The following is a 111,308-nucleotide window of genomic DNA, read 5'->3' as shown; positions in this document are numbered from 1 at the left end:
CTCGACGCGGTGCGCGGCGTCCCCGCGGTCGGCGTCGAGGTCGCGCTGTACGCGCGGGCCGATCGACTGGACGCGGCGACCACCGATGCCGACGGCCGGATCGCCGGATTGGGGAAGGCGCTGACCCCCGGCGCCTATCGACTGGTCTTCGGCACCGGCCCCTATTTCGCCGAGCGCGGGGAGCCGACCTTCTACCCGGAGGTGTCGATCGCGTTCGTCGTCACCGAGGAGCGGCACTACCACGTCCCGTTGTTGCTGTCGCCCTTCGCCTTTTCCACCTATCGAGGGAGCTGATCCACTCATGGAACTGACCGGGCCGATCATGCTGTCCGATCACCGATACGGTAAGGCGGAGAACCGGATCGTCCGGATCTACCGGGACGGGGTGCGGCACGAGATCCGCGATGTGAACGTCTCCACCGTGCTGCGCGGTGAATTCGCCGACGCCTACGTCGCCGGTGACCAATCGAAGGTGCTGCCCACCGATACCCAGAAGCAGACCGCCTACGCCTTCGCGAAGAAGCCCGGCCTACAGCCGGTGGAGGATTACGCGCTCGCGCTGGCCGCCCATTTCGTGAACGAGATCGATCCGGTGCGCAGGGCCCGCATCGAGCTCGAAGAGTATGCCTGGCAGCGGGTTTCGGTCGGCGAGCGGGAGCACGACCACACCTGGGTGCGGCAGGGGCCCGAGGTGCGGACGGCGACGGTCACGGTGGCGGGTAAGGAGACCGATCAGCGCGCCTGGGTGATCGGCGGGGTCGATGGCCTGGTGATCCTGAAGTCGACCGGATCGGAGTTCGCGGACTTCCTCGTCGACGACTTCACCGTGTTGGAGCCGACGCACGATCGCATGCTGGCGACCTCGTTGACCGCCCAGTGGCGATTCGCCGAGACCACTGGCGTGGACTGGGACGAGGTCTACGCGGGAATCCGAGCCCGCATGATCGAGGTCTTCGCCACCCATCATTCGAAGGCGTTGCAGCAGACGCTGTTCGAGATGGGTAAGGCGGTCCTGCGGGCGTATCCGATACTCGCCGAGGTGCGCCTGGCCGCGCCGAACAAGCACCACTTCGCCTACGACCTCGGGCGATTCGGGATCGAGAATCACGGCGAGGTATTCCATGCCGACGACCGGCCGTACGGGCTGATCCACGCCACGGTCGCGCGGGAGGACGCGCCGGACGCGGGACCGGCGTGGGAGCCGTGATCGCGCAGGTGTGAGGGGCATCGTCGGGGTACATCTCGATCGGAGAGCGAGGCTCGCATGGAAGCACTGACGAACGGTCCGACACTGGTGATCGACGGCTGCGCGGTGGCGACCGTCGACGCGGCGGGCACCGAGTATCGATCGGGGCATGCGGTGGTACACGGCACCCGGATCGGCGCCGTCGGCCCGGGTCCGGCGCCCGTGCGCGATGTGCCGCGGATCGACGGCCGTGGCTGCCTGCTCACCCCGGGCCTGGTCAACACCCACCACCACCTCTACCAGTGGATCACCCGCGGTCTGGCCGCGGACAATACGCTCTTCGAGTGGCTCACCACGCTCTACCCGATCTGGGTCGGAATCGATGAGGAGGCGCTGCGGGTAGCGGCGACCGGTGCGCTGTCCGCGCTGGCCCGCACCGGATGCACCACGACCTCCGACCATCACTACGTCTTTCCGCGTGCGGGCGGCGACCTACTCGGCGCCGAGATCAGCGCGGCCGCGGAGGTCGGACTGCGCTTCCATCCGTGCCGCGGCTCCATGGATCTCGGCGCGAGCTCCGGCGGACTGCCGCCCGACGATGTGGTCGAACCACTCGACGCCATCCTCGCCGCCAGTGTGGATGCCATAACCCGCTGGCACGACCCGTCTTTCGATTCGATGCTGCGCATCGCGCTGGCACCGTGCTCCCCCTTCTCAGTCACCGGGGACCTGATGCGGCAATCGGCCGTCCTCGCCAGGGAGTACGGCGTCGGCCTGCACACCCACCTCGCCGAAACCGTCGACGAACTGGACTTCTGCGCGGCCACCTTCGGCTGCACCCCGGCCGAATATATGGAACAACTGGGCTGGCTCGGCCCCGATGTCTGGTTCGCGCACGCCGTCCACCTCGACGACGCGGCGATCACATCCATCGCCCGCTCCCGCACCGGAGTCGCGCACTGCCCCACCTCCAACGGACGCCTCGGCGCCGGGATCGCTCGCACCGCCGCCCTGCTCGTGGCGGGTGCCCCCGTCGGCCTCGGCGTGGACGGTGCGGCGAGCAACGAATCCAGTTCGATGATCGAGGAACCCCGCAATGCCCTTCTCTACGCCCGCGCCGTCGGTGGTCCCCGGTCGATGAGTGTTCGCACCGCCCTCGAACTCGCCACCATCGGCGGAGCCCGGGTACTCGGCCGCGAGGCCGAAATCGGTTCGATAGCACCCGGCAAGCTGGCCGATCTGGCCCTCTGGCGGCTGGACGGCCCGGCGCACGCGGGTATCGACGATCCGGTCGCGGCCCTCATCCTCGGCTCGCCGCCCCCGCTCGCCGCCGTGATCGTCAACGGCAGGGAGGTGGTACGCGACAACGAAGTGCGCACCGTCGACGAGCGCGCCGTCGGTCTTCGGGTCGCCCGTGCGCAACGCGACCTGGTTGCGAAGGCGCGGTAGCGCGGGATCCGGGTCGATACTGGAAGGTAGCCCCCCGGTGGGGGCGGTGGTGGTCGGCCGCGAGGTTACGGCGGCGCAATGTGGGCCGGGTGTGGCGCAACATTTCGGCAACTCGCGGCTTCTAGGGTGGGTCGCAGGTGCTTGTGGAGCGAGGTGCGATGTGGATCTGGATACGATCCGGGAGGTGGTGGTGGCGCGGGAGCGGGCCGATCTGATCGGCCTCGGCGGGAGCTGCGCGGTACTGGCCGGGGGGACGTTCCTGTTCTCGGAACCGCAGGATCGGTTGGACCGGCTCGTCGATATCACCGGGTTGGGGTGGCCCGCGCTCTCCGAAACGTCCGAGGGGCTGGAAATCGCCGCGACCTGCGCGTTGGCCGAGTTCGCCGGTGCCGCGCGCGGGCATGAATTGGGGTGCGCGGTGCTGCGGGCCGAGTGGCCGGGGACGGCGTTGTTCGCACAGGGCTGCCGGACACTGCTGGCTTCGCACAAGATCTGGCGCACCGCGACGGTCGGCGGCAATGTCTGTCTATCGCTGCCCGCCGGTGCTGTCCTCGCCGCATTGACCGCGCTGGACGCGAATGCGCTGGTCTGGTCGCCGAACGGCGCTGATCGACGGATACCGTTGCGCGATTTCGTGATCGGGCCCGGCCGTAATGTCCTGACACCGGGAGAAGTGCTGCGCTCGATTACCGTGCCGAATCGAACCCTGTTCGCCCGCACCGCATTCCGCAAGATTGCGCTCGCGCCGCTCGGCCGCTCCGGTGCGGTGGTCATGGGTCGTCGCGAGCCGGACGATCGGACCGCGCTGACCATCACCGCGGCTACCGGCCGTCCGGTGGTGCTGGACTTCCCGGCACCGCCCGGCACCGCCGAACTCGATTCCGCACTGACCGGGATCGATCCGGCGCTGTGGTTCGACGACCCGCACGGAACCCCGGATTGGCGTCGCCACGTCACCGCGGTGCTCGCCCGGGAGGTTGCCGCGGAACTGCGAGCCGAGGTCCGTGATCGGCAATGAGATTCGACGTTGACGGTCAGATCGTCGAGGCCGATCCGCGACCGGGTCAGTGCCTGCGCACACTCCTGCGCGAACTGGGCGTCTTCGCGGTGAAGAAGGGCTGCGACGCGGGCGACTGCGGCGCCTGTTCCGTGCAACTGGACGGTATGACCGTGCACTCCTGCATCATCCCGGCCTACCGCGCCGCCGATCGCACCATCACCACCGCGGCCGGACTCGGCACGTCCGGCGATCCGCACCCGGTGCAGCGGCGGTTCGTGGAAGAAGCCGCCTTCCAATGCGGGTTCTGCACCGCCGGAATGGTGGTCACCGCCGCCGGATTGGGTTGCGGCACTGAGGAATCGGGGCCGGACCCGCAACAGCTGCCGGAGTTGATGAAGGGCAATCTCTGCCGCTGTACGGGTTATCGCGCGATCGGCGAGGCATTGACCGGCGAGTCTCCCACCGAGGTGGGCGCCCGCGCCGGGGTGGGCGCGCCCGCCGGGCCGCGGGTGGTGACGGGCACCGAACCCTTCACCTTCGATATCCGGCCTCTCGACGCCGCCGAAGAGCACGGCCGCGAGGCCGATCGCGCCGCCTTCGCGCCGCCCACCGCGCCGCTCCATATCGCGGTACTGGCCAGCCCGCATCCGCACGCGCGGATCGTCTCCCTCGACACCGCCGAGGCCGCGGCGCTGCCCGGTGTGCACGCGGTGCTCACCTATGCGGACGCCCCGGGGGTCGCGTTCTCGACCGCGCGCCACGAACTGCGGGCCGACGATCCCGACGACACCTACATCCTCGACCGGACGATGCGCTTCGTCGGCCAGCGCGTCGCCGCGGTCGTCGCGGAGACAGTGGATATCGCGCGGGCTGCCTGCCGAGCCCTGCGCGTCGAATACGAGCTGCTGCCCGCCGTCTTCGATCCCGCCGAAGCGCTACGCCCGGAGTCGCCGAAACTCCATGGCGGCAAACCGGATTCGGCGCGCATCGCGGATCCCGAGCGCAATCTGGTCGCCGAAGTGCACGGCGAGGTGGGGGATATCGGGGCCGGTGTGGAAGCCGCGGCGAAAGTGATACGCGGGGTGTGGCATTCACCACGCGCACAGCACGTACATCTCGAAACCCACGGCGGAATCGGCTGGTTGGACGCGGACGGTCGTCTCGTCATCCGGTGCAGCACACAGGTGCCGTTCCTGGTGCGCGACGAACTCTGCCAGGTATTCGGTCTGGCGCGGGACCGGGTGCGGGTGTTCGCGACCCGGGTCGGCGGCGGATTCGGCGCCAAGCAGGAGATGTTGGCGGAGGACCTGATCGCGCTGGCGGTGCTGAAGACCGGGCGGCCGGTGCAGTACGAGTTCACCCGCTCGGACGAATTCACCTCCGCCACGACGCGGCACCCGATGCGGGTGGCGGTGACCGCGGGCGCCGATGCGGACGGCGTGCTGACCGCGCTCGCGATCGATGTGCTCGCCGACGCGGGCGCCTACGGCAATCACAGTGTGGGCGTGATGTTCCATGGTGTCGCGGAGTCGGTGGAGGTGTATCGCTGCGCCAATAAGCGGGTCGACGCACAGTCGGTGTACACCAACAATGTTCCCTCCGGAGCCTTCCGCGGCTACGGCCTGGGGCAGATCATTTTCGCCGTGGAGTCGGCGCTCGACGAACTGGCCGAAGAACTCGGCATCGATCCATTCGAGTTCCGCAGGCGCAATGTCGTGGTGCCGGGGGATCGGTTCGTCGGCGCGCAGGTCGACGACGGCGATCTCGTATTCGGCAGCTACGGCCTGGATCAATGCCTGGATCTGGCGGAACGCGCGCTGCGCAGTGGTGACGGTGAACCGACGCCGGGGCCGGGTTGGCGGGTCGGCACCGGTATGGCGCTGGCCATGATCGCGACCATTCCGCCGCGCGGCCACCGCTCGGAGGCGATCGCCGCCCTGCGGGCCGACGGACAGTACGAAATACGGGTCGGTACCGCGGAATTCGGCAACGGCACCACGACGGTGCACGCCCAGCTCGCGGCCACCGCGCTGCGGACCGACGTGCGTCGCATCGTGATCCGGCAGTCCGATACCGATCTCGTCGGTCACGACACCGGCGCCTTCGGATCGACCGGAATCGTGGTGGCGGGCAAGGCTTCCTACGCCGCCGCCCTGGCGTTGCGCGAACGGATACTCGAGCGCGCGGCGAAGCTGACCGGCGCCGCGCCGGGCGAATGCGAACTGGAGGCCGACGGCGTCCGATGCGGGGATCGGCTCGTCACCCCGGCGGAATTGCTGGCGGACGGTGAGCTGGTCGCGCACGGTGACCACGCGGGCAGCCCGCGCTCGGTGAGCTTCAATGTGCACGCGTTCCGGGTCGCGGTACACCCCGAGACGGGATCGGTGCGCATCCTGCGATCCATCCAGGCCGCCGACGCGGGCACGGTACTCAATCCGGTGCAGTGCCGCGGTCAAGTGGAGGGCGGCGTGGCCCAGGCCATCGGTACCGCGCTCTACGAGGATATGCGCAGCGACCACGGCGTGGTGACGACCACGACGCTGCGGCACTATCACATTCCGCAGTTCGCCGACGTGCCGCGCACCGAGGTGTACTTCGCCGATACGAGCGATGACCTGGGTCCGCTCGGCGCCAAGTCGATGAGCGAATCGCCGTACAACCCCGTTGCCCCGGCGCTGGCGAATGCCATCAAGGATGCTGTCGGGGTACGACTGGAACGGTTGCCGATGACGGCGGACCGGATCTGGCGCGCCATGCGGGAAGGAGACCGAAGGTGACCTCCACGCGGTTGCCCGAGCACATCCGAGCCGGGATCGACGCGATCCTCGACACCGTCGATGCCGAATTGCGCGTGCGCTACCCCGGCCAGGACGGCCGTGCTCAGCCCATCCACACGGTGTACGTGCCCGCCGACCGAATAACCCCGGCGACGCCGCGGGAATGGGGCGCGGCCGCCACCCGCCTGCTCGACGAGCAGTACGAGCTGCTGACCGCACTGGACGGCACCGATTCGCTGTCCGCGGTGCGGACGCGGCTGACCCGCGATCCGGTCCAGGATCTGCGCATCGACTTCGAGGACGGTTACGGATTCCGCTCCGACTCCGAGGAGGATCGGGCCGCTACCTCGGCGGGCAGAGTGCTGGCCGGGTGGGCCATGGAACCGGGCGGCCCGTCCGGATTCGGGATCCGGACGAAGGGCCTGGCGGGCAGTGAGCGCGGCCGGGCACTGCGCACCCTCGAACTCGTGCTCGACGCCGCGGGCGGGGTGCCCGATGGTTTCGTCTTCACGGTGCCCAAGATCCGTGCGGTGGAGCAGGTTTCGGCCCTTGTGGCGCTGTGCCGGGAATTGGAGCGGAGTTTCGGCTCGGCCGAGGGCGCGCTGCGTTTCGAGTTACAGATCGAGAGCCCGCAGGCGATTGTCGCCGCCGACGGTACCGCGCCGATCGCCCGGATGATCGAAGCGGCCGAGCGGCGTTGCAGCGCACTGCACTTCGGCACCTATGACTACACCGCGGCCTGCGGAATAGCCGCGACCGACCAGGCCCTCGATCACCCGGCCGCCGATCACGCCAAGGCGGTGATGCAGGTCGCGGCGGCGCAGACCGGCGTCTGGATCTGTGACGGCTCCACCCAGATCGTGCCGGAGACGGATCCGGAAGGCGCGCTGCGCAACCACTATCGGCTCGTCTCCCGCTCGCTGCGCCATGGCTACTACCAGGGCTGGGATATGCATTCCGGCCACCTCGTCACCCGCTGGCTGGCCACCTACGAATTCTTCCGCCGGGCGATCGACGTGGCGGTCCCGCGCCTGCTGGCCTACCTGGATCGACGCTCCGGCGGCGTGATGGACGAGCCGGCAACCGCGGAAGCGCTGGCAGGCACCGTTGTGCGCGGTATGCACTGCGGCGCCCGCACCGACGCGGAATTGCGCGCCATGGCCCCGGAACTGACCCCCGCCGTCCTGCGCGCCTTGGTCGCGCGCGAGCCGATATCGCAGGATCCCCGATGACCGCGGAGGACTTCACGCTGCTGCCGGATCTCGCGGTCCGGCCGCTGGGCGGTTCGGTGATCTGGGCCGATGACGAATTCTTCGCGGAGAAGGAGAATTTGATCAACCCGGGTCCGTCCGAGCACCGGCCGTCGACCTTCGGGCACAAGGGGCAGGTCTACGACGGCTGGGAAACCCGCAGGCACCGCGGTGAGCCGGGCGACGACACCGCGATCGTGCGGCTCGGCGTGCCCGGGGTGATCCGCGGCATCGTCGTGGACACCGCCTGGTTCAGGGGTAATTACCCACCGGCCGTATCGGTTTCGGCACTGGAGATCGAGGGCTACCCGCCCGCCGAGGTGATCGCCGCGCGCGACGACTGGGTGAGCCTGGTCGACCACGCCGCGGTTATCGGGGACAGTCGCAACCCGTTCCCCATCGAGAACGACAATCGCTGGACCCATGTGAAACTCACCATGCATCCGGACGGCGGTGTGGCGCGGCTACGGGTGCACGGGGAGGGCCGACCGGATCCGCGGCTGCTCGGTCTCGGCCCGCTCGACCTGGCCGCGCTGGAGAACGGCGCCCTGGTGCTCGACTGCTCCAACCGCTTCTACAGTTCCCCGAACCAGCTGCTCTATCCCGGTTCGGCCCGCCAGATGGGCGACGGCTGGGAAACCGCCCGTCGCCGCGACGACGGCAACGACTGGGTGCGGATTCGCTTGGCGGGTCCCGGCCTGATTCGCCTCGCCGAAATCGACACCTCCTACTTCCTCGGCAACAGCCCGGCGGCGGCTCGGCTGACCGGCCGCACCACCGACGGCACCGAGTTGGAACTGTTGTCGCGCACCGACCTGCTGCCCGACACCAGGCATCGCTTCGCGATCGCGCCCATGGCGGCATCGGTGGAGGAGGTCAGGCTGGATATCTATCCCGACGGCGGACTGGCCCGGCTGCGCCTGTTCGGAGAGCTGGGCGGATGACGAGCGAACGCGACTTCGTCGGCTACGGACCGACCCCGCCCGATCCGCAATGGCCGGGCGGGGCCCGCATCGCGGTCCAGTTCGTGCTGAATTACGAGGAGGGCGCGGAGAACAATGTCCTCGACGGCGACCCGCATTCGGAGACCTTCCTCTCGGAAATGACTCCGGCGGAAGCCTTCCCGAACCGGCACATGAGCATGGAATCGCTCTACGAGTACGGCTCCCGGGCCGGACTGTGGCGGGTACTGCGGGCTTTCGAGCGCCGTGGCCTACCGCTCACCATTTTCGCCGTTGCCCGGGCCATGCAACGAAATCCGGAGGCGGTGGCCGCTTTTCGAGAACTCGGCCACGAAATCGCCTGCCACGGCCTGCGTTGGAAGTCCTATCAGCTGGCCGATCGTGAGACCGAGCGCGAGCATATGGCCGCGGCGGTCCGCATCCTCACCGAGCTGACCGGCGCCGCACCGCTCGGCTGGTATACCGGCCGCGATTCCCCGTACACCAGGGAACTGGTGGTGGAGCACGGCGGCTTCGTCTACGACTCCGACTCCTACGCCGACGACCTGCCGTATTGGGTCACCGTGCACGGCACCGACCACCTGGTGGTGCCCTACACCCTCGACACCAATGACATGCGCTTCGCCTCGCCTGCCGGTTTCCCCAGTGGCGAACAGTTCTTCGCCCACCTCCGCGACGCCTTCGATGTGTTGTATCGCGAAGGGGCGGAAGGCAGTCCGAAGATGCTGTCGGTCGGCCTGCACTGCCGCCTGGTCGGCCGCCCCGCACGCATCGCCGCCCTGGAACGCTTCCTCGACCACGTGCAGTTGCACGAGAAGGTGTGGATAACTCGGCGTATCGATATCGCCGAGCATTGGCGCGCCGTGCATCCCGCCGGGGCCTGACCGTCAGTCGAACAGGTTGCGCACGAACGGCACCGAATCCGGCAGCGAGGCGTTCACCGCGCCGTTATGGTCCTCGGGATAGGTGTGCAGCGTGACCGGCTGTCCATTGGCCCGCAATCTGGCGGCGAACAGCAGCGTCGCGGGGGTGATCACATCGGTGTCGCGCAGGCCCTGGCCGAGGAACAGCGGCTTGTCGTAGCCGGTCTCGGGCAGGCCCATGGTCCGGGTCAGCAGCCCGCGCAGGTCGGGGATCTCCAGCAGCGGCCGTGCGAACAGGTTGCCGATCACCACGTCCGCGGCGGCCAGCTCGTCCCCGAATTCGTCGATGCAGACGCCGCGGGCGCGTTCCAGCCAGAACCGGCCCGGGTCGGTGAGGTAGGACTCGATGTCCAGGCCGGGGTAGGTGGTGCGCAGGCTGTTGAGGATGTACAGCACGTAGGCGGTGGTGTGCGGGCCCAGCTCGATCGGCGGCACGTTCGGGCCGAGCGGCAGCAGAATGTCCTCGATATAGGCCGGTACGCCGGTGCCGACGGCCCCGCGGTAGTCGAGCTCCGGTCCGCCGAATTCGGTGGCGTAGCGCGCTGTGTAGACGGCCGCGCCGCCGCCCTGGGATTGGCCGACCACCACCCACTTCCTCGACAGCGACGGGTACTGCCTGGTCGCGGCCTTCACCGCGTCGACGACATTGTGCGCCTCGACCTTGCCGTTGAGGTACGGATGCTCGCCCGGTACGCCGAGCCCGGCGTAGTCGGCCGCCACGATCGCGTAGCCCTGCCGTAGCCAGGTCCCCAGGTAGGCCCAGTCGCGCTCGACGGCGGCGGGCCCGGCGATGCTGTAGGCGCAGTTGTCGCCGAGTCCGACGGTGCCGTGCGCCCAGGCGATCACCGGCCAGCCGCCCGCGGGCGGCTCACCCGGCGGGAAGTACACCGCGGCACTGGCCATGGCCGGCAGGTCACCCACGGTGGTCGATTCGTACCGGATGCGGGTGGAGTTCACCGAGCCGGGGAGGGTGGCGGCGGGCGAGAGCGGCGCCACCGATTCGACGGTTCCCGGTGCGGCCGACTCGGCGACCGCGGCGGGCAGATTCAGCAGGCTGGTCGCGCAGGTGGCGGCCACCGCCGCGGCGACCCACAGTTTCCGCATGGGGCTCCTGTTCGATTGACGTAGCGCCCGCGGGTCGCGCGAATTCGACCGACGAGAACTGGACGGTTGCCCAAGAAATGACTGTCGGCCTCAGTCTGCCGCACACTCGGGCGCGCCGCGCGTTCGGGAGTGGCCGAGCCCACACCGAGGGCGGGTGCCCGAACCTGTGAAGGTCCTCACAGACCGGAATGCTCCGGCGTGTTGCCGCCGGAGCCGCGGGTGATCGCAAACAGTACGAGCGTTACGCTAAAACCCCACGTCAGAGCTACCGACGGGTAGGAATCATGCTTGCAATTAGCCCGCAAATTTCGCAGGGTTAGCAAACGCGGGGCGAAACCTAGCTGAGATTCGCATTAGCAACAGGTAGACGGCTATTTCCTGGTGTGCCATCGTGTGGAAGTACACCCCATGGGCCTAGCAAGCCTGCAAATTGCCGCCACAGCAGTCCGAGCGAATTCTCGGCGCGCGGCACCGACCGACCAAAGAAGTGGAGTCAGAGATGTCGACCACCGGCACCCCGAAGACCGCTGCGGAACTCCAGCAGGATTGGGACACCAACCCCCGCTGGAAGGGCGTTACCCGTAACTACACCGCGGAGCAGGTGTCGAAGCTCCAGGGCACCGTCGTCGAAGAGGCCACCCTCGCGCGTCGTGGCTCGGAGATCCTGTGGGACCTCGTCAACAACGAGGACTACATCAACTCCCTTGGCGCCCTCACCGGCAACCAGGCGGTCCAGCAGGTCCGCGCCGGTCTGAAGGCCATCTACCTGTCCGGTTGGCAGGTCGCCGGTGACGCGAACCTGTCCGGCCACACCTACCCGGACCAGTCGCTGTACCCGGCCAACTCGGTTCCGGCCGTGGTCCGCCGCATCAACAACGCGCTGCTGCGCGCCGACGAGATCGCCAAGGTCGAGGGTGACACCTCGGTCAGCAACTGGCTGGCCCCGATCGTCGCCGACGCCGAAGCCGGCTTCGGCGGCGCGCTGAACGCCTACGAGCTGCAGAAGGCCATGATCGCGGCCGGCGCCGCGGGCGTGCACTGGGAAGACCAGCTGGCTTCGGAGAAGAAGTGCGGCCACCTCGGTGGCAAGGTGCTGATCCCCACCCAGCAGCACATCCGCACCCTGACCTCCGCGCGTCTCGCGGCCGACGTCGCCGACGTTCCGTCGGTCATCATCGCCCGCACCGACGCCGAGGCCGCGACCCTCATCACCTCCGACGTCGACGAGCGCGACCGCGAGTTCCTCGACGGCACCCGCACCCCCGAGGGCTTCTTCGGTGTGAAGAACGGCATCGAGCCCTGCATCGCGCGTGCCAAGGCCTACGCCCCGTACGCCGACCTGATCTGGATGGAGACCGGCGTGCCGGACCTCGAGGTCGCGCGCAAGTTCGCCGAGGCCGTCCGTGGCGAGTTCCCGGACCAGCTGCTGGCCTACAACTGCTCGCCGTCCTTCAACTGGAAGGCGCACCTGGACGACGCGACCATCGCGAAGTTCCAGCGTGAGCTCGGCGCGATGGGCTTCAAGTTCCAGTTCATCACCCTGGCCGGCTTCCACTCGCTCAACTACGGCATGTTCGACCTGGCCTACGGCTACGCCCGCGAGGGTATGACCGCCTTCGTCGACCTGCAGGAGCGCGAGTTCAAGGCCGCCGCCGAGCGTGGCTTCACCGCCATCAAGCACCAGCGTGAGGTCGGTGCCGGCTACTTCGACACCATCGCCACCACCGTGGACCCGAACACCTCCACCGCGGCGCTGAAGGGTTCCACCGAAGAGGGCCAGTTCCACTGAGTTCTCTGCGGCGCGGGCGCCGCGGGTTCGCGGCCCTCGATGTCTCGCGTCCGAGCGGACGAGACTCGCGCCTTCGGCGCGTGCGCTCCGTCCACTCGGACGCGAGACGGCCGCGAACGGTCGCTCGTAAGGCTCGCTCCGTGCGGGGCGAGTCGGGACTGAACGTCCTGAACCGAATGCACAATCCTCTACTCCAGTAGGGGTGTACCGCCCTCCTCGCTGAACAGCCCCAGCGAGGAGGGCATCCCTATACCTTGGACTTTCGAAGGTGCCGCTCCAACCGAGTCGCCCTTCATCACAAGCCACCCGACTAGCCAGACCAAACCAGCAGGAGCGGGACGTGAGCAGCGAGAAGATTCAGCGCGTCGGCATTATCGGCGCCGGACAGATGGGTGCCGGAATCGCGGAGGTGTGCGCACGGGCGCATGTCGACGTGCTCGTCTACGAACAGACTCGGGAACTAGCCGCCGCCGGTCGCGCGCGCATCCTGCGTTCGCTGGACCGTGGGGTGTCCAGCGGCAAAATCACCGAGCGGGAACGCGAGCAGGCCGCCTGGCGCCTGCGCTTCACCTCCGACCTGGGCGATTTCGCCGATCGCCAGCTGGTCGTCGAGGCGGTGCTGGAGAACGAAGAGGTCAAGACCGCGATCTTCGGCGAGCTGGACAAGGTCGTCACCGACCCGAACGCCGTGCTGGCCTCGAACACCTCCTCGATTCCGATCATGAAGATCGCCGTCGCGACCGCGAATCCGGAGCGCGTGGTCGGCATGCACTTCTTCAACCCCGTGCCGGTGCTGCCGCTGGTCGAGCTGGTCACCACGCTGAAGACCAGCGAGTCGGTCTCCAAGCGGGCCGAGGCCTTCGCCGGTGAGGTGCTCGGCAAGCAGGTCGTGCGCTCGGCCGACCGCTCCGGCTTCGTGGTGAACGCACTGCTGGTGCCGTACCTGCTCTCGGCCATCCGGATGGTCGAATCCGGTTTCGCCACCAAGGAGGATGTCGACAAGGCCATGGTGCTCGGCTGTGCCCACCCGATGGGCCCGCTGGCGCTGACCGATCTCGTCGGCCTCGACACCGTCAAGTCGATCGCGGACTCGATGTACGCGGAGTTCAAGGAGCCGTTGTACTCTGCCCCGCCGCTGCTGATGCGTATGGTCGAGGCTGGGTTGCTCGGCAAGAAGACCGGCGCCGGTTTCTACCAGCACAACCGGGGCTGATTTTGATCGCAGCGCCTGCGGGCGCTGCGGGTTCGCGGCCCATTATGTCTCGCGTCCGAGCGGTCGAGAGTCGCGCCTTCAGCGCATGCGCTTCGACCACTCGGCCGCGAGACGGCCGCGAACGGTCGCTCGTAAGACTCGCTCCGTGCGGGGTCGGGAGTGCATTCGAGTGGCACCATCGTCTCCAGCGGGCATCGCGTAGGTGATCGAAAAGGAGTTCTCGCGCATGGTCAATGTCACCGACGGCTACGGTTCCAGCATCCTCGGGTACCCGAGGATCGGGCCGCACCGAGAACTCAAGCGGGCACTCGAGGCCTATTGGCGCGGTGCGATCGGCCGCGACAAACTCCTCGAGGTCGGCCGCGATATCCAGGAGCGTCAGTTCAGTGAGCTGGCCGCCACGGGTCTGACCCAGGTGCCCGGAAATACCTTCTCCTTCTACGACCACGTTCTCGACAACGCGCTGCTGTTCGGCGCGGTGCCCAAGCGCTTCCAGGCATACCGGGCCGTGATGGATCCGCTGGACTTCTACTTCCTGATGGCGCGCGGCAGGCCGGATCTGCCGCCGCTGGAGCTGGTCCGGTACTGCAGCACCAACTACCACTACCGCCAGCCCGAACTCGATGCCGACACCGAGTTCTCGCTGCACCCCGAGGCATTGCTGGACGAGTGGGATCGGGCCGCGGCGCAAGGTATCGAGCTGCGCCCGGTGATCCTCGGACCGGCCTCGCTGCTGGTGCTGTCCAAGGCCGGTCACGTGCCGGGCGAGGCCGAATTCGACACCCTCGGCCTGCTGGACAAATTGCTGCCGGTGTACGAGGAACTGTTCGAGATCCTGGCCAAGCGCGGCTCGACCTGCGTGCAGCTGGACGAGCCCGCCTTCACCAGTGAACGCACCCCGGCCGAGCTGGCCGCGTTCGAGCGGGCCTACCAACGGCTTTCGAAGGCGCCGCTGCGCCCGCGCATCCTGGTCACCGGCCAGTACGGAGATTTCGGTGAGGCGCTGACCATTCTGGCCGAAACCAATGTGGAGGCCATCGGCCTCGACCTGGCGAGCCACCGGATCCGGCCCGAGGATCTGGCACAGATCCCCGGCATTCGGCGTAAGCGGCTGTACGCGGGCGTGATCAACGGTCGTAATGTGTGGCGCGCCGACCGCTACGTGACCCTCGAATACCTGAACGAGCTCGCGCAGGTGTGCCCGGATCTGGTGGTCTCGACCGGTACAACGCTGCTGCACGTGCCCTACGACGTGCTCGCCGAATACGAGATCGAGGGTAATGTCGCCGACCGCCTCGCCTTCGCGAAACAAAAGGTGGGCGAAGTGGTTTCGCTCGCCAAGGCACTGACCGAGGGGCCTTCGGACAAGTGGCGCAAGCGGCCGACCGAGGTGCACTTCAAGCAGAAGCACGCGGTTCGGCAGCGGGTGTACGCGATTACGCCGGAGATGCGCACGCGCGAACCCTACGAGGTGCGCCGGGAAGCGCAGCAGGCCAAGCTGAATCTGCCGCCGGTGCCCGCGACCACGCTGGGTTCCTTCCCGCAGACCAGCCGGATCCGCCAGGCCCGTTACGAATTGGGGCAGGGCAAACTCTCCTACGAGGAGTACCGCAAGCGGATCGAGGCCGAGATCGAGGCCACCATCCGGTTGCAGGAGGATATCGGCCTCGATGTGCTGGTGCACGGCGAGCACGAGCGCAATGACATGATCCAGTACTTCGCCGAGCTGCTCGACGGTTTCGCGACCACCCACTTCGGCTGGGTGCAAGTGTACGGATCCCGTTGTGTGCGACCGCCGATCATCTACGGCGATGTCGCGCGCCCGGCCCCGATGTCGGTGGAGTGGATCACCTACGCCCAGTCGCTGACCGAGAGGCCGGTCAAGGGCATGGTCACCGGCCCGGTGACCATGATCGCGCGCTCCTTCGTGCGCCAGGACCAGCCGCTGCACGAGACCGCCGATCAGGTGGCGCTGGCCATTCGCGACGAGGTGGTGGATCTGGAGAAGGCGGGTATCGCCATCATCCAGGTCGACGAGCCCGCGATCCGGGAGTTGCTGCCCGCCCGCCCCGACGGCCGCGCCGAATACCTGCGCTGGGCGGTCGCCGCGTTCCGGCTGGCCACCTCGGGCGTCCGGCCGGAGACCCAGATCCACACGCATATCGGCTATTCCGGCCGCGCCGAGGTGGTCGAGGCGATCGATGAACTCGACGCCGACGTCACCGCGATCGTCGCGACCCGGTCCATCGAGTGGGTGCTCAAGGCGCTGACCGAAGACTGCGCCTCCGGCCACGGACTCAGCCACGGCGTCGGACCCGGTGTCTACGAAAGCCGTTCGGCGCGTATCCCGGATATCGACGAGCTGGACGAATTGCTCACCGCCGCGGCGCAAGCCGTGACCCCGGGACGCCTGTGGGCGAATCCGGATGGTGGTTTGAAGACCCGCCACTACTGGCAGTTGGAGCCGTCGCTGCGCAATATGGTCGCGGCGGCCCGCCGGGTCCGGCGGCGCGCGACCGCGAGCGAGTAGCACGAAATCCGAGGCCGCCTCCGCATCCAGCCGATGCGGAGGCGGCCTTGTTTCGACTCAACCCCGCGGCCGACCCGATCCGATGCGGCGAATGGCCAACTGCCTGGTCCACTTCCGGTCCCTCTTCTTCGGTAGCTCCGGCTCGATGTGGTCCGGGTCGACCTCGTAGCGGCGGATGTAGGCGCCGGAGAAGGCCTGCACCGTCGCGGTGACCGGGATGGCGAGCAGCGCGCCGGTCGCGCCGAGTAGCGCGGCGCCCGCGAGTACCGCGCCGAAGGCGACGGCCGGGTGCATCTCGAGCGCGGTCGCGGTGATGCGTGGTTGCAGGACATAATTTTCGAACTGCTGATACAGCACGATGAATCCGAGAATCCACAGCGCCGTGGTCGGGCTGTGCACCAGTGCGACGATCACCGGCAGCGCGCCCGCCAGATAGGTGCCGACGGTGGGGATGAATTGGGATACCACGCCGACCCACAGCGCGAGTGCGAAGGCGGATGGTACATCCAGCACCCGCAGCGCGACATAGTGCGCGATCGTCGAGCACAGTGCGAGCAGGCCGCGCGAATAGATGTAGCCACCGGTCTTGTCGACGGCGATATCCCACGCGCGCAATACATGTCGCTGTTTGCTGGGCGGCAGCAATGACGAGACTGCGTAGCGGAAACGCGGCCCGTCGGCGGCGAAATAGTAGGTGAACAGGAGGACGCCGAGGGCTTGGAACAGCGCTCCGATCGCGGCGGTGCCGATGCCCCAGGCGTTTCCGGCCAGCCCGACCAGGTAGCCCTCGATCTTGTCGCTCCACTCGGTGGCGTACTTCTGGATATCGGTACCGGAAATATCCTGGTGGAATGTCCGATTGAACCAATCGACGGCCGCGTCGGCGTACTCCGGCGCGTTCTGCACCAGGGTGGTGACCTGGTCGACGAGCAGCGCACCGAGCGTCCACAGGAACGCCACCACGATCAGCAGCAACCCCAGGAAGACCACCCCGGTGGCGAGCCCACGGCGCACCCCGCGCGCGGCCAGCCAGTTCACCGCCGGCTCGATGGCGAAGGCCAGGAACAACGAGACCAACAGCACGGTCAGCAGGCCCTGCAACCGCTGCAATATCCAGAAACCGGCGATGAGTCCCGCGATCGTCGCCGCGGCGAGCAGGAATGCCCGCAACAGCCACGGCGGCGGCCCGGCCGTCACATCGGCGGAAACCCCCGCCGTCCCGGTTGATTCCGATTCATCCGCAGACACACGGCCAACGTACTCACCGCCGATGGGCTCCGCCCGCGACATGCCCGGCCGGTACATTCGGCCGGGCCCGCCGAACAGCGGTGATACTCAGATCGTCGCGGTATCGATGACGAAACGGTAACGGACGTCACTGGCGACGACCCGGTCGTAGGCGCTGTCGATTTCATCGGCGGAGATCAGTTCGATCTCCGCGCCGATACCGTGCTCCGCGCAGAAGTTCAGCATTTCCTGGGTCTGCGCGATGCCGCCGATCATCGATCCGGACAGCGAGCGGCGCAAGCCCGAAAGGTTGAAAGATTTGACGCTGATCGGGTTCTCGGGCACGCCTAGCATCACCAGGGTGCCGTCCAGGTTCAGCAGTCGCATGTAGCGGTCGATCGGCAGGTCGGCCGAGACGGTATTGAGGATGAGGTCGAAGCGGCCGCGCAGGTCGCGGAAGATCTGTTGGTCGCCGGTCGCGTAGTAGTGGTGGGCGCCGAAGCGTTTGCCGTCATCCTGCTTGCTCAGCGAGTGGCTGAGCACGGTGACCTCGGCGCCCATGGCCGCGGCGATCTTGACGCCGACATGCCCGAGCCCGCCCATGCCGATGATCGCCACCCGCTTGCCCGGTCCGGCGCCCCAGTGCCGCAGCGGCGAGAACAGCGTGATGCCCGCGCACAGCAGCGGTGCGGCGACATCGAGTGCGATGCCATCCGGAATCGACACCACGAAGTTCTCGGTCACTACGACCTGGGTCGAGTAGCCGCCCATGGTGTAGCCCTCGGGCTGCACGGCCGGATCGACCGGGGTGTTGTAGGTCATGGTGGCGCCCCGGGTGCAGTACTGCTCTTCGTCGGCCAGACACGGGCCGCAGACGCCGCAGGAATCGACCATGCACCCGACCCCGACCCGGTCGCCCACCCGGAACTTGGTCACCGCGCCGCCGACCGCGGCGACCAGGCCCGCGATCTCGTGTCCTGGGACGCAGGGGTACCTCGTACCACCCCATTCGTCGCGGGCGGTATGGATATCGGAGTGGCATATGCCCGCATATTCGACGTCGATCAGCACATCGTGCGGACCCAGCTCTCGGCGTTCGATGGTGACCTTCTCGAAGGCGCCGTCAGGCGTGGACAGGGCGTACGCGGCGGCATTGCTCATGTGTCCATGCCTACCGTCGCATGACGTGGTTTGCCAATCGGCCCGCTGAGGAAGATCTCCGACGACAATGGGAATTGTCAGGCCTGGCGACGGCGGGAGAGCGATGGACGACGAGACCACCAGGGGTGGCGGGCGGGTTCTCGCGCTGATCGTGGCCGCGGTACTGGCGCTGGCCACCTTCCTGGGCTACCGGGGTGAGCTGCCGAACTGGGCGCCGTTCGCCGGGCCCGGAACGGTGGTCGCCACGCTCACCCAGGAGCCCGTGCCGCCGCTGGATCCGGTCGCGGTGGCCGCGTCCGTCGAACCCGCGCTGGTGAATATCAGCACGTCGACCCGGCAGTTCGGGCTCGGGGCCGCCGGATCGGGCATCGTGCTCACTTCGGACGGGCAGGTGCTGACCAGCCATCACGTGGTGAAGGGCGCGGAGACGGTGACGGTCACCGATGTCGGCAACGGCGAGGAATACAGCGCCACGGTGCTCGGCTACGACTCCACCGCCGATATCGCGCTGCTCGGACTGGATGGGGCCGTCGGCTTGACCGTGGCCCGCATCGGCAGCTCGGCCGACGTACGGGTTCACGACGAGGTGCTGGCCATCGGGAATGCGGGCGGCACCGGCGGTACGCCGACCGCGATCGCGGGCAATGTGACCGATCTGGACAGCACCATCGTGGCGCTCAATGCCGCGGATCTGTCCCGCAAAGCGCTGTCGGGCATGCTCGAGGTGGCGGCGCCGGTCAGTTCCGGTCAATCCGGTGGTGCGCTCGCCGATCGGCGGGGTGCGGTGGTCGGCGTGGTCACCGCGGCGTCCGGGGAACCCGTGCCGGATCCGGACAGGCAGCCCAACGGCTATGCGGTCCCGATCGATACCGCCATGCGGGTGGTCGATCGGATTCGCTCGGGAATTCCGACCGAGACCGTGCATATCGGGCCCACCGCGACACTCGGGGTGCTGATCTCGGATGCGAAACCGCTCGGCGCGCGCATCGATATGGCGATCTACGGAATGCCCGCACATGCCGCGGGGCTGGCCGAGGGTGAGGTGATCACCTCGATGGACGGCCAGATCATCGCCACGGCGCGGGCCCTGCGCGCGGCCATCAACGTCCGCAAACCCGAGGAGATCGTGCGTCTCGGCGTCATCAGTATCGGCGGCGGCCAGCGCACGGTCAGCGTGGCGCTCGCCACGGGCACACCGAATTAGCCGAATGCCGGACTAGACCAGGGACAGCCAGTAGTCCTGGAATCGCAGGAAGATCAGCAGCAGGACCACCGCGTAGAACAGTGCGACGATCGTCCACCGCCACTCCGCCAGAATGCCGAGCGGCCCGCGCGAACCACCCCACAGCTGGTCGGTGCAGACGGCGAACAGCGGCGTGATGATCGCCCACACCACCATGCAGTACGGGCACAGCGCGTTGATCCGGTACAGGCTCTGGAAGATCAGCCAGCAGACGAAAACGATGCCGAGCACCGTGCCGAGCCACAGTCCGCCCCAGATCCAGCGCGGCAACCCGACCCCGGCGATCGCGAGCACCCCGAGGGTGATCACCACGGTGAAACCGACGACGCCCATGAGCGGGTTCGGGAATCCGAATACGGCGGCCTGGTCGGTCACCATCACCGACCCGCAGGACAGGATGGGGTTGATGCTGCACGAGGGCCGATAGCCCGGATCGGTGAGGAGCTTGAACCGTTCGACGGTCAGCGCCACGGAGGCGAGCCAGCCCGCCAGTCCGCCCAGCAGGAGCAGCCAGGCGGACCGGGGCGGGGTGTCGATCACTGTCCGCTTGCGGCGGCGATCGCCTGGGCGAGACCGCTGGGGTTGATCTGCTTGCCGTTGACGAAGACCGACGGGGTCGACTGGATGCCGCTGTCGAAGGCCTCCTGCGTCTTGGCCTTGACGAACTTGTCGTAGGTGCGGTCGTTGATGCAGCTCGCCACGTCATCGGAGTAGCCGACGGACTTCGCGATCTCGATCAACTGCTCGTTGGTCAGGCCGGAGCCGCCCTCCAGCGGCTGCTGCGCGAACATCGCGGCCAGCCAGGCCTGATACTTCGACGGATCGGCCTGCGCCACGCAGTAGGACGCGTTCGCCGCGCGGCTGGAGTATTCGGTTCCGGAGGACGCGCGGTCCAGGAACGAGATGATGTTGTACTCGACCGCGGCGGTGCCGTTGTTCACCGAATCCTCGAGCACCTGCTTATTGGCGGCCTCGAAGGCCTGGCAGGCCGGGCATTGCAGGTCGGCGACGACCCGCACGGTGGTCTTGGCGTCGGGCTTGCCGATGCGGATCGAACCGTTGTCGGTGATGGCGCCGGTGATTCCGCTCGGGTTCTGGCCCGCGGTAGCGGCGATCGACGGGGTGGGGCCGGGATTGTCCTTGTCGGACTTCTTCATCGCCAGGCCGATGCCGATGCCCGCGACGAGGCCGATCAGGACTACGGCCACGGCCACTTGGATGAGGATCTTGCGGTTGCGGTCGGCCCGCTGCACCTTCGCCAGAGGGTTCGGATTCTTCCGTCCACCCGGGTTCTTGCTCACCGTGCGTTCACCACGCCTTTCGCTCGCCTAACCGGTTTCGCCTGCCGCCACGATGGTAGTTCCGGGGATCTTCCCGCGTGGTCGGGCACGGCCCACATCATCGTGGGTGAACCTGAGAGATTCCGAAAAATCGGTCAGCGGGGCGTCACCCCGGTCAGGACCAGGTCGACGGCGGTGTCCGCGAGATCGGCGGGGAGCGGATCGCCCAGGTGGGTGATCCGCAAGTGGACCAGGCCGCCGAGGGTCAGCATGGTCAGCCGTGGATCGGTGGTCGCCGCGATCTCGCCGCGGGCGATACCGCGCCGGATGATCTCCTCCGAAGCGCCGAGGCGGCGCGTCCAGAACTCGCGGCGCACCCCGGCCACCTCCGGATCGGTTTCGGAGACGACGGTGCCGCGGATGAGCGCGGCGCCGGACGGCGTCTCGGCGAACCGGATCAGATCCGACATGAATGCCACCAGGTCCGCACGCACCGATCCGGTGTCGGGGATCGGGATTTCGGTGTCGATCCGCGATAGCAGCGCGTCGAGCAGCAGTCGGGTCAGCGTCTTCCAGCGGCGGTAGATCGAGGTCTCGTGCACGCCCGCGTCGGCGGCGACGTCGGCGACGCGCACGTGGTCGATGCCGATGGTTTCGATGCGCGCCAGCGTCGCGTCCAGCACGGCCCGCTGGAGTCGAGCGCCGCGCAGCTGCGGGGTGTGGGTCGGATCGGCCATGGATCGATTATCGCAAGTCTTCTTGCGTTGTGGGATGGCGGCACTTACCGTGGGCCATATCGCAAGTCGACTTGCGATAGAAGGTGAGAGTGTCATGGACGACGTGGTCGCGCCCTCCGGGCGATGGCAGGGGCGAACGGAAGCGGGGGTGGTCGCGTTTCGCGGCATCCGCTATGCCAGGGCCGCCCGGTTCGGCAAGCCGGAGCGCGAACCCGCGCATCAAGGGGTGCGCGACGCACGTTCCCCCCACGCGACCGCGCCGCAGTTACCCGCGCGGCTCGGCACCGTCATGGGTTGGCCGGAGCCGCTGGCACAGACCGAGGATTGCCTGGTGCTGAGCGTTACCGCACCCGCCGATGCCGAGCCGGGCCGCTGTGCGGTGCTCGTTTGGCTGCACGGTGGGGCTTATCTGACCGGCAGCGGCGAATGGAATCTGTACGACCCGGCGCGACTCGTGCGCGAGACCGGGATCGTGGTGGTATCGGTCAGCTACCGGCTCGGCGTGCTGGGTTATCTACGGGCGCAGGGGATTTCCCCGGGAAACCTCGGGCTGCTCGATCAGATCGCGGCCTTGGAATGGGTGCGCGACAACATTCACGCATTCGGCGGTGACCCCGGACGCATCACCGTGGCAGGGCAGTCGGCCGGTGCCCACTCGGTCGTCGCGATGCTCGGAATCGAGAGTGCCCGTCGACTTTTCACGCGTGCCATCGTGCAGAGCTCCCCATTCGGGGTGTCCTTCCAGAGCCACGCGGCCGCGGAAAAGGCCGGGGCCGTCTTTCTGGACGAGCTCGACGGCGATCCGGCGACCGCCGCGCTGCCGGATCTGCTCGCCGCACAGGGACGGGCGGTGCTGCGCCTGGCCGGGCCGGGTGGGCTCAATGCCGCACCGCCGTATCTGCCGGTATGGGAGACCGACCCGTTGCCCGCGCAAACGGTGTGGGACCGGACGGTGCGTGAGCGGGCCGGAGCCGCGCAGGTGCTGATGGGATGTACTGCCGAGGAGATGCGGGCGTTCTACGACGGTCCGCATCCGGTCTTCGGGAGGGTGCGCCGGGTGCCGGTGCTCGGGGAGCCGCTCATCGCGGCGGTACGGCGAATTGTCGGTCGAAAGGCCTTCGAGGACGGAGTATTCCGGTTCGCGGACCTGCTGACCGATGCCGGGGCGCGGGTCTATTGCTATCGATTCGGGTGGTTGCATCCGGACAACCCCTTCGGCGCGTGCCATTGCATCGAGCTGCCGCTGCTCTTCGGTGCCGCCACGGACTGGCGGGACGCACCCATGGTGCGACCGCTGAGCCCGGCCCAGCTCGACGCCGTCGGCGTTCGAACACGACGGTACTGGGGCGAATTCGTCCGAACCGGCGATGTCGGCGATGCGGCTTGGCCGACGCATCGTCCCGGATCCCGCGCCGTGCACCAGCTCCCGTGACCGAGCTGTCCCGATATAACTACGGTGAAGCCATGTCCGGCGATTCGGCGCGCGGCTTCTACGACCACCTGGCCGCCACCTACCACCTGCTCTACCGCGACTGGGACCGGGCGATCACCGACCAGGGCCGGGCGCTCGACGCGCTCATCCGCGGTGAGCTCGGTCCGGGCGGACGGATCGTCCTCGACGCCGCCGCCGGTATCGGCACCCAGTCCCTCGGCCTCGCCGCGCGTGGCCACACCGTTATCGCCACCGACCTCAGCCCGGCCGCCACGGCGCGCGCCACAGCGGAGGCGCATGCCCGTGACCTGCCCCTGGCCACGGCGGCGGCCGATATGCGCGCCCTGCCGTTCCGCTCCGCCTGGGCCGATGTGGTCGTCTGCGCCGACAATGCCCTCCCGCATCTGCTGACGCCGCCCGATCTGACGGCCGCGCTCACCGAACTGCGCCGAGTTCTGAAGCCGGGTGGGCTGCTACTCGCCACCACCCGCGACTACGACGCCCTCCGAATCCACCGCCCCACCAGCACGCCACCCAATTCGGCGGTCACCCCGACGGCCCGCACCGTCAGCTTCCAGCTCTGGCACTGGGATGACGAGCACTACGACCTGGAGCTGTTCCAACTCACCGAGCGGAACGACTCCTGGACGGTCGACTCCGCTCGATCGCGCTACTGGGCACTTACCCGCGACCAACTCGCGGCCTTCGTCCTCGACGCCGGTTTCGAACACCCGACCTGGCATACGCCGGAGGACGCCGGATTCTTCCAGCCGGTGTTGACGGCTCGGAAGCCCGGCGAATAACCCGTCAGCGCTGCCGTGAACTGATTCCTGGACACCATCCCGAAATCCGCCACGGGCAAGATCCTGCGCAAGAACCTCCGCCTCCGCGAATACCTGACCGGCGACTCGGCACGGAGCTGACCGATACGCCGATCAGCGTCCGAGTGTTGCGCCCGTCCGGGGCGGACCGGTACATGACCTAGCGGTCGACGCGGCCACCGCGGTGCCGCCGCGTTCGGCGACGACTTCGGGGTGCGCCGACATCGGCTGCTCTAGGCGATGCAGCCGTCGGAGGTGTCGGTGGTGTTCGAGGTTCGTGTGGGTGTGGATGCGGGCGAGTGCTTCGGCAAGGAATTCGCCGGGGTGGTGGCGATGGTTGACCGTCGGGGTTTGCGACGGGTCGAGATGAGGTGGTGCGATCCATCCCGTGCGGCCGGGATACTTCGAGTCCGGTCCCAGGACAACGGTTTTCCAGCCGCCGGGGCCGTTGTGGACCAAGGCGTGGCAGCGATCGCACGCCAGGGTCTCATTGCCGATGTCGGTGGGCCCTCCCTTGCCCCATTCGGTGACATGATGGATCGCGCACAAGCTTGCCGGTGCGTCGCAACCTGGGCGGGAACAGCCACGTACGGCGGCGATCAACGCCATCCGCTGGTCGGCGGTCGCCAGGCGCTTGGTCTTCCCCAGATGCAGTGGCACACCGTCGTGGTTGAACACCATCAGGAACGGCTGTGAGCGTTCGGCCAGTTTCAACGCCTCCGGCAACGGCACCGTGCCCCCGGTCGCCGTCGTCGCGACCCCCGCGGCCTTCTCGACATCGGCCACACTCATGGTGAGAATCGTCGACACCGGCAACCCGCGATGCCGACCGAGCGCATCGGGGGACACCCCCGGTCGCAGCAACGCCAGCACCGCATCATGTGTGCGTTGCGCGGTGGTGCGGGTATCGCGCCGCGCGGCCGCCGCCAACCGGTCGTTGTCGACGAATTCGTAATCCCCGCAGGGGCTGTCGGGATCCTCCGGATTGTTCATACCCGGCCGCCCGAGTTTCGCGACAACCGGATCCAGCAATGCGCGCAGAGTCGGGGTGAGCTCACCACGGATCGGGGACATTCCATCCGCGCGCTGGCGCCCGATGCTGATACCCCGCATCCGCTGCCGATCACGCTCGTCGGTGAGATGGCCATCCGGGTCCAACCGCGCCAGGATCGCTTCGCCCACCTTGGGAATGTCATCGGGTGATCCCGTGCGAGCGAAATCGGCCAGGATCTCTTCGGCCGCCCGGAATTCCGCATCCCGCGTCGAACCCGGTACTCGTTTCATCACCGCGGCGATCCCACGCGCATGATCGACGGAAATGTCGCCGTCGGCTTGCGCGGCAGCCGTCGCGGGCAGGTGTGGCTCGACCGGTTCCCCGCCCATGTCATGCCACGTTCCCAGCGAGGTCGCGGCGCCCACACGAGCCGCGGCATCGGCGCTGGACAGCCGCAAGGTTTGCATGAGGAACCGCTTCACCGTGCCGGTGCCGCTATGCGAAGGCAGCGATCGATCGGAGGCCTCCACAATCAGACGATGCCCCACCGCTGCCAGCATCCGGCTAGCTTGTTCGACCTCCCGCAACGCACACACGACCGCATCATTACTCAGCCCTGTCAACGGCGCCTCGAGCAGTTCGGCAACAGCGACCCGCAACAGGTCGGTAACCCGTCGCTCCTCCGCCTCGCTGCTCGAACGCATGTACTAAACCTACCGATCCGATACCGCGACACGCCAGAGGGTTTCACATCTGAACTGCACGTCTTCACATTGGACAGATGTGAAACAGTCACGGCCACAACCATTTCCCCGATCTCGTGGTCATGATCGTGGCCACATGCCACGTATTAACCGTGCACCGGCTGTCGTAGTGGTGCGCCATGGTTGATGACCGCACGCCGCGTTCGCAACCTCGTACGGGTCGTGCCTGCACGCCTTCGCAACCGTGACCGTGGCCATGTTCGTAGCCCCGCGCAGGTCGTGCCTGCGCGCGGCCCTCACGAACGTGACTTGGGCCGTGTTCGTAACTGTGCGGGCCGTGCCTGCGCGCTGTCTTTGTGAATGTGACTGTGGGTCATGTCCATAGCCCTGTGTGGGCCGTGCCTGCATGTCGCCTACGCATCCCGGGATCGGGAGCTGAGATGAATGATCCGCATCGGTACGCGGTGATCGGGGAGGGCTGGCCGATTCGGGGGGCCCTATGGTTTTGGTCAAGCTGGATCGGTCGTGGTCGGTTGCGCCGTCGTGGCGTTTCGGTGTCAGTTCAGTCGTAGTAGGCCGGCGTCTGTGGTTCGAAATCCGCAGGTGTCGTGATAGAAGCTGTTGAGGTGTGGTTCGTAGTCGACGTGGAGCCACTCGATACCGAGATCGCGTAGGTCGCCGACAAGAGCCGCGACCAGGCTGGTTCAGATGCGCTGATGCTGGAAGTCGGGGTCGACCACGGTGTCGAGGAGGAACGCATGCCGACCTCCATCCCAGACCGCATGCACGAACCCGACAAGCCGATCGCCGACGAACGCACCGACCCACGATCTGCTGTGCCGTTTCAGACGCGCTGTCCAAGGGCTCAGCACGTGGTCACCGCCGAATGCGTCGGCGTGGAGCCGCGAGAGCACCTCATCGTCTACAGCGAAACGGATGCGGAGATCCGCGATCATGCGGCGTCCTCTCAGCGCAGGTCGTCATGACGAATGAAGTCACGTCATCGTGGCATCACGTCGATGCTGGGACCAGCGGATTTCGGTAGCGTTGTTTGGTTTTCAGCATGACGTAGATGACGTCGCAGCGGCGTCGGGCCAGGCAGATGAGGGCGGCGTTGTGTTTCTTGCCCTTGGCTCTCTTGCGGTCGTAGTAGGCGCGGGATGCGGGGTCGTGTAGTGCGGCGAAGGCGGACAGGAACAAGGCTCGTTTGAGTTTGTGGTTGCCGGACCGGGCGGGGGTGCTCGCCGCGGATCGAGGAGCCGGAACGGTGAGCGACCGGGGCGATGCCGGCGTAGGCGGCGAGGTGGCCGCAGGAGGCGAAGTCGGAGCCGTCGCCGACTTCGAGCAGGATGCGGGCTCCGGTCCTGACTCCGATGCCGGGCATCGAGGTCAGGACCTTGGAAGGAGGGTGCGCATCGAGCATCCTCTCGATGTCATAGGCGATCGATTGCCTTGGCTGGAGAACGGCTTTGAGCTGGTCGGCCAGTGTCGGCAAGACCGCTTCGGCGGCCTTGCTGCCCGGGACTGTGACCGTCTGGGTGGGCAGTGCGGCCAGGATCTCCTCGACCAGGCGGCACCCATGCGGGGTGCGTGTTTGATCGCGATAGTGGTCAGTTTCCGTCGCCCGGCGGTGCGGATTCCGGCGGGGCCGTCGCAGCGGGACAGGATCTCGAGGACCGCTGGGTGGGTTGCTCGTGGTCCGAGGACTCGTTCGAGGGCGGGATGGATTCCGGTGAGCAGGCCGCGGATGCGGTTGCTGGTGCGGGTCGCTTCACCGGCGAGGTCGTCGTCGTATCCGCACGCCTGTGCCAAGTCGTCGTTCCTTCATCAAGTCGAACCACTGGACGGCCGCCCGATCCGGCATCGACGCCCGGCACCCACGTTACGAAGAGACCTGTGTTCGGCCCTGTCCCTATCGGCGGTCCGTCGATGCCACCAGGACCCGGCGACACCACCCCCCGGATCATGCGAAAGACAGGGGCAAGAAGTCATACCGGGCCTGGCGACCGTGGCCCTGGTTCACGACCACGAAGAAGGTAACGGGAGCACAAGCCATGATCGCGCACCGCTGGTGGCCGAAGACCGTGTTCACAACCCCGCGAGGGTCCTCGTAGGTCCGTACCGCAGGCCGCCTTCGCAATCCGTATGGGTTGTGACCGCGTACTGCGTCCTGTATCGGTGCGGCGATGTGTGTTCGCCGAATGTATTGTGCGGTTTGTCGAATCGACACCAAGCTTCGGTCGCTGGGTCGCGTCTGGCGCGGATCCCTGGTCGAGTGAGGGGTTTTCGCGGCCCTTCGTGCCGATATAGCAGTGCTGGGCGCGCCGCCTGCCGTACCCGACTGTCCCCTGCTGCCAGGATGTGCGGTGCGGGCTTCCGGCCCGGCTGGCGGGCTGTGGTCGCCTTACAAACCCGCCGGACAAGAGAATGCGGTCATCGACGACAGGGAAAGCGGTTGCTGCTCAGCGTCGAACGACCGCCATTCCTCCACCCGCAGAACGACATCACCGCGCTGGTGACCTCACTCCCATTTTCACCGTCGACCACATCGCAGCCGTCGTCGCCCAATCCCTCAACAACACTCCACTTTTCATCATTGAATTCGCGAAACCGGACCACAGCCGGTCGACCGGCCCACAAAGCTGAACACCGCGCACCTACCTGCGGGAGGTAAGCCCGGTAGGCCACCCAACGCGCCCAGCGCTGCTCCAGTGCAAACCCGGGTAGGCTCGCCGCCACTGCAATACGTCCACCTGGGGCGATTCGTCCCTAACGTGCTCAGCCATCCTCGAGCACCGTTCCCCGAACGTGCTCAGCCACCGCTCTCGGACACTGTCCCCAACATGCGAGTTACCTTCAGTGCACCGTTCCCCAACGCGCCCAGCCGCTCCGGGCACTGTTCCTCGAGGAGCGAAGCCGCCTTCCCTCAACCACTCAGCCCCCAAGACGCCTTCGCTCCACCGGACGCCCCGCCTCGACCTGGCTGTCGCCCGACGAACAGCGCCGGTTGGATCCCACCCGCACCTCCTCGCAATGCTCAGCCACCTCCTCCAACCGTTCAGCAGTACAGACATCTTCGAGCCACGCCCCCGCCCTGACCTGGCTAGAGCCCGACAGCGCCGGTGGCATCTCACCCACACCTCCGCGCCGTGTGGAAAACCAGGCGGCGAGGAAGTGTGCGCGAAACTATCTACCGGTCGCCGCTTACCTCAATCCGGCCGATCCGGCGCCGTCGGCGGCGCAGTACCGAGATCGATCATCTTCCGAAAAATCCCGGGAGCCATCGCGAACTCGAATTCGGCTCCGCCGCTCTCGAATACGTATGTCAGATAATCTTCGCGGCGGAGTGGGGCACGTCGGATCGAACACTGCTCGCCGACGATCACCCAACTACCGATGGTCAACTGATCGAACATCGCACCTCCCACCCTGTGGCCTATGCCATTCTCGACAGAGTGGACTATGCCACTGGTGGGGCAGGCTGTCAACGAAGATCGCGGGCTAGGAGCCGAGGGAGTATTCCTGCTGAAATGCCCAGTGCTCAGGGGGATTTACGATTTCGTCGAACTGGAGCACCGTTCCGTCGGTGGCGTGCAGCGTCAGGTGGTATACGAGTACGGCCGCCGGTCGTGTCAGTCCGAGTAGGCGGCGTTCCTCCGCCCCGGCCAGTCGTGCGCCGACCTCATCGCGCGCGTAGGCGACCAGAAGTCCGGTCGCCTGCTCGATATAGCGCGCGGTACCGCCTGGCAACCGCGCGGCGATCAGCAACTTCTCGGCTGTCTCGGCGAATGTGCCGGGAAACCACGAGGTGGACAGTTGGATCGGACCGGAGTCGTTGGCAATCAACCGCTTTCGGGCAATTGCGGAACTCCCGGGCGGCAGACCCAATGCCGCGGTGACCTCTTCGGCTCCCGGCACCACCTCGGCCGACAGCACCGTCACCGATTCGTGCTCGGCATATCGCGCCCCGTACCGCCGTGTCCGTTCATGTCCCTCGCGCACCTGCGCGTCCGCCCGAGCGTCGATCACGTAGGTCCCGGAACCGCGCCGCGATTCCACCAATCCCTGCTGGCGCAACATATTCAAGGCTTTGGACGCAGTCGGTCGTGCCACCTTCCAGCTGGCCGCCAACTCCCGTTCCGACGGTACTTCCGCGCCCGGGGCCAGTTCGCCCCGCAGAATCTGATCGCGGATGTACCCCGAAATCTGCAGATATTTCGGGAGCACCTCTTCGATTTCGGGCACCGAACGCCTTCCGTTCCGCAGCCGTCATAGACCGGTGGTCAGTGTAGCAATCGGCCCGCATCCCGCGGTCGGCCCGGCAAAGGGCTGGAAAGGCCCTCCCGCGAACCGGATCCGGTTCGCGATCTTGCGAAACCAATCGTGCGGCATATCACAGCCGCGTGGGGCGGCCAAGCGGGCAACGATGGACCTTACCTACCGGTAGAGTGCCGTCCAGTATGGCGGTGGGTGTACCGAGCAGAAGGGGGATACCCAGATGGCGGTACCGGAGACCGGGCAGGGGAGGGCTCGGGAGCTGTATGCGGCGGCCACCGGCACGGATGGCGCGCGTTTCGAGCTGGCCGCCGACGTCGCCGATAATCTCGCCGCCGCCTGCGATCGTCTCGTCGAGGATCTGCGAAAGGCAATGGCAACGGGCCATTGCGTGACGCAGGTGGCGGGCTTTCCCGATCTGCCCTCGGGCCACGGCCTGGCATCGGGTTTCGCGGAGAAGGGCCACCAATTCCTCGACACCATGACGGCATTCCAGGAGACGGCGCTGCTGTTCAAGGCCGCGTATCTGGCGGCGGGACACCGCTTGGCCGACGCGGAGGCCGCCAACCGCGCGGCGCTGGCACTGGTTACCGACTATCTGGAGCCGCGATGACGGCCCGGGGCGCCGTCGAGGGGTGACGATGGTGGATTCCGCGGCCCGAGCGGCCGCCGACGATATCCGGGTGCGGCAGCGCGCCCTCACCGCCGCCGCCGGATCGGTGAGTGGCGGAACCGATCCCGCGTACGCCCCCGAGCGCGAACGGTTCGGCGCGTACACCCACCAGGAGATCTGGGATCGGGTGCACCAGCACCTCGACCCGGCCGCGCTGGGTGCGGTGGCGGGCTGCTGGCAGGCCAATGCGACCGCCGTCGCCACGGCCTTTCAGACCTTCGCCGACACCACCGACCGTGAATTCGCGGGCTGGAGCGGCCGTGCGGCGGAGGCGGCCCAGCGGGCCACGAGGGAATTCATCGCGATGGGCCATACCGCATACGAGGTGTGCCGCGCGGTACAGCGGCTGATGGAGTTGAATTCCGAGGCCGCGCAGGCGATTCGGGCCGCCATCGCATCGCCGCAGCAGTACCGTCCGCTGGACGACCCGGCCGCCGAGGCCGTGTTCGGCGGCAAGCGGCGGTTGGATCACGACCTGTCCGTCGCCGCGGCACAAGCCGATGCCCAGGACACCATGACCTACGTCTACACCCCGACCATGCCGGCCTCCGGCGATGCCGTGCCCCGCTTCACCCCGCCGAACGGCCCACCCGGCGGGAGCGACATACGGTGAGATGGGTTTTCACCCCGGACGAATTCACACATGTCTGGGAGAGCGAAACGGGCCTGGACCGGCGGCCGTATCCGATCAATATGATGCCCGCGGCCACCGTGCGCACCGAAACCGAATACGCCGCACTGCGATTGCCGCAGCGGTTCGCCCGTCAGGCCGATCCGGATCTGGCCGCCGCGCTCATGCTGTGCGCCCGCACCGACGCCACCACCATCACGGTCTCGGGCGAGCACAGCAATATCGCTGAGCGCAACGGGAATTCGATCGACGACGACCGAATCCTCGCCTTCGCCGCGGTGGTGCACAACCACGCGGGCATCCTGGTCGCCGTACCGGACAAGGTGACCGTGCTGATGTGTCACGCACGTAATCTCGGTCAACGGCTGGTGCAGATCATCGGTCCCGGCAGGCCGGGCCGTCTCGGCTCGATGCGGGAACCGCAGAATGCCGTGCTGAGCCCCGACCCCGAGGGACCGTCCTCGGCCAACGGCCAGCGCGGCGCCACCCGGTTCCGGAATACCCTGCGTAAGCCGGTCGACTGCCGTGGCTTCATCACCGTCACCGTGGATCCGGACAATCCGATGTCACCGCCGACCCGGCACCGCACCTGGCTGGATTTCACCGGCGACGGCCGATATCTGCTGACGACCTCGCACGATCTGATCCTCACCCCGGTCTCCGACGAAGATTTCGCTACGCAATTGCTTCGCCTGGCTCAGATCCGCTGAGAACCGTGGTAGGCATGGGAAATGGCGAAGTATTGGTCCCGCCCCGCCGCCGAGGCGCTGAAAGCCGATGGTTTGCGGATCGCTGATCTCGACACCTCCGCCACCCCCGGATTCTCCGGTGACAAGGCGATGGGCCTGGGATTGCTGGCCGAGCGGGCCACGCTGCTCTCGGGCCTGCAGGAAAAGCTCTACGCCAATGGCCGGTCCGGCGATAAACGCAGCGTGCTGCTGGTGTTGCAGGGCATGGATACGGCGGGCAAGGGCGGTATCGTCCGGCATGTCATCGGTTCGGTGGATCCGCAGGGCGTCGACCATGCCGCCTTCAGCGTGCCGACACCGGAGGAGAAGCGCCACCACTACCTGTGGCGTATTCGCAAGGCGCTGCCGCGCGGCGGACAACTCGGTGTCTTCGACCGGTCGCACTACGAGGACGTCCTGGTGGTCCGGGTACACAACCTGGTGCCGCCCGCCGAGTGGGAGCCACGCTATGACGAGATCAACGCCTTCGAACGGGAGTTGGTGGACGAGGGCATCACGCTGGTGAAGGTCGCCATGTTCGTCTCTCTCGATGAGCAGAAGCGGCGGCTGCGCCAACGCCTCGAGCGACCGGACAAGTACTGGAAGTTCAACCCGGCCGATATCGATGAACGCGCGTACTGGCCCGCCTATCAGGACGCCTACCAGGCCATGGTGGATCGCACCTCGACCGCGTACGCGCCATGGCATGTGATTCCGGCCGACCGGAAATGGTTCTCCCGGTTGGCCGTGACCGAACTGCTGATCGACGCGTTGGAGACGCTGAAGCTGGACTGGCCGTCCGCGAAGTTCGACGTCGAAGAGGAACTGCGGCGCCTCGACAAGGCATGAGCCCCTACGCGGGACGACGCGCGCGGACGTATTGCAGCAGCCGGTGCACCCGCTGATCGATATCGACCAATCCGAGCTCGGCGAACAGCTCCGGGAATGTGTCGTTGTCGAACACCCGCAGCCCGCTCCACCCGCCGACGATGCGGCTGGCGTGGCCGAAGGCGGTATCCGCGCGGTGGCTGGTGGTGATCGCGATCCGCCCGCCCGGTGCGAGCACACGCACCATCTCCCGGGTGGCCGCGAGCGGATCCGGGATCAGGTACAACGCACCGAAGCAGCAGACCGCGTCGAAGGTGCCGTCCGCGAACGGCAGTGTGCGGGCGTCGCCACGGAGGTAGCCGACCCGTGGGCCGGCATTGTCGACCACCGCGCGGGCCAGCATCGGCTCGGAATAGTCCAGGCCGATGGCATAGCCGTCACCGGACAGCCTGTTGCTCAGATAGCGCGTGAAATTGCCCGGGCCGCAGGCGATATCGAGAACCTTCTGATTGCCGTCGAGGCCGAGCGCGGTGACGGCGTCACGACGATCGGCCGCCGTCGTCCGCCCGCTCGCCAGGTAGAACAGCGTCGGCCGCCAGGCACGTTCGTAGACCGCGGCGAGCGCGGGCGCGTTCATGGTGCGTCGAGCGAGATTCATCGGGTGATTCAGCCCCGATCGACGTCGATCGTCATGCCAGCGGCCCGCAGTCGATCGGTGAGCGCGTCGCCCATCGCGGAGGCGGGGGTGAGAATGCCCGCCAGCTCGGGCTGGCTATCGGTGTCCAGGGCCAGGCACAGTCCGGCCTCGCCGAGCAGCACCGCCGTCGCCTGGTACCCCGGATCGCCCTGGCCCGCGAAGGTGGCCACGTATTTCGCGCCGGAGGTGGTGTTCGCGTAGGTCTTCATCGTGAACCACCCACTCATGCGGGCCTTTTCGCTCGGTCCGGTGCCCGGCTTCGGCAGCACCCGATCCAGCAGTTTGCGGCCCACCGATATCCGGGACAGCAGCGCGCCCGCCGTCATCGTTGCCACGATGCCGCCCGCGAAACCCGCCGCGACCAGCGGCGCGAAGGGTGACTTGCCCGCGTTCATCACCTCGCGGTAGCGGAAGTTCTTGCCGTATACCCAGCCGAGCAGGCCGTTGCTGCGCCGCACGATCTTGGTGTTGTGCGCGGCCATCACAAAGGTGCCGACCCAGCCGTCCAGGCTCGGGTCGATACTGCTGGCCCGCTGCAATGCCTGATCGGACTGGCGCCCGACGTCCGGGTCCATCGACTTGTCCGGGCTCAGCGAATACGGATGCGCCAGCACGGCCGCCTTGGACGAATCCTCGGCGATCGCCTCCATCATGGCGCGCCCCGAGTCGATGGTGCCGCCGCTCACGCCGCCCTTGAGGCTGGCGATCAGCGTGGTGTCGGTCAGCTCGCCGGCATTGTCCGCGACCGAACGCCGATACAGTTGGTACACGCTCAGATCCGACGGAATCGAGTCGTACCCACAGGAATTCACGATCTTCGCGCCGGTGGCGACGGCCTGGTCGTGGTACTTATCGATCGCCTCCCGGATGAACAGCGGCTCACCGGTGAGATCGGCGTAGTGGGTACCCGCCTCGGCGCAGGCCGCCACCAGCGGCAGCCCGTAGCGCAGGTACGGTCCGACCGTGGTGACGACGACCTTGGTGCGTGCGGCGAGCGCGTTCAGTGCGGCCTGATCGGTCGAATCGGCCACCACCAGAGCCCAATCCGCCGCGCCTGGGCCGAGTTCGCTACGCACCCGGGTCAATTTGTCCAGCGACCGCCCGGCCAGCGCGATGCGAGCGGTCGCGGGTGCGGCGCCGATCAGATACTCCGCGGTGAGCTTGCCGACGAAACCCGTTGCGCCGAAAAGGATCAGGTCGAATTCTCGGTTGTCTGCCATGACTGTCTCTTTCGTTCCTGTTCGAAGGCCGAAGTGCGCGTTCAGGCTTCGCCGCTACGCGCCCGGCCGATGGTCTTCTTCGGCGCCGCTTTCCTGTCGGGAGTCTTCGGCGCCCGCTTCGTGGTGACGGGCGGGTTCTCGGTGAGCCACTGCCGGTGGGCCTTGCCGAGTTCGGTGACCGGCGGTTCGTCGTAGAGCCATTCGCGCGAGATCCGGTGCCAGTTCGCGGTGACGTTCAGCTGGCCGAGCATGCCGAAGGTGAGGAAGTCGGCACGCCGCGAAAACAGGTGCTCCGGAGGCAGATTCTGCTGTTTCATCCCGGCGAATTCGCTGGCCCGCGGATCCACCGCGAGCAGGAAGGCGCCGCTGGCGAGCTCCGGGGTGATGGTCAGCTCCTCGTCGATCAGACACCATTCCGAGGCCGCCAGCACGTATTCGAGGCATTCCTCGGCGCCGATCTCCTCCGGTGAGTCGATCACCCCGCGCTGAATCATCAACTCCCGCAAGTCCTCGGCCCGGTCCTCGGCGGCCGCACGCAGGCAGATCAGCTCGAACCGCACATGTTCGGGATCCATCCGGTTGAACAGTCCGAAGTCCAGAAAGCCGACCCGGCCGTCGTCGACCAGCAGCACATTGCCCGGGTGCGGGTCACCGCAGAACTCGTTGAATGTGAACAGCGATCCGACGTAGAAGCGGTAGATGATCTCGCCGACCCGATTGCGCTCGGCCGCGGGCAGCTGCCGGATCTCCTCGAAGCCCTTGCCCGGCAGATATTCGCTGACCAGAACCCGGGTGGTGCTCAACTCGGGCAGTGAACGCGGCACCGCGATGAACGGGTGGCCCGCGTAGAGCTCGGCGATCTGCAGCTGGGTGGCGGCCTCGGCGTGATAGTCGAGCTCGCTCTCCATATTCAGCCGTAGCTCGTCGAGCACCGCGGGCGTCACCCACGGCATCGCCGATTGCAGCACCTTGCGGAACATGTTCAGGTTCTTCAGGTCCGCCCGCACCGCCGCATCGATGCCCGGGTACTGGACCTTCACCGCGACCACGCGGCCGTCGTGCAGGCGCGCCCGGTACACCTGTCCGATCGAGGCCGCCGCGATCGGTTCCGGCTCGAATTCGGCGAAGACCTCGTCCAGCGGCCTGTCGAAGTCCTCCTCGATCACCCGGCGCATGGACTCGAAGGAGACCGTCGGCGCCGCATTGCGCAGCACGGCCAGCCGCTTCTGGAAACGTTCGCGATGGTCCTCGGGCACCAGGTCGAGATCGAGGACCGACATCATCTGGCCGAGCTTCATGGCCACGCCCTTCATGGTGCCGAGCACCATGACCACCTGTTCGGTGGTGCGGATCATCGACTCTTCCGCCATCTTCGCCCGCACGGCCTCTGACCTGCCCCGCATCGACAGCCGGGTGCGCTGGGTCCGCAGCACCGAACTCGCTGCCACTGCCCCCAGCTTGGTGCCACGAGCAAGCCGAGAAGTCGGCACTTGCTTCGCCATCGAGGTACCTCCATTGGTGCCGACGCGCGGGCGGTGACCTACCCCACTGTGGTGCACCGCTCGGTTCAGACTAGCCAACGGCTCGGCAAAGTCGAGTCGGCCGTCACACCGCCGGCCCGCGATCCGGCTGTCAGGAGGCGGTGTCTTCGACCCCGTTCGACAGCACATGCGGCTGCGCGTTGAAGACCGCGCGGGAGCCGCGGGCGCGCATCATGCCCTCGATGGCGCTCCACACCATCATGGTCAGGTAGTCGATGACTTCCTCGCGCGACATCGTCTTGTCGGTGGTCCACCAGTGCGTAGCCAGCTGGATGCCGCCGACCAGTACATAGGACCAGAGCATCGCGCCCTCGGTCTCCGCGCCGTGCTCGCGCCCGCGATCCACGATGACGGTGGAGACGACCTCGGCGAAGAGCTTCTCGAACTCCGCCAGCGAGGACTGATCCGAGCCGTTACCCATGATGAAGCGGTAGACCTCGGGGTCCGCGTCGACGGTGCCGACATAGGCGGCGAGGGCCGAGCGCACCAGGTCGTACTCCGCGGCGTCCAGGCTGATCGCCTCGTAGACGCGGGGCATCAGGGTGGTCTCGATGAACCGCTGCATGGTCGCGTGGACCAGATCGTTCTTATCGGAGAAGTACCGGTAGAGCACGGTCTTCGAAACGCCGATCTCGGCCGCGATCTCGTCCATGCCCGCATTGGAGCCGCGGTTGCGAACGGCGGCGAGGGTGCCGTCGACGAGTTCCTCGCGACGGTCGATCTTGTGTTGCCGCCACCGGCGCTTACGTCCGTCCGTCCGGCCGGTGCGGACCGCCGCCGGTCGCTCGGCGAGCTCGCCGACGTCGACAAGGTCTTCGGTGGACAGCGTGGGCTCCCTCGTTCGTAATTGTCGTGGACTTCCAGCTTAGGTGCAGGCCACCCCGCTGAGTCGCGTTTGGGTCGCCGATGCGGTACGAACCACAGATTCTGTCGTCCCGCGCGACGTCCGGGAGCTCGTCGCACGGCCTCGGCACAGCAGAATGGGACATATGGAGAAAGCTCCCGGCAACACAGCGGCACGAGCGACGGGCCCGGAGGCGGCAGCGGAGCGTGACTACGCGGGGCCCCGCGAGCGCCGCCGATCCGACATCGCCGTGCTCGAAGCGCCCAGTCCGGCGGGTCCGACCGGTTTCTTCGTCGACGAGGCGAGTAAGCGGCGGGATCTGTTCCGGATGAAGGCGCTTGCCACCGGGCTGCTCGCCTTCGCCACCGTGGTCTACCTGTTCTGCCGCTGGCTGGAGTCGCGAGGTGCGGGCGGCGATTGGGTCGGTTATGTACGGGCCGCCGCGGAGGCGGGCATGGTCGGTGCGCTGGCCGACTGGTTCGCGGTGACCGCGCTGTTCCGTCATCCGCTCGGCCTGCCCATTCCGCATACCGCGATCATCCGCAAGAAGAAGGATCAGCTCGGGGCCAGCCTCGGCAGCTTCGTCGGCACCAACTTCTTGGCGCCGGACGTGGTGTCGGCGAAGGTGAGTTCGGCGCAGATCTCGTGGCGGGCCGGCCGCTGGATGGCCGATCCGGGGCATGCCGCCCGGGTGGCCGAGGAGAGTTCGACGATTCTGCGCGCGGTGGTGGGTGTGCTGCGGGACGAGGATGTCGAGCAGATCATCGACAACACGATCGTGAAGCGGATCGCCGAACCGCTGTGGGGTCCGCCGATCGGGCGGGTGCTCGCGGAGCTGCTTGCGGATAACCGCCAGTTGGCGCTGCTGGACATGCTTGCTGAGCGCGCACACCAGTGGGCGCTGGGCAGCCAGGAGACGATCGACCGGATTGTTTTGCGTGACGCGCCGCAATGGGCGCCGAAATTCGTAAACATTCTGCTTTCAGAAAAGATCTACCGGGAGTTGGTCGAGTTCACCTGGAAGGTGCGGTCCACACCGGATCACGAGGTGCGGCTGGCGGCGAATCGCTTTCTGGAGGAATTTGCCAACGATCTGCAATACGACGACGCCATGATCAAGAAGGCGGAGCGGATCAAGGCCCAGGTGATGGGCCGCGAGGAGATCACCGGCATGGCCGAGGCGACCTGGCGCGCGGCCAAGCGGCTGATCCTGGAGTCGGCCGACGATCCGAACAGCACGCTGCGGCGCAAGGTGGCCGAGAATGTGCAGCAGCTCGGTGAGCGACTCCGCGACGATCAGGAGATGCGGGCCAAGGTCGACGGTTGGATCGACCGTGGTACGCGTTATCTGGTGGGAAACTATGCCGGGGAGATCACCACATTGGTCACCGATACGGTTGCCAAGTGGGATGCCGAGGAGGCGAGTAAGAAGATCGAATTGCAGGTCGGGCGCGATCTGCAATTCATTCGGATCAACGGAACGGTCGTCGGTTCGCTGGCCGGGCTGGCGATCTACACGATTTCACAGCTGCTGTTCCACGGCTGAGCGTAAAGCGCTACATGTTTGCCCGAAGGGTGCTAGCACTGTGCTTGCAATAGTTAGCACCCTCCCCTAGAATTGAATCCGTACAACCGCCAGAAGGTGAGTGATGGCAGACCAGCCCGAGGTTTCCGCCGAGTACACCGACAGTTCGTCCGAGGAATCGGCCGGCGTCGGAGAACGAGGAGGGCGTGTCGCCAACGCGGCGCACGACATCGGAGGTTTCATCAGGGCACAGCGAGAAGCCGCGCAAGTCTCGCTGCGCCAACTCGCCGCGCTGGCGGGGGTGAGCAATCCGTATCTCAGTCAGATCGAGCGTGGATTGCGCAATCCCTCCGCCGAAGTACTCGCGCAGATCGCCAAGGCACTGCGGGTGTCCTCGGAGGTGTTGTACGTACGGGCCGGCTATCTGGAGCAGCGGCCGCACAGCCCGATCCGGGATGCCTTGCTTGCCGATACGGCGATCAGCGAACGGCAGAAGCAGGTGTTGCTGGACATCTATGAATCGTTTCGCCGCGAAAACGGAGGGAACGAACCAGGGGGGGAGTGGGACAGCGACGTTCCGCGCACCGTAACCGAAACTCCGCCACGCCAGGAGAACGAAGAATGACCGATAAGAACGCCACTGTCACCAAGCCCCTGTTCGCCGCCGTCGGCGCCGGGGATGCCGTCTATGCCGCCGCGCTGGACGTCGTCACCCAGGTCCGCGAGCGGGCGGCCACCGCCGATGTCAGCGGCCGGGTCGAGGAGGCGCGCGAGCGCTTCTCCAACGTGCCCGCCGATGTGCAGGCCCAGTTCGAGACGCTGCGCGAGCGTCTGTCCGGGCTGCCCTCCGAGCTCCCGGAGGACCTCGCCGAACTGCGCGAGAAGTTCACCCCGGAGGAGCTGCGCACGCTGGCCGAGAAGTACTACCGGCAGGTCCTCGACATCTACGCGGACCTGGCCGTGCGCGGCGAGGAGACCGTCGATCGGTTGCGTGCCAACCATCTGGTCGAGGATCAGATCGACCGCGTCGAGACCCTGTACAAAGACGCCGCCGGTCGCGCCGAGGATGTGCTGGACCGGGTGAACGGCCTGCTCGGTCGCCCGGTCAAGGATGAGGTCGAGGTCGAGGTCGACGATCCGGTCGTCGACGCCGAGGTCGTCGCGGTGTCCACCGAGACCGTGCCTTCCGAGGCCGATGGCGCCCCGAAGAAGGCCCCGGTCAAGCGCGCGCCTGCCGCCAAGAAGGCTCCGGCCAAGAAGGCCGCCCCGAAGAAGGCCTGACCTCCCGGACAACGCCCACGCACAGCCCCCGCACCCACTGATGTGCGGGGGCTGCGCTCGTATGATGGTCAGGTGAACACCGTGAACGGTTTGACCGGAATGATCCTTCTCGTGCTGTGGCTGGCGGCTCTCGGTGCGACGATCTTCGCGCTGATTCACGCCATCCGGCAGCGCCCCGATGCCTTTACGGCGGTCGATAAGCAGACCAAGCCGATCTGGCTGGCGATCCTCGGTGTGGCGTTGCTGCTCCTGCTGCTGTCGCCAGCGGGGCTGGGTCTGTTCGCCTTCATCGCGATCATCGCGACCGGCGTCTACCTGGCGGATGTGCGGCCCAAGGTGGATGAGATCCAGCGCGGTCCGCGCTGGTAGCTACCCGTTTACCGGCCCGCACAGCGCGGTCGGCGGGTCGGAAGACTCGATAACTTTTCGAGTGCTTGCACTAGCAAGCGGCGCGCATCGAAGTTACTGTATCGAGCAGTAACACAAAGGAGTGTCCGATGCGCGCACTGTTTCCGCCCGCGTTGGTGGACTTTCGGGGAAAGACCCGGGGTCTGCTCGACGCACACCGTGCCGACCTGCGGTCCCGCACCTACGCGACCGCGGCCCTGAACCCGCCGACCATCCCGCACGAGGTCGTCCCCGTGCGCACCGAGGACGGCGCCCGGTTGCGGGTGCACGCCTACGGCCCCTCCGATGCGCCGGTCATCGTGCTGGTACACGGCTGGACCTGCGCCATCGAGTACTGGAACGCTCAGATCAATGCCTTCGCCGGTGAGTACCGCGTGGTCGCCTACGACCAGCGCGGCCACGGCCGCAGCGAACTCGGTTCCAGCGAACTGACCATGGATCTGCTCGCCGACGACCTGGCCGCGGTGCTCGATGCCACCGTGCCCGCCGGACAGCGGGCCGTACTGGTCGGCCACAGCCTCGGCGGCATGACCCTGCAGGCATGGGCCGGACGCTACCCCGACCAGGTCACCCGGCGGGCGCACGCGGTGTTGCTCACCAACACCGCGCCGGACCGGCTGGTAGCCGAGACCACCGTGGTGCCGTTGTTCAACCGCGAGCTACCGCGGCTGCACCGGCGAATCCCGTTGCCGTACTTCATCGGTCGCCTCGGCCTCGGTACGCCGATCGTCTTCCCTCCGCTGGCGCCGGTGAAATGGGCTTTCGCCCGCCAGATCATGAGCCTGGCCGCCAGCGACGACCTGATCGACTACAGCATGGCCGTGGTGCGCTCCTGTCCGGCCGCGGTGCGCGCTCGCTTCGGCATCCTGCTCGCCGAAATGGATCTCGGTGAGTCCGCCCGAAACCTCGTGGTGCCCACCACGGTTCTGGCCGGCTCCGCCGATGACCTGACGCCGCCGGTGCATTCCGAGCGGATCGCCGAGATGCTCACCGAGACCGGGTCTCTGGTGCGCTACGAGGTGCTCGAGACCGGCCACCTCAGCAATGTCGAAATGTACGAGCGGTTCAACGACGAACTCGCCCTCGTACTCGACGCGGTGTACCAGCCCGCCGAAGCCGTCGGGTAACCCACCGCTCAAGAAAAGACGACGGTGCGGCGGCCGTGCACCAGGACCCGGCCCTCCAGATGCCAGCGCAAACCGCGCGCCAGCACCACGCGTTCGATATCGCGGCCCTGGCGGACCATATCGCGGACATCGTCGGCGTGATCGATACGGCTGACGTCCTGCTCGATGATCGGGCCCGCATCCAGTTCGGCCGTCACGTAGTGGCAGGTGGCGCCGATCAGCTTCACACCCCGGGCGAAGGCCTGGTGGTACGGGCGGGCGCCGACGAACGAGGGCAGGAAGCTGTGGTGGATATTGATGGCCCGGCCCGCCCAGTGTTCACAGAGCTCGGGCGGCAGCACCTGCATGAAGCGGGCCAGCACCACCGCGTGCGGATCATGCGCGTCGACCAGGGCGCGGACCTGCTCGAAGGCGGGGCCGCGCTCGGCGGGATCCTTCGGGAACGGCACATGGTGGAACTTCACCCCGTGCGCCTCGGTCATCCCCGCCAGATCCGGGTGGTTGCCGATCACGGCCTCGATGGTGGCGGGCAGCTCACCGCTGGCCGCGCGGCCGAGCAGGTCGTGCAGGCAGTGCCCGTCCCGGCTGACCAGCAGTACCGCACGCCGCCGGGCCCCGGTGTCGTGTACGCGCCATTCGGTCTCCGAACCCAGGTCCTCGGCGACACCGGAAAACCGGTCGCGCAACTCGTCCAATTCGAACGGCACCGTCGAGGCCGCGATCGCCTGGCGGGTGAAGAACCAGCCGGTATCGGCGTCGGAATGGTAACCGGCCTCCACGATCGAGCCACCGAATCCGGCGATGAACGAGGTGATCCCGGCGATGATGCCCGGACGGTCCGGGCAGCCGAGGGTCAGCACGTAGCGGCGGTCGTGTGGTGTGGAGCTCATCGGACAATTGTCCCGTACCGGGTTGCCACGGTTTCGCCCGGCGTCTGCCGCTGTCGCCGCCGCGGCGGCGGGGTGGGTGAATCGCGAGGAGCCGCGGGTGCGACCGGCTCGGGGATCGCCCGTTGCTCACAATTCGTAAAATGGCTCCGCGTAATGGAATTCGCCGGTGATCTGGGGCTCGTAGGCGGTCAGCGGGCGCGCTTGGAAGTGTGTGACCCAGGCCGGGTCGTCGGGGACGATGCCGAGGCGGGCGGCGGGGACGAAACCGAACTGCGGGTAGTAGTCGAGGCTGCCCAGCAGACCGACCAGCGGTTCGTCGAGGGCGTCGGCGGCGCCGAGTGCGGCGTGCATCAGTGCCGCGCCGACCCCGACGCCCTGATGATCGGGGAGCACGCCGATCGGGCCGAGGCCGAGTACGGGGAAGGGGCCGACCGAGGCTCGGGTCAGACAGATATGACCGATGACGGCGTCGTATTCGACGGCGACCAATGCGAGGGTCGGGATCCAGCCGGAATCGCTGCGCAGCCGCGCGACCAGGTCGACCTCCGGCGGGTCGCCGGGGTCTCGGTTCTCGACCGCGCCGGCCTCCGCACTCGGGGCGGCGTTCACGTATCGGGGTCCGAATGCGCCGCGATGTACGGCGGCGATCGCGGCGGCATCGTCGGCACATTCGCGACGGATCAGCACGGTGTCGTCTCCTCCCGAACGAATGTGGGCCATCCGTATGCGCTGGCATACGGCCGGGCATCCGGTTGCCCGTCATCCGCCGACAGCTATGAGTGTGCGGTAAGCGGCAGAGGCGCGCAATGGAATTCGCCACCGGTATGCCAGACTCTGACTTCATGGCAGATTCCGCGCCGCTGACCCGGGCCGATGTGGCCGCCCTCATCGATCACACACTGCTCGCCCCCGAGGCCACGCCCGTCGATGTCACCGCCCTGGTGGACGAGGCGCGCGCGCTCGGCGTCTACGCGATCTGCGTGTCACCCTCCATGCTGCCGGTGCGCGCGCCGGGACTGGCGGTTGCCACGGTCGCGGGTTTCCCCTCCGGCAAACATCATTCACTGGTGAAGGGGGCCGAGGCCCGACTCGCCGTGGATCAAGGCGCGGCCGAGGTGGATATGGTGATCGATGTCGGTGCGGCGATGGCAGGCGATTACAACGCGGTGCTCGCCGATATCGTGACGGTGCGCGAGGCCGTCGCCGACCGTGCGGTGCTCAAGGTGATCATCGAGTCGGCGGCGCTGTCCGACAACGCCATTGTCGAGGTTTGCCGGGTCGCCGAACGCGCGGGCGCGGATTTCGTGAAGACCTCCACCGGTTTCCACCCCGCCGGTGGCGCGAGCGTGCACGCGGTGCGGTTGATGGCGCAGACCGTCGGCGGGCGGCTCGGTGTGAAAGCCAGCGGCGGTATCCGGACCGCCGAGGCTGCCGCCGAGCTGATCGCGGCGGGGGCGACGCGGCTCGGGCTGTCCAAGTCGCGGGTGGTACTCGAAGGGTTCCCGGCCTAGGAGTCGAACCCTATTCGCCGACAAGGGTTGTCGAGTTCACCGGCTCCGGCCGGTCAGCACTTGCTGTTGCTGTTGCCTTCGGCGGCGGCCAGCTCGGTGTGTCCACCAGCGAGCTTCACGTCGATCCCGTTGTCGGTCACCTTGATGTCGGTCGGCTTCAGCCCGAGCGGGTAGCTCTGCAGGCTCTGCGAGAAGATATCGACGATGCCCTGGACCAGATCGGTCGGCAGGCCGACACCGAACACCTGTGCCGACTTGGTCTCCACTTCGACCGCACCGTTCTTCACGATCGGCTGCACCTGTAGCTGCGCCAGCCCACCGAGCACATCCAGGGTCAGCATGCCGCTGGAGGATGAGGAGCTCACGCCGGTGACCAGTCCGCCGAGGGTGTCCCGGATGCCCTGATTACTCCAGGTGACATCGGCCGACGAACTGCCGACCGTGCCGCCGCCACGGCCGTTGTCCACAACCTCGAGGTCGTTGAACTCGGCGTGCACCACCATGCCGACCGCGGGCCCGAATTTATCGCCCTCACTGTCGACTGTGACAGTGGACAGCTTGCCGTCGATCCAGGTGACCAGCAGCGGCTTGGCGCCGAAGCCGACATCGATCTTCGAGCCCATCTCCTGCTCGAACTGTTTGCTGATGCAACTGGCCATCTGATGTCTGGCGTAGGCCTCACCGCCGATGACGAGGGTGGCCAGCAGCGCGGTGACCACGGCGAGCGCGATCATCAGCGTGCGCCTGCTGACGCGCGCGGTGGCGGGGGGCTTGGTATTCATGTGGCCGATTCTTCCCGATATTTCTGTGCTCGCTCTGTGGGGTCGATGAGGGCTGCGTTTGTGACATGTAACACAGGATTCGAGCGTAGCCTGATTGCCATGGCTGGCGATGCGGCGGGCCGCGCTCCCGAATCCGTGAACCATGGGTGGCGTGTGCTTCAGCGGCTGGCGGGCCGCCATGCCGGATTTTTCACCACCCGACAGGTGTTGCGCACCGGATGCGAGGCCAGGGTCAGGGCCGGGCTCGGCGATGGTTCGGTGACCCGCGCCGGCGTCGGATTGCTGCGGCTGGCCGAATGGCCGCCGGGACCGCTCGACGAATACGCCATGTGGGCGGCCTGGTTCGACGGCGCCGCGGCCGTCTCGCATCAGAGCGCTGCGGAATTGCACGGAATCGGGCGACTACGCCCGCGCTTCCTGCACCTGTCGGTCGGTAAGGGGCGCCCGCCGGTGACCCCGCGGCTCGTGGTGCTGCGCAGGCCGCTCATCGGCATCGATGTGGAATCGGCGGGCCCATTCCTGGTGACCACGCCGGTGCGGACGGTGCTCGACCTGGCCGAGGCCGACATCGGACAGACCGCGCTGGACGAGGTGGTCGGCGACGCGGTCGCCATCCATCGCTGCGGTCGCGATGAAATCCGCTCCGCCAGTGTGCGACTGCCGCCGCGGGCGGCGGCCCGGGTACAGCGCGCGCTCGCAGGGGTGTGAGGCGCCGGTGCGCTGCGGATGCGGTGATCGGGTTCGGCTATCAATGGGGCACCGGTCCGGTTTTGCCGGGCGGGTAATCGTGGCAGGGTGACGATCATGGGGACGGTAGGTCAGGGTCGGTGGGATCTGGTTTTTCCGTCCGGAGCGCCCGACCGCATCGGCGATATGTTCGCCACCGCGGTGGTCGCCGACGCGGTGCGCCGATTCGACGCGGATCTCGCGCAGACGGTGGAGACCTGCCGGGATTGGCACCGCGAATATCGCACGGTGTTTCGCGGCATGACGGCGCTGGCCATCGGATCGCCCGCCGTCTGCGCCGGGATCGCGACCGAGGGCCTGCGGTCCGCGCGCAACCTGCTGCGCTTCGTCACGGGGTACACGGTGGCCCCGTTGCGGAGCATCGATGTGGAGTCGCAGGCCACGGCGGACACCTTGCGCACCGGCGTGGTCGAGGGCGGCGCGGAGCCCGCCGATCGACTGGAGGTGCCGTTCCGGGACGGGCTGCTGTCCGGTGATGCGTTGCGCGGCAAGCTCACCGACTGGCGACAGCACGGGATAATCGAGCCCGGTTTCGCCGCCGCCGTGGAGCGGGTGATCGACCATCCGGAATGGTTGGCGCTACCCGGTTTCCGGGTGATCGTCGCGGGTGTCACCGAGCTGGCGCCGCTACGGCCGCTGCTGCACTGGGGCGCCGACGTGCTCGCCATCGCGCCGCCGGGCGAGCAACGCTGGCGCGACCTCACCGAATTGGCCCGCGCCGGTGCGGGTGTACTGCGCTATCCGATCGCCGCGGGCCCCGGTGCCGATATCACCCGGCAGTTTCCGGCCCTTGTGCACTGGATCCGCGCTCACCTGGACGATCTGCGCCCGGTCTTCGGCGGCTACGCCCATCGCCCCGGTCCCGCGGGCGTTCGACTCGCCGCGGCGGTGGATGTACTCGCCGAGGATCTGCTGTCGCGGCGTTCCGATGCCGTCTTCGCCCTGCTCGGATCGCCGACCGACTGCTACGCGGTGCCGGAAACCGTTGTCGCGGACGCCCATCGGCGGCGCCGCGATCGCGGTCTGCGTGCCGTCGATCAGGAGGTGCTGCGGGTGCTGACCCGCTCGGCGCTGTACCAGCCCAGTTATCGCACCCACGTCACCGATCAGCAGGGCGCGTCCTGGGGCATCGCCGACGCCCTGCTCCCGTCCCAGGGCCCCGATCACGCACTGTCGCACCGCCTGCTGCGCTGGCGGGCGTCCCTCGCCCACACCGCGGGGCATCCGATCTCCGTCACCGTCGCACCACCGGCCTGGACCCGTGCCATCCGCGCCCAACGCACCCTCGCCGCCGCTTATCGCAGCGCTCACCGCTACGGCATCGAGATTTTCGCCCCCGACACCGCGCGCACCCTGCTCGCGGCCAAACTCGTCGCCGACCTGTGCGCGCCGCCGCCGGTCGACTCCGACACCAATCCGGAGTACCTGTTCGCACTCGGCGCCGCCCACGGCGGCCTGTGGCACCAGCCCTTCGAACCGAGTTCGATCCTGCCAGTCGCCGCCGCGACCGGCTGCGTCCGCGGGCTGTTCGGCACCCACTGACGGCCTCGTCGGCTGCCCGCCGATCGCGAGTTCTACGGCGCCGGTATCGGATTCGGGGCGACGGCGGACCAGGGCACCGACAGCACGCAGTCGCGCATGCGGCGGCGGTAGGCGCGAACCGGAAGACCTTCGTGTCGCAGGTATTCCACTGCGGTGCGCCAGCGGATTCGCGGGCCGAACGGTGCCAGCGGAGCGGCGCGCGCCCAGGCGCGATCGGCCGCGGTGAGCAGCGCGTGGATCGGTTCGCCGGGAATGTTGCGGTGGATCAACGCCTTCGGGAGCCGTTCGGCGATATCCGATGGCCGCTCGACGGTGAACGGATCCCAGGCCAGAGTCAGCGACAGCGGGCCGGACCGGTCGAGCAGGACCCAGGCGCAGCGGCGACCGAGCTCGTCGCAGGTGCCGTCGACCAGCAGGCCGTCCGGGGCCAGCCCCGCCAGAACGGTAGCCCAGGCGTCGGGCACAGCCGCTTCCGGATACTGGCGCAGCACATTGAAGGCGCGTACCAATACCGGTCGCAGACCGGCCAATTCGAAACCGCCGCGGGCGAAGGTGACGCCGTCGCGGCCCGGAACCACGCGCTGCGGATCGATCTCCAGACCCACCACGCGCATATCGGGGCGTACGGTGCGCAGCCGCGTCGCCAGCTCGAAGGTGGTCCACGGGGCTGCGCCGTAGCCGAGGTCGACCACCAGCGGGTCCGAGGCGGCCAGCAGACGCGCGGTCACCAGCTCGTCGTGGATCAGCCAGCGATCACTGCGTCGCAGCCGGTTGACTCCGGTGGTTCCCCTGGTGATGGTGCCGAGCGGTTTGGTCAGCTGGTCGGGTTTCGCGCTTCCAGCCACCGCACCGTCTCTTCGGCCTCGCCACGGAACAGATCGACCAGATTCACCAGCACGAGCTGCTCCAGCCGCGGACCGACCATCGGAATGAACACCTTCGCCTCCGAGGAGAAGCGCGCGGTGCACCCGGTTTCGGTGGGGAAAAGGCGGATGGTGCCGCCGAGGCTGCCCGGTCCGGCCGGGATGGAGGCGGAGAACTTGCCGACAGTCTCGTCCTCGTTGAACGGTCCCCAGCTCTCCTTGCGGGTGATGATCATGTCCTTGCGCATCACCGTCTGCGCGATCTCCGGCAGCATGTCGCGCGGCAGGGTGTGCTGCAGCACGACCTCGATGCCGGAGTCGGTGACCTCGAGACTCACCACCTCATTGCCAGGCGTGTACTTGCGCATCTCGGTGATGCGCGCCTCCCAGTACTCCCGCGTCGACAGTGCCTCGTACAGCTCCTTGGTGGTGTGGAGCGGGTAGCGGGCGGAATAGTCCAGTCGGCGTGCCATAGCGAAACAGGTTACCGGGGCGAATCGGCGCGCCGACGGGCGGCGGTGCCGGGAACGACGACCGCTGTCAGGCCTTCTGCGAGGCGAGCCAGTTGTTGGAGAACTCCTCCTCCGACTGCAGCAGCTCGGTCAGCCGCTCCTGGATCGCGGCCTCGATCTTGCTGCCGAACAGCGGGATCTTGACCTCGATCGAGCCCTCGATGGTGGCGGTCGCGCCGCTGTCGTCCCCGGTCAGCGTGACGGTGCCGCGCACCTCGGCCGGTGCGCCGTCGACGCGGGCCTCGAAGGTGGCGGAGTTGCCGGTCCAGTTCTCCACCCGGGGAATGATCAGGTCGCCGGGGCGCACCGCGGTGATCGCGGCGGGCAGCTGTTCGGCGGCGATGGCCTGCACCATCTCGATGCGTACCTGGTCACCGTTCACGGTGACCGAGTCGAGCCGGGCGCTGGGCCCACCCACCTCGGCGATGCGGTCCTTCCAATACAGCTCGTCGGAGATCGCCGCGCGCACCGCGGCAACCGGATGGGAGTAGCGGGCCGTGTACGCCAAGGGTGTAGCCATGGTTCGACACGCTACCGTCTGGAGCGTGCAAACTTCACGGGTGGTGTCGTCGGACTTCCTGCGCGATCTGCTGGTCGACACCGGTGCGCGCCTGCGTGACGCGGTGTCATTGGCGGAGCTGACCACGCTGCGGGTCGGCGGACGGGCCATGGTCGCCGAGTGCACGTCGACCGCGGCCCTGGTGGCGACCATTCGCGCGCTGGACGGTGCGGGCATTCCGGTACTTGTCCTCGCGGGCGGTTCCAACCTGCTGATCAGCGACGATGGCTTCGACGGCGTGGTGGTGCGGGTGGCCACCGAGGGTGTCGAGATCGGTGCGGACGGTGTCGTCGCGGAGGCGGGCGCGAATTGGGACGCGGTGGTCGCGGCGACGATCGACGCCGGTTTCGGCGGGCTCGAATGTCTTTCCGGTATCCCGGGTTCCGCAGGCGCGACGCCGGTGCAGAACGTCGGCGCCTACGGCGTCGAGGTGTCGAATCTGCTGCGCCGGGTGCGGCTGCTCGACCGCGCCAGCGGCACGATCCGCTGGGCCGAACCCGGCGAGCTCGGCTTCGGATACCGCACCAGCGTGCTCAAGCACCGCGATGACGCGGTGGTGCTCGCGGTGGAGTTCGCACTCGAACCGTCGGGCCGCAGCGCCCCCCTGCGCTACGGCGAACTCGCCAAGGTCCTCGACGCCGCCGACGGCGAAACGCGCCCGGCCCACCACGTGCGGGAGGCGGTGCTGCGGCTGCGGTCGGGTAAGGGCATGGTGCTCGACGGGGATGATCACGACACCTGGAGCGCTGGATCGTTCTTCACCAACCCGGTCGTCGCGCAGGACCGGGTGGCCGCGGTGCGGGCCGTGATCACCGAGCATGTGGGTGATGTCACCATCCCGACCTACCCGGCCGTGGACGGTGTCAAATTCTCGGCGGGGTGGCTCATCGAGCGCGCGGGTTTCGCCAAGGGGTTCCCCGGTGCGGATGCGCCGGCCCGGCTGTCCACGAAACATACGCTGGCACTGACGAATCGGGGTACGGCGACGGCCGCGGATCTGGTGGAGCTCGCCCGCCGGGTGCGCGACGGTGTCGAAGAGCGTTTCGGGATCCGATTGGAGCCGGAGCCGGTGACCGTCGGTATAGCCCTCTGATCGCCCTGACCAACGCCAACGGTAAGCAGGTCACCGGCGAACTCCGCCCGGACCGGCGCACCTACGAGATCACCGAGCCGCTCGGCTACGAAGCCTCCTACACCTGGTCGGGCACCGCCGTCGGCGCCGACCGCAAGCCGGTTCCGATCGACGGCTCCTTCACGACGCTGTCGCCGGTGGTCTCGGCGACGCCCATGCCGCCGCAGGCGCCGGGTGGGCGCTGAGACTACCTACTTGCGCGAATCCAGATCCGCGTCCAGCCGCGCCAGGGTCTCCGCATTGTGCAGCGCCCGTGCGTCGGCGCTCTGCTTGGCCAGCAGGTCACGGATCTCGATCAGCAATTCGATCTCGGTGGGCTCGGCCGCCTTGGTGGTTCCGAACCGATTCTTCAGCGTCTTCATCGGCAGGATCAGCACGAAGTAGAGCACCGCGGCGATCATCACGAAATCGATGACCGCGGTGATGATCGGGCCGACCGCGATGAAGGTGGCCGGTTTGCCGGAAACCAGCTGGATGCCGAGGCCGAGCTCGTTGCTATTGCCGAGGACGGCCAGCAGGGGATTGATGATGCCCTTCGTCACCGAGGCCACGACGGCGGTGAACGCGGTGCCCATCACCACCGCGACCGCGAGGTCGATGACGTTCCCCCGCATCAGAAAGTCTTTGAACCCCTTGAGCATGAGCCGAACAACTCCAATCTGGCGTATCCACGTTCCACAAACGATCCGATGCTAACCGCCGAGGGTTCAGGAGCGCCGGGCGAAGCGGCCGGGATCGGCCTGATCGCGCGGCTTGACGATGATCTGATCCAGGTTGACGTGCGGCGGACGGGACGCGACGAAGCCGACGATCTCCGCGATATCCTGCGCGACCAGCGGATCGATACCGTCGTACACCTTCGCCGCGCGCTCGGCGTCACCGTCGAAGCGGACCAGGGAGAACTCGGTCTCCACCGCACCGGGCGCGATCTCGGTGAGCCGCACCGGCTGCCCGAGCAGTTCCCCGCGCAGCGTCCGGTGCAGGACCGCCTGGGCGTGCTTGGCCGAGGTGTAGCCGGAGCCGTTGTCGTAGGCGTGGAACGCGGCCACCGAGGTGATGGTGACGATCAGGCCGTCGCCGGAGGCGATCAGCTTCGGCAGCAGCGCCTTGGTGACGCGCAGCGTGCCCAGCACATTCGTCTCCCACATCCAGCGCCAGTCGTCCAGATCCGCCTCGGCGACGGTGGCCAGGCCCTTGGCGCCGCCCGCATTGTTGACCAGCACGTCCGCACTCGCGATCGCCTCGGTGAAGGCGCGTACCGACTCGTCCGAGGTGACATCGAGTTCCAGTGCGGTGCCGCCGATTTCGTCGGCCAGCGCCTGCAATCGGTCGAGTCTGCGCGCACCGACATAGACGTGGTAGCCCTGCTTGGCGAGTTCCCTTGCGGTGGCCTCCCCGATGCCCGAACTGGCTCCCGTGACGATAGCGGTGCGAGTGCTCATGACTGGATCCTAAGTGTGGACGGTTTGCGCGGCCCCGGGCTGTTGTCCGGATCACCGTTAATCTCGGGGCATGGCTATTCGGGAAGTGATCAGCGCCGATGGAACCGGCATCGTCTATCGGGTGACCGGACCCGCCGAGGGCAGGCCGCTGGTGCTCGTGCACGGTTGGTCGGCCGATCTGCGCTGCTGGGGCGGTGCCGCCGACGATCTGGCCGAACGCTTCCGGGTGATCGCGGTCGATCTGCGCGGGCACGGCTATTCCGGCGCCCCCGAATCCGGCTACGACAACCCGAAGAACTGGGCGGGCGATATCGCCGCCGTGCTGGCGGCCGAGGGTATCGAATCCGGCGCGGTGCTACTCGGATGGTCCTACGGCGGCATCGTGATCTCCGACTACCTCACCGCCTACGGCACCGGCGCCATCGCCGGGGTCGTCTACACCGGTTCGATGGCCAATATCGGCCGCGGGATCCCGGGTGCGGAGACCGGCCCGGCCATGCAGGCCGCGATCCCGGGCGTCTTCGAGGAGAGCCCGGGCCGGGCCATGCGCGCGTTCGGCGCCTTCGGCAATGCCAATACCGGACCCGGTCCCGACAAGGGGGTGGATGCCCAGCGCTTGTTCGGCGCCAGCCTGGCCACCCGGCCCGCGGTCCGCAAGGCGTTGTTCTACCGTTCCGTCGACAACACCGAAACGCTACGCGCCCTTGATATTCCGGTACTGGTGCTGCATGGCGCGGACGATCCGGTTGTCCCAGTTGCCAATGGCCATTACATCCTCGACGTGGCCCCCGACGCCCGCGCGTCGATCTGGGAAGGGGCCGAGCACGGGCTGTTCATCGAGGATCGGGCCCGCTTCGTCGCCGAGGTGAGCGAGTTCGTCGACGGACTATAAACGCTGGTCGAACATGCTTTCGAAGTGGTCAGGGGGATTGCGTGAATGTTGTCACGAATGCCCTGTGATGGCTGTCACTTGGTCGGTCAGGGTTGTCTGAGTCGGCGATCCACCGTGCACTATGGAAGTGTGAGTCAACGCCCGGACCTACGGCCTAATCGGATTGCCGTGCTATCGGTGCACACCTCACCACTTGCCCAACCGGGCACTGGCGACGCGGGCGGCATGAACGTGTACGTGCTGCAAACCGCCCTTCAGCTGGCCCGGCGCGGTATCGAAGTCGAGATCTTCACCCGCGCAACCTCCTCGAATGTGCCGCCCGTGGAAGAGGCGGCGCCCGGAGTGCTGGTGCGCAATGTGGTGGCGGGTCCGTTCGAGGGCCTGGACAAGCAGGATCTGCCGACCCAGCTGTGCCCGTTCACGGCCGAGGTGCTGCGCCAGGAGGCGCGACATCTGCCCGGCCACTACGACCTGGTGCACTCGCACTACTGGCTCTCCGGCCAGGTCGGCTGGCTGGCCAAGGATCGCTGGCGGGTACCGCTGGTGCATACCGCGCACACCCTCGCCGCGGTCAAGAACGCCGCGTTGGCCGAGGGCGACTGTCCCGAACCGCTGACCCGCGAGATCGGCGAGAAACAGGTTATCGCCGAGGCGGATCGGATGGTCGCCAATACCGCGGAGGAGGCGCGTCAGCTCATCGAGCTGTACGGCGCGCCGCCCGAACGCATCGATGTGGTGCCGCCAGGCGCCGATCTGACCCGCTACCGGCCCGGTGACAAGGCGGCGGCCCGAACCGAACTGGGGCTCGTGGCCGATGAGCGGATCGTCGCGTTCGTCGGGCGCATCCAGCCGCTCAAGGCCCCCGACGTGCTGGTGCGCGCCGCCGCCGAGGTGCTGCGCACCGATCCGGCGCGCAAGCTGCGGGTGCTGATCGTCGGCGGCCCGTCCGGCACCGGTCTGGAGCGCCCGGATGCGCTCATCGAGCTGGCCGCCGAATTGGGCATTACCGACCGGGTCATCTTCCTGCCGCCGCAACCGCCGGACCGCCTGGTCCAGGTGTATCGCGCCGCCGACCTGGTCGCGGTGCCCAGCTACAACGAATCCTTCGGCCTGGTCGCGATCGAGGCGCAGGCCAGCGGCACCCCCGTGCTCGCCGCCGAGGTGGGCGGGCTCGGCACGGCGGTGCGGCACGGCGAAACCGGCCTGCTGGTCCCCGGTCACCGCACCCCGGACTGGGCCGCCGCGCTCGGCGCCCTACTGGACGATCCGGAACGGTTGCGCCGCATGAGCATCCGCGCCGTCGACCACGCGGCGAACTTCTCCTGGGAACACACCGCCGACGGCCTGCTCGCCAGCTACTCCGCGGCGCTGACCGACTTCCACGCGGCGCTGGCCGGTCTCGGCGGTAGCCGGGCCATGGTGCTCGACGGCCCCTACGGGGTGCTGCGTGAGGACGCGCGCGATCGGGTATCCGGTGATCGCACTAGCCTGGGCGGCCAGGCCAGATCGCGGGCGCTGTGGCGGCGCCGGATGGGAGTTCCCCGATGACGCAGGTCCAGGCGACCGCGCAGCTGATCGACGAGACGCTGCGCGACCGGGAGATCGAGTACACACAGCCGAGCGAGGATGTCTTCGTCGTTGTCCTGCCGGGCGAACGCAAGCTGAAGACGGCGGTCATGCTGACCGTCGGCAAGCACGGTGTGCGGATCGAATCCTTCGTCTGCCGCAAGCCCGACGAGAACTTCGAGGGCGTCTACAAATTCCTGCTGCGTCGTAACCGGCGGCTGTACGGTGTGGCCTACACCCTGGACCGGGTCGGCGACATCTACCTGGTCGGCCGTATCGCTACGCATGCCGTCACCGCCGACGAACTCGACCGCGTCTTCGGCCAGGTGCTGGAGGCGGTGGACGCCGATTTCAATACGCTGCTGGAACTCGGTTTCGCGGAATCCATTCGCAAGGAATGGAAGTGGCGCGTCTCGCGCGGAGAATCGCTGAAGAACCTGCGCGCGTTCGAACATCTGGTGGACGCCGCCGACCAGCCCTGAGCCCGGGGCCGAGCGCGGGAATTCCACGAAGTCTGCCCGCCCCTGCCGACATTCGCCGACCAGCCGACACGTAGCGTTCTGTCGGTTATGAAAGGCAGCCATTATCGGAAGCCGCAAACGCTGCGGCCCGGGGTAATTCGACGTTGGGGGTACAGATGACGGCGCTTGCGCTGGATATAGGGGCGACCAAGATCGCGGTCGGGCTGGTGGGACCCGACGGGCTGACCCATGAGGTCGGCCGGATCCAGGTTCCGGGCTCCGGGGTCTGGGAGGCGTGCAGCGGGCTGCTGCTGGCGGCCGCGAACGGATCCGAGGTGCGGGTCGTCGGAATCGGCGCGTGCGGGCCGGTGGACGCACCCGCCGGGTTGATGATGCCGCTCAATATCCCGGAATGGGCCGACGGCTTCCCGATCGTGCCCGCGGTGCGGGAACTGTTCCCCGATGCCTCGGTGCGTTTCGCGGTCGACGGGGTATGTCTGGCACTGGCGGAACGGCATTTCGGGGCGGCCAGACAGACGCCGGACGCGCTCGCGATGACGGTGTCCTCCGGGATCGGCGGCGGCGTCATCGTCGGCGGCATGGTCGCGGTCGGGCATACGGGTAATGCCGGTCACATCGGTCACGTGGTGGTTCCGGGCTCCACCGACCCGTGCGCCTGCGGCGGCGTCGGCTGTGTCGAGGCGGTGGCGAGCGGCCCCTCCGCGGTGCGCTGGGCCCAGGAGCGCGGGTGGATCGGCAGCACCGGAAAGGAACTGGCCGAGGCGGCGAACGAGGGCGACCGGATTGCGAAGGCCGCCCTGCGACGTGCCGGAATCGCACTGGGGCAGGCGATTTCGTCGGCCGCGGCATTGCTCGACGTCGATCTGGTCGTGGTGGGCGGCGGCTTCGCGCAATCCGGCGAACCGCTGTGGCGCCCGATGCAGGAGGCGCTCGGCGCGCATGCGCGCATCGGATTCCTACGCGACCTCCAGGTGGTTCCCTCGGAGCTGGGCGATCAGGCGACGCTGGTCGGCGCGGGACTGCTGACAGCGCTGACTCCGGCGTCCTGAGCGGCCTCGTTAGACTGCCCTGCATGACGTACACCCTCGTGCTGCTGCGCCACGGCGAGAGCGAATGGAATGCCCTGAATCTGTTCACCGGCTGGGTCGATGTGCACCTGACCGACAAGGGCGTCGCCGAGGGCAAGCGGGCCGGCGAACTGCTCGCCGAACACGGCATCCTGCCGGATATCGTGTACACCTCGTTGTTACGCCGCGCGATCAGCACCGCGAATATCGCGCTGGACGCGGCCGACCGGCACTGGATCCCGGTGGTTCGGGACTGGCGGCTCAACGAGCGGCACTACGGTGCGCTGCAGGGCAAGAACAAGGCGCAGATCCGCGACCAGTACGGCGACGAGCAGTTCATGCTGTGGCGCCGGAGCTACGACACCCCACCGCCGCCGATCGAGCCGACCAACGAGTACAGCCAGGACGGCGACCCGCGCTACGACGGTATCGACGTCCCGCAGACCGAATGCCTGCTCGACGTGGTCAACCGGATGGTGCCGTACTGGGAGTCGACCATCTCCAAGGAGCTGCTGACCGGTAAGATGGTCCTGGTGGCCGCGCACGGCAACTCGCTGCGCGCGCTGGTCAAGCATCTGGACCAGATCTCCGACGAGGACATCGCCGGACTCAATATCCCCACCGGTATTCCGCTGCGGTACGAGCTGGACGAGAACCTGCGCCCGGTTCGCCCGCGCGAATACCTGGATCCCGAGGCCGCCGCCGCGGGCGCGGCCGCCGTCGCCAGTCAGGGCGGTAAGTAACCCTTCTGCGGTATCCCGATGCGCCGCGGTCGAGTCGTCGACCGCGGCGCATCGTCGTTTTCGGACGGGTTTGCCGTGTCGCTGCCCCGGCGCTGCGAGGCCCTGTGTCGGATATGGTGTCGTAGATCACACGGGTGTCGTGGCCGGTGCGAATTCCGGTATCCCCGAGCGTGTGCGCGGCCAGATGGATCGCCCGATGAGGTAAGCGTTCATTCTGGTGTGCCGATCGCGCTCGGATGATGATACCCAGGCGCTATGGCCCGCCATCGGCCATATGTGAATGAGTATTCAAGCCATATTTGATGCGACCGGAAGTTCTTACCGATGGGTAGGGTCTGTACACTTCCGGACGTCCTACCAGTCCGAGAGGTGGATCACGTCCGATGAAGTACGCGTTACGGGCCACAGTGGCAGCGGTAGCCACCGCGGTGCTCGTTCCTTTCCTCACCACTGGCGCATCCGCCGTTCCGGCGCCGACCGGCCCCGACGGCGGTGCCGCGGGCGCCGCATGGGCGGCGACGCAGGACGCCGGTCAGCAGTACCCGAACGTGTACATCGAATGGGATGTGCCGATCACGATGAGTGACGGGACGGTGCTGAAGGGCAATGTGTACCGACCGGCCGATGCCTCCGGGCGCCCGATCGATGCCCCGACGCCGACCGTCGTCAATCTGACGCCCTACACCAAGCTGGTATCGAACCTCGCCGATCACGCGCAGTCCATTCCCGTCCTGTCCGATGCGCTGCTCGAGCTGTTCCGCCAGATCGATTTCAGCGGCACCGCGCTCTCCGGCGTGACCGACCTGACCAAGGCGTTCGGCGGTGGTGAACTGCGCAACTTCACCGTCGACCGGCAGCTCATCAAGAGCGGCTACTCACAGGTCGTCGTCGACGTGCGCGGCACCGGATTCTCGCAGGGCGAGTGGGATATGTTGCGCGGCCGCGAGCAGCAGGACACCGTCGAGGTGATCGACTGGGCCTCGCGGCAGCCGTGGTCCAACGGCCGCATCGGTATGAACGGCATCTCCTACTCCGGCATCAATCAGGTGCAGGCCGCGGCGAAACAGCCGCCCGCGCTGAAGGCTATTTTCCCGGTGGTGCCCGGCAGCGACCTGGTCAACGACGTGCTCGCGCCCGGCGGCGGCTTCGGCTTCAACTTCATTCCGCTGTGGCTGACCGCGATCAACACCCTGAAGTGGGTGCCGGACGCGCAGTCCATCGTGAACGGCCGGTTCGACTGGCAGTGGTTGCAGGACCGTGCCGCGTCCCCGCTGACATTCATGGACGTATTCCTCAACGCCTACACCGCGACCCGCTTCCAGGACGCCGATCCGCGGCTGACCGAATTGCTGACCGACAGCAGCCGGTCGCGACAGGAATACATCAGCGATCCCAGCAAGATCACCGTGCCGACCTTCGTCGTCGGCGGCTGGCACGACCTGTTCACCTACTCGGAATCGAAGATCTACAACAAGATTCCGTTGCCCGCGGGCCAGAAGCAGTTGCTGATGGGCAACACCTATCACGTGAACTCCGGCAACGAGTACGGCAAGCCGGGTCTGCCGCCGCGCCTGGACGTCTTACAGCGTGCCTGGTTCGACAAGTGGCTCAAGGGTATTGATAACGGCGTCGACGGCTATGGTCCGGTCACGCTGCGTCAGCAGGGTGGCGGTTGGGTCACCGCCAACGGCTTCGGTGATTCCGCGACCGGCGCCGACGCGGCAACGCATCGCCGGATGTACCTGTCCGCGGCCCACAGCGGCACCGCGAATAGCGTCTACGACGGATCGCTCACCGGGGCGGCCAATGCCGACAATGCGCGGCTGACCGTCGCGCCCGGCCTGACCACCCTCTGCTCCAACGACGCGGCGCAAGGTAGTGCGGGCGGGCTATCGATCATCGACGGCTGCGCGAAGGATTCCCGGGTCGCGGAGCTGAACGGCCTCACCTTCACCAGTGCGCCGGTGACCGCCGCGACCGCCATTTCGGGTCCGATCGCGGTGCGGCTCAACACCGTTCAGGACGCCGAGGACGGCTACTGGACCGTGACCGTGAACGATGTCGCGCCCGATGGCCAGTCGACGGTGCTCACCTCCGGCCAGCTGATGGCGTCGCTGCGCCAGGTCGACGATGCCAACAGCACCCGTTCGGCCAACGGTGACTACACCGATCCGCGGCCTTTCACCTCGCTGGACAGGCGGCAGCCGACGGTGCCGGGCGAGGCGACCACCCTCGACATCACGCTGAGCGCCACCGAGGCGGTCCTGCAGCCGGGTCACCGCCTGCGGGTGGACGTCTTCGCGGGCAACTTCCCGAAGGGCCTGCCGGTGCTGCCGATGCTGGTCGATACCGGTCTGAAGCCGCAACACGTGCAACTGGATCCGAACCGGCCCAGCTTCGTGAACGTTCCGGTGCGAGGCAACCCCGGCTGGTGAGTCGCGCGGAAGACCGCTGACGATCCCGGTGTGCACAATGGCGTGCGCACCGGGATTTTTTTTCCGCGCCGGTGGCTCCCGATCAGTCGGCGACCGCGAACGCGGCCTCGAGCGGTGGGAACGCGGCGCGAGCGTCCTGTCCGCCGAACCAGAGTCCGACGGTGAAGACCGAGGTCGCTTCCAGGTATTTCGCGCGATGCAGTCCGCCCGCGCGGACCGGCCGCAATCGCAGATCCTCGATCAGGGTGGCGACATCATCGAGCGCGTCCGGGTCGTCGCCACAGATCGGGACCGCCAAGCGGCGGCCGTCGAATTCACGCACCGCCGACTCCCAGACCTCCGCGGCGCACAGATTGAAGGCCTTCACCACCCGCGCGTTCGGGACGGTGGCCGCAATACGTGCGGCGACGGCGTTTTCGGACAGTACGAAGTCGCCGGCGCCCTCGGGGGCGGCGGTGTCGGGGGCGAAGGCATTGGTGCAGTCGATGATCGTTCGCCCGGCCAGCGGCCCCGTCGTCCGCAGCACCTCCTCCAGTGCGTCGACCGGCACCGCGAGCAGCACCGCCGCGCCGAATTCGGCGGCCGTGCGCACATCCGCCCCGCGTGCGCCATGGCCGATGGCGGCCGCCAATCCGGCCGCGGCCGCCTGATCGCGGGCGCCGATACAGATCTCGTGTCCGGCGGCGGCCCAGCCGCCGCCGAGTGCACGGGCCATCTGTCCGGCGCCGATAATTCCGATTCGCATAGCAACTCCTAGCTCGGGGTGGTTCCGCGATCGACGTTAGGGAGTTCGATAGGCACCCCCGGGTGCGCAACGACGGTGGCAGTCTGGAGCAATGACAGCCGTGCCCGCCGCACCGATCGAGGCCGCAGAGGTGGAGTTCGCCCCCTACGGCGACTACCAATCCGATTGCCCGGCTCGGATGGGTGTCGACCTCTTCGGAAATTCCTGGCTACCGGTGATCGTCTACATGCTGCGCGACGGTCCCATGCGCCCGGTCGATCTGCGCGTCGCCATCGGCGGCATCAGCCAGAAGATGTTGACCCAGACCCTGCGCCGGATGGAACGGATGACCCTGGTCGAACGGCGCCGGTACGCCGAGGCGCCGCCGCGGGTGGAATATGAACTGACCACCGCCGGACGGGATCTGCTGATCCCGATCTACGCGCTGGGGGAGTGGGTCGATCGGCACGGGGCCGCGGTGCGCGCGGGCTTGGTAGGCGTCGACGACGACGGCTGAGTCACCGGATCGGGTGCGCCGGCGGGTGTTGAGGCGGAGCTCACAACCGCTGCCTATCGCTGCCGCGAAGCCAGGCCAAACAGCGCGTAAACACGCGGCTAACGGCCCGGGAAGGGGTCGTGACCTGCGCGAAACTTCGTGTACCCGGCGTTGGCTAGGGGGTTGGCGACCGTACGATTCAAGGGTGAGTGTTCCGCAGGCCGTGTTGCTGGCAGTCCTCGCGGCTGTCGTCGGCCTGGCAGTCGGCGGGCTACTGATCCCGTATATGAATGCCCGGCAGGCCGCGCGCAGGCAGGCCGATTCCGGTCTCACGATGTCGCAGGTGCTCGACCTGATCGTGCTGGCATCGGAGAGCGGTATCGCGGTCGTGGACGAATACCGCGACGTCGTGTTGGTGAACCCGCGCGCCGAGGAACTCGGCCTGGTCCGCAACCGGCTGCTCGACGAGCGCGCCTGGGCCGCCGTGGAGAAGGTGCTGGCCAGCGGCGAGTCCGCGGAGTTCGACCTGACCGCGAAGAACCCGCTACCCGGCCGCAGCCGGATCGCGGTACGCGGCATCGCCCGGCCGCTCTCGCCGGAGGAGACCAGCTTCACCGTCCTGTTCGCCGATGACGATTCCGAACAGGCCAGGATGGAAGCCACCCGCCGCGATTTCGTGGCGAACGTCAGCCATGAACTCAAAACCCCCGTCGGTGCGATGAGCCTGCTGGCCGAGGCCATGCTGGAATCCGCCGACGACCCCGAGGCGGTACGCCACTTCGGCAATCGCGTACTCGGCGAATCCCGCCGCCTCGGGAAAATGGTGACCGAACTGATCGCGCTGTCGCGGCTACAGGGCGCGGAGAAGCTGCCCGAGCTCGAGGTGGTCGACGTGGACACCGTGGTGATGCAGGCGGTCGACCGCTCGAATACCGCGGCCGAAGCCGCCGGAATCACCGTCAGCACCGACCGGCCCAGCGGCCTCGAGGTGCTCGGTGACGAAACCCTGCTGGTCACCGCCCTGTCCAATCTGGTGGAGAACGCGATCGCCTACTCGCCCGCCGGCTCGCACGTTTCGGTCAGCCGCTCGCTACGCGGCGACCACGTGGCGATGGCCGTCACCGACCGAGGCATCGGCATCGCGAAGGAAGACCAGGAGCGGGTGTTCGAACGCTTCTTCCGCTCGGATAAGGCGCGCTCGCGGGCCACCGGCGGTACCGGGCTCGGGCTGGCTATCGTCAAGCATGTGGCGGCCAACCACAACGGTGAGATCACCCTGTGGAGCAAGCTCGGCACCGGGTCGACGTTCACCCTGCGAATACCCGCCCACCGCGAGAGCCATAGCGACGACGAGGTCGACAGCCCCGTGGTGAGCACGAGAGAAACCGGTCCGCGTCCTTCGGGACCGGCCAGACCCAATGGTGTGGAGGCACGCAGATGACGAGTGTTCTGATCGTCGAGGATGAGGAGTCGCTGGCCGATCCGCTCGCGTTCCTGCTGCGCAAGGAGGGCTTCGAGGTGACCGTGGTCGGCGACGGGCCGTCCGCTCTCGCCGAATTCGATCGGTCCGGCGCCGATATCGTGCTGCTCGACCTCATGCTGCCCGGCATGAGCGGCACCGACGTCTGTAAGCAGCTGCGCACCCGCAGCGGCGTGCCGGTGATCATGGTGACCGCGCGCGATAGCGAGATCGACAAGGTGGTCGGCCTGGAACTGGGCGCCGACGATTACGTCACCAAGCCGTATTCGGCGCGGGAGCTGATCGCCCGCATCCGTGCGGTACTGCGCCGCGGCGTGGGCGACGAGATCGACGGCTCCAACGAGAGTGGCGTGCTCGAGGCGGGTCCGGTGCGGATGGATGTCGATCGCCACACGGTGATGGTCAACGGCAAGTCGGTCACCCTGCCGCTGAAGGAGTTCGACCTACTCGAATACCTGCTGCGCAACTCCGGCCGGGTGCTGACCCGCGGCCAGCTGATCGACCGTGTCTGGGGCGCCGACTACGTGGGCGACACCAAGACGCTGGATGTGCACGTCAAGCGGTTGCGCTCCAAGATCGAGGCCGATCCGGCCAAGCCCGAGCATCTGGTGACGGTCCGCGGGCTGGGTTACAAACTCGAGGCCTGAGAGGCGGGGGCCGCGCCTTCACCCCAAGCGCGGCCCCGATAGCTGTTCTCCCGGTGGTCGGCTCTGCTTACGGCAGGTAGGTCCAGGTGGGGCCGACGCCGGGGACGTCGATGATGCGCAGGGTGATCCAGCCGAGGTCGTCTTCCTGCATGCAGTCGTAGACCGGCACGTCGGCGCCGTTGCCACGGCAGGCGATGGTGCGGTTGACGCCGTACGGGCTCATGATGAGGTTCTTGCCCTGCGCCTTGGCGCTCAGGGCCGACGGGTCGTTGGCGGGTACGAAATCGGCGGTGAAATCGGCGTACTTGGCCGGATCACCGTTCGGCTCGGCGTGTGCGACGCCCGTCAGGGCGAGGGCGGAACCGAGGGCGACGGTGGCAAGGGTGAGCGCTTTCTTCATGTCCGAGGATCCAACCCGAAAAGAATGAAGTTCGCATGGCGGACAGGTGACCAGTCGGCTGCGTACCGCTCATCCGAGCTGGTCACCGGCCGTGCAATCCGAATGAGATCAGCTGCTGCCGAGCATGCCGCCCAGCAATCTGCCCGCACTGCCCGTGCCCGCGCTTCCGGAGCTTCCGCTACCGCCGGAACTCGCCTTGGTCACCGTGACCACGGTCGATTTGGTGCTGCCGCCCTGTTCGACGGTGATGATGTGCTGGCCGGGTGTGCTCGGCTTCCAGCTGATGGACGAATGCCCCGGCGGCCATGGCACCTGCGGCGCGCCGATGAATTCGCCGTTATCGCTGAAGTAGACCAGCAGGCCGCCCGAGGCCCCGCCCACCTCGGCGTTGATCAGGTAGGTCTGACCGACGACGTAGCCGGACCCCTCGACACTGACCGAGTTGACGGTGGCGTACGCCGACGGTGCGACGGGGACGGTGACGGCCGTGGCGGCGGCGAATGCGGTGAGTCCGACGCCTGCCCCGCGCCGGGTGAATCTCGTTGTCTTCAAGGTGTTCTCCTGCTAGCTACTGCCGAACAAACCGCGGAGTGCCTTGCCCGCACTGCCGGTTCCTCCGCCGGGATTGCCCGGATTACCGGGATCGCCGCCACCCGGATCGCCGGGGTCGGACGGGTCGGTGACCGTCACGACGATGGTCTTGGTGCTGCCGCCCTGTGACGCGGTGATGAGGTGCTGCCCCTTGGTGGCCGGGGTCCAGCTGATCGAGGATTCGCCGACCGGCCACGGCACCTTCGGGCCGCTGATGTCCTGGCCGTTATCGCTCCAATAGACGAGCAAGCCGAAGGATGCGCCGCTGAGGTGGGCCTTCAGCGTGTAGGTGCCGTTGACGGTGTGGTTGGAACCAGACACGGTCACCGAGTCGACCGTGGCGTGAGCGGGGGCCGCCAGGACGGCGATTGCCGTCACCGTGGTGAGGCCGGCGAGCCCTGCGGCTATCCGGCGCCCGCGGCGGAGGGGTCTGGTGGTGTTCATGGGTTACTCCTGTGCTGCCCGCTGGGTGTGGGCATCCGCACCGTAAGTGAACACAGGTGTGAAATGTGAGCGTTTCGCAAAACTTGGACAAGCGTCCGTTAGGTATGTCGGGATGTGATCGACGTCGCGGCCGCGCAATCACGACCGCGAGCTGGTGCCGATTCCGCCTTCGGTCAGGCCGATTCCGCCTTCGGTTCGGCCTGCTCGGCGTTGCGCTGGGCGTGCACCGTCGCCGGATGTACCGCGATCAAGCCGAGGCCCTCGCGTCGCTTGCAGTGCCGGGCCAGCTCCTCGTACGCGGGAACGCCGAGCAACTCCTTCAGCTCGGGGCCGTAGGACTGCCAGACCGGCCGGGCGCCGACGTGCGCGTCGGGCGAACCCGAGCAGTACCAGTCCAGATCCAATCCGCCCGGACCCCAGCCGCGCCGGTCGTACTCGGTGATGACGGTGCGCAGGATCTGCACGCCGTCCGGCCGGTCCACCCAATCCTGGGTGCGCCGGATCGGCAGCTGCCAGCAGACATCCGGCTTGACCGTATGCGGCTCCAGGCCGCGGCGCAGCGCCATGGTGTGCAGCGCGCAACCGACCCCGCCCTCGAAGCCCGGCCGATTCAGGAAGATGCACGCGCCCTCGAAGCGCCGGGTACGCAACGCGGGCTCGTCCTCCAACTCGTCGAGCTCCAGATAGCCCTTCTTGGTCACCTTGCCGTTGGCATTGGTGGCCTCGTCCATGAGCTGCCAGTCGGCGGGTGTGAGCATTCTCACAGCACCCTTCAGGCGCTCCTGATCGTCCTCGTCGGAGAGGAAGGCGCCGTGCGAACAACAGCCGTCATCCGGCCGGTCGGACAGGATGCCCTGACAGGCCGGCGTCCCGAAGACGCACGTCCATCGCGACAGCAGCCAGGTGAGGTCCGCGACGACCAGATGCTCGTCATTTGCTGGATCCACGAATTCGATCCACTCGCGCGGGAAATCGAGATCCACCTCCGGGCTGGGGTCGATCTTCCCCGCTGGTCGGGGCCGGTTCTGATTGTTTGCGGATCCGCCTTCCGTCACACCTCGCAACGCTAACAGTTCAGTCGCCTGGCCAGAAGTGCTGGTCGACCCAGTACCGTGTTCATGTGCGGCTTGGGGTACTCGACGTCGGAAGCAATACCGTTCACCTGCTGGTGGTGGACGCGCACCGGGGTGGCCACCCGATGCCGATGAGCTCGACGAAGGCCACGCTACGGCTGGCGGAGAACATCGACGCGGAGGGCCGGATCACGGTCCAGGGCGCAGAACGACTGATCGCGACGGTCGCCGAATTCGCCAGCATCGCCGAGACCTCCAAATGCGTCGAGCTGATGCCGTTCGCGACCTCGGCGCTGCGCGAGGCGGCCAATTCCGAAGAGGTGCTCGGCCGGGTGCGCATCGAGACCGGCGTCGATCTGCAGGTGCTGACCGGGGTCGACGAGGCCCGGCTGACCTTCCTCGCGGTGCGCCGCTGGTACGGCTGGAGCCCGGGTCGCATACTCAATCTGGACATCGGCGGCGGCTCGCTGGAAATGACCAATGGCGGCGACGAGGAACCCGATGTCGCCCTCTCGTTGCAGCTCGGCGCCGGCCGGCTGACCCGGGAGTGGCTGCGCGAGGATCCGCCGGGCAAGCGTCGCGTCGCGGTACTGCGCGATTGGCTCGACGCGGAGCTGGTGGCCCCGGCGAAACAGCTGATCGAAGCGGGTCGACCCGATCTTGCCGTCGGCACCTCGAAGACCTTCCGGTCCCTTGCCCGGTTGACCGGCGCGGCACCCTCTGCCGCGGGACCGCGGGTGCGTCGTACACTCACCAGCTCAGGTCTGCGCCAGCTGATCGCGTTCATCTCGCGGATGACGGCGTCGGACCGTGCAGAATTGGAAGGCGTAAGTTCCGATCGGTCACAGCAATTAGTGGCTGGCGCATTGGTCGCGGAGGCGAGTATGCGGGCACTATCGCTGGATACCCTCGAAATTTGTCCGTGGGCGCTGCGCGAGGGGCTGATCCTGCGCAAACTGGATACCGATATGAACGGCGGACCTATGGCGGCGTACCTACCGGGACCGGCGGCCGTCGGCGGCGAGCCGAGGCCCGGCGGTGGGTCAGCGCTATCGGGCCCGATCGGAACGGTGCGTCATGAGTGATGATTCGAAGCAGCTGTCGGTAGCGGAGCTGCTCGCGCGTAATGGTGCGCAAGGCGCCGCCCCGGCCTCCGGTGGCGGCAGGCGTCGGCGCAGTGGTCGCGGAATCTCGGTCGCCGAGCTCACCGGCGACCTTCCTGTCATTCGTGACGGCGGTGGTCATTCGGCGCACGCGGCGCCCGAATCGGAGGTACCCGAAACACCCGCCTACGAACCCCCGGCTTATGAACCGGCCGCCTACGATCCTGCCGCCTATGAACCGGCTGGCTATGAACCGGCCGCCTATGAACCGGCCCCCTACGAACCGGTTGGCTACGACCCGGCTGGCTACGAGTCACCCCGGTTCGATCCGACGCAGTTCGGTTCACCCGCGCCGGAACCGGTTTCCTATGCACCGCAGACGCCCGAGATCGACCTGCCCGGCTATTCGCCGATGTCGGGGCCGATCGCCAGGTACGACCCGCTCTCGCCGTATGCGCCGCCGGAGCCCGTCCAACGGGCCGTCGACCCGCTGCCGCCGCCCGGCCGCTCCAACCGGGTGATGCCCGGGCGGGAGATGCCCGCCGCCACCTCGCGGCACAGTGCGCCCGACGAACCGGATCCGTACGCGCAGCCCGCCGATCCCTATTCGCACTCCGGCGGACACGATTCGGCGGTCCCGCCGCTCGGGTCCGGCCGCACCGGCCGCAGGCGCAGGCGCGCGGAACCGGATGACGACGCGCCCACCGAAATCGGCCCCCCGCTGCGCGATATCGCCCCCGTCGAACCGGTGCGCTCGGGTCGCGGGGCGCGCAATGGCCGCTCGACGTATCCCGCCCCCGGAACCGACCTGCCCGAACGCAACGGTTCGCGAACCGGCCGGGCCGCCCGCCGCCGCGCCGCGGAGGCCGACGAGGGCCCGTCGACGGCGGCCTGGTCGGCGCCCGCCAATGGTTTCGCACCCGATTCGGCGCCGCTTCCGCTCTCGCCGCTGCCGGATGCCGCGTCGAGGCAGCAGGCGCCGGGACGCGCCCCGAGTCCGGAGCAGCCCGATCAGGGCGCGCGCAGATCCGGCCGCCGCGATGCGCCGGGCCGGGATGGTGGAGTGCCTGCCTGGTCGGCGCGAAGACATCAGCCCGCCCCGAAGAACGACAGCGCACCGGAATCGGGCGGCATCCCGACCGCCGCGTGGTCGCTGGCCAGCCAGGATCAGCAACTCCTCTCCGGATCGACGGTCGCGGGTGATCTGCTTCGCGACGGCGTCGAGCGGGCCGAACGCGGTAAACGCGGTCGGTCCAAGCGTGGTGCGGAGCGCGCGCCGGTCGATCTGATCGATCCGGACGACGGTTTTACCGATGTACACGATCCGTACCTGATGGATGCCGATGCGATCGAGGACGACGACCATCGTCCGGCGAAGCGGGCGGGAAAGCCCGCGGCGCGCCGTTCCCGGGCCTCGCGTCGCGTCGAATACGACGCGAACCGCAGGCAGTGGCTGATCCTGGGCGGACAGAGCGCGGGCGCCGCGATCGCCGGGATGTTGCTGTTCAAGGGTTTCGAACGGATGTGGGAGATGCTGCCGTGGGTCGCGCTGGCCCTGGCGATGATCGTGATTCTCGGGCTGGTGGCGCTGGTGCGAATTCTGCGCCGCACGGATGACATTCTCAGCACGGTGATTGCCGTTGTTGTGGGCATCTTTGTCACCCTGGGACCGCTAGCCTTTCTTCTCAGTACGAACTGAGTAGGGAGCGGCTGTGGGGAACATGGGGCAGGCGAACGACATTCGGGCGGAGAGCGCGACCGAGGAACGCGCCCCCGACGCGAACGAGCGACCCGCGGCCGGTTCCCTCGGCGAACTGTCCGGTCCGGGTCGGCAGATCCTGGTCGGCCTGTCCACGGCCTCGGTGTACCCGCAGAATACCGAGGCGGCATTCCGCTATGCCGCCGAACTCGGTTACGACGGAATGGAATTGATGGTCTGGGCGGAGCCCGCGAGTCAGAGCATCGCCACCGTGCAGACCTATGTCCGCAAATACGGGGTGCCCGTACTCGCCGTGCACGCGCCGTGCCTGCTGATCTCACAGCGGGTCTGGGGTCCGGATCCGGTCGCCAAACTCGAGCGCAGCGTCCGTACCGCGGAGGCGCTCGGCGCGGGCAGCGTCGTGGTGCATCCGCCGTTCCGCTGGCAGCGGCGCTATGCGCAGGGCTTCGCCGATCAGGTCGCCGAACTCGAGGAGCACAGCCCGGTCATCGTCGCGGTGGAGAATATGTTCCCGATGCGCGCGGATACCCTGTTCGGTCGCGGCGCCGGTTCGGCCAAGCGGCTGGAGCGTCGCGGTGGGCCGGGCCCGGGGCTGACCGCCTTCAGTCCGTCCTACGATCCGACCGATACCGGATTCAAGCACTACACCCTCGACCTGTCGCATACCTCGACCGCGGGTGTGGATCCGCTGGCGCTCGCCGCTCGGATGGGCAGCGGTCTGGCCCACCTGCACCTGGCCGACGGCCGCGGCGCCGCGCATGATGAACATCTGGTGCCGGGTGAGGGCACCCAGCCCTGTGCCGAACTCTGCGCGATGCTGGTTCGCACCGGCTTCTCCGGCCATGCCGTCGCCGAGATCAATACCCAGAACGCCCGCACCACCGGCGAACGCGCGTCCATGCTGCACCGCACGCTGGCCTATGCCCGCGAACATCTGAACGGCCGTGCTCCGGCTCCGACGACGGCGTCATCGCGCGCGAATCTGGTGTGAGGCAATCGGCCGGGTGTGACGAAGATCCGGTCCAGCGGGGCTGCTGAACTCCGTTCCATTCGTTCTACGCTGTACGAATGCCGCGTACCAGGTAGTCGTGGTCTCGGTGACCGCCTCGGGCGGCATCGAAGCACCACAACCCTGTCCCACCGACGCGGCCGATGGACGACAGGAGTGACGATGACGATCGAGCTGACCGCCGATCTGGAGCCGCCGACCATGGCGGATGCCCCGTTCAGCCGGGTGTGCGCGCTGACCGAACTGACCGCGACCAGCCCTGACACCGGCCGCTACGCGGGCACGATCGACAAGATCTGGACCGTCGGCCCCAAGGTGCACGGCGGCACCATGGTCGCCGCCAGCGCCGCCGCGGCCACCGGCTGGTTGCGCGCCTCCGATCCGGCATTCGCCGAGATGGCGCCCATCGCGGCCAGCTCGGACTTCCTCGGCGCGCCGACGCCGGGCGAGGTCGAATACGAGGTGCGGATTCGTAAGGTCGGCCGTCAGATCTGCCTGGTCGACGCCACTTTGATCCAGGACGACCGCGCGCTGGTGCGCACCGCCTTCACCTTCGGCCATCTCGACGACGTCGACCCGATCTACGCGCCGCAGCACGGCGATATGCCCGCCGAGCCGCCCGCCGACGCCATCGGCTACGGCGAGGATTCCCCGATGGGCCGCGTGGTGCACGTGGGTCAGGGCGCCGACCTGTTCATCGATCGGGAATGGGCCAGATTCCTGAATGGCGAACAGGGCGAACCGCGGCTGCGGCTGTGGATGCGCCCGCTCCCGGGCGATCAGGTCGACCCGGATGTCGCGATGTATTTCGCGATGATGTCCGCCGATATGAGTCCGCCGGTGCCGGTGAACCTCGGCCACTTCGGCTGGGCCCCGACCGTCCAGATGACCACCTATCTGCGTCGCCGCCCCGCCCCGGGCTGGCTGCGCATCATCGCGACCACCCACGAGATCGGTGGCCGCATGTTCGACGAGGATCAGCTGATCCTGGACTCCACCGGTGCGGTCGTGGCGCAGAGCCGCCAACTGGCGCTGGTTCCGCAGCCGCGCTGAACCACGTCTAGCCTGTAAACCCATGACGAGAATTGCGGTGATCGGTGGCGGTCGCATCGGGGAGGCGTTGATCGCCGGACTGCTCGAGTCCGGGCGCGTGAGCAAGGACTTGGTCGTCGTGGAGACGCACCCGGACCGGGCCGAGCTGATCGCGAGCCGCTTCGGGGTGCGGGTCACCGACTCCGTGGCCGACGCGGCCGTCGGGGCGGATCTGCTGGTGATCGCCGTCAAGCCCGGTGACGTCGATACCGTGCTGACCCAACTGGGTAAGGCCGAGCTGAACACCGGTGATCGGGACCAGGTGCTGGTGTCGCTGGCGGCCGGTGTGCCGACGGCGCGGCTGGAGGCCAAGCTGCCCGCCGGTTTCCCGGTGGTGCGGGTGATGTCGAATACCCCGATGCTGGTCGGCCAGGGCATGAGCGTGCTCGCGCCGGGTCGCTACGCCCGTTCGGAGCAGCTGGCCCTGATCACCGAGGTGCTGGCCGCGGTCGGCAAGGTGGTGACCGTCTCGGAATCGCAGATGGACGCGGTGACCGCGGTGTCGGGTTCCGGGCCCGCGTACTTCTTCCTTGTGGTCGAGGCGATGGTGGAGGCGGGCGTCGGGCTCGGCCTGACCAGGGATGTCGCCACCCAGCTGGTCGTGCAGACGATGGTCGGCTCCGCGGCGCTGCTCGACGAGTCGGGCCAGCCGGCGGAGGAACTGCGCGCCGCGGTCACCTCACCCGCGGGAACTACCGCGGCGGCGGTGCGCGAGCTGGAGCGCGGCGGGGTGCGCTCGGCCTTCCTGGAGGCGCTGCACGCCGCCAAACAACGCTCCGCCGAACAGGGCGGCACCGGCGACGGAGGCAGTAGCGCATCGTGACAACGAGGGGCGAACGGTGCGCGACGCAAATCGAACACCGCGCGTCCACCGAGTGACTCGCCGATGCCCTGCAAGCGACGCGGATTTCTCACACCCGTCGCAGTAATCCCACTGGCAACGCTAAGCTTCAAGGAGCACGTGCGTGTCTGTTCCGCCGGTGGGGAAGCCGGCGGCGCGGACGTGCCGGAGGTCAATGGTGCAATGATGTCTTCGAACAAGATGTCTGCAAGCTCGGGTTCGTCACCTGGTTCGTCGGGTCCTTCGGGTGGCCGCGTGAGTCCGGGGCAACCCGTTCTCGGCGGCGGCACGCAGTTCCTCACGGTCGCCGAGGTCGCGAATCTGATGCGGGTGTCCAAGATGACGGTCTATCGGCTCGTGCACTCGGGTGAACTGCCCGCGGTGCGAGTGGGGCGTTCGTTCCGGGTGCATGCCAAAGCGGTTCACGATTACCTGGAGACGTCCTACTTCGACGCCGGATAGGCGGTTTCATCCAGCTCGTAGTGTCCCGGTAGGATGAGCCCTCGGTTCGTGTTCGCCTGCCGGCGGCACCCCTTTGTGGTGTCCGGTGCCTGCTGGCGGCGCGGGACACCGAAAGGCGTACGTCCAGGGCGTGCGCGCCGAACAGCCGAGTAGAGAGAACGCGAGGACAACCCTATGGGTTCTGTGATCAAGAAGCGTCGCAAGCGCATGTCGAAGAAGAAGCACCGCAAGCTGCTTCGCCGCACGCGTGTCCAACGGCGCAAACTCGGCAAGTAAGCCTAAGCTGAGCCGAAGAGGGCCCGTCACCGTTCTGGTGGCGGGCCCTTCTTTTTGAAACAGCTCGATTTGAAACCATTGATGTATCCGGTGGCTGAAGTCATCGTTAGATCCTGGTTAATACTCTCGGTGTCTCGGACGGTAGCGGTTACTCTAGAACCGCAAATAAAACATAGTGGGGGCCTCGTAGGTGGGATCCGATGCGGTGGGATCTGAGATAAGAGACGGGAACATGCCCAACGTGGTGATGGTGACCGGTGCTAGCCGCTTCTTCGGCGGCAACGTCGTGTCCCGTCTCGCGCAAGATTCGACCATAGAGCGCATCATTGCGGTCGACACCATGACACCGAGCCGGGACCTGCAACGGCGCATGGGCCGCGCCGAATTCGTCCGTGCCGATATTCGAAATCCATTGATCCGCAAAGTGATCAGTGGCAACGAGGTGGATACGGTGGTGCACGCGGCGATGCTGTCGCGGCCGCCGGCCGGTGGCGGCCGGGCGGTGATGAAGGACCTGAACGTGCTGGGTGCGATGCAGCTGTTCGCGGTCTGTCAGAAGTCGCCCTCGGTGCGGCGGGTTGTGGTGCGGTCCACCTCGGCCGTGTACGGGTGCAGCCCCAAGGATCCCGCGAAATTCACCGAAGAAATGAGCGCGCGAACCCCACCGCGCGGTTGGTTTGCGCGCGACATGATCGAAATCGAAGGTTTCGTCCGTGGGCTCGCGCGACGCCGCCCGGATATTGCCGCCTCGATTCTGCGCTTCGCTCCTATCGTCGGTCCGCGATTGGCCAGTCGCGGTGTGCAATACCTGCATTCGCCGGTGACCCCGACTGTTTTCGGCCGGGACGCGCGGATGCAATTGCTGCACGAAGAGGACGCCGTCGCCGCACTGGTGCAGGCGGCCCGCATGGCGCCCGGCGGCACCTACAACATCGCGGGGGACGGCGCTCTCGCGCTCTCGCAAGCCGTCCGGCGCGCCGGACGGATCGAATTGCCCGTGCCGTTCTTGCTGTTCCGCACCGCGGGGCGGGCGCTCATGGGACCGGTGATGCGCGAATTCACCGGCGAACAGCTGGACTATTTCCATTTCGGCTGCGGCCTGGACACCACGCGGATGCGCACCGTACTCGAGTTCGTGCCGCGCTGGACCACGGTGCAGGCCTTCGACGACTTCATCGGGGGCGCAGCGTTGCGGCCCGTCTTCGATCCAACGTGGATCGATGCCGCAGAAAAGAAACTGCTCGGCCTGCTCGGGGCCGGTACGGGAGCACACTCATGAACGATGTTGCGAAAGTCATCCACCTGCATGACCTGAATGTGGAGCCGCGTCAGCGGGTCAGCGCCCGCCGTTGGCCCGAACCCGTGACCGGGGACTCGACGCCGGGCAGGGTGACCTCGCTGACCGAACGGCTGGCAGCCGCCGAACCACCGGAGCCGCATTCGCTCTCGGATATGGTGCGGGGCCTGGTGGGCCAGCAGATCGGCAAGACCGCCGATTTCGCGCGGCGTCGCCTCACCGGTGACTATCAGATCGATGACTTCGGCTTCGACGAGCACCTACTCGAATCCGTCATCCTGCCCGCACTGCGCCCCATATCGGACCATTGGTTTCGGGTGCAGGTCAACGGAATGCGCAACATCCCCGAGGTGGGTGGCGCGCTGATCGTGGCCAACCACGCGGGCACGGTGCCGCTGGACGGGCTGATGCTGCAACTGGCCATCCACGACCACCACGCGAAGCAGCGCGCGCTGCGCCTGCTGGCCGCCGACCTGATCTTCGAGATGCCGCTGCTCGGCTCGCTGGCCCGCAAGGCCGGGCATACGCTGGCCTGCCGCGAGGATGCCGAACGCCTGCTGCGCTCCGGCGAGCTGACCGGCGTATTCCCCGAGGGGTTCAAGGGCGTCGGCAAGCAGTACTCCGACCGATACAAGTTGCAGCGGTTCGGTCGCGGCGGCTTTGTCGCGGCGGCGGTGCGCACCGGCGTGCCGATCATCCCGTGCTCGATCGTCGGCTCCGAGGAGATCTACCCGAAGCTGGCCGATCTGAAGCCGCTGGCGCGTCTGCTCGGCCTGCCGTACTTCCCGGTCACCCCGCTGTTCCCGCACCTGGGTCCGCTCGGCGCGGTACCGCTGCCGTCGAAGTGGTACATCGAATTCGGCACCCCGATCCCGACCGCCGAGTACGAGCCCGAGGCAGCGGACGACCCGATGACCATGTTCGAGGTCACCGACCAGGTCCGCGAAACCATCCAGCAGACCCTGTACAAACTGCTCAACAAGCGCCGCAACGCTTTTACCGGGTGAGCTCGCCGCGGGTGGCGGGCCTAGTGGCCACGGCGTCGTGTCACCGCCGCCGCTACGGCGCCACCCGCCGCGCCCAATGCGAGAGCCGTGGGCACGCCGATTTTCGCGGCCTTGCGTCCGGTACGGAAGTCGCGGATTTCCCAGCCGCGATTCTTGGCGACCTCGCGTAGATCCGAGTCCGGGTTGATCGCGACCGCGGTGCCTACCAGCGACAGCATCGGCACGTCGTTATGGCTGTCGGAGTACGCGGTGCAGCGCTTGAGGTTCAAACCTTCGCGAATGGCCAAGGTGCGCACCGCATGTGCCTTGCCGAGTCCGTGCAGGATGTCGCCGACCAGGCGTCCGGTGAACTTCCCGTCCACGCTCTCGGCCACCGTGCCGAGCGCACCGGTGAGTCCCAGGCGCTTGGCGATCACCTGCGCCAGCTCGACCGGCGTCGCCGTCACCAGCCACACCTGCTGACCCGCGTCCAGGTGCATCTGCGCCAGCGCGCGGGTGCCGGGCCAGATCTTGTCGGCGATGATCTCGTCGTAGATCTCCTCGCCGAGGGCGGCCAGTTCGGCGGTCGGACGCCCCGCGATGAAGGCGAGCGCCTTCTCCCGGCCCGCGGCCATATCGGTGCTGTTCTCCTTGCCGGTGACCCGGAACTTCACCTGCTTCCAGGCGACATCGACCAGATCGGAGGTCTTGAAATATTTGCGCGCCGCCAGACCGCGGGCGAAGTGCACGATGGACGCGCCCTGCACCATGGTGTTGTCGACGTCGAAGAATGCCGCGGCGGTCAGATCGCGCGGCACCTCGGGGCCGACGGCCTCCGCCTCGCCCGCCGCCAACTCGGCGTCGTGCAGGGAGAGTGCGGCATCCGCGCTGGCCTCGCCCGCCAGATTGGCGCGCACTTCCTCCTCGCTCGGGCCGAAGGGGCTGCGAGAGATGCGGGCGAGCTGATCCTGCAGGCTCTGGCCGAGCCTGCCTTGATTCCATCGGACCGGGAACTCGCCGAAGCGCCCCGCGATGAATCCCGCCCTCTCGACCTTCGATCGTTCCGGCACCAGTACCTCCGCCCGTCGCGCGAACGAGTCCACAGTAGCGGGATCCGCCGACAGTTTCGGCAGGACCAGGGGTACTGGATCGGCCGTGGCGAGGGGATTTAATTACCGTCATGACCAATCCCACACATTCGGTGACCCTGTTGACGAGATCCGGCTGCGGACTGTGTGCCACGGCACTGGAACAGTTGCGCGTGATCTGCGGTGATTTCGGCATCGAACCGGACACCATCGATGTCGACGAGGCCGCCGAAACCGACCCTGGCCTGCGCGCGGAGTTCGGCGACCGGCTTCCGGTGGTGCTGCTGGACGGCCGGGAGCACAGCTATTTCGACGTCGACGAGACCCGTTTGCGTGCCGATTTGCGACGCTGAAGAAAAGCTGCTCGAGTCCGATTCCGCCGCGCTGCTGGTCGCGGCGGAAAATGAGGCCAATTTCACCGACTTTGTGAAGGGCTGCACAAGCAGTTACGGTGGTGGCACGCGACCCGCATGCCGAGGCTGCGAGAGCGTCCCTGAAATCCGAAACCTTCGACCATGGCACCGTCCGCGCAGGAACATCGAACCGCGCAGGGTCAGAGGTCGAGCGACGAACCGGAACCACGAGCAGTCCGGGACGAGGAGCCGACGACGTGACAGAGCAGCATGAGGCGCCGGGCGGCGTCTCCGGCAGGGCTCTGCAGAAAGACATCCCGCAGGCCACCGTGGCGCGGCTGGCCACGTATCTCCGGGTCCTCGCCATGTTGGCCGACGACGGTGTGCTCATCGTATCGAGTGAGGAACTCGCTGTCGCGGCGGGTGTCAATTCCGCCAAGTTGCGCAAAGATCTTTCATTCCTCGGACCCAACGGCGTACGGGGTGTCGGCTATGACGTGGTCAAGTTGCGCACCAGGATCGAGGACGTGCTCGGACTCTCCGGAGGTCATCGCGTCGTGCTGGTCGGCGCCGGGAACCTTGGCCGGGCCCTGGTCGGCTACGGCGGGTTCAAGCGGCGCGGCTTCAGCGTGGTCGGCATCTTCGACAGCGATCCCGCGGTGATCGGCCGCACCGTGGCGGGCCATTCGGTGCGAGATGCCGCGGCGCTGCACGAGGCGATCATCGCGCTCGACCCCACCATCGCGGTCATCACCGTCCCCGACGAGGCGGCGCAGGACGTCTGCGATCGCCTGGTCGCGGCGGGCGTGCAATCCATTCTCAGCTTTGCCCCGAGCGTGCTCATCGCGCCGCCGACGGTGGAGATCCGCCGGGTGGATCTCGCGGTGGAGATGCAGATGCTCTCGTTCGAGCGGACCCGCAATGCGGAGCCCGAACCGCTGGCGGAGGTGGCGCACGCCGTATCGGGCCGGATCGCCCGCCATGTGCCGACCCCGCATTCGTCTGCCGCGCATCCGGCACTCAAGCACTCAGCCTCGCATTCGGCAACGGAGCCAAGCAGCAAGGGATCGGCGGTTACACCATGAGTGAGCGAAGCGAACGAATCATGTGCCGGCGCGCCGCGCGCATGCCGAGGCCGAGCGTGAGCGAGGCGCGGGCATGAGCGTTCTTCTCGTCGGGATTTCGCATCGGAGCGCGCCCGTTTCGGTGCTGGAGAAGGTAGCGATCACCGATACCGACCGGCCCAAGCTGATCGACCGGATGCTGACCTCCAGCCACGTCTCCGAGGCGATGATCGTCTCGACCTGTAACCGCGTCGAGGTCTACGCCGTGGTCGACGCCTTCCACGGTGGTCTGGCCGAGGTCGGCGAATTGCTCACCAAACATTCCGGGATGCCGCTGCCGGATCTGACCAAGCACGCCTACGTCCGCTACAGCGAGGCCGCGGCCGAGCACCTGTTCGCGGTGGCCTCCGGACTGGATTCGATGGTGATCGGCGAGCAGCAGGTGCTCAGCCAGATCCGTGGCGCCTATGCCTCCGCCGATGCCCAGCAGGCGGTCGGGCGGACCCTGCACGAACTGGCCCAGCACGCGCTGCGGGTCGGCAAGCGGGTGCATTCGGAGACCGGGATCGACCGGGCCGGCGCCTCGGTGGTGTCGGTCGCGCTGGACCGGGCCAAGGGTGTGCTCGGCGACCTGGCCGGGCGCACCGCCGTGGTGGTGGGCGCGGGCGCGATGGGCGGCCTTGCGGTGGCACATCTTTCGCGCGCGGGCATCGGCCGGATCATCGTGGTGAACCGCACCATCGAGCGGGCCCGCAGACTCGCCGAGACCGCGGGCAGCTACGGCGTCGAGTCGAATGCGCTCGAACTTTCCCGGCTGACCGAGGCGATGGCAGCGGCCGATGTGGTGATCACCTGTACCGGCGCGGTCGGCGCCGTGGTGACGCTGGCCGATACGCACCGCGCGCTCGCCGACCGCGACCGCGCCGAATTCCCCTCCGCGGAGCGCCCGCTGGTCTTCTGCGACCTCGGTCTGCCCCGCGATGTCGAAACCGCGGTCGCGGGCCTGCCCGGCGTATCGGTCATCGACATCGAGACCCTGCAGCGGGATCCGGCCGCGGGTGCGGCCGCCGATGACACCGCCGCGGCGCGCTCGATCGTCGCCGAGGAACTCGCCAAGTACCTGGCCGGCCAGCGCATGGCCGAGGTGACGCCGACGGTGGCGGCGCTGCGGCAGCGCGCGGCCGAGGTGGTCGAGGCCGAACTGCTGCGGCTGGATTCCCGGCTGCCCAGCCTGGCCGATCCGGAGCGCGACGAGGTGGCGCGCACCGTACGACGCGTGGTCGACAAGTTGCTGCATGCGCCGACGGTGCGGGTCAAGCAGCTGGCATCCACCCCGGGTGGGGACAGCTACGCCGAGGCGCTGCGCGAATTGTTCGAACTCAAACCCGGTGCGGCGCAGGCGGTTGCCGCGCCGATGGAGATCACCGCGCTCACCGCCGATCACGGCGCCGCCCTGGCCGATGACTTCACCACGAGCCACCTAGGTGAGGAACAGGGGAATCCCCGATGACGATCCTGCAGGAAGAGGACAACGTGACAGTCGCTGGCACGCGCCGCTCCTGGCGGATCGGCACCCGCGGCAGTCTGCTCGCACTCACCCAGTCGGGCACCATCCGCGATGCGCTGATCGCCGCCGGGCACGAGGCGGAATTGGTCATTGTGAAGACGGCGGGCGATATGTCGTCCGAACCGGTACAGCATCTCGGCGTCGGGGTGTTCACCTCCGCGCTGCGCGACGAATTGGCGGCGGGCGCCATTGATATCGCGGTGCATTCCTATAAAGACTTGCCGACCGCGGCGGACCCGCGTTTCACCATCGCCGCCGTTCCGGTCCGCGAGGATCCGCGTGACGCCCTGGTGGCGCGCGACGGGATGGTGCTCGGTGAACTGCCCGCCGGTGCCAGGGTCGGCACCTCCGCGCCGCGCCGCGCCGCCCAGCTGCGGGCGCTCGGCCTCGGACTGGAGATCGTGCCGCTGCGCGGAAATCTCGACACCCGGCTGCGCAAGGTCCGCGATGGCGAGCTGGACGCGGTGGTGGTGGCCAGAGCCGGGTTGGCCCGGATCGACCGGCTGGACGCGGTCACCGAGGCGTTGGAGCCGGTGCAGATGTTGCCCGCCCCGGCGCAGGGCGCGCTCGCGGTCGAATGCCGCAGCGACGACACGGTACTGATCGAGGCACTGTCCCGGCTGGACGATGCGGCCACGCGGACCGCGGTCATCGCCGAGCGGGTGCTGCTCGCCGAACTGGAGGCGGGATGCCGCGCCCCGGTCGGCGCGCTCGCCGAGGTCGTCGAATCGCTCGACGACGACGGCCGGGTATTCGATGAGCTTTCACTGCGCGGCTGCGCGGCTGCCGTCGACGGGTCCGAGGTGTTGCGGGCGTCGGTGGTCGGTTCGCCGGAGGATGCGGCGGAGCTCGGCCGGGCGCTGGCCCGTGAATTGCTGGAGCTCGGTGCGCGCGAGCTTCTCACCACAGAACCGGAAACCGGTTCGCCCACACCGGCGGTGAATCCGCCCGCCTCAGACTTCACCCACCCCAGCCCAATGGAGAACAGCCGATCATGAGCGAGCGAAGCGAGCGAATCACAGGCATTGCGCCTTCGGCCGTGTCGGAGCCGAGCGCTAGTGAGGTGCAGGCATGAGCCGAGGCAAGAAGCACCCAGGTCGGATCCTTTTCGTCGGATCGGGTCCCGGTGACCCGGCATTGCTCACCGTGCGGGCGCGCGAGGTGCTCGGGCGGGCCACCCTGGCCTTCACCGACCCCGATGTGGACAAGGGCGTGCTGGCCCTGATCGGGACCGCGGTGGCGGAGAACGAGGACGGCACCCGGCCGGTCGACGTGCGTCCGGCGCTCGGCGAGCCCGCCGAGGTGGCCAAGACGTTGATCGCCGAGGCCCGCAACGGACACGATGTGGTCCGGGTGGTTGCGGGTGATCCGTTGACCACCGATGCGGTGATCAACGAGGTCAACACGGTCACTCGCTCGCATATGGTCTTCGAGGTGCTGCCCGGGCTGCCCAGCGGCTCGGCGGTGCCCAGCTACGCGGGTATCGCGCTCGGCTCCGGCCACACCGAGGCCGACGTGCGCGGCGAGGTCGACTGGGCCGCGCTGGCGAGCGCTCCCGGCCCCCTGGTGCTGCACGCCACCTCCGGTCATGTGGCCGAGACCGCCAGCGCGCTGGTCGAACACGGTATGGCGCCGCAGACCCCGGTCGCGGTGACCGTGCGCGGCACCACCCGTCAGCAGCGCACCATCGAGGCCACCCTGGCCACGCTGAACAGCGCGGCCTCCGAACTGGTCGGCCCGCTCGTGGTGACCATCGGCAAGGTCGTCGCCGCGCGGTCGAAGATGTCGTGGTGGGAGTCGCGGGCGCTGTACGGCTGGACCGTGCTGGTACCGCGTACCAAGGATCAGGCCGCCGAGATGAGCGAGCGGCTGGTGACGCACGGCGCCATCCCGATGGAGGTGCCGACCATCGCGGTCGAGCCGCCGCGCAGCCCCGCGCAGATGGAGCGCGCGGTCAAGGGTCTGGTCGACGGCCGTTACCAGTGGGTGGTCTTCACCTCGACCAACGCGGTGCGCGCGGTATGGGAGAAGTTCGCGGAGTTCGGACTCGACGCCAGGGCGTTCTCCGGTGTGAAGATCGCCTGCGTCGGCGAGGCCACCGCGGAGAAGGTGCGTTCCTTCGGCATCAACCCCGAATTGGTGCCGAGCGGCGAACAGTCCTCCGAGGGCCTGCTCGCCGACTTCCCGCCCTACGACGACGTTTTCGACCCGGTGAACCGGGTCCTGTTGCCGCGGGCCGACATTGCCACCGAGACCCTGGCCGAAGGTCTGCGCGACCGCGGCTGGGAGATCGATGACGTCACCGCCTACCGCACCGTGCGCGCCTCGCCGCCGCCCGCGGAGACCCGCGAGATGATCAAAACCGGCGGCTTCGACGCGGTTCTGTTCACCTCGTCCTCCACGGTCCGCAATCTGGTCGGCATCGCGGGTAAGCCGCATGCGCGCACCATCGTCGCGTGCATCGGCCCGAAGACCGCCGAGACGGCCATCGAATTCGGTCTGCGCGTCGATGTGCAGCCCGAGGTCGCCCAGGTCGGTCCGCTGGTCGAGGCGCTGGCCGAACACGCCGCCCGGCTGCGCGCCGAGGGTCTGCTGCCCCCGCCGCGCAAGAAGAGCAGGCGTAGCCGCTAGACCGTGCGTCGGTGAAACGCCCACCCCGTTGTGGGCGTTTCACCGTGTCCGGCCCGAGCCGGAATTGCGAGTCAGCGGCTGTAGCGCAGCAGGGTGCGCACCAACCGGCAGGTGGTGTCCGATGGCGGGCGGATGCCGATGAGATCCGCCGTCCGCCGGATCCTTTCGTTACTCGCCTGGTTCGGCAGATAGGTGCCGGAGTCGAGCAGGGCGATGGTGATCCGCATCGCCTTGAGCCTGCGATTGTGCGTCACGTACCACTTGCGCGGCCGTCCGGGCGGCAGCGGTCGCTTCTCCAGCGGTATGTAGGGCGCATCGATGACCTTGGACCTGGAGACCCTGGACCTGGAGACCTCGGACTTGGGTGTGATGGTCGCGGACACGGGCGTCCTCCCTCGCAATCGGGTATCCGAGCAATCGGAAATCCGACGGATTCCCTCGAACACATCTTCGATTTTACCCCGACCCACCGACAAAAACCGCTGGCCGCAAAGGGTTTTCGGCAATCTGTGGACCGGCGGCGATGTCGTGGTGGTTGTGTGGGTCACGGCGGGCGGTGGGCGGTCGCGACGGTGGTGCGGAGCAGGCGTATCGTGCGGTTCATGACCGGATTGGACCGCCCGCGGCGGTTGCGCCGTACTCCCGCCCTGCGTCGTCTCGTGGCCGAAACCACCCTGGAGCCACGGCATTTGGTGCTACCGATGTTCGTCGCCGACGGGCTGGAGGGACCCCGGGAGATCGGCTCGATGCCGGGGGTGATGCAGCATTCGATGGATTCGCTGCGGAAGGCGGCGGTCGAGGCGGTCACCGCCGGGGTCGGCGGGTTGATGCTGTTCGGGGTGCCGCGCCCGGAGGACAAGGACGCGACCGGCAGTCAGGCCAGTGATCCGGCCGGAATCCTGAACCGCGGCCTGCGGGCGCTGGCCGACGAGGTGGGCGGATCCACCGTGGTCATGGCCGACACCTGCCTGGACGAATTCACCGATCACGGGCACTGCGGCGTGCTGTCGGCCGACGGGTCGGTAGACAACGACGCGACCCTGCATCGCTACGTCGATATGGCACTCGCGCAGGCCGACGCGGGCGCCGATCTGCTCGGAACGAGCGGCATGATGGACGGCCAGGTCGGCGCGATCCGGCGCGGCCTCGACGCGGTCGGCCGCACCGACACCGGCATCCTCGCCTACGCCGCGAAGTACGCCTCGGCGTTCTACGGTCCGTTCCGCGAGGCGGTCGGGTCCTCGCTGGAGGGTGACCGGCGCAGCTATCAGCAGGACCCGGCGAATCGCAAGGAGGCGATCCGGGAGCTGGACCTGGATCTGGCCGAGGGCGCCGACATCGTGATGGTCAAGCCCGCCATGTCCTACCTGGATATTCTGCGTGAGGTCGCCGATCGGTCGACCGTGCCGGTGGCCGCCTATCAGATCTCGGGTGAGTACGCGATGATCACCGCCGCCGCCCAGCGCGGCTGGATCGATCGCCGCGGCGCGGTGCTGGAGTCGCTGCTCGGGATCCGCCGGGCGGGGGCGGATATCGTCCTGACCTACTGGGCGACCGAGGCCGCACACTGGTTGTCGTGACGAATATGCCCTACCCGGTGGGCGTCGGCCCCGCGCCGCGCCCACCCATGCCCGAGGATGTCCGCACCGCGCGCCAATTGTGGTGGGGGGTGGTCGGATTCGGTGTCGTGCAGCTGGCGGCATCGATGGTCGCGGCCACGGGCCAGCGGCGGGAATTCGCCGAGAAGATGTTCGATCAGATGCGTGAGAGCGACCCGAACGCCACCATGGCGGGTGCGGACCTCCTCGTCTTGGTCGCCTTCGTATTCGTGGTGCTGTTCGGCCTGGTGATCACCGGCCTCGCGCTGCTGTTCGTGTACCAGTTCGGGCGCGGCAAGTTGTGGGCGCGAACGCTGCTCACCATTGTCGGTGTCTGGTTGGTGCTGATGGCGGTGGGCACGCTGTTCGCGCTGGACGCGGTGAGCGGGGTGGCCTCGCTGGTCGCGGGCGGCGCGTCGATCGTGCAGGGTGTGCTGGCGGGTGGCGCGATCTATCTGGGTCACCGCCCGGACTCGACCGCGTACTTCGTGATGAACCGCCGATGATCGGAATGCATACCGGCTATCGAATTTGTCGGGGCCGTCTCGGCATGTATCGTGAGGGTTGTCACAGTAGAAATGGGAACCGGTAGTTGTGGGTCGTGCGTTGGCTTACCTTGCGTGAGTGCGTCATCCAGTTGGCTCCGGGAGATCGGAGGCATCGATGCGAGTGGTGATCCAACAGCCGCAGAGCATTCGGCGAGAGCTGCTCGTGCTGAGCCTGCTGGTCCTGTTCGGTCTGGTCACCGTCGCCGTGTTGTTGCTGCCCAGCGTGGTCGGCTGATTCGCCCGGGTGATTCCGGCGGCCGCGCCGTCGGCGTGATCGGCAGTGCGGCGTGACCGAGGTGCGTGACGACACGGTGCTGTTCACCGAGCCGGGCGCCCGCTGGCGCGTGGTGGCCTACGGGCCCGCGCTGTGCGCGATCATTCTGATTCTCGAGGTGGCGACCTCCAGTCCGGTGCACTGGTTCGCCCTGATCTTCTGTGGTGCCCTGATCGCGGGTTTCGTTTCGTTGCAGGTGGTTGCGGGGCGTCGGCACGTCAGTGTCGAGCTCGCCGACGACACACTGCGCGAGGGCACCGAAACGCTCCCGTTGAGCGCCATCGACGCGGTGCTGCCCGAGCGCGACGAGGAATCCTGGGATGATGAGGATTGGGAGTCGGCGCGGGCGCTCGGTGAGTTGAGCGGCGTGCCCCGCCGGCGTACCGGAATCGGGCTACGGCTGCGTGACGGCGGCCTGGTGCAGGCGTGGGCGCGGGATCACCGCGGCCTGCGGGCCGCGCTGACCGCCGCACTGGCACAGCGGCCCGCGCAGACCGAGGATCGGCAGGGCGAGAACGGAGCGGACCGTTGAGACGAGGGATCGTAGCGCTCGGTGAACTGGTGATCGCGCTGCTCTGTCTGGTCGGCGCGGTATCGAGCTGGGGCAACGGGGTGGTGACGACCGCCTTCGCGCCGGTCGGTGAGCTGCCCGCCTTCGAGTCGACCCGGTATGCCGCGCCGTGGGTGGTGCTTGCCGCATTCTTGGCCGCGGTGGCGGGGCTGTTCGCCATCGATGCTGCGGCGCGATTGCTGCGGTCCGGCGCGACGGCGTCCGCGGGCGACTGAGGGCATCCACCGGCCCATCGTGTCGTCGCCGGTGCAACCCTCCTTGATCGAGACCACGCCGCCGACACTGCTCGGCCTGCTGTCCGCGCCGCTGGACTGCCTGTTCACCACCGGATTCGCGCTGTCGCGCACCGGCGTCACCCAGTCCGCGCCGCAACCGACCCGGGAGTAGGTATTCGCTGCGCTCCCACTGCCCGCCTTGCGATTGGTAGCTTTGCCCTGCCGTGGGTGATCGACTGTCGCCCAAGCTATTTCAATCGAAAGGTGTACCCGTGAGACTTCTGGTGGCGAAATTCGGCGCGGCCCTGGTGGCTACGGCTGCCGTCGGACTGGCGGCCGGACCCGCGGCGGCGGCGCCGGGTGGGCTGCCGCTGGAGCCCACCCCCGCCGCCGCGGAGCAGGTTCTGCTCCCGGATTCCGGCTCCGCCTCGGTCTACAACAATTTCATGTGCCAGCTGCGCACCATCTCGGCCCAGGTGCCGTGCATGTACGCGTAGCCGATATCGGCTGCGCCGGAATACAGTTCGCCGACCGGGGCCGGACGGTCGGCGAACGACTGCCCTACCGGGCCGGGACTAGCCGGTCCAACTCTGATAGATGTCCAGCACGCGCCCCTCGCGGGTGCCGGGGGCATTGACGTACAGCGTGACGGTGCCGTCCGGATGTGCCGCGGGCTCGGCGATGACCTGGCGCAGCGAGGCGTGCACCCCGCCGTTCTCGTCGCGGTAGATCTCGGTGTCGCGGTGCAGGCCGGCCCCGATCCGGTTCAGCGGTACGAACATGGTGATCAGCGCCGGGATCGGGCCGTCGGCCAGTGCCGCAGTTTCCCGGTGATCGAGTCGCAGCCCGATCCGCTGCTGGTCGGGCTGTGCGATCGGCTCCATTGCGGCGGCCGTTCCCGCGCCGAGGCCAACGGCCGCGGCGGCGAGGGTGGCGAGGGTGGCAGTCCTGATGATGGCGAATCCCATGAACACGCTCCTGGGCCGGTAGCGGATGGACAACGCACCGAGAGTACGCATCGGCAATCATCCAGCGACCGATATTGCGGGCAAACCGATCGGCGTGTTGCCGATCTTGGTTGCTGCGGCGTGCATCACTCCACTACACCCTGTCGTCGACCTGATCCCGGCGGGCTGAGAGACTGGAGGCCGTGAGTTCTTCTCCGCGCGTGACCAGGGCGTCGGTGCCCGTTTCCGCTCAGCTCTTCGACCGGGCTGGTTCGGTGATCCCGGGCGGTGTCAATTCGCCGGTGCGAGCGTTCCATTCCGTCGGCGGCACACCGCGGTTCATCGCCTCGGCCAACGGTTACACGCTGACCGACGCCGACGGCAACGACTACGTCGACCTGGTCTGTTCCTGGGGCCCGATGATTCTCGGCCACGCCCACCCGGCGGTCGTCGAGGCGGTACAGCGGGCGGCGACCGGTGGCCTGTCCTTCGGCGCGCCGACCGAGGCCGAGATCGAACTCGCCGAACTCATCGCCGAACGGGTCGAACCGGTGCAGCGGGTCCGGTTGGTGAACTCCGGCACCGAGGCCACCATGAGCGCGGTCCGGCTGGCCCGCGGATACACCGGCCGCACCAAGATCATCAAGTTCGCCGGCTGCTACCACGGTCATGTCGACGCGCTGCTCGCCGACGCGGGCTCCGGCGTGGCGACGCTCGGCCTGCCGACCTCGCCCGGAGTCACCGGCGCGCAGGCCGCCGACACCCTGGTGCTGCCCTATAACGACCTCGAGGCCGTCGCGGCCGCATTCGCCGCGCACCCCGGGGAGATCGCTTGTGTGATCACCGAGGCGGCCGCGGGCAATATGGGCGCGGTAGCGCCGCTGCCCGGATTCAACGAGGGCCTGCGCGGACTCACCTCCGAGCACGGCGCGCTGCTGATCATGGACGAGGTGATGACCGGGTTCCGGGTCAGCCGTGCGGGCTGGTTCGGCCGCGAGGGTGTCGCCGGTGACCTCTACACCTTCGGCAAGGTGATGAGCGGTGGCCTGCCCGCCGCCGCCTTCGGTGGCCGCGCCGAAATCATGAACCACCTGGCCCCGCTCGGGCCGGTCTACCAGGCGGGCACCCTCTCCGGCAATCCCGTCGCCGTGGCCGCGGGCCTGGCCACGCTGCGCGCGGCCGACGACGCGGTGTACGCGGCGCTGGATCGCAATGCCGAACGCCTCGGTGGCCTGTTCACCGAGGCCCTCACCACGGCAGGGGTCGAGCACCAGGTGCAGTTCGCAGGCAATATGGTGAGCGTGTTCTTCGCCGATCGCCCGGTGACCGACTACGCGGCCGCCAAGGCCAGTGAGACCTGGCGTTTCCCTGCCTTCTTCCACGCCCTGCTCGACGCCGGCGTGTATGCGCCGCCGAGCGCGTTCGAGGCATGGTTCGTATCCGCGGCGCTCGACGAGGACGCGTTCGACCGTATCGCCGCCGCTCTGCCCGCCGCCGCACACGCGGCCGCGGCCGCCACCCCCGAAGGATCCCACGCGTGAGTTCCGACCTCGACCAGCCCGACGCCTCGAAGCGCCGGTCAGATAGCACCGTCGCCCCCTCCGCCGAGGCGACTGCCGCCGCGCCCGCCGAGGCGCCTTCCAGCGACGCGGGAGTCGGCGCTCCCTCGGACGAGGTCGCCGCACTCGTCGAGGAGTCGGATGTTGCCGCGGAATCCGGCGCCGCTGTCGCCGATGCGGTAACGCGCACCTCCGCCACGACCACGCGTCACCGGGCCATCGCGGTGGACGAGGAGTCCGCGCCCGTCGATGCCGGCGTGGAGACCATCGTGCATGTGCTGCGCCACGGTGAGGTGCACAACCCGAAGGGCATCCTCTACGGCAGGCTGCCCGGCTTCAGCCTGTCGGTGGCCGGGCGCTCGCAGGCGGGCGCGGTCGCTCGGGCGCTATCCGATCACGACATCTCCATGGTGATCGCCTCGCCGCTGCAACGCGCGCAGGAGACGGCCGAGCCGATCGCCGCGCAGCACAATCTGATCGTCCGGACCGACGAGAACCTCATCGAGGCGGGCAATACCTTCGAGGGCCTGCGCGTTTCGGTCGGCGACGGCGCGTTGCGCAAACCACGGCACTGGTGGAAGCTGCGCGACCCGTTCACCCCGTCCTGGGGCGAGCCGTACCTGCAGATCGCGCATCGCATGCTGGCCGCGGTGAACAAGGCGCGGGTCGAGGCGGCCGGGCGCGAGGTCGTGCTGGTCTCGCATCAGCTGCCGGTCTGGACGTTGCGCCGGTTCCTCCAGGGGCAGCGGCTGTGGCACGACCCGCGGCACCGGCAGTGCTCGCTGGCCTCGCTGACCTCGCTGGTGTACCAGGGCGACACGCTCGTCGACATCGTCTACTCCGAGCCCGCTGGCGGTTCGGATCCGTCGGTGCACGGCGCATGATTCGCTCCACCGCGGCCGTTTCCCGGATGCGTCGAGTCTCGGCTCGGCGTATCGGTTCGGTGCTGCTCGCGTGCGTTGCCCTGATCGCGGCGCTCGCGGGCTGTTCGACCGGAACGGATGCGGTGGCCACCGGCGGCACCTTCGAATTCGTCTCACCCGGCGGCAAGACCGCTGTCTTCTACGATCCGCCGAGTGCCCGCGGCACCATCGGCACATTGTCGGGACCCGACCTGATGACGGCGGGCAAGACGACCTCGGTCGCGGATTTCCCCGGCAAGGTGGTCGTGATCAATCTGTGGGGTCAGTGGTGCGGTCCGTGCCGGGCCGAGGCGCCCGCGCTGGAGAAGGTCTACGAGGCGACCAAGGACAAGGGCGTCGCCTTCCTCGGCATCAATGTCCGTGATCCGCAGCAGGACAAGGCGCAGGACTTCGTCACCGATAACAAGGTCGGTTACCCGTCGATCTACGACCCGTCCATGCGCACCCTGCTCGCGCTCGGCGGCAACTTCCCGACCAGCGTCATCCCCACGACGCTGATCCTGGACCGCCAGCACCGCGTCGCCGCCGTCTTCCTGAAATCGCTACTGGCCGAAGATCTCCAGCCGGTCGTCGAGAACATCGCGGCGGAGGATTCGCAGTGACCGGAGGTACGTGCTGATGGTGCTCGCGAGCGTGGGGGATTCATTCCAGCAGACGGCGGCCACCGGGCCGCTGCTGCTCGCGCTCGGTGCGTGCGTGCTGGCGGGGCTGGTGTCGTTCGCTTCCCCGTGTGTAGTACCGCTGGTGCCGGGCTATCTGTCCTATCTGGCGGGTCTGGTCGGTGCGGAAGCACCGCCCGCGACGGTCGCCCAGGCCAAGAGTCTCACCGTGCAGCCGGGTGCGGTCGCCGTCGCCGAACGGGTGGCCACGGCCGACGAAACCAAGCGCGCGGTACGGGCCGGACGGCTCCGCGTCGCCGGTGCGGCGGGCCTTTTCGTACTCGGATTCACCGTGGTGTTCGTGCTGGCCACCGCCACCTTCTTCGGTGTGGTCCAGTCGCTGAACGTCAATCGTGAACTGCTGCAGCGCATCGGCGGCGTGGTCACCATTCTGATGGGCCTGGTGTTCGTCGGCCTCGTGCCGGCCCTGCAGCGCGACACCCGCATGGAGCCGCGCCGCTTGACGAGCATTGCGGGCGCACCGCTGCTCGGCGCGGTATTCGCGCTCGGCTGGACGCCCTGCCTCGGGCCGACATTGTCCGGGGTCATGGCGGTCTCCGCGGGGACCGACGGGACCACCGCCGTCCGCGGGGTCGCGCTCATCATCGCGTACTGCGCGGGTCTCGGCCTGCCGTTCGTGATCCTGGCGTTCGGGTCGGCGACGGCGCTGCGCGGGGTGGGCTGGCTGCGCCGTAATTCGCGGACCATTCAGATCATCGGGGGCATCCTGCTCGTCGCGGTCGGCATCGCACTGGTCACGGGAGCGTGGGACCAGTTCGTCGCCTGGGTGCGCGACGCGTTCGTCTCCGAGGTGACCCTGCCGATATGACCGTGACCGACACACCCGCCGCCACCGCGGCCACCCCGCCGCCCCGCCAGTCGCTGCCGGGCCGCGCCTGGGCGCTGCTGCGCAATGCCTGGCGTGGACTCACCAGCATGCGCACCGCGCTGGTGCTGCTATTCCTGCTGGCGCTGGCCGCGATCCCCGGCGCGCTACTGCCGCAGCGGAACCTGAACGAGCAGAAGGTCGCCCAGTACATCGCCGACCGCCCCACGCTCGGACCGTGGATGGACCGTTTCGAGCTGTTCGACGTGTTCTCCAGTTTCTGGTTCACCGCCGTCTACGTGCTGCTGTTCATATCGCTGGTCGGCTGCATCCTGCCGCGCTGCCTGGACCACTACCGCGCATTGCGTACCCCGCCGGTGCGGGCGCCGCGCAATCTGGCCCGGCTGCCGCTGCATCATGCGCAGACCGTCGCACGGACACCGGAGCAGGTGATCGAGCGCACGCGAACCCAGTTGCGCGGCTGGCGTACCGAGGTGCGGCCGGGCACCCGCGACGGTGAGGTCACGCTGTCGGCGGAGAAGGGCTACACGCGCGAACTCGGCAATCTGGTCTTCCATCTGGCGTTGGTCGGGCTCTTGGTGGCCATCGCGGCGGGAAAGCTGTTCGGATACGAGGGCAGCGTCATCGTCATCGCGAATAACGGCCCCGGCTTCTGCACCACCTCCCCGGCGGTCTTCGACTCGTTCAAGGCGGGCAACGTCAACGACGGCACCGGGATGACCCCGCTGTGCGTGCGGGTCAAGGACTTCGAGGCCGACTACCTGGAAAACGGTCAGGCCGAGATGTTCACCTCGAATATCGAATACCAGGCCGGCGCCGACCTGCAGACCGACACCTGGCGTCGAACCGCGATCCAGGTGAACCATCCGCTGCGCGTCGCGGGTGACCGGCTGTACCTGCAAGGCCACGGTTTCGCGCCGACCTTCACCGTCACCTTCCCGAACGGGCAGACCCGCACCGAGACCATCCAGTGGCGCCCCGACGACGCGCGCACCTTCCTCTCCAGTGGTGTACTGCGTATCGATCCGCCCGGCGGCCTGTACGCCACCGATACCGAGCGCCGCCAGAACCAGATCGCCATCGAGGGACTCTTCGCGCCGACCGCCCTCTTCCACGGCAACCTGCTGACCTCGGCGTTCCCGAAGATGGAGGATCCGGCCGTCGCGGTGGATATCTACCGTGGCGATACGGGCCTCGATACCGGTCGCCCGCAGTCGCTGTTCGCGCTCGATCCGGAGCAGATCAAGCAGGGCAGGCTGACCAAGGAGGCGCGGGTCAATCTGCGTCCCGGCGAGTCGACCAGTCTCCCCAACGGCACCAAGGTGACTTTCGACGGCGCGCAGGAATTCGTGAATCTGCAGGTTTCGCACGATCCGGCGCAGCAGTGGGTGCTGGTGAGCGCCTTGGCGATGATGGCCGGTCTACTGGTTTCGCTGCTGGTGAAGCGGCGGCGTATCTGGGTGCGGGTCTACCCGTCGACCGATGCGGCCGGTACCGTTGATCAACGACGCACTGTAGTAGAGATGGGTGGGCTGGCCAGAACCGACCAGGCGGGTTGGGGCGGCGAGTTCGACCGGCTGCGAGCGCGGCTGCTGGAAGAGAAGACCGAGACATATGCGACGGGGGCATCCCCGGCGCGTGGCACCGAGACGACCCCGGCGCGCGACGCCGACCCGACTGGAGAGTGACCATGCCGATCGACGAGACCCTGGCGCGCTATAGCGATTTCGCGTTCAAGTCGGCGATCGTGGTGTACGCGCTGGTGTTGGTGCTGCTGATCTGGCAGTACGCGTCCGCGCGTGCCCAGCGGGTGGTGGAACGCGAACTCGCCATGGCGGGCGGTCCCGGCTCGGATCATCCGGTCGGCCCCGGCAAGATCGTCGAGCCCGAGGCCCGGCCGCTGTCCGAACGTCTCGGCAATATGGCGTTCTCGGTGCTCGTCGTCGGGATCGTGCTGCATGTGACCTCGATTGTCCTGCGCGGCTTCGCGACCCATCGCTTCCCGCTCGGCAATATGTACGAGTTCGTCACCATGGCGACCGCCGCCGCCACCGTGGTCGGCATCGTCTTCCTGCGCGAACAGCGCTACCGCTCGATGTGGGCGTTCCTGCTCGTCCCCGTGCTGATCCTGATGTTCCTGGCGGGCACCGTGCTCTACGCCGACGCCGCGCCGGTCGTGCCCGCGCTCAAGTCATTCTGGCTTCCCGTGCACGTCACCATCGTCAGTGTCGGCAGCGGCGTATTCCTGGTCTCCGGCGTCGCCAGCCTGCTGTTCCTCTACCGCATCCGCCAGCCCGAGGGTCAGGAATCGGCGGGCATCTTCGGCGCCATCGCCAAGCGCCTGCCCGACGCCCGCGCTCTCGACCGCCTGGCCTACAAAACCACCATCGTCGGTTTCCCACTCTTCGGCGCGGGCGTCATCCTCGGCGCCATCTGGGCCGAAGCCGCCTGGGGCCGCTTCTGGGGCTGGGACCCGAAGGAAACCTGCTCCTTCATCGCCTGGGTCCTCTACGCCGCCTACCTACATGCCCGCGCCACCTCCGGATGGCGCGACACCAAGGCCGCGTGGATCAATATCGCCGGTTTCGTGGCAATGCTGTTCAACCTGTTCATCATCAACATGGTGATCAGCGGTCTGCACAGCTACGCGGGACTGAACTAGGACCCGCGCTCGAATCTCGCTGCCGACCGGAACTGCTGTTCGATGTGGTGATAGCCGGCGGTGGGAAGTGTGATCCTCCAGGTTGAACTGGGTGAATCGGACAGTGATCCGCCATGATCGTCGGGTTTATGTCCGCATGTGTCCACAGAGGAAAGTGCTTGATGAAGTTCATGGGTAAGGCCGTCGTCGCGGTCGCGGCGGTGGGTCTTGCGGCCGGGTCGGTAATCGGTGCCGGCACGGCGAATGCGGCCGGTCTGCACGGCGCGATCGCGTTCAGTGCCGAGGACTGGAGCTACGGCACCAGTATTGATGCGGCGAGCCGCGACGAGGCCGTCGACGAGGCGCTCGCCGTGTGCAGTCTGGGCGGCGTCTCCGACTGCATCGTCTTGGTGGACTGGTCGGACGGCTGCGGCGCGCTTGTCTATACCGATGGTGCGGTGGCCACCGGCGCGGGCGCCAACCGTTCGGCCGCGCTGTTCGGCGCATATACCAGCCTCGCCCGGCACTACCCGCCGGCGATGCTGGCCAATGTCGGCTCCGCGGACAAGTCCGGGACGGAGATCAGTGAGGTGCTCTGCACCGCCAACGTGTACTGACCGCAGTCGGCGTGGAAGACCCGGAACCTGTTGGGGGTCGGGTCTTCCCGCTTTTCCGGGCGAATAGGACTTTGTCGGGCCGCCCTTCTCGTGTCACGGCTCTGGCATTCGGCATTCGAGGTCTCGAAACCGGATGACACCGTCCGCCCATACCAGCGGGGATGTCCGAAATGATCACAGAAACGATCCGCATGTCGACCGATCAGCAAACGCTGATCCCCTTACGCGATGTGCTCGCGTTGTTCGAGCCGAACAACTGGCGATGGACCGTCGAGGCATTCGACGGGTTCGGACGATTCCCCGCCGACATCACCTGGGCCGAGTTCCTGGACATAGTGAACGCTGAGGCAGCCGTATTCGACTGGAATGGAATCCTGCGGTTCGCCGACGGCGTAGTTCAGATGATCGACGGCCGGATCGTCGCGACGGACGAGAATGGCGCCAGGGTGGTGAAGATCGACGCGCTGGACAGCACCGAATACGAAGTCGTCATCGATCCGGCCTGGAGTGACGTGTCTGCGTTCGTTTCCCGGGTTGCCGCTGCGCAGTGGTGACGGGTCGAACGGCCTTATAAGCTCGCGACGCAGACGACGAATTTGCGCTGCTGGTAGACGATTCCGTGGTCGCCGGAGGAGCAGGTGTTGGCGTCGGTGGTGTCGCGTTTGATGTCCAGTACGCGGACGGCGTCGGGGGTGGTGGGGGTGGTGCAGTCGATGCGTTGCGGGTCGTGCGGGGTGAGTGCCATGCAGCCGCCGACAACCCAGTCGATATCCAGGCATAACGCGGCTCGGACCGAGCCGCGCAGCGTCTCGTTGTAGGTGTGGTCGGCGTCGGTCGGGCAGTGGCTGTCGGGGGCGGCGGTGTCGATGATCTTGTAGCGGGAATTCGCACCACCGCAGGCGGTCTTGCCGATGTGGGCGTTATCGCCGCTGCCGTTGAGTTCCACGCAGTCGCCGACGGTGAGTTGCAGACCGGTTGTCGCCTTCTCGACCTTGCCGCGATTGCCGACCGCGCTCGGCGTCGGTTCGGCCGCGGCCTTGGCCTCGCCTGCGACCAATGACAGCGTCGAGGTGCTCGCCGCATTATGGCTTTTGGCGGGTGCGGATTCGTTTCCGGTCATCCGCAGCGCGACCACCGCCACGACGGCGGTCGAGACCGCGGCCGCGACAACAATTCCCGTCAATGTGATACCGGCACGGATGCGTTGGCGCGGCACGTGAGTCCTCCAGATTTGTAGCACATCTCGAATCCGCGCACGACGCGGTCCGAAGTTGTGAAACTTTCAATTCGAAGATCACGCCCATGCATACACTATTCGGCGCGTGCGCGTCGAGCGGTTGTCCCGCAATGCTTTTCGCAAGATAGAAGCGCCCACCGCCGGTCAGGTGACCAGGTCACGATCCGATAACGACGAGGTTTCGGTCAGTGCCAGGTGGGCAACATGTACACGTTGCTGTACACGTCATCCGGTCCGATCGGCCGGGACGGTAGGTGAAAAGGACTCCTGAATGAAGCTCGGCACCTGGGCCGCCACCACGCTGCTCGCCATTGCCGCCGTGGGTATTTCCGCGGGAACTGTGAATGCGAAGCCGACGACGGAGTCGGCCCGGGAGGTTTCCGCCTCGGGTATCGAGCAGGGAATTCAGTACCGCACGGTGCTTTCCGATCGCCCTGGCATATCCACCACCGCCGTCGATCGCGGACGATTCGAGCTCACCGATGACAACACCAAGATCGTGCTGAGGTCCGACAGCGGCGAGGTCGTCACCGAACTGCCGTTGACCTTCGAGGTCTCCGGGAGCCGGGTATCGGTCGCGCAGGAGATCGCCGACAACGGCCGAAAGTTGACGCTCACACCGAAAGTCACCGCCGAGAACATCGGCGAGATGCAACCGATCAGCTCCATGGCCCGCTTGATCTCCGAGCTCAACAAGAATGTGGTCGGCGTGGTCGGCGGCGCGGTGCTGGGCGGTCTGCTCGGCGCCATCATCGGACTCGGCTTCTTCAGCATCATCACCGGCCCGATCGGACTGGTCGTCGGCGCGATCGCGGGTGGCTACATCACCGGCGGGCAGTCCTTCCTCGACGCGATGACGGCGGTGGTCAACGGCGAGCCCTGATCGGCGCGCATCCGCGCCGACCGCATCGGCCTGCGCGGCGCATCGCCGGTAATCGATGGATCCGCCCGACCGGTCTGAATTGTCCAGTGTGGCAACGGAGCTCGAGACCGCGGTGATTCGCCGGGCGGGACGCCCCGATCGGTATGGGACGATCTGGCGCATGAGCGGGGCTGACGGTGATCGGGTCGGGGTGTCGGCGTGGCCGCAGCAGTGGCGGTGGGATGACCGGCGGGTCGAGAGCTACCGCGCCAGAGGTACATCCGGTGTCCGAGTCGAGGACATCGAATGTGACGGCATCGCGGAATCCGCACTGTTGCTGCCGATGCGCAAGCCGCCGAAGTGGCAGGGTGTGGTGTTCCTGTTGGTCGGGTTCGTATTCCTCGCGCTGGCCGGGGTGCTGGCGGTGACCTCGATCCTGGATCGAGCCTGGGTCGGCCTGGTCGGGTTCCTGATGTTCACCGCTATCGGCGCTTTCGCGCTATTCGGCGCGTACGTCGTCTTGCTCGGACGCGCAGGGGTCGTGCCCGGTCTGCTGCTGACACCGACCAGGGTGATTTCCCGCACCGGTAGCGGGAAACTGCTGGCGGTGCCGTGGGCGATCATCTCCGATGTCCGCCCGTACACCCGCACCTTCAACTCGAAGAACTGGCACAACGTATTCGGCATCGCGGTGCACGACCCGGCCGCCTTCTGGACCGCCGCCGGATATCCGGCCGCACGGCGCCTGTCGCGCGCACTCCCGACCTCCGAGGTGATCCCGGCCGCGGACATGGTCATGCGAATGAACCCGCTGCTCGCCTACCACCTGGTCCGCCACTATTTCGAGCACCCGCAGGAGCGCCCGCATATATGCGGGGAAGTGCAGGGCAGGGGGTAGCGCAACGCGACCGAACGCCGGAAGCAGCGGCCTCCGGCGAACCGCTCAGCGCTCGGTGGAACCGTCGCCGTCGCGGTGCTGCCGGGACAGCCGCCACAGGAAGTCCGGATCGTCGTCCGGGCCGATGATCTGTTTGCGCTGGGTTCGGTACTGGGGTGAACGCGGGGTCTGGTCGGTTGGCCTTTCCGGGCCGAACGCCTTCCAGCACAGCACCGCGACCGCCACGACTGCGATGAGTGCCAACAGGTACGTCACGTCGCTCACCTCCTGCTATCGAGGGTAGCCGCGTGCGTGCCCCGCGTGCATCGTAGATACCGAATTGCCGGGAGAAGACCGTGCGCGGGCGTTGAAGCCGCCCGCGCGGACGGTGTCAGCGTGCCGTCGCCTCCGTAGTCAGCGACTGGAGGAGCTGGAGTACTTCGGATTCGCGGAATCGGCGGTGCCCGCCCGGTGTGCGCAGCGAGCCGAGGCGCCCCGCGTGGGCCCAGCGGGTGACGGTCTTGGGATCGACGTGGAACATCGCAGCCACTTGGCCCGGTGTCAGCAGGGTGTCCTGGCCGCCGACGGTGATCGCAGTCATAGCAAACCTCTCCGTTATCGACAGTTCCCTCATCAGATGGCGCCATCGTTGCACCCCAACCCCTAGGTACGCGAACCACCTACTGTTGGTAAAGGCGAAGTAATGGACAAAACGGATACGTGTCGGACCTCGGCGATGGGTGGGCGCCGAGGGCGCGCAATCGCTTCGCATACGCTGGGGGACGTGAGCGACGCAACTCGACCGGACGGCGCATCTGCCCAGCAAACCCCGAAGCCCGGCCGCAGGCTGGCCAGGAACCTGGCGCTGTACACGCTGGCGCGACTCGGGCTGGTCGTTGTCCTCGCCGCGGTGATCGTCCTGGTGGCCCGGCTGATCCGGGTGGATATTCCGCTGATCGTCGCCGCCCTGTTCGCGCTGATCATCGCAATGCCGCTATCGCTGACGCTGTTCAAGAAGCTCCGCGCGCGGGTCAATGAGGATATCGCCGTGGTGGACGAGAAGCGCCGCAAGGACAAGGCTCAGCTGCGCGCCCGGTTGCGCGGCGAGGACGGGGGAGCGCCGGAGTGAAGCAGTGCGATCGCAGCACCCCGCGCGACTGGGTCGACAACGCGGTGCGGCTGATCGACGCCGATACCCAGCGCAGCGCCGACACCCATCTGCTGCGTTATCCGCTGCCCGCCGAGTGGCGGATCGAGCTGTACCTGAAGGACGAATCCACTCATATCACCGGCAGTTTGAAGCATCGGCTGGCGCGTTCGCTATTTCTCTACGCGATCTGCAACGGCTGGGTCGCCGAAGGCACCACGGTGGTGGAGGCGTCCTCCGGTTCCACCGCGGTCAGTGAGGCCTATTTCGCGAAGATGCTCGGACTGGATTTCGTCGCCGTAATGCCCGCGAGCACCTCGCCGCAGAAGATCGCGCTCATCGAAGCGCAGGGCGGGCGTTGTCATTTCGTCCAGCGGCCGCCGGATATGTACACCGAGGCGGCTCGGCTGGCGGCCGAGTGCGGCGGCCACTACATGGATCAGTTCACCAATGCCGAGCGCGCCACCGACTGGCGCGGCAATAACAATATCGCCGAATCCATCTTCGAACAGATGGAGTTGGAGACGCATCCGGTGCCGGATTGGATCGTGGTCGGCGCGGGCACCGGCGGCACCAGCGCCACGATCGGCCGCTATATCCGCTACCGCAGGCATGCCACCAAACTGGCCGTGGTCGACCCGGAGAACTCCGCCTTCTACGGCGGGTACGAGACGGCCGATCGGGGCTATCAAACCGGAATGTCCTCGCGCATCGAGGGAATCGGCCGTCCTCGGGTGGAGCCGTCCTTCGTTGGTCAGGTGGTGGACCGGATGATCGAGGTCCCCGACGCCGCCTCCATCGCGGCCGCTCGGCATGCCAGCCGCGTTCTCGGCCGTCGCGTCGGTGGCTCGACCGGCACCAACCTCTGGGGCGCCTACGGTTTGATCGCCGAGATGCTCGCCGCCGGTCGCGCCGGCAGCGTGGTCACCCTGATCTGCGACGGCGGAGATCGCTATGCGGGAACGTATTTCGACGATCCATGGGTCGAGGAACAGGGCATGAGCCTGGTCGAGCCGACGGCGATCCTCGACAAATTCCACGCCACCGGAACCTGGACCGGATAGGTCCCACACCGTTCGCGGGTCACCGTATCCGCGCGGCCGCTGCGAAATCCGGATCGGCCTCGATCACCGGGGTTCCCGTATCGACGATGGGTCGGCAGCGGACGACGGTTCTGGCCGCGCTGTCCGAACCATCCAAGTCCGCATCGACGGGGAGTTCATCCTTACCGGCGCGGCTTCCGGCGCTGAGCAGCCCTGGAAGTACTACGACCTCGGCCCGGCTTGCCGGGCGACAGCGTCCGCTCGGCCGGGACGGGCATGTGCAGCTTGCTGGATCCGAACGCGATCCCGCGGCAGCGAATCTGGAATCTAGCAACGCTAGACGAGCTAGCAGAAGAATGTTACCGTTGCTCCAGCTTCTAGCGATGCTAGAATTCGAGGAGAGGGAAGCCGAGAATGCTCACTGTCACCGGCCAGATCATTGCCGCCGTCGCCGTTCTCGCCAATGCCGTCGTCTATGGCACCGATGTCTGCGGGGCCGTGATCACCAGGTCCGTGTACCGCAAGCTCGATGATGCGACCGTGACCATGAGTGCGGGATGGGGCCACTATTACGGCGACAAGCGCATGCCGGTTGTCGGCGCGGGCGGTGTGGTCGCCGCAGTGCTCACGCTGCTGATCGCGCTGTGGGCCGGACAGATCGGCGCCGCTGTCGCGGCGGGGATCACGGTAGCGGCACTGCTCACCTGGCTCGTCTTCTACGTCCGCATCGCCAAGCCGATCAATACCCAGCAGACCGCCGCTGCCCAGAGCGGCATCATTCCGGCCAATGCCCGTGCGCTGCAGGACAAGTGGGACAGCATTCTGAAGTACCGGGTCACCCTGCAGTTCATCGCCATTGCCGGACTGTGCGCTGCGCTGATCCTGTTCTGATCCTGGCTGATCGCCGGGGGTACACCTGATATCGAATTCACTGAGGAGTAACTGACATGATCTTCACCAGCAATGAACAGCAGTTCCTCGCGGAGGCCGGAATCGGTCGGCTCGCCACGGTGTCGCCCGACGGCGTTGTGCAGAATAACCCGACCAGCTATCGGGTGAACGCCGACGGCACGATCGACATCGGGGGCATGCGGATGCGTGCCAGTCGAAAGTACCGCAATGTCGAGGCGGGCAGCCGGGTGTCGTTCGTCATCGACCAACAGGTTTCATTGGAGCCATACGTGATTCGCGGCATCGAGGTACGCGGTACGGCCGAGGCGCTCGATGACGAGGAGCCGCCATTCCAACACCAGGAACGCGGGGTCATCCGAATTCATCCCGAACGGGTCATCTCCTGGGGCATCGACGGTGGATCCTTCGACTTCACCAGTCGCGGCATCGAGTAGTCGGGCATCGTCGGCGATCCCACCGTCCTCGAACGCACGGTAATCGGCGCTTGACCTATGGGAATGCGGGCGTGGTTCAGGGTGGCCACGGGCGTCAATTTTTGTTGACAGACCGCGGTAGCGTCAATCAAAATTGACGTCATGACTGAGGCAACCACTCTGGCGGCGGCCGCGGGCAGTCCCGACCCCCAGGTCGGGCTGCGCGCGGTACTCGCACTGCGTCGGCTGCTCGAACGACTCGAAGCGATCCAGGTCGACAACGCCCGGCAACAGGGCTGGTCCTGGCAGGCGATCGCGGAGGCGCTCGAGGTCAGCAAGCAGGCGGTCCACCAGAAGCACAACCGGAGAGGCAGGAGCCGCTGATGTTCGAACGGTTCAGCAAGTCGGCGAAAACGGCGGTCGTCATCGCTCAGGAGGACGCGCGGGAATTGCGTTCACCGAATATCGAGGTGGAGCATGTGCTGCTCGGCCTGCTGTCGCAGGGCGAACCCGAACTCAAGGCCCTGCTGGCCGAGGCGGGCGTCACCCACGACGGCGTGATGACCACCCTGGCCCAGCGCGGGCGGGGTGAACCGCTGGGCGAGCAGGACGCCGAGGCCCTGCGTTCCATCGGCATCGATCTCGATGCCGTGCGGGAAACGCTGGAGGCCAATTTCGGCGAGGACGCCTTGGACCGCGCGGTACCGCAGGAGCGCCGCGGACGCTTCGGACTCGGCCGCGGCTGGAGCGGTGGGCATATCCCGTTCACCCGGGACGCGAAGAAGGTGCTCGAGCTGTCGCTGCGGGAAGCGCTGGCCCGCAAGGAGAAGTGCATCGAGTCCGGGCATGTGCTGCTCGGGATCCTGCGCGCACCGAATCAGACCACGGTGGGTCTGTTCGGCGGCTCCGGACCGATACACGATCTGCGTCCGAAGGTGCACGCCCTGCTCGACCGTGCGGCCTGAACGGGCCGCGCCGGTGGCCGCCCGCGCGGAGCGGCCACCGGCGAATCCCGCGGGAAACCGGCATCGCGCCTTAGCATTGGCGCATGCAGCTTGTGATTCGGTTGATCATCAACGCGGTGGCCATCTGGCTGGCCGCCGCCTGGGTCGACAAGATCGATATCGTGACCCCGCCCGACGAGGGCAACGGCGGCAAGGTCGTGGTGGTGCTTGCTGTCGCCGCGGTGTTCACCCTGGTCAACGCCCTGGTCAAGCCGCTGGTGAAGCTACTGTCGCTGCCCTTGGTGGTATTGACCCTCGGCTTGTTCCTGCTGGTGGTCAACGCGCTGATGCTGATGCTGACCGCATGGATCACCGACGCGTTCTCCGACTACGGGCTGACGGTCGACGGCTTCTGGGCGGCGCTCCTCGGCGGCATCATCATCTCACTGGTCAACTGGGTGCTGGGAATCCTGGTCCCGGACAACGACTGAGCGATCGCCGCTCGGTTCGCCGACTAGGCGAGGCCGAGCGCGAGCGCGGTGACCGCCGACCACACCAGCAGGGCCAATCCGGAATCCCGCAGCGCCGGAATGAGTTCGAGGCCGTTCTTGCCCGAGCGCACCGGCGCGTTCGCGCGGATCGCCAACGGCAGGGCGAGCAGTCCGACCAGTGCGAACGGGGTGCGGGCGATCAGCAGCAGGGTGGCGACGAACGGGACCGCCAGCAGCGCCAGGTGCAGTGTCCTGGTGCGCGGGTCGCCGAGTTTCACCGCGAGTGTGGTCTTTCCGGATTCGGTGTCGGTGGGGATGTCACGCAGGTTGTTGGCGACCAGCACCGCGCTGGAGAAGGAGCCGACCGCGACCGCGAGCACCACGCCGGCCCAGTCGATGCGCTCGGCCTGGACGAATTCGGTGCCGAGCACGCCGACCAGACCGAAGAAGACGAAGACTGCGAGTTCCCCGAATCCGCTGTAGCCATATGGCTTGCTGCCGCCGGTGTAGTACCAGGCGCCCGCCAGGCAGCCAACGCCGATCAGTGCCAGCCACCACGCCGTGGTGAGCACCAGCACCGCGCCGATGACCGCGCCGATGGCGAGGCTGATGATCGCGGCATTGCGCACCGCGGCGGGTGAGGCCAGCTTGGAGCCGACCAGGCGCAGCGGCCCGACCCGCTCGTCGTCGGTGCCGCGGATACCGTCGGAGTAATCGTTGGCGTAGTTCACCCCGACGATCAGGGCCAGCGAAACCAGCAGTGCGAGAACGGCTTTCCACCAGACGAGGCCGTCGATGGAGGCGGCGGCGCCGGTGCCGGCCAGCACCGGGGCGATCGCATTCGGCAGGGTGCGGGGGCGCGCCCCTTCGATCCATTGCGCTGCAGTAGCCATGCGCTGAGCGTAATGCGCGCGGGCGGAATGTGTCCGCTCGCGGCTCCGTCCCCGGCCCGGCTAGGCCTCCGCCGCCGCCTTCAACCGCGTGAGACCCTTGTCGAAATCCTTGCCGATCATCTTGTCCATCGGCATGACCTTCGACAGCAGGCTCATCAGGCCCGCGTGCTGCCCGGTCATCCGCCACACCACCTCGGTGCCGGAGCTCACCGGGTTCAGCGCGAAGGTCACCTGATTGGTCGCCTTCCACGGCTTGATGAATTCCAGCCGGACACCGATCTCCCGCTCGGTGCTGTCGACGATCTCCATGCTGCCGGAACCCGCCTTACGATTGCCGACCCAGGCGTACTTCGCGCCGACGCCGGACTCCGCACCGGAGTAAGTGCGTTGCAACTGCGGATCGAGATCCTCCCACGGCGACCACTTGGGCCACTCGTGGAAATTGTTGATCAGTGCGTGGATGCGCGACGGCTCGGCCGAAATGACGGCCTGCCGGACCACTTCGAACTCAGCCATGCGCAGAGAGTATTCGATCTTGCGCGCAATCGGGGGTGAAAAACCATGGAGCCGGGGTTGATGTCGCTCGCATACGATGACCTCGGCATGTTTCCGGATCAGAGCGGCCCGCACCGCGATAGTCGAGTCGTGACGACGCCCGCAGGCGAATCGGTCGTGGTGGCCCTGCTGGGCGAGGTCGCGCTGCGCCGCGATGGTGTCCTGACGGCGGTGCCCGGCGCCCGTTCCCGGCTGCTGCTGACCGCTCTGGCCCTGCATCCGGGACGTAGCCGCAGCGCGCAGGGCCTGATCGATGATGTCTGGGGCGAACAGCCGCCGCGCGCGCCGATGAACGCGCTGCACACCCAGGTATCGCGGCTGCGCTCGGCACTGCCCGGCGGCGCGCTGGAAATCGGTCCGGCGGGCTACCGACTCGGGCTGGACGCCGATCGGGTGGATCTCACCCTCGCCGCTGCGCTGCTGCGACGGGCCTGGCGCGGCCACGAATCCGGTGATGTACCCGGTTGTCTCGAGGCGATCCGAGCGGCGCGGGCACTGTGGCGTGATGAGCCCGGCGCCGACCTGCCCGCCGGTGCCGTCGCCGACGAACTGCGGGCCGCGGCCGCGCTGCGACTGACCGAACTCGATGCCGTCGAACTGGTGGCCCGCGAGGCGGGCGGCGATCTCGCCGGAGCGCTGCGGCTGGCCCGGCATATCGCCGCGCGCGATCCGCTCGACGAACCGGCCCAGCTGACGCTCATGCGTCTGCTCGCAATGGTCGGCAGACCGAACGAGGCCCTGGAATCCTTCGCCGCCTTCCGCGCCCGGTTGGCCGAGCACCTCGGCGCCGACCCGGGAGCCGCGCTGGTCGAGCTGAATACCGCGATCCTGCGTGGAGAACCCGTGGGGGTTCCGGCCGCCGCGGATTCCCGGGAGATCAGGCCGGTCATCTCGATCGTGACCCCGCCGACGGAATTCTCCGCACCGCAGGCGATCGGGCTGAGGGCCGCACCGAATGTCCTGCTGGGGCGTGAACCCGATCTGACCGCCTTGGCGCAATCGCTGCGCACCGCCCGCGTGACCACCGTGCTCGGCCCGGGTGGCGTCGGAAAGACCCGCGTCGCCAATGAAGTCGGCGCCCTGGTGGCCCGCACCGGCCCGGTGGTGCTGGTGGAGCTGGCCTCGGTGCGCGCCGAGATGGCCGATGCCAGGGTCGAGGTGGAGGCGGCGATCAGCTCCGCGCTCGGTCTGAACGATCTCGCCTTCGATTCGTCGGTCTTGCGTGGCAGGCAGGCCATCGATGCCAGACAGCGGCTGCGCGACGCGGTGTCGGCGCGCTCGCTGCTGCTGATATTGGACAACTGTGAGCATCTGATCGAGGCGGTGGCGGTGGTGGTCGCCGACCTGATCGGTGCCGCCGACCGGCTCACCGTGCTCACCACCAGCCGCGCGCCGCTGATGATCACCGCGGAAACCGTCTACCCGCTGCCGCCGCTGACGATCGATCCGGCCGGCTCGCCCGCGACCGAACTGTTCGCGGCCCGGGCCCGTGCGGTCCGGCCCACGGTCCGGCTCGATCCCGAGATCGTCGCCCAGCTGTGCCACACCCTGGATGGACTTCCGCTGGCCATCGAATTGGCCGCCGCGCGCGTGCGGGTGATGAGCGTCGAGGAGATCAATACCCGGCTCGCCGACCGATTCGCGCTGCTGCGCCACGGTGACCGCAGCTCGCCGGAGCGGCACCGCACGTTGCACGCGGTGATCGACTGGAGCTGGAATCTGCTCGATCCCCCGCAGCAGGCCGCGCTGCGCCGACTATGCCGATTCCCGGCCGGTTTCGGGCTGTCGGCCGCCGAATCGGTGGCGGGCGGCCCGGAGGTCGGTGACGTCGCCGCCGCCGTGGACGGCCTGGTGAATCAATCGCTGCTCACCGTTCTGGACAACCCGGCGCTCGGCACCCGCTACCGGATGCTCGAGACGGTGCGGGAATACGGTGAGGAGCGCCTCGCCGCGAGTCCGGGCGAATCCGAACTGGTCGTCGAGCGAATGCTGCGGTGGGCGCACGATCTCGCCGATTCGGTGGCTGTCCGGTACCACGGCGGCGATCAGGTGGAGTTGGCGCTGCTGGTGGCCGCGGAGCTGGACAACCTGCTCGCGGCGCTGCGCTACGCGCTCGAGCGTCGCGACGTCCGCACCGCTTACACGGTGTTCCCGGTGGTCGGCACGCTGTGGGTGATTCGCGGTTCGCATATGGAGGTGGTCAGCTGGGCCGAGCGGGTGTTCGAGCTCGAAGAGCCGCTGATCGCCGACGGGCCGCGGGCCGATCTGGTGCTGACCACCTACGAGATGATGCTTCTGCACCTGTTCTACACCACCAAGGATATGCGCCGAATCGCGCAGCTGCGGATTCGGGTGCGCCGATTGCTGCGCGCCCGAACCGATCTCAGCGAGACCTATCGATTCATCGGCATGCTCATGCTCAGCCGGTCCGACGGGGCGGGGGTCGCGCGCCGGATCGCGGAGGCGATCCGGCACGGTGAATCGGAGACGCGGGCCATCGCGCTGCTGTTGCGCGCCAATGTCAAAGAGAATCTCGGCGATGTGCGCGGCTCCACCCACGACGCGATCCGTGCCCTGGATGTCTTCGGCCACGACAATGTCTGGAGCGTGGCCATGGTGTGCCGGCATCTGGGCCAGGTCTGCGGCCAGATCGCGAATTATCGGCAGTCGGTGTCGTACTACCGGCGCAGCCTCGAGCTGCTGCTACAGCTCGGTGTCTACGAGGACACCGTGGAGATCCGCGGCATGCTGGCGGCCTCGCTGATCGGGATGGGGGATAGGGAGCAGGCGCGCCGCGAACTCGAGATCGCCTTCGGCGCCACCGATATCGGTGCCGAGGACAATTCGACGGGGATACAGAACCGTCTGCACTCCAACGTCATGCAGAGCTCGGCCGAACTGGCCTTCGCGGACGGCGATAGTGCGGAGGGGCTGCGGCGCTATGGACGGGCGCTGGAGTTGTACGGCTGGCCGCAGGCGGTTCTCGGCCCGGGGCCCGGCGCCCTCATGATCGCGGCCGCGGCGCTGGATGCCAAGGTGCTCTACGGTGCCGCCGAGACCGGCGCCGCGCTGATGCGGCAGTTGCTCGAACTGGGCTTGTCGATGTTGTCCCAGTACCAGGACCTGCCGCAGATCGGTGGTGTCGCGTGTGCGATCGGCTCCTATCTGATCGCGTCCGGACGCGATCCCGAGTGCGGCTTGCGGCTGCTCGCGCTGGCACCCAAGGTCTATGCCCGCCAGGATTTTCCGTCGATGCGCCTGGATCGCCACCGCGCGCTGGCGGAGGCGACACTCGGCGACGAGCGGGTGGCACGGGCTGCGGCCAGGTACGGCGGCCGGGGCCGCCTCGATTCGGCGCGACACATCCTGAGCGTATTCGGCGAACTCCTCGAACAGCCGGGAACCCGCTGAAAGCACGAGACCGGCCGTCGTTTCCGATATTTCGGGAACGACGGCCGGTCGCATGATTGTTCGGGACCGCTCAGGCCTTACGCATATAGGTGCGCACGGTCAGCGGGGCCATCACCGCGCTGATCACCGCGGCGCCGACCAGGGTCCACCCGAAATGGGAGCCGATATGACCGTCGTTCATCAGATCCCGGCAGGCATAGATCAAATGCGAGACCGGGTTGACGTCGACGAAGGCCTGCATCCACCCCGGCATGGTGTTCGTCTGCACGAAGGCGGGTGAGCAGAAGGTGAGCGGGAACATGATCAGCATGGAATAGCCCTGCACCGCGGAGGCCTTATTCGCGATCACGCCGAAGAACGCCCAGATCCAGCTGGTGGCGAAGGATGCCGCGATCACCAGCAGTGCGGCGCCGACGACACCGACCACACCGCCGTGCGGGCGGTACCCCATCACCAGGCCCATCACCACGGTGAGCGTCGTGGCGATGAAGTAGCGCACCATATCCGCGGTGAGTGCGCCCGACAATGCCGAAATGCGGGCGATCGGCAGCGATTTGAAGCGGTCGAAGATGCCCTTCTCCATATCTTCGCGCAACTGCACGCCGGTGGTGACCGAGGTCAGGACGACGGTCTGCACCATGATTCCCGGGATGATCACCGGCAGATAGCTTTTCACGTCGCCGGATACCGCCCCACCGAAGATGTAGGTGAACATCACCGTGAAGATGATCGGCTGGATCACGACATCGAAGAGCTGCTCCGGATTGTGTTTGATCTTGAGCACCCCCCGGTAGGCCATGGTCAGGGTGTTGGAAACGGTCTGTTGCAGGGTGATCCGGCCCGCGGCCACCGGCAGCGGCCGGTTGACCGCGCCGGGAGCGGCGAGTGTTGCGGTCATGCCGCGCTCCGTTCGGTCTCGATATCTGCGTTGTCGTCGGCCGGGTGGCCGGTGATAGTGAGGAAGACCTCGTCCAGGCTGGGCTTGGAGACATTGATCTCGTCGACCGCGATCTCCCACTCACGCAACCGGATCAGCAGGTCCGTGGTCATATCGGCGTCCCGAAGCGGTGCGGTGAGCCGGCCCGCCTCCGGTGTGATCTGGGCGTCGGCGCCGAGGAAATCGCTGACGATGCGGCGGGCCTCGTCCAGCTGTGTCCGGTCGACCAGGGTCAGATGCAGTGAGGACCCGCCGACCGACGCCTTGAGCTCGTCGGTGGTGCCGTCCGCGATCACCCGTCCGCGGTCGATCACCGCGATCCGATCGGCGAGTTGATCCGCCTCGTCCAGATACTGGGTGGTGAGCAGCACCGTCGCGCCCTCGCGGACCAGGCGGCGGATGGTCTCCCACATCTGGGCGCGGGTGCGCGGATCGAGGCCGGTGGTCGGCTCGTCCAGGAACAGCAGCGGCGGCGTCGAGATCAGGCTGGCGGCCAGGTCGAGCCGGCGCCGCATGCCGCCGGAGAAGTTCTTCAGCGCCTTGTCGGCCGCCTCGGTGAGATCGAACTCCTCGAGGAGTTCGGTTGTCTTGCGGCGGGCGTCGGCCCGGCTCAGGCCGAGCAGGCGCGAGAAGATCATCAGATTCTCGGTGGCGGTGAGGTCTTCGTCGACCGAGGCGTACTGTCCGGTGACGCCGATCAGCGAGCGCACCGCCGCCGCGTCATCGACGACGTCGCGGCCGAATATGCGGGCGCTGCCGCCGTCCGGTCGCAGCAGGGTGGCCAGCATGCGGATGGTGGTGGTTTTGCCCGCGCCGTTCGGTCCGAGCACGCCGTATACCGCGCCCTGCGGCACCGCAAGGCTGACACCGTCGACGGCACGCTGCTCCCCGAACACCTTGACCAGGTCGTTCGCCTCGACGGCGAGCGCCGAAGTGGGTGTGAATGAACTCATGGGGAGAACTCTGCGGCCACCGTCTTGCACGGCCCTTGCACGGTGATGACGCGACCGCTTGCGCGGTGTCAGTTCGCGGAGCTGGCCAGCAGTTCGCGCAGCTTGGCGCGGTTCGGCTTACCCGGCCCGTGCAGCGGTAGCTCCTCGACCAGCGCCAGTTCCCGCGGCGCGGCAATGGCGTCCAGCTCACGAACGACGTACTCGCGCAACTCCTCCAGCGTCGGCCGGGCACCCGCCGTGGGCACCACCGCGACCGCGACCCGCTGTCCGAGCCGTTCATCCGGCAGTCCGAGCACCACGCATTCGCTGATCCCCGGGTGCGTCACCAGCACGGCCTCCACCACCTGCGGGATCACCAGCAGCCCGCCGGTCATGATCGCCTCGTCGAGACGCCCGGTAATGCTGAGCACGCCGTTGTCGAAGCTGCCCGCGTCCTCGGTGCGGAACCAGCCCGGCTCGGCGAAGGCCGGATGATCCGGCTGGCCGCGGTAGCCGGAGGCGAGCATCGCACCGCCGAGCAGCACCCGGCCGTCCTCTATCCGCACCTTCGTGCCGTCCAGCGGTACGCCCTCGTAGACGCAACCACCGCAGGTCTCGCTCATACCGTAGGTGCGAACGACGTTGATACCGGCGGCCTTTGCGCGTTCGAGGACCGGCAGCGGGGTGGCCGCGCCGCCGACCAGCACCCCGTCCAACTCGGCCAGGGCGGCCGCGGCCACGGGTGCGTCCAGCGATTTGATCAGCTGCGTCGGCACCAGTGCGGTGTAGCGGCGTGGGCCGCGCATGCCCGAGATGGCGCCCGCCAGCGCCTCGGGCAGGAAACCGCCTGAGACGTCGAGCACGGCGGGTTCGGTCCCGGCCTGAATGCTGCGCAGCAGGACCTGGATGCCCGCGATGTGATGGGTCGGCAATGCCAGTAGCCAGGTGCCGGGGCCGCCGAGGCGTTCATGGGTCGCGGCGCCGCTGGCACGTAGTGCGGCCGCGCTGAGCATCGCGCCCTTCGGCACACCGGTCGTGCCCGACGTGGTGACCACCAGGGCCACTTCGTCATCGATCGGTTCACCGGGGGAGAGGGCGTCGCTGAGGCGGCGGGCCTCGCGGCGATCACTGGTCGGGATCGGCAGCCACGCGGGGCCGTTGCCTTCCAACGCTTCTCGCAGATGCGGCATGACGTCGCCGAGACCGGAACCGGTCGGCATCGGCAGCGTACGCAATGTTCTCGTCACGACGGATCCTCGCCAGCGCTCGGCGTCGTGGCGAGCCACGCTGTGTCGTCGGTCGTGACAGGCCACGAATCGACCCTTGTGGCCAGAGGCGAAATGCCCATGGTCCGCTCGCTGCGCTCCCTCACAATAGGGATCGTGTCATGCCCGCGCCGCCGCGCGCGGAACGGGTCGGTTTGCTGGGGCGGCGCGCGCGGAGTGCGGCCGCCCCGGAGGAATGGGGCTCAGCAAGGCCAGACATCGAGACTGCGATTCACTCGTCGGACGGTACGAATCGGCGGCCACCCGGACATCGGCGGCCGGGCGTCCACCCGAGCGTTATCGTCCTCGCCGGGAACCGCCTTGGCAACTCGGCGCCGACGGCCGGGTAACTGGTCGATCTCTCAACTAGTCATCTGACCAGCGCGAATCCCGGCGGATCGGATGCTCCGGCGGGATCTCGACGAGCACGATCGGTACACCGTCCGGGTCGCGCACCCACATTTCGAGCAGTCCCCACGGCTCCCGGACCGGCGCTCTATCGATCGCGATTCCCTTCAGTGCCAACTCGGCTGCGGCATCGGCGATATCGCGCACCTGTAGCCAGATCGCCCCCTCGAAACTCGTCGATTCACCGGAGCCGCCGTGCGCCGCGACCTCCACCAGCGACTGTCCAGCGAAGAAAACGGTTCCGCCTGGATATTCCCGGGCGATGGCCAGCCCGAGCCCCTCGCGGTAGAACGCCAGGGTCTTCCGGTAATCCGCGGGCCGCAGAATCACCCGGCTGCTCAAGATCTCCATATCGCCAAGTCCGTCCGTTCAGGTGGCTCAGAAGTACCAGGGGTAGGGGGCCCAGTCCGGCGCCCGCTTCTCCAGGAACGCGTCGCGGCCCTCGACCGCCTCGTCGGTCATGTACGCCATCCGGGTCGCCTCACCGGCGAAGAGCTGCTGCCCGACCAGGCCGTCGTCGAGCAGGTTGAAAGCGTATTTGAGCATGCGCTGGGCCTGTGGGGATTTGCCGTTGATATCCGCGGTCCATTCCAGCGCAACGGTTTCCAGTTCGGCGTGGTCGACGACCTTGTTCACCGCGCCCATCTGATGCATTTCCTCGGCGGTGTAGGGGCGGCCGAGGAAGAAGATCTCGCGGGCGAACTTCTGGCCCACCATCTTGGCCAGGTAGGCGCTGCCGTAGCCGCCGTCGAAGCTGCCCACGTCGGCGTCGGTCTGCTTGAAGCGGGCGTGTTCGCGACTGGCCAGGGTCAGGTCGCAGACCACGTGCAGACTGTGCCCGCCGCCCGCGGCCCAGCCGTTGACCAGCGCGATGACCACCTTCGGCATGAAGCGGATGAGCCGCTGCACCTCGAGGATGTGCAGCCGTCCCGCGCGCGCCTGGTCCACCGTGTCCGCGGTGTCACCGCTGGCGTACTGGTAGCCGTTGCGTCCGCGAATGCGCTGGTCACCGCCGGAACAGAAGGCCCAGCCGCCGTCCTTCGGGCTCGGGCCGTTGCCGGTGATCAGCACCGCGCCGACGTCCGGTGTCATCCGGGCGTGATCGAGTGTGCGGTAGAGCTCGTCGACCGTGTGTGGGCGGAACGCATTGCGTACCTCGGGCCGATCGAACGCGACCCGCACGGTGCCCTGCTCGATATGCCGGTGATACGTGATGTCGGTCAGGTTCTCGAATCCCGGAACGGGTCGCCACAGCTTCGGATCGAAAGTCACGCCTGTGATTATTGCCCGCGCCGAAGTGTCCGGCGCCAGCGACTTCCATGCAATTCCCGACGGTTGCCCGGCGTGGCTCGAGGCGGTGGACTTGACGGTGTAAAACGAGACGTTACCGTGCAAGTATGAGCGAGCGAGTGAAACCTGTTGCAGAACGGCCGGTCGGTGGGCGGTCCGGCCCTCGCATCGATCGCAGCGCCGTGGATGAGAGCCGATACGAAAAGCACGGCGGCTTCCCCAAGGTGTCCCGCGCGAAGATCGGATCCAACTTCGGTCCGTTCGTCGAGGCGATGCGAACACTGCAGGACCTCGCGGTCTGCGTCGACGCCCCCGACGAGACGTTCGGCGACGCGCTCGCCAAGGCTCAGGAGCTGATCGACCTGCTGGAGCCCCATCGCGCACCCGAACTCCAAGGTCCCGCGGGGCGTGCGGTCGAACTGCCAGGGCGCGGCAGTCTGCTGCTGTTGCCGTGGCAGGTGGTGGAAGCCGGACCGAACGGCATCACGATGACGGGTACCTTCCGCCGATACCACCTCGGTGGCAACGGCGCAGCACACGGTGGCGTACTGCCGCTGCTGTTCGACGATCTGCTCGGCATGATCGTGCACTACGCGGGCCGCCCGATCAGCCGCACCGCGTACCTCCACGTGAACTACCGCAAGGTCACCCCGCTCGAGACGCCGCTGACGGTGCGGGGCCGGGTCGACCGGATCGAGGGCCGCAAAACCTTCATCACCGCCGAATTGTGTGATGAGCAGGGCAATTTGCTCGCCGATTGTGAAGGATTGATGGTGCAGCTGCTGCCGTGGCAGCCCTGAACGGCCGCTCCGGATGCGGTCCGGGCCGGGTCGTGCGAAGGTGAAGCGGTCGCGTTGCCGGGTGAGCATCGTGTGACCTTTCGCACCAGTGCGTATAGTGACGTGCGCTCGTTCATCGACACCGATCCGGAGGAACCTGAAAGTGGTTGCAGCACTGTCTGAATCCCTGCTCGACGACGCCAAGAAGACGGCTTTCCTTGCCGACGCCAAGGAGGTCCTCGACGCCGAGGTGTCGGACAAGGGTGGTGCGTCTGGCCTGGCTGTGAAGGGTGGCTACGCCGCGGTCAAGAAGATCAGCCCGTCCATCGTGCCCGACGCGCTGGAATCGTTGGCCCCCAAGCTCGTCGCGCAGCTGGACCCGTTCTGGCAGGAATTCACCGCGGCGGGTTCGGGTAGCTTCGCCGACCTGCTGGTCGCCAAGTCTGACGAGGTCGCCGAGGCGTTGCTCGCGGTCACCGACGCGCGCGCCGAGGCCTCGAGCCGTCCGGCGCTGCAGAAGGTCTACTCCTCCATGCGTTCCTCGGCCAAGAAGAACGTCATCGAGGCGCTGCCGCGGCTGGGTGACCTCGTTCAGAAGCACGCCGTGTAACTGCGATGCACTCGCGACGTCGCACGTCGAATCCCGTTGCCTCTACGGTGACTCGGCGTGCGACGCTCCGGCGAGGCCCGCGGCCACACCCGACCTCGCGCGACGCGAGGTCCACGGGAGTCCATCCGCGACTTCCCCGCACGGCGAACCCGCCGCGCGTCGGCGTCACTAATCGGCCCTGCTCGGCTTCATCGGGCGCGAGTCTTGTGAGTCCGTCGGTGACAAACGGAGCGAATCCGCCGCGCCGCATCCTCACTGTCCGAGACCCCGCTCAACCCCGTATGGAGCGAGTCCCGCGAGCGACCTGTTTGCGGCTGTCTGGCTGGCGAGTGGTTGCAGTGCATGTGATGCAGTCGCGAGTCCCGGTCTCTCCGAGGCAAGACATCCAGGCAGCGAACCGCCGTTCAACCGTCCGCCCCAGACCCGGCCCCATACGGAGCGAGTCTTACGAGCGATCCGTTCGCGGCCGTCTCGCTGCCGAGCGGTCGACGCGCATGCGCCGCAGTCGCGAGGCCCGATCTCTTGGGTGCCGGACATACAGGCAGACAACCTGCACTCCACTGTCCGCCCCAACCCCGGCCCCGCCCGGAGCGAGTCTTGCGAGCGATCCGTTCGCGGCTGTCTCGCTGTCGAGCGGTCGACGCGCATGCGCCGCAGTCGCGAGGCCCGATCTCTTGGGTGCCGGACATCCGGGCAGCAAACCACCGTTCAACCGTCCGCTCCCAACCCCGCCCCGCCCGGAGCGAGTCTTACGAGCGACCCGTTCGCGGCCGTCTCGCTGCCGAGTGGCCGAGACTTGCGACTGCGTCGCGTGCGCTTCGGCCGCTCGGCAGC

General features: G+C 67.6%; 116 protein-coding genes and 1 pseudogene (1 of these 117 running past the window's edge). 77 read left to right on the top strand and 40 right to left on the bottom strand.

Features of this window, described 5'->3' with window-relative positions; translation table 11 throughout:
• From uraH to puuE, 8 genes are all read left to right on the top strand, one after another.
• On the top strand, window positions 1-294 hold the 3' portion of the coding sequence (uraH, locus tag AB0H61_RS31555; protein ID WP_357311379.1) for a hydroxyisourate hydrolase. It extends 24 nt beyond the left edge of the window; the window shows 294 of its 318 coding nt (coding positions 25-318); the start codon falls outside the window, past its left edge; the stop codon is at window positions 292-294.
• Window positions 295-301: 7 nt separating this feature from the next.
• Window positions 302-1,207: a factor-independent urate hydroxylase gene (pucL, locus tag AB0H61_RS31550; RefSeq protein ID WP_357311378.1), complete on the top strand. Its 906-nt coding sequence runs from the start codon at window positions 302-304 to the stop codon at window positions 1,205-1,207.
• Between the two features lie 57 nt (window positions 1,208-1,264).
• Window positions 1,265-2,635, top strand: a complete 1,371-nt coding sequence (locus tag AB0H61_RS31545; RefSeq protein WP_357311377.1) for an 8-oxoguanine deaminase — start codon at window positions 1,265-1,267, stop codon at window positions 2,633-2,635.
• Between the two features lie 160 nt (window positions 2,636-2,795).
• Window positions 2,796-3,653: an FAD binding domain-containing protein gene (locus AB0H61_RS31540; RefSeq protein ID WP_357311376.1), complete on the top strand. Its 858-nt coding sequence runs from the start codon at window positions 2,796-2,798 to the stop codon at window positions 3,651-3,653.
• Window positions 3,650-6,412, top strand: coding sequence for a molybdopterin cofactor-binding domain-containing protein (locus AB0H61_RS31535; protein WP_357311375.1), 2,763 nt, complete (start codon window positions 3,650-3,652; stop codon window positions 6,410-6,412). Before AB0H61_RS31540 ends, AB0H61_RS31535 begins: the two co-directional genes overlap by 4 nt.
• Window positions 6,409-7,644, top strand: coding sequence for an aldolase/citrate lyase family protein (locus tag AB0H61_RS31530; RefSeq protein WP_357311374.1), 1,236 nt, complete (start codon window positions 6,409-6,411; stop codon window positions 7,642-7,644). Before AB0H61_RS31535 ends, AB0H61_RS31530 begins: the two co-directional genes overlap by 4 nt.
• Window positions 7,641-8,606: an allantoicase gene (gene alc, locus AB0H61_RS31525; RefSeq protein WP_357311373.1), complete on the top strand. Its 966-nt coding sequence runs from the start codon at window positions 7,641-7,643 to the stop codon at window positions 8,604-8,606. The genes AB0H61_RS31530 and alc overlap by 4 nt, the downstream gene beginning before the upstream one ends.
• On the top strand, window positions 8,603-9,508 hold the full coding sequence (gene puuE / locus AB0H61_RS31520) for an allantoinase PuuE (RefSeq protein ID WP_357311372.1): 906 nt from the start codon (window positions 8,603-8,605) through the stop codon (window positions 9,506-9,508). Before alc ends, puuE begins: the two co-directional genes overlap by 4 nt.
• Window positions 9,509-9,511: 3 nt before the next feature.
• Here puuE and AB0H61_RS31515 read toward each other — a convergent pair whose 3' ends face one another.
• Window positions 9,512-10,651: an alpha/beta hydrolase gene (locus AB0H61_RS31515; protein WP_357311371.1), complete on the bottom strand. Its 1,140-nt coding sequence runs from the start codon at window positions 10,649-10,651 to the stop codon at window positions 9,512-9,514.
• Between the two features lie 499 nt (window positions 10,652-11,150).
• Here AB0H61_RS31515 and aceA point away from each other — a divergent pair, with 499 nt between their 5' ends.
• The 3 genes from aceA (at window position 11,151) to metE (ending at window position 16,183) form a co-directional block, all read left to right on the top strand.
• A complete protein-coding gene (aceA, locus tag AB0H61_RS31510) occupies window positions 11,151-12,440 on the top strand; it encodes an isocitrate lyase (protein ID WP_357311370.1) in 1,290 nt (429 codons plus the stop codon).
• A 340-nt stretch (window positions 12,441-12,780) separates the two neighbouring features.
• The gene (locus tag AB0H61_RS31505) at window positions 12,781-13,653 is read left to right on the top strand and encodes a 3-hydroxybutyryl-CoA dehydrogenase (RefSeq protein WP_357311369.1); all 873 of its coding nucleotides are present in this window, start codon (window positions 12,781-12,783) and stop codon (window positions 13,651-13,653) included.
• 226 nt (window positions 13,654-13,879) lie between these two features.
• On the top strand, window positions 13,880-16,183 hold the full coding sequence (gene metE / locus AB0H61_RS31500; RefSeq protein WP_357311368.1) for a 5-methyltetrahydropteroyltriglutamate--homocysteine S-methyltransferase: 2,304 nt from the start codon (window positions 13,880-13,882) through the stop codon (window positions 16,181-16,183).
• Between the two features lie 57 nt (window positions 16,184-16,240).
• Here metE and AB0H61_RS31495 read toward each other — a convergent pair whose 3' ends face one another.
• Together AB0H61_RS31495 and AB0H61_RS31490 are read right to left on the bottom strand one after the other, a co-directional pair.
• Window positions 16,241-17,431, bottom strand: coding sequence for an AI-2E family transporter (locus AB0H61_RS31495; protein ID WP_357311367.1), 1,191 nt, complete (start codon window positions 17,429-17,431; stop codon window positions 16,241-16,243).
• An 87-nt stretch (window positions 17,432-17,518) separates the two neighbouring features.
• The gene (locus tag AB0H61_RS31490; protein ID WP_357311366.1) at window positions 17,519-18,571 is read right to left on the bottom strand and encodes an NAD(P)-dependent alcohol dehydrogenase; all 1,053 of its coding nucleotides are present in this window, start codon (window positions 18,569-18,571) and stop codon (window positions 17,519-17,521) included.
• Between the two features lie 103 nt (window positions 18,572-18,674).
• On the opposite strand from AB0H61_RS31490, the gene AB0H61_RS31485 reads away from it, so the two are divergent.
• Window positions 18,675-19,775 carry a trypsin-like peptidase domain-containing protein gene (locus AB0H61_RS31485; RefSeq protein WP_357311365.1) on the top strand — a complete coding sequence of 367 codons (1,101 nt, stop codon included), beginning with the start codon at window positions 18,675-18,677 and terminating at the stop codon, window positions 19,773-19,775.
• A gap of 12 nt (window positions 19,776-19,787) precedes the next feature.
• Here the strand turns inward: AB0H61_RS31485 and AB0H61_RS31480 are convergent, their stop codons facing one another.
• From AB0H61_RS31480 to AB0H61_RS31470, 3 genes are all read right to left on the bottom strand, one after another.
• Window positions 19,788-20,354, bottom strand: a complete 567-nt coding sequence (locus AB0H61_RS31480; RefSeq protein ID WP_357311364.1) for a vitamin K epoxide reductase family protein — start codon at window positions 20,352-20,354, stop codon at window positions 19,788-19,790.
• The gene (locus tag AB0H61_RS31475) at window positions 20,351-21,115 is read right to left on the bottom strand and encodes a thioredoxin domain-containing protein (RefSeq protein WP_357311363.1); all 765 of its coding nucleotides are present in this window, start codon (window positions 21,113-21,115) and stop codon (window positions 20,351-20,353) included. The genes AB0H61_RS31480 and AB0H61_RS31475 overlap by 4 nt, the downstream gene beginning before the upstream one ends.
• Window positions 21,116-21,249: 134 nt before the next feature.
• A complete protein-coding gene (locus AB0H61_RS31470; protein ID WP_357311362.1) occupies window positions 21,250-21,831 on the bottom strand; it encodes a TetR-like C-terminal domain-containing protein in 582 nt (193 codons plus the stop codon).
• A 94-nt stretch (window positions 21,832-21,925) separates the two neighbouring features.
• Between AB0H61_RS31470 and AB0H61_RS31465 the strand changes: the two genes are divergently transcribed.
• The gene (locus AB0H61_RS31465) at window positions 21,926-23,263 is read left to right on the top strand and encodes a carboxylesterase family protein (protein ID WP_357311361.1); all 1,338 of its coding nucleotides are present in this window, start codon (window positions 21,926-21,928) and stop codon (window positions 23,261-23,263) included.
• 32 nt (window positions 23,264-23,295) lie between these two features.
• Window positions 23,296-24,066, top strand: coding sequence for a class I SAM-dependent methyltransferase (locus AB0H61_RS31460; protein ID WP_357311360.1), 771 nt, complete (start codon window positions 23,296-23,298; stop codon window positions 24,064-24,066).
• A 132-nt stretch (window positions 24,067-24,198) separates the two neighbouring features.
• On the opposite strand, the gene AB0H61_RS31455 is transcribed toward AB0H61_RS31460, so the two are convergent.
• The 4 genes and pseudogenes from AB0H61_RS31455 to AB0H61_RS31440 all read right to left on the bottom strand — a co-directional run bounded on the left by AB0H61_RS31455 (window position 24,199) and on the right by AB0H61_RS31440 (window position 30,027).
• Window positions 24,199-25,782 carry a DUF222 domain-containing protein gene (locus tag AB0H61_RS31455; protein ID WP_357311359.1) on the bottom strand — a complete coding sequence of 528 codons (1,584 nt, stop codon included), beginning with the start codon at window positions 25,780-25,782 and terminating at the stop codon, window positions 24,199-24,201.
• A gap of 704 nt (window positions 25,783-26,486) precedes the next feature.
• Window positions 26,487-26,738 (bottom strand): GNAT family N-acetyltransferase, encoded by a 252-nt coding sequence (locus tag AB0H61_RS31450; RefSeq protein WP_357311358.1) that lies wholly within the window; start codon window positions 26,736-26,738, stop codon window positions 26,487-26,489.
• A gap of 55 nt (window positions 26,739-26,793) precedes the next feature.
• Window positions 26,794-27,579, bottom strand: a pseudogene (locus AB0H61_RS31445) (transposase); the annotation flags it as partial.
• Window positions 27,580-29,283: 1,704 nt separating this feature from the next.
• A complete protein-coding gene (locus tag AB0H61_RS31440) occupies window positions 29,284-30,027 on the bottom strand; it encodes a GntR family transcriptional regulator (protein WP_357311357.1) in 744 nt (247 codons plus the stop codon).
• Window positions 30,028-30,280: 253 nt separating this feature from the next.
• On the opposite strand from AB0H61_RS31440, the gene AB0H61_RS31435 reads away from it, so the two are divergent.
• The 4 genes from AB0H61_RS31435 to AB0H61_RS31420 are packed head-to-tail and all read left to right on the top strand — an operon-like array spanning window position 30,281 to window position 32,938.
• Window positions 30,281-30,670, top strand: coding sequence for a hypothetical protein (locus tag AB0H61_RS31435; protein WP_357311356.1), 390 nt, complete (start codon window positions 30,281-30,283; stop codon window positions 30,668-30,670).
• 28 nt (window positions 30,671-30,698) lie between these two features.
• Window positions 30,699-31,343, top strand: a complete 645-nt coding sequence (locus tag AB0H61_RS31430) for a hypothetical protein (protein WP_357311355.1) — start codon at window positions 30,699-30,701, stop codon at window positions 31,341-31,343.
• Window positions 31,340-32,071, top strand: a complete 732-nt coding sequence (locus AB0H61_RS31425) for an ESX secretion-associated protein EspG (RefSeq protein ID WP_357311354.1) — start codon at window positions 31,340-31,342, stop codon at window positions 32,069-32,071. The genes AB0H61_RS31430 and AB0H61_RS31425 overlap by 4 nt, the downstream gene beginning before the upstream one ends.
• A gap of 21 nt (window positions 32,072-32,092) precedes the next feature.
• A complete protein-coding gene (locus tag AB0H61_RS31420; RefSeq protein ID WP_357311353.1) occupies window positions 32,093-32,938 on the top strand; it encodes a polyphosphate kinase 2 family protein in 846 nt (281 codons plus the stop codon).
• Between the two features lie 4 nt (window positions 32,939-32,942).
• On the opposite strand, the gene AB0H61_RS31415 is transcribed toward AB0H61_RS31420, so the two are convergent.
• From AB0H61_RS31415 to AB0H61_RS31400, 4 genes are all read right to left on the bottom strand, one after another.
• Window positions 32,943-33,575: a methyltransferase domain-containing protein gene (locus AB0H61_RS31415; RefSeq protein ID WP_357311352.1), complete on the bottom strand. Its 633-nt coding sequence runs from the start codon at window positions 33,573-33,575 to the stop codon at window positions 32,943-32,945.
• Window positions 33,576-33,583: 8 nt separating this feature from the next.
• Complete coding sequence (locus AB0H61_RS31410; protein ID WP_357311351.1) at window positions 33,584-34,834, bottom strand: saccharopine dehydrogenase NADP-binding domain-containing protein; 1,251 nt, start codon at window positions 34,832-34,834, stop codon at window positions 33,584-33,586.
• 41 nt (window positions 34,835-34,875) lie between these two features.
• Window positions 34,876-36,336 (bottom strand): AarF/ABC1/UbiB kinase family protein, encoded by a 1,461-nt coding sequence (locus AB0H61_RS31405; protein WP_357311350.1) that lies wholly within the window; start codon window positions 36,334-36,336, stop codon window positions 34,876-34,878.
• 130 nt (window positions 36,337-36,466) lie between these two features.
• On the bottom strand, window positions 36,467-37,096 hold the full coding sequence (locus tag AB0H61_RS31400; protein ID WP_357311417.1) for a TetR/AcrR family transcriptional regulator: 630 nt from the start codon (window positions 37,094-37,096) through the stop codon (window positions 36,467-36,469).
• 451 nt (window positions 37,097-37,547) lie between these two features.
• Here AB0H61_RS31400 and AB0H61_RS31395 point away from each other — a divergent pair, with 451 nt between their 5' ends.
• From AB0H61_RS31395 to AB0H61_RS31375, 5 genes are all read left to right on the top strand, one after another.
• A complete protein-coding gene (locus AB0H61_RS31395) occupies window positions 37,548-38,765 on the top strand; it encodes a DUF445 family protein (protein WP_357311416.1) in 1,218 nt (405 codons plus the stop codon).
• A gap of 103 nt (window positions 38,766-38,868) precedes the next feature.
• On the top strand, window positions 38,869-39,369 hold the full coding sequence (locus AB0H61_RS31390; RefSeq protein WP_357311349.1) for a helix-turn-helix transcriptional regulator: 501 nt from the start codon (window positions 38,869-38,871) through the stop codon (window positions 39,367-39,369).
• Window positions 39,366-40,025, top strand: a complete 660-nt coding sequence (locus AB0H61_RS31385) for a heparin-binding hemagglutinin (protein ID WP_357311348.1) — start codon at window positions 39,366-39,368, stop codon at window positions 40,023-40,025. The genes AB0H61_RS31390 and AB0H61_RS31385 overlap by 4 nt, the downstream gene beginning before the upstream one ends.
• A 72-nt stretch (window positions 40,026-40,097) precedes the next feature.
• Window positions 40,098-40,394 (top strand): DUF2516 family protein, encoded by a 297-nt coding sequence (locus AB0H61_RS31380; RefSeq protein ID WP_357311347.1) that lies wholly within the window; start codon window positions 40,098-40,100, stop codon window positions 40,392-40,394.
• Window positions 40,395-40,522: 128 nt separating this feature from the next.
• Entirely contained in the window at window positions 40,523-41,560 is a 1,038-nt protein-coding gene (locus AB0H61_RS31375; protein WP_357311346.1) for an alpha/beta fold hydrolase, read from the top strand.
• An 8-nt stretch (window positions 41,561-41,568) separates the two neighbouring features.
• Here AB0H61_RS31375 and purU read toward each other — a convergent pair whose 3' ends face one another.
• The gene (purU, locus tag AB0H61_RS31370; RefSeq protein WP_357311345.1) at window positions 41,569-42,450 is read right to left on the bottom strand and encodes a formyltetrahydrofolate deformylase; all 882 of its coding nucleotides are present in this window, start codon (window positions 42,448-42,450) and stop codon (window positions 41,569-41,571) included.
• 126 nt (window positions 42,451-42,576) lie between these two features.
• Window positions 42,577-43,137, bottom strand: a complete 561-nt coding sequence (locus tag AB0H61_RS31365; protein ID WP_357311344.1) for an N-acetyltransferase — start codon at window positions 43,135-43,137, stop codon at window positions 42,577-42,579.
• 155 nt (window positions 43,138-43,292) lie between these two features.
• Here AB0H61_RS31365 and deoC point away from each other — a divergent pair, with 155 nt between their 5' ends.
• Window positions 43,293-43,961, top strand: coding sequence for a deoxyribose-phosphate aldolase (deoC, locus tag AB0H61_RS31360; RefSeq protein ID WP_357311343.1), 669 nt, complete (start codon window positions 43,293-43,295; stop codon window positions 43,959-43,961).
• Between the two features lie 53 nt (window positions 43,962-44,014).
• Here the strand turns inward: deoC and AB0H61_RS31355 are convergent, their stop codons facing one another.
• Entirely contained in the window at window positions 44,015-44,743 is a 729-nt protein-coding gene (locus tag AB0H61_RS31355; RefSeq protein ID WP_357311342.1) for a DUF2993 domain-containing protein, read from the bottom strand.
• A 99-nt stretch (window positions 44,744-44,842) separates the two neighbouring features.
• Here AB0H61_RS31355 and AB0H61_RS31350 point away from each other — a divergent pair, with 99 nt between their 5' ends.
• Both AB0H61_RS31350 and AB0H61_RS31345 read left to right on the top strand, forming a co-directional pair.
• The gene (locus tag AB0H61_RS31350) at window positions 44,843-45,451 is read left to right on the top strand and encodes a hypothetical protein (RefSeq protein ID WP_357311341.1); all 609 of its coding nucleotides are present in this window, start codon (window positions 44,843-44,845) and stop codon (window positions 45,449-45,451) included.
• A gap of 96 nt (window positions 45,452-45,547) precedes the next feature.
• Window positions 45,548-47,032 (top strand): hypothetical protein, encoded by a 1,485-nt coding sequence (locus AB0H61_RS31345; RefSeq protein WP_357311340.1) that lies wholly within the window; start codon window positions 45,548-45,550, stop codon window positions 47,030-47,032.
• A 32-nt stretch (window positions 47,033-47,064) separates the two neighbouring features.
• Here the strand turns inward: AB0H61_RS31345 and AB0H61_RS31340 are convergent, their stop codons facing one another.
• From AB0H61_RS31340 to AB0H61_RS31330, 3 genes are all read right to left on the bottom strand, one after another.
• On the bottom strand, window positions 47,065-47,877 hold the full coding sequence (locus AB0H61_RS31340; RefSeq protein ID WP_357311339.1) for a class I SAM-dependent methyltransferase: 813 nt from the start codon (window positions 47,875-47,877) through the stop codon (window positions 47,065-47,067).
• Window positions 47,847-48,368: a DUF2505 domain-containing protein gene (locus tag AB0H61_RS31335; RefSeq protein ID WP_357311338.1), complete on the bottom strand. Its 522-nt coding sequence runs from the start codon at window positions 48,366-48,368 to the stop codon at window positions 47,847-47,849. Before AB0H61_RS31335 ends, AB0H61_RS31340 begins: the two co-directional genes overlap by 31 nt.
• A 67-nt stretch (window positions 48,369-48,435) precedes the next feature.
• Complete coding sequence (locus AB0H61_RS31330; RefSeq protein WP_357311337.1) at window positions 48,436-48,927, bottom strand: DUF2505 domain-containing protein; 492 nt, start codon at window positions 48,925-48,927, stop codon at window positions 48,436-48,438.
• A gap of 91 nt (window positions 48,928-49,018) precedes the next feature.
• On the opposite strand from AB0H61_RS31330, the gene AB0H61_RS31325 reads away from it, so the two are divergent.
• Both AB0H61_RS31325 and AB0H61_RS31320 read left to right on the top strand, forming a co-directional pair.
• Window positions 49,019-50,059, top strand: coding sequence for a UDP-N-acetylmuramate dehydrogenase (locus AB0H61_RS31325; protein ID WP_357311415.1), 1,041 nt, complete (start codon window positions 49,019-49,021; stop codon window positions 50,057-50,059).
• Window positions 50,020-50,283, top strand: a complete 264-nt coding sequence (locus tag AB0H61_RS31320; RefSeq protein ID WP_357311414.1) for an Ig-like domain-containing protein — start codon at window positions 50,020-50,022, stop codon at window positions 50,281-50,283. Before AB0H61_RS31325 ends, AB0H61_RS31320 begins: the two co-directional genes overlap by 40 nt.
• A 6-nt stretch (window positions 50,284-50,289) precedes the next feature.
• On the opposite strand, the gene mscL is transcribed toward AB0H61_RS31320, so the two are convergent.
• Together mscL and AB0H61_RS31310 are read right to left on the bottom strand one after the other, a co-directional pair.
• Complete coding sequence (mscL, locus tag AB0H61_RS31315; protein ID WP_357311336.1) at window positions 50,290-50,739, bottom strand: large conductance mechanosensitive channel protein MscL; 450 nt, start codon at window positions 50,737-50,739, stop codon at window positions 50,290-50,292.
• A gap of 66 nt (window positions 50,740-50,805) precedes the next feature.
• Window positions 50,806-51,540 (bottom strand): SDR family oxidoreductase, encoded by a 735-nt coding sequence (locus AB0H61_RS31310; RefSeq protein ID WP_357311335.1) that lies wholly within the window; start codon window positions 51,538-51,540, stop codon window positions 50,806-50,808.
• Between the two features lie 70 nt (window positions 51,541-51,610).
• Here AB0H61_RS31310 and AB0H61_RS31305 point away from each other — a divergent pair, with 70 nt between their 5' ends.
• From AB0H61_RS31305 to AB0H61_RS31280, 6 genes are all read left to right on the top strand, one after another.
• Window positions 51,611-52,432: an alpha/beta hydrolase gene (locus tag AB0H61_RS31305; RefSeq protein ID WP_357311334.1), complete on the top strand. Its 822-nt coding sequence runs from the start codon at window positions 51,611-51,613 to the stop codon at window positions 52,430-52,432.
• 129 nt (window positions 52,433-52,561) lie between these two features.
• Window positions 52,562-53,980, top strand: coding sequence for a D-inositol-3-phosphate glycosyltransferase (gene mshA, locus AB0H61_RS31300; protein WP_357311333.1), 1,419 nt, complete (start codon window positions 52,562-52,564; stop codon window positions 53,978-53,980).
• Window positions 53,977-54,480 carry a YbjN domain-containing protein gene (locus tag AB0H61_RS31295; protein ID WP_357311332.1) on the top strand — a complete coding sequence of 168 codons (504 nt, stop codon included), beginning with the start codon at window positions 53,977-53,979 and terminating at the stop codon, window positions 54,478-54,480. Before mshA ends, AB0H61_RS31295 begins: the two co-directional genes overlap by 4 nt.
• A 155-nt stretch (window positions 54,481-54,635) precedes the next feature.
• Window positions 54,636-55,529: an ROK family protein gene (locus tag AB0H61_RS31290; protein ID WP_357311331.1), complete on the top strand. Its 894-nt coding sequence runs from the start codon at window positions 54,636-54,638 to the stop codon at window positions 55,527-55,529.
• Between the two features lie 23 nt (window positions 55,530-55,552).
• Entirely contained in the window at window positions 55,553-56,290 is a 738-nt protein-coding gene (locus AB0H61_RS31285; protein ID WP_357311330.1) for a phosphoglyceromutase, read from the top strand.
• 383 nt (window positions 56,291-56,673) lie between these two features.
• Window positions 56,674-58,725, top strand: coding sequence for a CocE/NonD family hydrolase (locus AB0H61_RS31280; protein WP_357311329.1), 2,052 nt, complete (start codon window positions 56,674-56,676; stop codon window positions 58,723-58,725).
• 82 nt (window positions 58,726-58,807) lie between these two features.
• On the opposite strand, the gene AB0H61_RS31275 is transcribed toward AB0H61_RS31280, so the two are convergent.
• A complete protein-coding gene (locus AB0H61_RS31275; RefSeq protein WP_357311328.1) occupies window positions 58,808-59,470 on the bottom strand; it encodes an NAD(P)-binding domain-containing protein in 663 nt (220 codons plus the stop codon).
• A gap of 91 nt (window positions 59,471-59,561) precedes the next feature.
• Here AB0H61_RS31275 and AB0H61_RS31270 point away from each other — a divergent pair, with 91 nt between their 5' ends.
• From AB0H61_RS31270 to AB0H61_RS31260, 3 genes are all read left to right on the top strand, one after another.
• On the top strand, window positions 59,562-59,966 hold the full coding sequence (locus AB0H61_RS31270) for a helix-turn-helix domain-containing protein (RefSeq protein ID WP_357311327.1): 405 nt from the start codon (window positions 59,562-59,564) through the stop codon (window positions 59,964-59,966).
• A 184-nt stretch (window positions 59,967-60,150) separates the two neighbouring features.
• Window positions 60,151-61,386: an ATP-binding protein gene (locus AB0H61_RS31265; RefSeq protein ID WP_357311326.1), complete on the top strand. Its 1,236-nt coding sequence runs from the start codon at window positions 60,151-60,153 to the stop codon at window positions 61,384-61,386.
• Window positions 61,383-62,072 carry a response regulator transcription factor gene (locus tag AB0H61_RS31260; protein ID WP_357311325.1) on the top strand — a complete coding sequence of 230 codons (690 nt, stop codon included), beginning with the start codon at window positions 61,383-61,385 and terminating at the stop codon, window positions 62,070-62,072. Before AB0H61_RS31265 ends, AB0H61_RS31260 begins: the two co-directional genes overlap by 4 nt.
• A gap of 67 nt (window positions 62,073-62,139) precedes the next feature.
• Here AB0H61_RS31260 and AB0H61_RS31255 read toward each other — a convergent pair whose 3' ends face one another.
• The 4 genes from AB0H61_RS31255 to AB0H61_RS31240 form a co-directional block, all read right to left on the bottom strand.
• Window positions 62,140-62,472 carry a hypothetical protein gene (locus AB0H61_RS31255; protein WP_357311324.1) on the bottom strand — a complete coding sequence of 111 codons (333 nt, stop codon included), beginning with the start codon at window positions 62,470-62,472 and terminating at the stop codon, window positions 62,140-62,142.
• Between the two features lie 108 nt (window positions 62,473-62,580).
• Window positions 62,581-63,024, bottom strand: coding sequence for a hypothetical protein (locus AB0H61_RS31250; RefSeq protein ID WP_357311323.1), 444 nt, complete (start codon window positions 63,022-63,024; stop codon window positions 62,581-62,583).
• A 12-nt stretch (window positions 63,025-63,036) separates the two neighbouring features.
• Entirely contained in the window at window positions 63,037-63,507 is a 471-nt protein-coding gene (locus tag AB0H61_RS31245; protein ID WP_357311322.1) for a hypothetical protein, read from the bottom strand.
• Window positions 63,508-63,680: 173 nt separating this feature from the next.
• Window positions 63,681-64,508, bottom strand: coding sequence for a hypothetical protein (locus AB0H61_RS31240; RefSeq protein ID WP_357311413.1), 828 nt, complete (start codon window positions 64,506-64,508; stop codon window positions 63,681-63,683).
• 119 nt (window positions 64,509-64,627) lie between these two features.
• Here AB0H61_RS31240 and AB0H61_RS31235 point away from each other — a divergent pair, with 119 nt between their 5' ends.
• From AB0H61_RS31235 to AB0H61_RS31195, 9 genes are all read left to right on the top strand, one after another.
• Window positions 64,628-65,665: a Ppx/GppA phosphatase family protein gene (locus AB0H61_RS31235; RefSeq protein ID WP_357311321.1), complete on the top strand. Its 1,038-nt coding sequence runs from the start codon at window positions 64,628-64,630 to the stop codon at window positions 65,663-65,665.
• A complete protein-coding gene (locus tag AB0H61_RS31230; RefSeq protein WP_357311320.1) occupies window positions 65,658-67,382 on the top strand; it encodes a hypothetical protein in 1,725 nt (574 codons plus the stop codon). The genes AB0H61_RS31235 and AB0H61_RS31230 overlap by 8 nt, the downstream gene beginning before the upstream one ends.
• A 115-nt stretch (window positions 67,383-67,497) precedes the next feature.
• Window positions 67,498-68,394: a sugar phosphate isomerase/epimerase gene (locus tag AB0H61_RS31225; protein WP_357311412.1), complete on the top strand. Its 897-nt coding sequence runs from the start codon at window positions 67,498-67,500 to the stop codon at window positions 68,392-68,394.
• 180 nt (window positions 68,395-68,574) lie between these two features.
• Window positions 68,575-69,465, top strand: coding sequence for a thioesterase family protein (locus AB0H61_RS31220; RefSeq protein WP_357311319.1), 891 nt, complete (start codon window positions 68,575-68,577; stop codon window positions 69,463-69,465).
• Window positions 69,466-69,487: 22 nt separating this feature from the next.
• A complete protein-coding gene (proC, locus tag AB0H61_RS31215) occupies window positions 69,488-70,327 on the top strand; it encodes a pyrroline-5-carboxylate reductase (RefSeq protein WP_357311318.1) in 840 nt (279 codons plus the stop codon).
• Between the two features lie 219 nt (window positions 70,328-70,546).
• Complete coding sequence (locus AB0H61_RS31210) at window positions 70,547-70,807, top strand: helix-turn-helix domain-containing protein (protein WP_357311317.1); 261 nt, start codon at window positions 70,547-70,549, stop codon at window positions 70,805-70,807.
• Between the two features lie 174 nt (window positions 70,808-70,981).
• Window positions 70,982-71,083: an AURKAIP1/COX24 domain-containing protein gene (locus AB0H61_RS31205; protein WP_003402602.1), complete on the top strand. Its 102-nt coding sequence runs from the start codon at window positions 70,982-70,984 to the stop codon at window positions 71,081-71,083.
• Between the two features lie 232 nt (window positions 71,084-71,315).
• Entirely contained in the window at window positions 71,316-72,362 is a 1,047-nt protein-coding gene (locus AB0H61_RS31200) for an NAD-dependent epimerase/dehydratase family protein (RefSeq protein WP_357311316.1), read from the top strand.
• Window positions 72,359-73,387, top strand: coding sequence for a lysophospholipid acyltransferase family protein (locus tag AB0H61_RS31195; RefSeq protein ID WP_357311315.1), 1,029 nt, complete (start codon window positions 72,359-72,361; stop codon window positions 73,385-73,387). Before AB0H61_RS31200 ends, AB0H61_RS31195 begins: the two co-directional genes overlap by 4 nt.
• 20 nt (window positions 73,388-73,407) lie before the next feature.
• On the opposite strand, the gene AB0H61_RS31190 is transcribed toward AB0H61_RS31195, so the two are convergent.
• Entirely contained in the window at window positions 73,408-74,340 is a 933-nt protein-coding gene (locus AB0H61_RS31190; protein WP_357311411.1) for an HAD-IB family hydrolase, read from the bottom strand.
• Window positions 74,341-74,546: 206 nt separating this feature from the next.
• Between AB0H61_RS31190 and AB0H61_RS31185 the strand changes: the two genes are divergently transcribed.
• The 5 genes from AB0H61_RS31185 to AB0H61_RS31165 all read left to right on the top strand — a co-directional run bounded on the left by AB0H61_RS31185 (window position 74,547) and on the right by AB0H61_RS31165 (window position 80,069).
• The gene (locus AB0H61_RS31185; protein ID WP_357311314.1) at window positions 74,547-74,807 is read left to right on the top strand and encodes a glutaredoxin family protein; all 261 of its coding nucleotides are present in this window, start codon (window positions 74,547-74,549) and stop codon (window positions 74,805-74,807) included.
• Between the two features lie 257 nt (window positions 74,808-75,064).
• Window positions 75,065-75,892 carry a redox-sensing transcriptional repressor Rex gene (locus tag AB0H61_RS31180; protein ID WP_357311313.1) on the top strand — a complete coding sequence of 276 codons (828 nt, stop codon included), beginning with the start codon at window positions 75,065-75,067 and terminating at the stop codon, window positions 75,890-75,892.
• 73 nt (window positions 75,893-75,965) lie between these two features.
• Window positions 75,966-77,381, top strand: coding sequence for a glutamyl-tRNA reductase (locus AB0H61_RS31175; RefSeq protein WP_357311312.1), 1,416 nt, complete (start codon window positions 75,966-75,968; stop codon window positions 77,379-77,381).
• A complete protein-coding gene (gene hemC, locus AB0H61_RS31170; RefSeq protein WP_357311311.1) occupies window positions 77,378-78,436 on the top strand; it encodes a hydroxymethylbilane synthase in 1,059 nt (352 codons plus the stop codon). Before AB0H61_RS31175 ends, hemC begins: the two co-directional genes overlap by 4 nt.
• Before the next feature lie 73 nt (window positions 78,437-78,509).
• The gene (locus AB0H61_RS31165; protein ID WP_357311310.1) at window positions 78,510-80,069 is read left to right on the top strand and encodes a bifunctional uroporphyrinogen-III C-methyltransferase/uroporphyrinogen-III synthase; all 1,560 of its coding nucleotides are present in this window, start codon (window positions 78,510-78,512) and stop codon (window positions 80,067-80,069) included.
• 71 nt (window positions 80,070-80,140) lie between these two features.
• Here the strand turns inward: AB0H61_RS31165 and AB0H61_RS31160 are convergent, their stop codons facing one another.
• Complete coding sequence (locus tag AB0H61_RS31160; RefSeq protein WP_357311309.1) at window positions 80,141-80,452, bottom strand: hypothetical protein; 312 nt, start codon at window positions 80,450-80,452, stop codon at window positions 80,141-80,143.
• Window positions 80,453-80,671: 219 nt separating this feature from the next.
• On the opposite strand from AB0H61_RS31160, the gene hemB reads away from it, so the two are divergent.
• The 6 genes from hemB to AB0H61_RS31130 all read left to right on the top strand — a co-directional run bounded on the left by hemB (window position 80,672) and on the right by AB0H61_RS31130 (window position 83,772).
• On the top strand, window positions 80,672-81,649 hold the full coding sequence (gene hemB, locus AB0H61_RS31155; RefSeq protein ID WP_357311308.1) for a porphobilinogen synthase: 978 nt from the start codon (window positions 80,672-80,674) through the stop codon (window positions 81,647-81,649).
• A 5-nt stretch (window positions 81,650-81,654) separates the two neighbouring features.
• Window positions 81,655-82,173 carry a hypothetical protein gene (locus AB0H61_RS31150; protein WP_357311410.1) on the top strand — a complete coding sequence of 173 codons (519 nt, stop codon included), beginning with the start codon at window positions 81,655-81,657 and terminating at the stop codon, window positions 82,171-82,173.
• 338 nt (window positions 82,174-82,511) lie between these two features.
• The gene (locus tag AB0H61_RS31145; RefSeq protein ID WP_357311409.1) at window positions 82,512-83,021 is read left to right on the top strand and encodes a hypothetical protein; all 510 of its coding nucleotides are present in this window, start codon (window positions 82,512-82,514) and stop codon (window positions 83,019-83,021) included.
• Window positions 83,018-83,275 carry a hypothetical protein gene (locus AB0H61_RS31140; protein WP_357311307.1) on the top strand — a complete coding sequence of 86 codons (258 nt, stop codon included), beginning with the start codon at window positions 83,018-83,020 and terminating at the stop codon, window positions 83,273-83,275. Before AB0H61_RS31145 ends, AB0H61_RS31140 begins: the two co-directional genes overlap by 4 nt.
• 31 nt (window positions 83,276-83,306) lie before the next feature.
• The gene (locus tag AB0H61_RS31135; RefSeq protein WP_357311306.1) at window positions 83,307-83,447 is read left to right on the top strand and encodes a hypothetical protein; all 141 of its coding nucleotides are present in this window, start codon (window positions 83,307-83,309) and stop codon (window positions 83,445-83,447) included.
• A 100-nt stretch (window positions 83,448-83,547) separates the two neighbouring features.
• Complete coding sequence (locus AB0H61_RS31130; RefSeq protein ID WP_357311305.1) at window positions 83,548-83,772, top strand: hypothetical protein; 225 nt, start codon at window positions 83,548-83,550, stop codon at window positions 83,770-83,772.
• Window positions 83,773-83,850: 78 nt separating this feature from the next.
• Here the strand turns inward: AB0H61_RS31130 and AB0H61_RS31125 are convergent, their stop codons facing one another.
• Window positions 83,851-84,243: a hypothetical protein gene (locus AB0H61_RS31125; protein ID WP_357311304.1), complete on the bottom strand. Its 393-nt coding sequence runs from the start codon at window positions 84,241-84,243 to the stop codon at window positions 83,851-83,853.
• A 182-nt stretch (window positions 84,244-84,425) separates the two neighbouring features.
• Here AB0H61_RS31125 and hemL point away from each other — a divergent pair, with 182 nt between their 5' ends.
• From hemL to AB0H61_RS31085, 8 genes are all read left to right on the top strand, one after another.
• A complete protein-coding gene (hemL, locus tag AB0H61_RS31120; protein WP_357311303.1) occupies window positions 84,426-85,763 on the top strand; it encodes a glutamate-1-semialdehyde 2,1-aminomutase in 1,338 nt (445 codons plus the stop codon).
• Window positions 85,764-86,005: 242 nt separating this feature from the next.
• Window positions 86,006-86,665 carry a histidine phosphatase family protein gene (locus AB0H61_RS31115; RefSeq protein ID WP_357311408.1) on the top strand — a complete coding sequence of 220 codons (660 nt, stop codon included), beginning with the start codon at window positions 86,006-86,008 and terminating at the stop codon, window positions 86,663-86,665.
• A complete protein-coding gene (locus AB0H61_RS31110) occupies window positions 86,662-87,306 on the top strand; it encodes a TlpA disulfide reductase family protein (RefSeq protein ID WP_357311302.1) in 645 nt (214 codons plus the stop codon). Before AB0H61_RS31115 ends, AB0H61_RS31110 begins: the two co-directional genes overlap by 4 nt.
• Before the next feature lie 16 nt (window positions 87,307-87,322).
• A complete protein-coding gene (locus tag AB0H61_RS31105; protein ID WP_357311301.1) occupies window positions 87,323-88,192 on the top strand; it encodes a cytochrome c biogenesis CcdA family protein in 870 nt (289 codons plus the stop codon).
• Window positions 88,189-89,898: a cytochrome c biogenesis protein ResB gene (locus AB0H61_RS31100; protein ID WP_357311300.1), complete on the top strand. Its 1,710-nt coding sequence runs from the start codon at window positions 88,189-88,191 to the stop codon at window positions 89,896-89,898. The genes AB0H61_RS31105 and AB0H61_RS31100 overlap by 4 nt, the downstream gene beginning before the upstream one ends.
• 2 nt (window positions 89,899-89,900) lie before the next feature.
• A complete protein-coding gene (ccsB, locus tag AB0H61_RS31095; protein WP_357311299.1) occupies window positions 89,901-90,872 on the top strand; it encodes a c-type cytochrome biogenesis protein CcsB in 972 nt (323 codons plus the stop codon).
• A 161-nt stretch (window positions 90,873-91,033) separates the two neighbouring features.
• A complete protein-coding gene (locus tag AB0H61_RS31090; protein ID WP_357311298.1) occupies window positions 91,034-91,468 on the top strand; it encodes a DUF4189 domain-containing protein in 435 nt (144 codons plus the stop codon).
• 170 nt (window positions 91,469-91,638) lie between these two features.
• Complete coding sequence (locus tag AB0H61_RS31085) at window positions 91,639-92,022, top strand: hypothetical protein (protein WP_357311297.1); 384 nt, start codon at window positions 91,639-91,641, stop codon at window positions 92,020-92,022.
• A gap of 14 nt (window positions 92,023-92,036) precedes the next feature.
• Here the strand turns inward: AB0H61_RS31085 and AB0H61_RS31080 are convergent, their stop codons facing one another.
• Window positions 92,037-92,684, bottom strand: a complete 648-nt coding sequence (locus AB0H61_RS31080; protein ID WP_357311296.1) for a hypothetical protein — start codon at window positions 92,682-92,684, stop codon at window positions 92,037-92,039.
• A 292-nt stretch (window positions 92,685-92,976) separates the two neighbouring features.
• On the opposite strand from AB0H61_RS31080, the gene AB0H61_RS31075 reads away from it, so the two are divergent.
• Both AB0H61_RS31075 and AB0H61_RS31070 read left to right on the top strand, forming a co-directional pair.
• A complete protein-coding gene (locus AB0H61_RS31075; protein ID WP_357311295.1) occupies window positions 92,977-93,588 on the top strand; it encodes a hypothetical protein in 612 nt (203 codons plus the stop codon).
• 160 nt (window positions 93,589-93,748) lie between these two features.
• On the top strand, window positions 93,749-94,465 hold the full coding sequence (locus AB0H61_RS31070; RefSeq protein WP_357311294.1) for a hypothetical protein: 717 nt from the start codon (window positions 93,749-93,751) through the stop codon (window positions 94,463-94,465).
• Between the two features lie 45 nt (window positions 94,466-94,510).
• Here AB0H61_RS31070 and AB0H61_RS31065 read toward each other — a convergent pair whose 3' ends face one another.
• Together AB0H61_RS31065 and AB0H61_RS31060 are read right to left on the bottom strand one after the other, a co-directional pair.
• Window positions 94,511-94,720, bottom strand: a complete 210-nt coding sequence (locus AB0H61_RS31065) for a hypothetical protein (RefSeq protein WP_357311293.1) — start codon at window positions 94,718-94,720, stop codon at window positions 94,511-94,513.
• A 115-nt stretch (window positions 94,721-94,835) separates the two neighbouring features.
• Window positions 94,836-95,045, bottom strand: a complete 210-nt coding sequence (locus AB0H61_RS31060) for a BldC family transcriptional regulator (RefSeq protein WP_040696172.1) — start codon at window positions 95,043-95,045, stop codon at window positions 94,836-94,838.
• A 183-nt stretch (window positions 95,046-95,228) separates the two neighbouring features.
• Between AB0H61_RS31060 and AB0H61_RS31055 the strand changes: the two genes are divergently transcribed.
• The 7 genes from AB0H61_RS31055 to AB0H61_RS31025 all read left to right on the top strand — a co-directional run bounded on the left by AB0H61_RS31055 (window position 95,229) and on the right by AB0H61_RS31025 (window position 99,394).
• Complete coding sequence (locus tag AB0H61_RS31055) at window positions 95,229-95,573, top strand: DUF4229 domain-containing protein (RefSeq protein ID WP_357311292.1); 345 nt, start codon at window positions 95,229-95,231, stop codon at window positions 95,571-95,573.
• Window positions 95,570-96,655 (top strand): PLP-dependent cysteine synthase family protein, encoded by a 1,086-nt coding sequence (locus AB0H61_RS31050; protein ID WP_357311291.1) that lies wholly within the window; start codon window positions 95,570-95,572, stop codon window positions 96,653-96,655. The genes AB0H61_RS31055 and AB0H61_RS31050 overlap by 4 nt, the downstream gene beginning before the upstream one ends.
• Before the next feature lie 393 nt (window positions 96,656-97,048).
• Window positions 97,049-97,525 carry a DUF1772 domain-containing protein gene (locus tag AB0H61_RS31045; RefSeq protein ID WP_357311290.1) on the top strand — a complete coding sequence of 159 codons (477 nt, stop codon included), beginning with the start codon at window positions 97,049-97,051 and terminating at the stop codon, window positions 97,523-97,525.
• A 56-nt stretch (window positions 97,526-97,581) separates the two neighbouring features.
• Entirely contained in the window at window positions 97,582-97,980 is a 399-nt protein-coding gene (locus tag AB0H61_RS31040) for a PPOX class F420-dependent oxidoreductase (RefSeq protein ID WP_357311289.1), read from the top strand.
• A 141-nt stretch (window positions 97,981-98,121) separates the two neighbouring features.
• Entirely contained in the window at window positions 98,122-98,343 is a 222-nt protein-coding gene (locus AB0H61_RS31035; protein ID WP_357311288.1) for a helix-turn-helix domain-containing protein, read from the top strand.
• Window positions 98,343-98,924: a Clp protease N-terminal domain-containing protein gene (locus tag AB0H61_RS31030; protein ID WP_357311287.1), complete on the top strand. Its 582-nt coding sequence runs from the start codon at window positions 98,343-98,345 to the stop codon at window positions 98,922-98,924. Before AB0H61_RS31035 ends, AB0H61_RS31030 begins: the two co-directional genes overlap by 1 nt.
• Window positions 98,925-99,007: 83 nt before the next feature.
• Window positions 99,008-99,394: a phage holin family protein gene (locus tag AB0H61_RS31025; RefSeq protein WP_357311286.1), complete on the top strand. Its 387-nt coding sequence runs from the start codon at window positions 99,008-99,010 to the stop codon at window positions 99,392-99,394.
• Between the two features lie 23 nt (window positions 99,395-99,417).
• On the opposite strand, the gene AB0H61_RS31020 is transcribed toward AB0H61_RS31025, so the two are convergent.
• Together AB0H61_RS31020 and AB0H61_RS31015 are read right to left on the bottom strand one after the other, a co-directional pair.
• Window positions 99,418-100,287 (bottom strand): 1,4-dihydroxy-2-naphthoate polyprenyltransferase, encoded by an 870-nt coding sequence (locus AB0H61_RS31020; protein WP_357311285.1) that lies wholly within the window; start codon window positions 100,285-100,287, stop codon window positions 99,418-99,420.
• 60 nt (window positions 100,288-100,347) lie between these two features.
• Window positions 100,348-100,803 (bottom strand): SRPBCC family protein, encoded by a 456-nt coding sequence (locus tag AB0H61_RS31015; protein WP_357311284.1) that lies wholly within the window; start codon window positions 100,801-100,803, stop codon window positions 100,348-100,350.
• Window positions 100,804-100,932: 129 nt separating this feature from the next.
• On the opposite strand from AB0H61_RS31015, the gene AB0H61_RS31010 reads away from it, so the two are divergent.
• Window positions 100,933-104,253: a BTAD domain-containing putative transcriptional regulator gene (locus tag AB0H61_RS31010; RefSeq protein ID WP_357311283.1), complete on the top strand. Its 3,321-nt coding sequence runs from the start codon at window positions 100,933-100,935 to the stop codon at window positions 104,251-104,253.
• Between the two features lie 70 nt (window positions 104,254-104,323).
• Here AB0H61_RS31010 and AB0H61_RS31005 read toward each other — a convergent pair whose 3' ends face one another.
• From AB0H61_RS31005 to AB0H61_RS30985, 5 genes are all read right to left on the bottom strand, one after another.
• Window positions 104,324-105,151, bottom strand: a complete 828-nt coding sequence (locus AB0H61_RS31005; protein ID WP_357311282.1) for an ABC transporter permease — start codon at window positions 105,149-105,151, stop codon at window positions 104,324-104,326.
• Window positions 105,148-106,143, bottom strand: coding sequence for an ATP-binding cassette domain-containing protein (locus AB0H61_RS31000; protein WP_357311281.1), 996 nt, complete (start codon window positions 106,141-106,143; stop codon window positions 105,148-105,150). Before AB0H61_RS31000 ends, AB0H61_RS31005 begins: the two co-directional genes overlap by 4 nt.
• Window positions 106,144-106,211: 68 nt before the next feature.
• Window positions 106,212-107,342 (bottom strand): o-succinylbenzoate--CoA ligase, encoded by a 1,131-nt coding sequence (gene menE / locus AB0H61_RS30995; protein ID WP_357311407.1) that lies wholly within the window; start codon window positions 107,340-107,342, stop codon window positions 106,212-106,214.
• A gap of 411 nt (window positions 107,343-107,753) precedes the next feature.
• Window positions 107,754-108,146 (bottom strand): VOC family protein, encoded by a 393-nt coding sequence (locus tag AB0H61_RS30990; protein WP_357311280.1) that lies wholly within the window; start codon window positions 108,144-108,146, stop codon window positions 107,754-107,756.
• A gap of 27 nt (window positions 108,147-108,173) precedes the next feature.
• On the bottom strand, window positions 108,174-109,067 hold the full coding sequence (locus AB0H61_RS30985) for a 1,4-dihydroxy-2-naphthoyl-CoA synthase (protein WP_357311279.1): 894 nt from the start codon (window positions 109,065-109,067) through the stop codon (window positions 108,174-108,176).
• A 125-nt stretch (window positions 109,068-109,192) separates the two neighbouring features.
• Here AB0H61_RS30985 and AB0H61_RS30980 point away from each other — a divergent pair, with 125 nt between their 5' ends.
• Together AB0H61_RS30980 and AB0H61_RS30975 are read left to right on the top strand one after the other, a co-directional pair.
• Window positions 109,193-109,885, top strand: coding sequence for a PaaI family thioesterase (locus AB0H61_RS30980; RefSeq protein ID WP_357311278.1), 693 nt, complete (start codon window positions 109,193-109,195; stop codon window positions 109,883-109,885).
• A 142-nt stretch (window positions 109,886-110,027) separates the two neighbouring features.
• Window positions 110,028-110,474 (top strand): hypothetical protein, encoded by a 447-nt coding sequence (locus tag AB0H61_RS30975; protein WP_357311277.1) that lies wholly within the window; start codon window positions 110,028-110,030, stop codon window positions 110,472-110,474.
• The last annotated feature ends 834 nt before the right edge of the window (window positions 110,475-111,308 follow it).

Source organism: Nocardia sp. NPDC050710 (genome assembly GCF_040654375.1).
In the GTDB taxonomy this organism is placed as follows: Bacteria; Actinomycetota; Actinomycetes; order Mycobacteriales; family Mycobacteriaceae; genus Nocardia.
The sequence above is the reverse complement of the archived record's forward strand: the minus strand, read 5'-3'. Positions and strand labels throughout refer to the sequence as shown.

Bases quoted from the DNA above. Each gene is read 5' to 3' on its own strand.
- pucL (WP_357311378.1), top strand. From the start codon at position 302: ATGGAACTGACCGGGCCGATCATGCTGTCCGATCACCGATACGGTAAG.
- AB0H61_RS31545 (WP_357311377.1), top strand. From the start codon at position 1,265: ATGGAAGCACTGACGAACGGTCCGACACTGGTGATCGACGGCTGCGCG.
- AB0H61_RS31535 (WP_357311375.1), top strand. From the start codon at position 3,650: ATGAGATTCGACGTTGACGGTCAGATCGTCGAGGCCGATCCGCGACCG.
- alc (WP_357311373.1), top strand. From the start codon at position 7,641: ATGACCGCGGAGGACTTCACGCTGCTGCCGGATCTCGCGGTCCGGCCG.
- puuE (WP_357311372.1), top strand. From the start codon at position 8,603: ATGACGAGCGAACGCGACTTCGTCGGCTACGGACCGACCCCGCCCGAT.
- AB0H61_RS31515 (WP_357311371.1), bottom strand. From the start codon at position 10,651: ATGCGGAAACTGTGGGTCGCCGCGGCGGTGGCCGCCACCTGCGCGACC.
- aceA (WP_357311370.1), top strand. From the start codon at position 11,151: ATGTCGACCACCGGCACCCCGAAGACCGCTGCGGAACTCCAGCAGGAT.
- metE (WP_357311368.1), top strand. From the start codon at position 13,880: ATGGTCAATGTCACCGACGGCTACGGTTCCAGCATCCTCGGGTACCCG.
- AB0H61_RS31490 (WP_357311366.1), bottom strand. From the start codon at position 18,571: ATGAGCAATGCCGCCGCGTACGCCCTGTCCACGCCTGACGGCGCCTTC.
- AB0H61_RS31485 (WP_357311365.1), top strand. From the start codon at position 18,675: ATGGACGACGAGACCACCAGGGGTGGCGGGCGGGTTCTCGCGCTGATC.
- AB0H61_RS31470 (WP_357311362.1), bottom strand. From the start codon at position 21,831: ATGGCCGATCCGACCCACACCCCGCAGCTGCGCGGCGCTCGACTCCAG.
- AB0H61_RS31465 (WP_357311361.1), top strand. From the start codon at position 21,926: ATGGACGACGTGGTCGCGCCCTCCGGGCGATGGCAGGGGCGAACGGAA.
- AB0H61_RS31460 (WP_357311360.1), top strand. From the start codon at position 23,296: ATGTCCGGCGATTCGGCGCGCGGCTTCTACGACCACCTGGCCGCCACC.
- AB0H61_RS31455 (WP_357311359.1), bottom strand. From the start codon at position 25,782: ATGCGTTCGAGCAGCGAGGCGGAGGAGCGACGGGTTACCGACCTGTTG.
- AB0H61_RS31450 (WP_357311358.1), bottom strand. From the start codon at position 26,738: ATGATCGCGGATCTCCGCATCCGTTTCGCTGTAGACGATGAGGTGCTC.
- AB0H61_RS31435 (WP_357311356.1), top strand. From the start codon at position 30,281: ATGGCGGTACCGGAGACCGGGCAGGGGAGGGCTCGGGAGCTGTATGCG.
- AB0H61_RS31430 (WP_357311355.1), top strand. From the start codon at position 30,699: ATGGTGGATTCCGCGGCCCGAGCGGCCGCCGACGATATCCGGGTGCGG.
- AB0H61_RS31420 (WP_357311353.1), top strand. From the start codon at position 32,093: ATGGCGAAGTATTGGTCCCGCCCCGCCGCCGAGGCGCTGAAAGCCGAT.
- AB0H61_RS31415 (WP_357311352.1), bottom strand. From the start codon at position 33,575: ATGAATCTCGCTCGACGCACCATGAACGCGCCCGCGCTCGCCGCGGTC.
- AB0H61_RS31410 (WP_357311351.1), bottom strand. From the start codon at position 34,834: ATGGCAGACAACCGAGAATTCGACCTGATCCTTTTCGGCGCAACGGGT.
- AB0H61_RS31405 (WP_357311350.1), bottom strand. From the start codon at position 36,336: ATGGCGAAGCAAGTGCCGACTTCTCGGCTTGCTCGTGGCACCAAGCTG.
- AB0H61_RS31395 (WP_357311416.1), top strand. From the start codon at position 37,548: ATGAAGGCGCTTGCCACCGGGCTGCTCGCCTTCGCCACCGTGGTCTAC.
- AB0H61_RS31390 (WP_357311349.1), top strand. From the start codon at position 38,869: ATGGCAGACCAGCCCGAGGTTTCCGCCGAGTACACCGACAGTTCGTCC.
- AB0H61_RS31385 (WP_357311348.1), top strand. From the start codon at position 39,366: ATGACCGATAAGAACGCCACTGTCACCAAGCCCCTGTTCGCCGCCGTC.
- AB0H61_RS31375 (WP_357311346.1), top strand. From the start codon at position 40,523: ATGCGCGCACTGTTTCCGCCCGCGTTGGTGGACTTTCGGGGAAAGACC.
- purU (WP_357311345.1), bottom strand. From the start codon at position 42,450: ATGAGCTCCACACCACACGACCGCCGCTACGTGCTGACCCTCGGCTGC.
- deoC (WP_357311343.1), top strand. From the start codon at position 43,293: ATGGCAGATTCCGCGCCGCTGACCCGGGCCGATGTGGCCGCCCTCATC.
- AB0H61_RS31355 (WP_357311342.1), bottom strand. From the start codon at position 44,743: ATGAATACCAAGCCCCCCGCCACCGCGCGCGTCAGCAGGCGCACGCTG.
- AB0H61_RS31350 (WP_357311341.1), top strand. From the start codon at position 44,843: ATGGCTGGCGATGCGGCGGGCCGCGCTCCCGAATCCGTGAACCATGGG.
- AB0H61_RS31345 (WP_357311340.1), top strand. From the start codon at position 45,548: ATGGGGACGGTAGGTCAGGGTCGGTGGGATCTGGTTTTTCCGTCCGGA.
- AB0H61_RS31335 (WP_357311338.1), bottom strand. From the start codon at position 48,368: ATGGCACGCCGACTGGACTATTCCGCCCGCTACCCGCTCCACACCACC.
- AB0H61_RS31330 (WP_357311337.1), bottom strand. From the start codon at position 48,927: ATGGCTACACCCTTGGCGTACACGGCCCGCTACTCCCATCCGGTTGCC.
- mscL (WP_357311336.1), bottom strand. From the start codon at position 50,739: ATGCTCAAGGGGTTCAAAGACTTTCTGATGCGGGGGAACGTCATCGAC.
- AB0H61_RS31310 (WP_357311335.1), bottom strand. From the start codon at position 51,540: ATGAGCACTCGCACCGCTATCGTCACGGGAGCCAGTTCGGGCATCGGG.
- AB0H61_RS31305 (WP_357311334.1), top strand. From the start codon at position 51,611: ATGGCTATTCGGGAAGTGATCAGCGCCGATGGAACCGGCATCGTCTAT.
- AB0H61_RS31295 (WP_357311332.1), top strand. From the start codon at position 53,977: ATGACGCAGGTCCAGGCGACCGCGCAGCTGATCGACGAGACGCTGCGC.
- AB0H61_RS31290 (WP_357311331.1), top strand. From the start codon at position 54,636: ATGACGGCGCTTGCGCTGGATATAGGGGCGACCAAGATCGCGGTCGGG.
- AB0H61_RS31285 (WP_357311330.1), top strand. From the start codon at position 55,553: ATGACGTACACCCTCGTGCTGCTGCGCCACGGCGAGAGCGAATGGAAT.
- AB0H61_RS31280 (WP_357311329.1), top strand. From the start codon at position 56,674: ATGAAGTACGCGTTACGGGCCACAGTGGCAGCGGTAGCCACCGCGGTG.
- AB0H61_RS31275 (WP_357311328.1), bottom strand. From the start codon at position 59,470: ATGCGAATCGGAATTATCGGCGCCGGACAGATGGCCCGTGCACTCGGC.
- AB0H61_RS31270 (WP_357311327.1), top strand. From the start codon at position 59,562: ATGACAGCCGTGCCCGCCGCACCGATCGAGGCCGCAGAGGTGGAGTTC.
- AB0H61_RS31260 (WP_357311325.1), top strand. From the start codon at position 61,383: ATGACGAGTGTTCTGATCGTCGAGGATGAGGAGTCGCTGGCCGATCCG.
- AB0H61_RS31255 (WP_357311324.1), bottom strand. From the start codon at position 62,472: ATGAAGAAAGCGCTCACCCTTGCCACCGTCGCCCTCGGTTCCGCCCTC.
- AB0H61_RS31245 (WP_357311322.1), bottom strand. From the start codon at position 63,507: ATGAACACCACCAGACCCCTCCGCCGCGGGCGCCGGATAGCCGCAGGG.
- AB0H61_RS31230 (WP_357311320.1), top strand. From the start codon at position 65,658: ATGAGTGATGATTCGAAGCAGCTGTCGGTAGCGGAGCTGCTCGCGCGT.
- AB0H61_RS31220 (WP_357311319.1), top strand. From the start codon at position 68,575: ATGACGATCGAGCTGACCGCCGATCTGGAGCCGCCGACCATGGCGGAT.
- proC (WP_357311318.1), top strand. From the start codon at position 69,488: ATGACGAGAATTGCGGTGATCGGTGGCGGTCGCATCGGGGAGGCGTTG.
- AB0H61_RS31210 (WP_357311317.1), top strand. From the start codon at position 70,547: ATGTCTGCAAGCTCGGGTTCGTCACCTGGTTCGTCGGGTCCTTCGGGT.
- AB0H61_RS31205 (WP_003402602.1), top strand. From the start codon at position 70,982: ATGGGTTCTGTGATCAAGAAGCGTCGCAAGCGCATGTCGAAGAAGAAG.
- AB0H61_RS31200 (WP_357311316.1), top strand. From the start codon at position 71,316: ATGCCCAACGTGGTGATGGTGACCGGTGCTAGCCGCTTCTTCGGCGGC.
- AB0H61_RS31195 (WP_357311315.1), top strand. From the start codon at position 72,359: ATGAACGATGTTGCGAAAGTCATCCACCTGCATGACCTGAATGTGGAG.
- AB0H61_RS31185 (WP_357311314.1), top strand. From the start codon at position 74,547: ATGACCAATCCCACACATTCGGTGACCCTGTTGACGAGATCCGGCTGC.
- AB0H61_RS31175 (WP_357311312.1), top strand. From the start codon at position 75,966: ATGAGCGTTCTTCTCGTCGGGATTTCGCATCGGAGCGCGCCCGTTTCG.
- hemC (WP_357311311.1), top strand. From the start codon at position 77,378: ATGACGATCCTGCAGGAAGAGGACAACGTGACAGTCGCTGGCACGCGC.
- AB0H61_RS31165 (WP_357311310.1), top strand. From the start codon at position 78,510: ATGAGCCGAGGCAAGAAGCACCCAGGTCGGATCCTTTTCGTCGGATCG.
- hemB (WP_357311308.1), top strand. From the start codon at position 80,672: ATGACCGGATTGGACCGCCCGCGGCGGTTGCGCCGTACTCCCGCCCTG.
- AB0H61_RS31150 (WP_357311410.1), top strand. From the start codon at position 81,655: ATGCCCTACCCGGTGGGCGTCGGCCCCGCGCCGCGCCCACCCATGCCC.
- AB0H61_RS31125 (WP_357311304.1), bottom strand. From the start codon at position 84,243: ATGGGATTCGCCATCATCAGGACTGCCACCCTCGCCACCCTCGCCGCC.
- AB0H61_RS31110 (WP_357311302.1), top strand. From the start codon at position 86,662: ATGATTCGCTCCACCGCGGCCGTTTCCCGGATGCGTCGAGTCTCGGCT.
- AB0H61_RS31105 (WP_357311301.1), top strand. From the start codon at position 87,323: ATGGTGCTCGCGAGCGTGGGGGATTCATTCCAGCAGACGGCGGCCACC.
- AB0H61_RS31100 (WP_357311300.1), top strand. From the start codon at position 88,189: ATGACCGTGACCGACACACCCGCCGCCACCGCGGCCACCCCGCCGCCC.
- ccsB (WP_357311299.1), top strand. From the start codon at position 89,901: ATGCCGATCGACGAGACCCTGGCGCGCTATAGCGATTTCGCGTTCAAG.
- AB0H61_RS31090 (WP_357311298.1), top strand. From the start codon at position 91,034: ATGAAGTTCATGGGTAAGGCCGTCGTCGCGGTCGCGGCGGTGGGTCTT.
- AB0H61_RS31085 (WP_357311297.1), top strand. From the start codon at position 91,639: ATGATCACAGAAACGATCCGCATGTCGACCGATCAGCAAACGCTGATC.
- AB0H61_RS31075 (WP_357311295.1), top strand. From the start codon at position 92,977: ATGAAGCTCGGCACCTGGGCCGCCACCACGCTGCTCGCCATTGCCGCC.
- AB0H61_RS31070 (WP_357311294.1), top strand. From the start codon at position 93,749: ATGAGCGGGGCTGACGGTGATCGGGTCGGGGTGTCGGCGTGGCCGCAG.
- AB0H61_RS31060 (WP_040696172.1), bottom strand. From the start codon at position 95,045: ATGACTGCGATCACCGTCGGCGGCCAGGACACCCTGCTGACACCGGGC.
- AB0H61_RS31045 (WP_357311290.1), top strand. From the start codon at position 97,049: ATGCTCACTGTCACCGGCCAGATCATTGCCGCCGTCGCCGTTCTCGCC.
- AB0H61_RS31040 (WP_357311289.1), top strand. From the start codon at position 97,582: ATGATCTTCACCAGCAATGAACAGCAGTTCCTCGCGGAGGCCGGAATC.
- AB0H61_RS31035 (WP_357311288.1), top strand. From the start codon at position 98,122: ATGACTGAGGCAACCACTCTGGCGGCGGCCGCGGGCAGTCCCGACCCC.
- AB0H61_RS31030 (WP_357311287.1), top strand. From the start codon at position 98,343: ATGTTCGAACGGTTCAGCAAGTCGGCGAAAACGGCGGTCGTCATCGCT.
- AB0H61_RS31025 (WP_357311286.1), top strand. From the start codon at position 99,008: ATGCAGCTTGTGATTCGGTTGATCATCAACGCGGTGGCCATCTGGCTG.
- AB0H61_RS31020 (WP_357311285.1), bottom strand. From the start codon at position 100,287: ATGGCTACTGCAGCGCAATGGATCGAAGGGGCGCGCCCCCGCACCCTG.
- AB0H61_RS31015 (WP_357311284.1), bottom strand. From the start codon at position 100,803: ATGGCTGAGTTCGAAGTGGTCCGGCAGGCCGTCATTTCGGCCGAGCCG.
- AB0H61_RS31005 (WP_357311282.1), bottom strand. From the start codon at position 105,151: ATGACCGCAACACTCGCCGCTCCCGGCGCGGTCAACCGGCCGCTGCCG.
- AB0H61_RS31000 (WP_357311281.1), bottom strand. From the start codon at position 106,143: ATGAGTTCATTCACACCCACTTCGGCGCTCGCCGTCGAGGCGAACGAC.
- menE (WP_357311407.1), bottom strand. From the start codon at position 107,342: ATGCCGACCGGTTCCGGTCTCGGCGACGTCATGCCGCATCTGCGAGAA.
- AB0H61_RS30990 (WP_357311280.1), bottom strand. From the start codon at position 108,146: ATGGAGATCTTGAGCAGCCGGGTGATTCTGCGGCCCGCGGATTACCGG.
- AB0H61_RS30980 (WP_357311278.1), top strand. From the start codon at position 109,193: ATGAGCGAGCGAGTGAAACCTGTTGCAGAACGGCCGGTCGGTGGGCGG.